Origin of the sequence: Methanomethylovorans sp. (assembly GCF_041447285.1) — an archaeon.
Lineage (GTDB): Archaea > Halobacteriota > Methanosarcinia > Methanosarcinales > Methanosarcinaceae > Methanomethylovorans.
The window spans coordinates 1-115,343 of sequence record NZ_JBGMEB010000012.1; the positions used below are offsets into that span (position 1 = coordinate 1).

Sequence of the window (115,343 nt, forward strand, 5' to 3'; positions counted from 1 at the left end):
TTTTTTATCCATGGAGGAGCAAAATTTATGCTATTTATAGCTACCGCCCCCCCCAAAAAAAAGAGAATAGCAGTATCAAAGAAAAAAGGAATAGGTTTTTAAATCAAAATCCTAATTTGAGATTCTCAAATAATTGAACACCTCAATGTGCGAACCGATAAAAGAAATGGCTAGGGAGTATAAAGAATCTACCCACATAGATAGCATAAGAAAACGAGGAAAGCCCACCAAAGCCCTGAAAACCCTTGAGTTTACATGCATTTTATTGTGGTGTTATGTTTCCCCTACCCTAGCAAATACCCATGAAATAGAAGGCTTCTGATGGGATGCAGAACAATGCAGAGGCATGTGGATTAATTTCTCATATATTTCCATAGATCTATTTACATTCCGGGTTAGCACTTATTTCATTTGACTAAAATATAAACTAAAGTAACTGCTTTCTTTATCTAATACTAGAAACGGGAGGGAAAAAAGTGGATTGGAAGTTAATAGCGGGATCAATTGTTTTGTTCGTGTTTACCATCTTCGCACTTGGTATTTATTTTATCATTCAATCGGGATTGCATAAATGAGTCATCCAATTTTATCCTACTTCCACCAGGCACACGAACCCTGCATTTGCTTTGAACTCCTACATATATACAAACATATATTTCAAAGCAAACCACCTGAGAATGAGTAAAATGAAAATAATACCTATAATAAGTATGATTGCAGCCTTCTTTATAGATTTATTTGACTCGGTTTTAATCTGAACCATATTTACCACTCTTGCAATTCAATTACTTCAATATCCTTTTTGAATGCAGAACCATGTTATACTGAATAACCACATTCATTCATTGTTGATTTGGTTTGTACTCATCCTGTGCCAAATAGTGTGGTCTTACCTTACTTCCACCAAGCAAACTAAACCCGCGTGCTCCTTGAATTCGAGCACGGTTCCTTTCTTCCATCGCTTGAGGTCCGCAATACTCATTAGAATTGCCACAGGCTCAAGTGCCAAGTAACCCTGCACCTTATGATCCTTAACTTATCGCCCTTCTTAAGTCCTTCCATATCAACAATGTAGTTGGGAATTGTCAGCCTGTAGTGTCCATTATGCTCTTGTAAATTTTCAACACGTCCTTAGAGCACTGTTAGCAGCACTAAAATAATACTGGGAACAATACTGTTTAGCTTTTGTTGCCATGGTCCGGTAGAATCTGCGGCCGCATGCCTGTGTATAACCACTTAAACACGACGTTCTTATATATCATAACCACAGAGTTGAATATGTAAATAATTTCCATAAGGGAGGTCAATCATGAAGTGTCTTGTTTGCGGGGAAGAAAGCGATACTAAGTATTGCAATACATGTGGTAAGGTTATGGATGAGGTTATAAGGCAGGTGGGAGAAAAGCGCTGGAGTTCTATTGACGATTGTTCTTTCATATACCCTATGGTCCTGCGGGTAGCCAGAGGTGAAATTGGAGTCTATGATATTGTAAGGTCCTTGGATGTCGAGGAGTAATTCTTCCTCTAATTTTTGAGGATAGCAAATATATGTGCGTATTTTTATCATTTAGTTGAACCTATGTGCAACACTCTGCTATTTTATGAATTGAGTTCAATTTAATGAATTTTAATCCAGAAATATTTATATTATTAAAAACCGTATATTTTGCATCTTCTTTCCTCTAATCATATACTTAATATAGAACTTTATCAATGGGGGTTACTATGAAGATTGCAATAATTGGCGGTACAGGCAGTATTGGAAAAGGTTTTGCCCTTCGCTGGGGGCAGAAGCATGAAGTGGTCATTGGCTCAAGAGAACAGGAAAAAGCTAGAGCTAAAGCGGCTGAATATACTTATATCTTAAAGGACAGGGGTCTTAATGCCAATATAAAAGGTGAGTTGAATGCAATAGCTGCTTCTGATGCTGATGTTGTGGTACTGGCAATTAGGTATACCAAGGTTGCTTCGATACTTGAACAGATCAATCCTGTACTGAATAAACAGGTAGTAATTTCTGTTGTCGTTCCAATGGAAAAAGATGTTTGTATGATTTATCCCGGTTCTATTCCTCTCGAAGTTCCGGCAAGCGATTCTGAGGATTACAAGTCTGATTATTTCTGTTACGTTACCCCATCTGCTGGTAGTGCAGCACAGGAAATCGCCTCTCTGTTACCAAAAGGTGTTGAACTTGTATCTGCTTTCCAAAATGTTCCTGCAGCTAAACTATCAAATCTTGATATCCATCTTGATTATGATATAGGTGTATGCGGTAATAGCATGTACTCTAAAAATATTGTATTTGATCTTATCAGGAACATAGATAGTATGAGACCTATAGATATAGGTCCTATTGACGCTTCTTCTATGATCGAATGCCTGACGCCTCTTCTCCTAAATATAGCTGTACGTAATAAAATGAGGGATGTTGGTATTAAATTTATAGGCTAAGAAAACTTTATGCTATAATTTTAATCAAATTCTTATAGTCGTTTTTATTTCTTTTTTTAGACAATAACCGCAGTGATGACTAAAATAGTGTAAACTGTAAGTTAGTAAATATGGTTTAATTTATGAAAAGACAACTTTTATAGGGCGTAAAAAAAGAAAATAGGAACAGTTGTGTAAGATCAACTGTCCAGGATCTCTTCTGCAATGTTCCTATATGCATCCATCACATAGTCGATGCCTGAAACTTTTGCAGCTTCCTCAGTTAAAGCCATGAGGTCTTTGCGTGATAATGTTGGTAGGCTAAACCTTCTTGAGCCAGCCATTAGTTGTTGCAGCCCGACATTTGTCTTCTGAGCATATGAATATATACCAACGGCTCCCAAGGGTATATCTTTCATATCGTTGCCATATCTCTCCTGCAGCTCTTCAAAGTGCACAAAGATCTCTTCTGGTCTGTGTCCGAACTCAGAGACGGTCTTAGGCAGATTGTCTTCTTTCAGCCAGTTACCTATGTTCTTACCTACCATTCCAGGTATCATAAGTGCGCGGCCCATACATACTGCCTTGAAGTGTGGCGCACCCATTGCAATTGCTTTATAAATTCCGTCCTCACTGGAGAATCCTCCAGCCATAGCCAGGTCTGGTATTCTCTTTCCACGCTGTGACAGTTTCTCAGCAAATTCATAGACCAGGGATTGTAGATAGAATGTTGGTATTCCCCATTCTTCCATCATTGGCCAGGGGCTCATGCCAGTACCTCCTGGGGCACCATCATAGGTCAGCAAGTCAATCTTTGCATCAGAACTGTATTTAATTGCCATTGCTGTCTCGGCCATGGAGTATGCACCTGTTTTAAGGGTGATACGTTTAAATCCAAGATCTCTCAGCCTGTCACACTCTGCATGGAATCCTTCTTCGGTAACGAATCCAAGCCTGGAATGCCTCTCAAATTCCCTGATAGCTCCGAGCTTGAATGCTTCCTGTACAGCTGCTAGTTCTGGGTCTGGAGTAACAATGTAACCTCTCTTCTTAAGTTCGATTGCACGATCGAGATCTTTTACTTTGATCTCTCCTCCGATACATTTTGCTCCCTGTCCCCATTTCAGTTCGATGGTATCCATTTCATGCTTGCTGGAGATGTATTCTGCAACACCGAGGTTAGTGTCTTCAACGTTCATCTGGACAAGCATTTCACCATAGCCATCATAGAACTTCTTGTAAAGAGCTATCCTGCGGTCCATTTCGGGTGACTCTTTTACAAGCCCATCGCTTCCACGCTTGAGCTGTGGGTCAATACCACATACATTTTCACCACAAACAATCGTGATGCCCGATATTGCAGCACCAATGGCAAAATGCTCCCAGTTCTTTCTGGCTATATCTGTGGAACCCAGGGCTCCGGTGAAGATGGGCAACTTCATCTTTACTTTCTTATCCCATCCATACTCTGTTTCAGTGATGACATTTGGGAACCTTGCGGTCTCTGGCCCCGGTATCATTCCTTCTGCCATTCCAATTGCGCCTACAGCATATCCTTGGATGTTGAGGTGGGAGTAATCTATTGGGTAGTTCTTGTCTGCACCGGCAGTAATCTCTCCGAAAGGTCCTGGGTAGATTACCTCACGTCCTCTGAATGTGGATTTAAATATCTCACAGTTCCCTCGGCACCCATCTACACAACGGGTACATATACCAGACATCGGTACAACGCTCTTTGACCTGTTGAAGGTTCCAGTAGCTTCATTCGCATTTGGCTGTCTTAGGTTTGCCATATTTTTCACTTCCTCGCAACAACTATCTGCAACCGGGGGTCAACCCCTCGGGTCCTAACCATGCAATAGTAGTAGGATATCGGTTGGCTATTACTATTATTTATTTCTTTTGAAAATGTGTCCTTCTGTTGTCGATTACTCAGAAGTCGGTAGGCGTATGTAGTGTTATATTACTTAAATCATATCTTCATTTGAGTATTCTTTAAACTTCTTTGTTATTTCATCCATCTGTTTCACTAATGTTCGTTCTCTCTAAGATATTTGCAACATGTCTGATTTTCGTATCAGTATCAAAATAAAAAACATAGTTCTATACAGAAAATATAATAATTGTATTCTTGAGTTAATTTTATATTCTAAGATGGGGATTTAATGCCATAATATGGACAAAACCGTATTTCCTTTATAGGAAGCTGCTTTGCCTATAATGGGATAAAAACATGAAACTTTATCCTATTTATCTACCACAGACTATTAAAATTCAGTTCTATGCCTAAGGAGTCTATAAATGCCGGATAAGAATATTGGTACAATCCATAAACTGTTACGTGTTATTACAACTATTTTCCCTCTGCTTATTGTTGCTATGGTAGCTGTCGGCATTGCAATTGCCTACTTTATAAATCGGCCTGATTTTGCTATCAGAGGTTTGTTAGTAGCAGTACCAGCAATTTTCTCTGCCATATTCTTGTCCAAAATGTACAGAAAAGGTATGGATCATGATGAATCTCTTCTCAAGGGAATTTCCTTAAGTCAAAGAACTTCGATTTTAACTTTCGTTGTACTCTACATATTATCTATTATTTTCTTGTTCCTAGATTCCACAAGGACAATATACTACTTTGCAACAGTCACATTGATCTATGTATTAATTTTGAATCAGGTCTTTTCCAGATCTTCAAGTCCGAGTATCATTCTAGCTGAACTCTTTCTTTCAAGTCTAAATTTAATCTATAGTGTTACGCTGAAATATGCTCTGTACTTTGGTGGCACTGATATCATGTCCCATCTATTCCTCTCGCAGGTTACTTATCTATCTGGGCATGTGGCTCCTGCAGATCTGAGTCCTTTTTATGCAAGTTTTCCATTGTTCCACATTTTAAACTCTGAATTTTCTTATTTGCTGGGGATGGAGCTGCAAACAGCTTACTTTATTGGTTCTGGTTTCATCTATTCTGTTTTGATTATCTTCATATACTATTTCTTGATCAAAACTACGAACAACTCTACCCTATCCCTTTTGTCATGCCTTATATATTCCGTCAGTAGTACAGTTATTTATTATAGTATGTACATGATCACAAGGACAATAGCCTATGCAGGTTTCATCATTATCTTGTATCTTCTGTACAAAAGGGATTCTAACAACCGTGGTTTTGCATATCAGGGACTAGCTATAATTGTATCTATTTTTGTTGTGCTTGTGCACCAGGTTTCAGCTGCTCAAATTGTAATTATTATGTTCTTACTTCTGGTATGTGAACGTATTTTATCGAATGAAAAATATGTAAACGGTACTTATTTGGCATTTTTCACTTCATTGTTCATGGGATATTGGTTCTATTTTGCAAATGTTTTTGTGGAAGAATTGCTACAAGGCAGAACAAATATTCAGTTATATGAAGAGTTCCAAATCAAAGAAACAGTTCAGGTTGGTTTAGAGTGGATATATGTAGTACAGCACCTTGATACATCTGTTTTTCTGTTCTTTGCACTCATTGGTATTGGATATATTCTATGGGATCGTATTAAGGCCAGTAGAAGGAATTATGCGGACTATCTCTCTGTATACGCTTTATTTTGTTTGTCTACTCTGGTATTGTACATCCCCACTCCCCTTCAGACATTATGGCAGACAATGACATTGTTCAGATTTGACAGGTTCATGCTATTAATTGCTCCATTTATGGCCTTTGCTATGGCTGCAGGTATTTATTTCCTATTCACTTATTTGTCTCACAATGGGAAAAAACCAGCTTGGATGATAATGATTTCTGCATTAGTTGCTTTATTCGTACTTGCTTCGGTTGTTTATAGTGGCCCCGAGTCAAAGGCTTATTTGTCAGATCCTGTAAGAGAGTACTTCACTCCAGATGAGATAAAAGGATTCAATTATTTCATAGGTCATGTTGATTCCGGATCCGAATTGCACTCGGATTACAACGTAAACAGATTCTTTATTCAAGAGAATTTCAGTACTTCGAAGGAATTAGGACTTCCTTTTTTCAATAGTTACATTATCGCTAATACTGGAGAAATTCCAACTTATTATGGGTACGTAATGGTAAGGCAAAAACAATTCTTAAATGGTGGAATCTATTTCGGAGGCAGTTCCTCAAACTTCCTCTTTAATCCCGAAGAAGGTAATGATGTAGCTTTGTATAACTCACTACTGAAGTACAATAAGATCTATTCAAATTCTGGAGTTGACTTATACTATTAAGGTGTTGGAGTTTTTAACTCCCCCCTCATTTAACTCCGGTTGGAAGACATATCTGGATTGCACGAAGTATTATGTCGAGTCAAATACTGTGACTTTCTGTAAGATAGTAGTTGTTTCTTATGGCACCCAAGAAAGGATTTATATTGTTGGCAAATGTTCCCTCTTATAGTGTGGTACAGTCATCAAGGGCCTTACACATATTCACTGAACTGAAAAAAGAGTATCATAATCTTTATATGATCATGCAGTCCAGTGACAAGAAAGAAATTGAATTAGATAATCTGATCCAAGTGAAACCTCTAGTTAATATTGAGGGTAAATTCGTTTTATTGAAGGGGATGCTGTATAGGTTACAACTAACTCTTTTTGCATTCAAGTTCGCAATAATCCATCATGTGGATTTCGCTATTTTGCGAGGATATGACTCAATCATGTTATTGGTTCTGTTGAAGATGATCGGGGTCAAAGTGTATTCTGATTTCCACGGAAAATATGATCTGGAGCTGACTCAAAGAGGAAAGAATCTGAGAAGTTTCTTTGTAAAGTTTATAGACTCGCTCACTTTGAAACTCAGCAATAGGATGATTGTTGTCAGTGAAGGCATTGAGTCGCAAATACAAGAGTACAAAAATAAGTGTATCTTAATTCCAAATGGAGTTGACATACAAAAGATAGATGATGCCATATCTAAAACTCCGGAATTTGATTTTAAAGGCTACAAGAAGATTGTTGGCTTTGTTGGCAATTGGGAGTCTTTCATGAAAGTAGAAGATATGTGCCAGGCAGCTGAATATGTTCCTGATGTCTTGTTTGTCATTGTTGGTGAAGGATTCAATGCTTCCACATTGATGGAAAAATATAGTGTCAATAGAAATGTAATCTTTGCAGGCAAGAGACCCCAAAAAGATGCATTGTCAATCATGCACATGTTCGATATCTGTATTTTGCCCTACGACAAAATAGATGCACATTCAAGTCATCCTGGTTTTTTCTCCTCAAGAAAGACAAAAGAGTACATTGCTGCCGGTAAACCAATCATTGTTGCCGATGTCATCGGGAAAGAATCTTGTTTGATTCCCGGTTATAATTGCATGCTATATGAGTCAAGAGATCCTAAGGATCTTGCAAATAAGATCTCTGAGATGTTCAATGATCCTTTACTGCTTTCTTCCATGGGCAAGAATAACTTTGAAATGCGAGAGCATTTTACATGGGAATATTTAATACGAAATTCAGGCCTTATTGAGGATATCCCGAACTAATAATTTGCCGGTTATTCTTTTAATGTTTCTTTTTTAAGCAGCTTCATGTTCTAATTGTCTGTTATTTTGAAATATTCTGTTTTACCTTGAATCGCACAAGTTATATATACATCTATTATTATAAAATAAATCCAATCAATCTCTCTAAGCAAGATAGAAAAATAGATCTTATTCAACTGTGCACTATATGTTCTCTATACTTTATTCGTGGATATATATTCACTGTCGATAATCTATTTATTGACTCTGGCTATTTTGCTGTTAGAACAGTTTGATGCTTCGAATAATCAAAAAAAGACAGAAAAAGCCTGATGATAATCATGCAACTTGAAACAGAAGCCACGAACCTCCTTGCAAAAGCAAAGAGGGCTGTCATTGAACATGACGACATTACTGCTGAGCAAGTATCTTATGAGGCATTGGATGCAGGAGTAAGCCCTTTGGAAATCATTGAGCTTGGTTTTATTGAAGGAATGAAAGTCCTTGGTGATCTTTTTGAACATGGGGACATAGATCTTCAGGAAATTTTTGCAGCATCCTTAACCATGAACATAGGTATTGATGTCCTAAGACCCCACATCATGACATCACCAGATAATACATCTGCATTTGGGGATCTTGTGCTGGGGATCTGAAAACCCGGCACACATGTTTGTTTTCATTATCTATTTTCCAGATCTCCGGCAAGGGCATCTAATGTGTCATATACCAATATTTTTTCTGCAATGAATTCACAAAGGGGCTGACCTAACTCCAATAACGTACGAATATTCTGCATTCTGGAACTTCGGAAGCTCTCCAGTTTATGCATAACCTGTTTTTCTTTTATATTCAAAGGTATTTTCCATGTTGCATCATTTCCTGAGAGAACAGGAGTTTCCATTCGTTCCAGATTATTGGAAATATCATTTATTTTGTAGCCTGCTCTTTCCATTTCCTCAAGTTCTTCCAATGATTTTGGGATTATTAACTCTGTTTTTCTGATCAGAGGTTCCGAGTCATCAGGAAATCCCGGTGGGGGCACATTGAAAGCTATTATCAGTATATTATCTTTTGCTGCTTTAAGGAAGGTATCAATACTCTTTTCTTCAAGTTGTTCAGGCGACAAATCAGTCTCAATTGCTACAATATTCGGATCTGGGGAGTCATTTCTCTGGTATTCAACACCAGGTGGGATATATTCCCAACGCGTTATCTTTACCTCATAACCTGCGCTATTAAGTAATACATATAGTTTGTATAAGTCGTGCATATTTTACCTTACTCTGATATCCTATTAAATAATATTATAATTCAACGGTTATATCTATTTGCATCAATTTCTGTCATTTGATATCATATTTGGAACATATTCACCACACCATGACAGTTACAGGTAGTAGCGATGAAAAAAACATCTTTTGTTACATCCTGGACAGCAATTTTGTTATCCTGTGTATTGGGTGAGTGTACATATTCTGAGATTTCTAGGAGGTTTTGCTTCATATCCGTCCCTTTCATTGCACCTATGCCGGGTTTAATCTGATAGCTTTCGAAAACCCATCCCTTAATATGAGGCAGAAGATCCCGTACATAATTTGTTATTGTCTTCTTTTTCTCCCTTCTGAAATTCGGACAAAAATTTTCTGGGCCAGGACATCCGTCCGGGCATATTTCTCCTGGTCTGGCGTATGACAACATTACTATTCCCTTTGTAGGATAGAGATTCGCTATAATGTCTTGCGGGAAATGAGATGTAAATTGATCACAGAACTGTACCTGATCTTCATCTTCGGGTGAGGCGCATATCTCTTTTATACTTTCTTTTCGTTCCGGATAATTCAGGTACTTCTTCACAATATATGCAGCCACATGGCATGGTATTGCTGGTACTATATATTCAGGCATTCCAAATGACAGAATAAAAGGAACCGCATCAAGTCCAGCACAATAAAAATAGATTTGAGGCGATTCTTTCTTAAGTGGGAATTTTAGTTTATCTTCCATGAGCTTACAAAGGTCATTTGCATCTTTTATGAGCTCTGTGCCAAGAGAAGCTGGTGCATTTTTGTCATTATCCAGTATGAGTACAAAGGGAAGGCTATGCTTACGCGCATAATCCATGAAGCTTGTACCTATTTTCCCGCCACCCAGTACGAGATAGTATCCCTCTATGATAGGGAGGGATCTTATTTTTGTTATTATGTCTATTGAGCTCTTCAACACATAGGCCCTCCTTAAGATTATCTTTTTTTGGTACTGCTGGTACATGTAGTATTGCCTGAGGCAAATTCACATAGGGCAATACTCTCATGTAAAAATTTATGTGTAATTCTGTAATATAATTATTCACTGGCTTAAATAAAACCACACAGTTAAATACGATTAAAAGAGAATCATATATGGGGTATGGGGCTAGGAAAAAAGATTAGCATAGAGTATCTTTTTTTCTCCCCAGCTTTTGAAATACAGGAAGTGGTAATATGGCATCACCGATACTTGACAGTGTGTATACAATGGCAGATCAGATTATAGCATTCATCCCGACATTATTGGCTGTAATCTTGCTCTTGATTGTAGGGTTGATCGTAGGAAAAGCGTTGGGTAAGATCGGAGCAAAAGTCCTAGACAGAATTGGTCTTGACGACCTCCTGGAGAAGACAATAATTGGAAATATTATCAAAAAAACAGGAGGGAGCATAGTTGGATTCTTCGATGTGGTGATCAGATGGTTCATCTACCTGATATTTGCGATAATCATCATTGATCTCTTGAAGATCCAGGTGGTTGCAGACTTCATTGCCTCGATCATTCTGTATATTCCTGTAATCTTGTCTGCTTTTGTAACATTATTGATAGGTCTACTTGTGGTGGATTTCCTGGCAGATCTCATACGTAATGTACTCATGGCTACGGGAATAGATGACAAGCTTGAAAACACTCCTCTAGGGACAACGATCAAAGCAAGTGGAATGAAGATATCAGGTATAATGTCAGGTATTTTCAGGGTATTCGGGTACCTCGTCTTCATAGTGGCGGCATTGAATATACTTAACCTGACAATGATTGCCCAGCTCATCGAAAGCATGATCAATTATCTGCCAAACCTGTTTGCAGGTGTGCTGATACTGATCATTGGATTGCTTGCTATTGACTTCTTCGCTGACTACATTGGAAATGTCATGAAAGGCATGAAAGTAGAGAATGCTGATATCTGGGTACCGGCTTTCAGAGGAATTCTTTCACTAGTTGTTATGTTACTAGTCCTGGATGCTATGCTCATAGATACCGGTATTTTCTATCTGCTAATAGGGCCTCTTGCATGGGGTATAGCAGTTGTTGTCGCTTTCAAGTGGGGTATTAAAGAAGCAATTGTCGCTTATGCCAGGGAGAGAAAATAATCCCTGTCCTTTCTTTTTTAACTCGAACTCTAAATCATTATGACATATCTTAATCCATACATTTTAAGTGTATGAAGTCTTATGCTAAGGGCATGTTGTCCTGCAATGTAATAGATATGCCTCCTTTTCATGTAATGGAGATACTGGAGAGAGCACAGGAGCTGGAGGAAGCCGGGAGGGAAATCATACATCTGGAAATAGGTGAACCTGATTTCACCACAGCACCACATATATGTGAGGCAGCTTCTGCTGCAATTTTTGCAGGCGAGACTAAATACACTCACAGCCAGGGAATACCACAACTGCGCGAGGCTATCGCTGACAATTATAACAGGAAATTCGGACTTGATATTGAACCTGGGCAGATCATCGTGACCTCAGGGACCAGTCCTGGTCTTTTATTGCTTTTCATAGCTTTGTTGGAGCAAGGGGATGAGGTCATCATGTCCAATCCTCATTATGCCTGCTATCCTAATTTTGTGCGTGCTATGCAGGCTAAACCTCATTTCATCTATACAAAAGAAGAGAACGGATTTGTATTAGAACCACAGGAAGTTCACGAGGCCATCAATCCCAAAACAAAAGCAATACTCATCAATTCCCCATGCAATCCCACAGGACAAGTAATGACTGCAAAGCAGCTAATGGAACTGGCAGAGATCGCAGGGGAAGTGCCAATCATATCCGATGAGATCTATCAGGGGCTAGTCTATGAAGGTGAAGATCATACTATTCTTGAATATACTGATAATGCTTTTGTGCTCAACGGTTTTTCTAAACTGTACGCGATGACTGGTTGGAGGTTAGGGTATTTGATCGTACCAAAACAGTATGTTCGCACATTGCAGAAGGTTCAGCAGAACTTCTTTATATCTACTAATGCCTTTGTTCAACATGCGGGTGTTGCTGCGCTTACTGGTCCTCAGGATCATGTGCATGAAATGGTCAGGACTTATGACAAACGTAGGCGTTACATGTTAAGCAGAATCAAAGATTTAGGAATGCATGTAAAAGCCCCACCGATGGGTGCTTACTATATACTTGCAGATGCCAGGCAATATGGATCCAGCTCACTGGAACTTAGCTGGAAGATTCTGGAAGAGGTCGGAGTTGCCGTGACCCCTGGAATTGATTTCGGCGAAGGAGCTGAAGGATATCTACGTTTTTCCTATGCTAACAGTATCGACAACATAACTAAGGGCATGGACAGGCTTGAAAAGTATCTTAAAGGCTAATTACCCCTATCTTTTTTAGGGAGTATATAAGTAAATCGCTATACTTAAATACTAATGTAACTCTCATTCCAAATGTTATTAGCTTATCCAGGCAAGGTAATGTCCCATGACCACTGAAAGAACTGAAGATTACTTGAAAGCTATCGAGAAAATCATAGAAAAGAAAGGGTATGCTCAAGTCAAAGATATATCCAGGGAATTGGATCTCAGTTCTCCCAGTGTGACTGGTATGTTCAAGAAACTCACCAAAATGGGCTACATCAATTATGAAAAGTATGGAGGAGTAACTCTTACTGCCGAAGGAGAGAAAATAGCGAAAAAAACTATGGAGAAGCATAGCACTATTCGTGATTTTCTGTTGATAATAGGTCTTGAAGATGAAATTGCCAATCATGATGCCTGCAGGATCGAACACATACTTACTCCACAGACCTTTGATAGATTCACAAAATTTGTTGAATACATGAATTCTAGCGAAGAATTATCTCTCTGTCTCGACCATTTTAAGTATTTCTATAATACGGGCGAAATTATCACTCCTTCTATTTATCTAAAATGTGAGTGCCCGGTACATGGAAAGAAACAGGATTAGTTAGTTATCAGAATTGAAATGGTCAGTGTCCTTTCAATGCACGAAGCAGATTTTATTCTTAATGCTCTTTTGTATACTTAACATAATTAGCTAATTCGAAATTGCTATATATCTAAAATTATGTTTAATTCTCAAAGATAGCAGCTAGCTAATAAAAGGGAACTACATGGTGGAAAACACGCTCAATAATCTTCAGCCGGGGGAAAAGGCAAGGATTATCAAGGTAATTGCTAAAGGCACTGTTAGAAGAAAACTTATGGACATGGGCTTGGTTCCTGGTTCAGAGATCGAGGTAATAAGAACTGCTCCTTTGGGTGATCCCATTGAATTTCGGATAAAAGGTTATAGTCTATCTATACGAAAACAAGAAGCTATTAACATCGTGGTAGACACAGTTGCGTAATTACAACTTCTTCGATCATATTTGGTTAAATCGCTGCTTCATATTTTTTATTATCAATGTGTGGAGGGGAGATTCAAATGGAAAAAATAAGAGTAGCTCTCACGGGTAATCCCAACGTGGGTAAAACAACACTTTTTAACGTGATTACCGGCTCAAGGCAACATGTAGGAAACTGGCCTGGGGTTACAGTTGAGAAAAAAAGTGGTTTAAAGCTGTATAAGGGATACGAGATAGAGGTCGTAGATCTTCCTGGTACTTATAGTCTCACCGCTTATTCTTTGGATGAAGTCGTGGCAAGAGATTTCATTGTAGATGAAAAGCCAGATGTAGTTGTACAGATAGTGGATGCTACAAACATAGAAAGGAACTTGTATCTGACCACACAGCTCATGGAGCTTGGTTCAAAAATGATCATTGCTCTTAATATGTATGATCTGGCAGAAGAAAGGGGAGACAAGTTACATGTAAAGAAAATGGAAAAGATCCTCTCTATGCCTGTTGTTCTCACTATAGCCAGCAAGAACATAGGTATATCTGAGCTTCTTGATACTGTAATTGCAGAAAAACAAAAGGCAAAGCATCATGGCAGAGAGATAGGTTATGGTGACGAGATCGAATCCCGAATCATAGAGATTGAAAAAGTGCTTTCTCAGGATAAAGATCTAACTTCAAGGTATCCTCTGCGGTGGCTGGCAGTGAGGTTACTGGACGGCGATGAGAACATTTTGCGCAAGATCGCCGGGAGTTCGGTAGCTACTCAGATCAAAACTATCCTTGCAAGTCTGGACATCGAAGAATATGAAGCTATGATGGCCGACAAAAGGTATGAGGTCATAAGTGCCATGTTCCCTCAGATGTGTGAGCGTTGCATGACACGAATGACAACTTCAGATATGATTGACAGGGTCATGACCAATAAGTATCTGGGAATTCCTATTTTCCTTGCTCTTATGTGGGGTGCCTTTGAACTTACATTCAGCTTTGCAACTCCATTTATGACAGTAATTGAACGGATTTTCGTGTTGCTGGGTGAGATTTCAGTGGCCTACATACAGCCCAAGTGGCTTGCATCACTAGTAGGTGAAGGCATTGTCGGAGGCGTAGGTTCAGTGTTCTCTTTCATACCTAACATTTTTATCCTTTTCTTCCTGCTTTCTTTGCTTGAGGATAGCGGATATTTGGCAAGGGCCGCTTTTATTGTAGACAGGGTCATGTATAAGATAGGATTGCAGGGAAAGTCGTTTATTCCTATGTTGCTTGGCTTTGGGTGTAATGTACCTGCTATTATGGCTACCCGTAGCATAGAAGACAGAATGGATCGCATGGCCACCATAATGGTGGTTCCTTTCATTTCCTGCGGAGCAAGACTCCCTATATATATACTGTTTGCGGGCACGTTCTTTAGTGAAAATGCGGGGACTGTCATCTTTTGTATTTACTTGCTGGGCATTCTCGTAGCTGTAGGCTCTGCAAAGTTACTGCGCACTACCGCTCTTAAAGGCCATCCAGCTCCTTTTATTCTGGAACTCCCTCCCTATCGTATCCCAAATCTTAATACCAGCATCCGTCACATGTGGGATAACGGCTCTATGTACATTCGAAAGGCAGGAACAATTATTCTGGGTGGTTCAATAGTGATCTGGCTTTTGGCAGCTTTGCCTTGGGGGGCAGAATATGGTAGCGAACAGACTCTTATAGGGATTCTTGGGCATGCTATACAACCTTTGATGGGGTCACTAGGGTTTGACTGGAAACTTTCAGTATCTCTGTTATTTGGATTTGTGGCGAAGGAGATAGTTGTGGCATCTATGGGAGTTCTATATGGGGTTGGTGATGACCAGCTCGCTTTGACTGATAGTCTGTTAGCTGATCCACATTTGTCTCAACTCACTGCAGTAAGCTTGATGGTTTTTAGTCTCCTGTATATGCCATGTATCGCAACAGTAGGCATCATAAAAAAAGAGACCGGATCTTGGAGATGGACAGCTTTTTCCGTAGCATATGGATTAGCTGTCGCATGGTTGCTGGCATTTGCAGTTTTTCAGGGGGGAAAACTGCTTTTCTGAGGGATGTATATGAAGCATGGTCCAGATAAATTACGGGAGAAGATTTTGTTTGGGGCTCTTGTGGGCTCCTTATATGTATTAGTGGGCAGTATTCAGTTTGTACTGGGAATATCTTCTATGTTAGGTGTCGGCTCAGTTCATTTACTTGAAGACTCAGCATTGGGATTGTTCTTTGCTCCCTCTGATATTATTGGCAGTTTGGTGCTCCTGCTTATTGGCAGCATCTTCCTTTATGGCCTGATGGAGCTAAGAAACGGGCTAAATGAAGGCATTGCTTATGTATACGTAGGCATAATAATTTCATTACTCTTTGCAACTGTTTATATGCTTGTGATGAGCGGCAACTGGATGGAATCCTATTTGCTTAATGATCCGGAAATGGCTGGCTGGAGTTTCAGAGATGACTTCAGGCCAGCTATATATCTTGGCGTATTATCACTATGTGGATACATTTTATGGAATAAAGATTTCAGGAACATGAACAAATAAATCAGGGATATAATGATATCTGAAATATTGGGGTATATGTTTGTAGAGAGGCTTTCACTAAATGAGATATCCCTTAAGATGTCAATGTCGGTGGAGCAATTAAAAGACCGTCTGCGAATCATGGAACAGATGGGATACCTCAGAAAATTAGATTCCGATCTTTCTTTAAGTTGCAATTCATGTTCTTCGTGTAAAATATGTCATGACAGTGATCTGGGCAGTGGGCAATATACGCTTACTGAAAAGGGTTCAAGATTGATAAAAAGATAAGATAGCCTTTCCTGCTATATCTTTATGAATATTTTAAGCTCTCTCTTTATTAGTATATTAAATTATTTATTTACTGTTCATGTATGGCAGTAGTCTCAGTGATATGGGTTACTTATCTGGCTGAGCAAAGAATCTGAACGATTTTTTGGAGGATGTTAGGTAAAAGCATATATAGTTCACGAATAAAGATACATTATTCTTACATATATTGAGGAACAAATATGAGACCAGGTGTTGCAGTAGATATAGGAACCAGTGGTATCCGTGCACAGAAGATCGATCTTGATACAGGAGAGATCAAAAAGACAGTAATTACGCTGAGAAACCCTCTTCCAGGCGCAAACATCATGGACCATATGGATTTCGCTATAACGTATGGGCAGGATCTTGCACATAGTCTTCATGTGAATGCCGTAAGGAAAATCATCGAACAGCTTGGGATTAAACCAGAGGAACTTGAAAGAATAGCTATTTGTGGTAATCCCATTCAGTTGTCTATTTTCCAGGGCATACCCATAGACGATCTTGCATACGCCGGTGAAAGGAAAAAGGAAAAATTGAACATCAAAGAGCAGAAAAGGGATGCTGTAATTGTAAATTGCAGTGATATACCTGGCCTTGAAGTATATCCAAATGCAACCTTAAGGGTTCCACCTGCCATAAGGCATGAGATCGGTGCGGATGCCCTAGCTCTCATCATCAAATCCGGTTTCCTGGAAACTACAGATATTGCCATTGCTACTGACTATGGGACTAACGCTGAGATGGCACTGATTGTTAATGGAACCATCTACACAGGTTCTGCTGCAGCAGGCCCTGCATTGGAAGGTCAGCAAATCGCACATGGAAAGCTTGCATCTCCGTTTGTGATATCTGATGTGGAGTTCGAGAATGGCAACCTCAGGAACTATGTGCTTGATGAGGAAATGAATACTACAAAGGCAAAACTTGTTGACCCTAAGAATGGAGAAGTCATTGAAGATCATTCTCTCAAGGCAAAGGGCATAACTGGAACAGGTGTAATAGCAGTTGTTGATGCCGGGATGAAGAATGGAATCATACAACTGCCTAAGATAAACACTCCTGATCATATTCTGCATTTGCAGGATAAGGTAAAGTTCTTTGAACAGGATGTAAGTGAAGCAGGACTCGCAATGGGCGCTCTGCGTGCTGGCCATCTTGCTCTGTGTAAAGCTGCAGGTATCGAAATGAGTGATATCCGCAAAGCATACATGTCAGGTGCCGCAGGAACATACATGGATGCAGTCAAAGCCCATCACGTAGGTATGGTACCATTCAATGTGGATGAGGTCATACAGATAGGTAATACTTCACTTTCCGTTGCCAGGGAAATATTAATCTCGGAGGAAAGGCTCTGGGAATTGCAGGCAATCGCAAGAAAGATCCTCAGCAACCATGTCATGTTCGCAACCGATCCGGCATTCAAGGATGCATATATTCAGGAAATATCATACTGGACTGAAGGCATGCCGTTCAAGATGCTCCAGAAGATACTCAAGAAGAAAGGTCTCCCTATCCTGGAGGAGGCTTCAAAGACCGTTAAAGTGGACAGGCGTGTGCAGAGGGATATACCTGTGCTGGGTGAAGAAGGTCTTGAAGTGCTGGAGCAGGTAGGTACTTATCTTACTATGAAGGTTGACTGTCCGGAGTGTAAGAAGTGCATCAAAGTGTGTCCAACAGATGCTATTACTATAGACGATGATGGTCTTGTGATGATAAGGTCTGATCTTTGTGATGGTTCTAATTGCAAGAAATGCATCAGGGCATGTCCGCCGGATAAATTCCAATGGAAGAATCTGAAAGTAATGGAGATCTAATTCTCCTCTTCTTCTTTTTAGGGATGGTATCTAGATGAAAGTTTTAGTCATCGGTGGGTTCCTGGGTAGTGGAAAAACATCGACTATTATAAGGCTCGGTAAAGAACTGAGTGCTCAGGGGAACAAAGTTGCTGTTATCGTAAATGAGATCGGTGAAATCGGAATAGATGGGGATGTAATTTCCAAATACGGGCTGGATACCACTGAACTTACTAGTGGGTGCATCTGTTGCAGTCTTAAAGTGAACATGAAGAATACTATCACATTGCTCATGAAAGACTTCAAGCCAGATTTGTTACTAATTGAACCTACTGGTATCGCCTTTCCTCAGGTGATCAAGAATGAAATAGATCTGATGGATCTCAAAGATACATCAATTGCTCCGTTGGTCACACTCATTGATGGCAGCAGGTTCAAACAGATAATGAAAGAGGTCAAGCATTTCTCCATGAGGCAGATAATAGATGCGCAGATTCTGGGCATCAATAAGGTCGACCTGATGGAACCGCGTCAGATTCCTATTGTAGAAGCTTCTGTGCAGCAGCTCAATCCCAAAGCTAAGGTTGTTCAGTTATCTACAAAGATGCAAGACGCTCATTGGAATGATTTTATAAAACTAATGCTCGAAGAAGATGTCATTGAAAGTACTGCTGGTAAGCTTCGGACCGTAAGCCCAGAATTAGAGTCTATGGAATACGGACAAAAAGGAAATGACAGTCTTGATTCCATTGAGGCTTCAGGTATCAATAGCTATGCCACTGAGTTTCTTGTTGATGGGGGAACAATCCTTCCTGATATTGCTAGAGGCATAGTGCAGACTGCTATGTCCCTGATTAAAAAGAGGGTTTTGGAACAGAGTCCTGAATTCGTAGGGCATATCAAGATGTTCCTGGAAAATGGCGTTGAGACTATAAAAATGAACCTCACAGCCCATTATGAAGAGCCTTCTCTTGAACTTATAAATTCAAAGACGGATATTCCTAAGTTCAAGGTACTCTCGGCTGTATCAAGTATTGATAAGGCGACTTTGATAAGTATAGTAGATTCTAGTGTATCTGAAGCATTTGCACAAAAGGGTATCAATATCCATAAACAAGGTGGAAAGCATCAGCATCACGTTTCTCTAAAGTTGTAATGTTTAGATGGGCACTAATTGGCCCTATCTCTTCTTTTGGTTTAGTTTTTAATTAGGCGGTATTGTTCCTATATATAAATCTATTTCCTTCTCTCATGCGCTTCCATTTTTGTCTAAAACTGCAGTGCTATAAAAACACTACTATATATTACTTTTGGTCGAACTACATTTGAACAAAGGTTGTTCTAGCTAAAGACAACTCTTATTATCTTACTTTTTATAAAATAAAATGCAAAATGTTATCGTCTTTAAAGTTCAGATTTAAAAGAAATTCAATTTCATTCGCACAAATAGTGCCATACTTTTTCGATGATATTTCTCCTATAAATATGAATAAGGGTTTTTAGCTGCCTTTTATAATAAAAAGTGTCATCTTGTGGCTTATTGTCAAAAATGCGATATATGGTCTGTCTATTTATTTATTAAAGCTTCTTTTTTGCATTTTTCAATTAAATGAGCCTAAAATATTATTTTATTATAAAAAATAGATTTTTATTAAAATTATCCGGTATATTAGATTGAATTATGGTTGCAAAAATAACTTTAACCGCAATACTTATATGCGGTACAATAGTACTTCCTTTTGTGGTAAGGAAGGAGAACAGGTATAAGATCTAAGGTGTAAGGGGATATATCTCATTACAGCTTGTTCATACTGTTATCTGATTGCCACATGTTTAAGTTGCTGTGCATTATGCATGCAACATAAACCAATAAGGAGGTAAATAAATGGATTTAGACCCCAGTAAAATTCTAGTAAGGTACAATGTGCAGATGGAGAAGGCACAGACACCTGAGGATATGGCCGCTGAGAAATATCCAAAAGCTGAGCCAGCCAGAAGTATATCTAAGGCAATTTTCGAGGGCGAAGAGGATGACGTTGTCGAAGGTCTGAAGAAGGCAATCGCCGGCGGCGCAAACCCAATCAAGTTGATTGACGATGTACTTATGCCAGGAATGAAGATCACCACAGATCTTTATGACATAGGTGTAATTTTCCTGCCAAACGTTATGATGTCTGCAGATGCAATGCTTGCAGGTATCGAATTCTGTAAAGAGAAATCCGGCAGCGCCCCAACTCCAAAGGGTAAGATTGTATGTCACGTCGCAGAGGGTGACGTTCACGACATCGGTAAGACCATCGTCGCAGCCCTGTTAAGAGCAGCAGGCTATGAGGTCGTAGACCTTGGCCGTGATGTTCCAGTAGATGAGGTCATTGCAGCTGTAAAGAAAGAGAAGCCAATGATGCTCACAGGTACAGCACTTATGACAACAACCATGTATGCCTTTAAGGAAGTCAACGACAGGCTTCTTGAAGCCGGTATAAAGGTACCATTCCAGTGCGGTGGCGGAGCAGTTAACCAGGACTTCGTAACTACATATGAGCTTGGTGTCTATGGTGAGGAAGCCGCAAATGCCCCCAAGATGGCAGATCTGATCCTCGCTGGAAAGAGCTTGAAGCAGCTGAAGGAACACTTCCACATGCACTAAATGAGGTGACAATAATGACAGTAAAAAGATACACTGAAATGGCATACAGCAAGGCCGACGACATGCTCTTCGGTAACGCAAAGCACCCTGTAAAGGCAAAGTTAGGTCTGGAAGTAGGTGCCGGCTATGTTACAGCCGAGGTTAACTACGCGCCAAGGCCAGAGGCCGGACAGTCCAAGGAGAAACTGATCTCCGAATACCGCAGGCTTACAACTGACATCCTTGCAAGGTGTGTACAGATTGGTTTCCCATCAATCTCACTCGAAACAGAACACGTGCAGCAGATGACCAACAACCCATCTTGGGGAGGCGAAATTGCTCACGTCCAGAAGACCATTCTTGAAGAATACCATGAAGAGTATGGTATAAAGTGCGGTCTCAGGCACACTCCTGGTGACATCCGTGAAGAGCGCGACTACCTTGCACTCATCGGTCCAAAGTACGACTTGCTTATGGAATCCTTCGAAGCAGTAGCAGAAGGCGGCGCAGACTTCCTGTCCATTGAGACAATGGGTGGAAAAGAAGTCCTAGACTACGCTGTCCTGAGAAACGATGTACCAGGCCTTATCTACTCAATAGGATGCCTCGGCTCCATTGACATGACCATGATCTGGCAGGATATCAGCAAGATCGCCCAGAAGAAGGGTGTAATCTCCGCTGGTGACACTGACTGTTCACAGGCAAACACTGCAATGTTTATTGCAGGTGGACTGCTTGACAAGAACCTTGCTCACACCCTTGCAATCATAGCAAGGACAATCTCTGCAGGAAGGACACTCGCAGGATACGAAGCAGGTGCAAAGGGTCCAGGTAAGGACTGTGGATACGAGAACACTATCGTCAAGTCCATCACTGGTACTCCAATAGCCCAGGAAGGAAAGTCCGCAACATGCGCACACGGCGATGTCATGGGTAACCTGACAATGCAGTGCTGTGACCTGTGGTCCAACGAGTCTGTAGAATACCATGGTGAATTCGGTGGTACCTCAGTCCAGTGCTGGGCACAGACCCTGAGCATGGATGCAGCACTCATGAACGTTGCACTCAACACCGGAAACGGAAAAGTGCTCCGTGACATGATGGCTCTCTCCGACAAGTACAGAGACCCACAGGGCTATGTTCTCGCATACGACAACGCATGGAAAGTTGGTAAGGCAATCACCAAGGACGGAAACGACCTGTACCTCCGTGCAAAGAACGCAGCAGTTGAGACCGTCAACATCTTGGAAGGCGCAAAGGCCGAGGGCAAGCTAGTAATGTCCCGCTTTGAATTGAATGCACTTGCAGATGCAAAGAAAGCAATCAATGCACTCACTGACGAGTCCGACAAGTTCATGAGCGACATGCTCGCCCTGTACAAGTCCGAAGTAAAAGTATTCAAGCCAGAAGCGAACTACAAGTTCTAAACTTGAGTTCCTTTCTTTTTTCTTTTTTTCTAACTCTTAACTTCTAGCAGAAGCTTTGTTCTTTTAAAAAAGTTTATTTTAAGTACTTTTAGCCATTATTTTGCTTCTTAGGGTAACCTATAGCTACGACTACAATTCTTGTTTCAAGAGGAGCATGTTTCCAATCCTCTGGAGAAAATGATTGCTGAGAGAACTCTATTTCCATATTGTGTTTACTTACTCCACAATCATCCATGTATTCATTTGCAATTCTTACTCCTATTGCTTTTGCATAGTTCAAAGCTTCATTGTAAGTTTCCAGTTTGTGCCTTCCCAAAGGAGAAAACACTAAGTAGTTCCTATCGGGTTCAGAGACAGAGAAAGGTCTGATAAAAATTTCAACCCTCTTAATTCCTTTTCCAAATAGGGCACCTGCAGCATTACCTACTGCCGCATGCTCTGGAACAGTAATGTCCGCATCTATTATCTTAGACAACTCTTCTTTAAAGGAAGCAACAGGTCCTCCGATCATTACTACTGGCATATCCAGCTTGAAACGAGCTGGGAAATAACCATTAACTATCTGCTCTATACCTTTTCTTTCAACACCCTTAAGAAGAAATGCCATCAAATCAAATGCAATACTATGTGCCATTTTTTCTTTAACAGCAAGTGCAAACCCTCTCTCATCATTTTTGGTAAAGCGAGATAACTGGCTTGCTCCTATCAAGGATCCTTGTACATTCCAGCGTGTATATTCGCCAAGTATATGCAGTGCATCGGTGGGTGTAAAACCAATTGGCTGTATCAGTCTTTTACTTATAAGGCTATCAAGTATGACTGAAGACGGATATCTGTAAGAAGATGATGCGATCTCCTCAAGAGTCAACGGTTCATTCCCTATGGCTGCCAGCACTTCCGTTTCGAACTCATCAAGTTCTATTGGATCAAATCCAGTCCTCACGTACATCCTTGCTGGCTGGATGTTCATATCCAGTGAACTACGGGAGGGTATTAAGCATTTTTTCAGTTTTTCAATGAATCCAGGATACCTTTCTGCCGCTAGGCACAGGGGTATAACTCTTCTGGGGCCGATAAAAATGTGTTTACTCTTTACCCATACTTGGCTATCTCCTCCAAGTGCAGATGTTTCCATTCGTGTTGCCCTTACTCTGGTCTTCCAGCCTCCTACTACTGCACCTGTATCAGTGAGCTCTGGCACACCCTTTATAATGCTGGAAACATCAGTGCTCGTTCCGCCTACATCAACTACTGCACATGTTTCCAAACCGCATAAGTACGAAGCTCCGACAAGACTTGCCGCAGGGCCTGAAAAGATGGATTCGATTGGCTTTTTCAAAGCTTCATTTATTCCGATCACAGTTCCATCGCATTTCAGCATTATCAGCCTTGCATTCATTTCCCTTCTTTTTATCTCTCTTATCAGGGAGTTTATAAAACTTTGACAAATAGGCAAAAGCTGGGCATTAAGGGCAGCAGTGACAGCTCTTTCATATGCACCCAGGTCTTGGGATAATTCATGTCCACATACAACCGGTAATCCAGTGATATCATTCACGATTTCCCTGATAGCCAGTTCATGTTCAGGATTGCGAATACTAAAAAAACCAGATACTGCAAATGCAGATACTGATCCCTTTACTCTCAAAGCAAAATCTCTTACGGCAGCGATATCAAGGGATATAGTTTCCTCACCATCGAAAGTATGACCGCCTGATACTATTGTACAATGTTTGGCAGGATATGTTCCTTTGATCGGATGGTCGCCTACTAATATTAAAGCTACTGGACTTCCTGTTCCTTCGAGCACCGTATTAGTTGCAAGTGTGGTTGAGACCGAAACCAGGCTTACTTTCTCTAGTTCATCAGTTTGCAGACCATCTATTGCATTGCGAATTCCTTTGATCAGATCGGGATATGTGGTAAGAGCTTTACTTGTAGCCACTATTAAACCATCAGTATCTCTTACAAGAACTGCATCAGTATACGTTCCTCCAGCATCTATTCCAAGACTGAATTTCATGATAGTTCCACTCTCTTCAATAACATTCTGAATAGAAAAGTAGTTTGAATATTTAGCTGCCTTCGTTTGGCAAACTGTAATTTTGAAAAAAAGAAGAATATGTGGTCATGCAGACCACAATTAGTACAAATTTAATTACTTGTAGAATGCATCTCTTGCAGCTACCATTGCCTTAAGGTTGGCAACTGGGGTGTCTGGTGCGATACCGCATCCTGGTGCAAGTACATCTACGCCTGCCTTAAGAGCAGTTGTGGCTGCTTCTGTTACTTTTTCAGGAGTGCCTGCGAGCAGAACGAATGGGCTTGATACATTACCGCAAATAGTTGCTTTTCCAGCTACCTTTGCCTTTGCGCCAGCCAGATCCTTTACTTTTTCTTCGATACTGATGGACACAAATCCACAGTCTGCCATGTCAGGGACAATTGCAGTAACGTCACCGCAGATATGGAGAATCATTGGAACCTTAACTCCTGCTGCAAACTTCTGGAGTATTGGCTTGAGGTCTGTCTTAAATGACTCTGGTGACATCAAGTCAGGAGAACATACTGGGTCTGGTACACTGATCACATCTGCACCAGCATCTGCCAGAGCATTTGCATATGCGATACATGCGTCAGTTGCAAAGTTCATTATAGTGTTGTATGAAGCCTTGTCCTTTATGGACCATTTCATGAACTTCTTGACACCGCAGAGGTCTGATGCAAGGGTGATTGGTCCTTCCATACCTGCAATCACTGGGATCTTTCCATCTGCTTTCTCCTTGAGGATCTTCATTGCTTCAAGTACAGCGGGTATTCTGCCCTGTGCAAGGAGGTTCTCAGGCATCTTCAGGTTTGCAACGCCGTCACTGTATGGGTGAGCTGTAACAGATGGCTGTCTGTTCTTAGTACCCATGTTGACCTCACAGCCCATTGCCTGTGCAAGAACTGTAAGACAGTATGGAGCCCTTACACCCTCAAGACCGCATACTTCATATGATGCGTATGCGAGTTCTGCCATGAGCTTTGCATCGCTGTGTGCCTCTGGCCATGCAGCGCCGGTTTTGTCCATAAGTTCAACAATAGCGCTCTGTGTTACAGTCAGTACTGGAACTTTATCGACTTCTTCACCTTTCAATGCTTTTAAAAACCTTTCCTTCATGTTTAAGTCGCTCATAGTTAATCCTTCTCTCCAATTAAAGAGTTAGTCACCTGAATTTGCAATACATCAAATATAAAACTATTGGGAATAACGTTTTATAGTGGATAAATTATATATTTCTACTCAAAAATTACAGTTTTTATCTATATTTACCTTTCTTTCTATCTCAAAAATAGAAGTATTTAAATATGGTCTCAATCCCAGAATTTCTTTGTTTTTGCATAGTTGCGTTCTGCTGCCATAATGTCTCTATAAAAGTCTTCTTCCTCCGCCCTATTCTTTTGTATGATGCGGGAAGCCGTTTCAGGCCCAACGCCTCTGGAAGCAAGGGCAATAACAGCCTTTTTACCATATGCACGCACAAAATTAGCATTTCTATATACTCTCCTCATGCGTTTCACCTCTTCATTTGAAGCAGAGCCAGCATGTTTTTTCATAAGTTTAATCTCTTCCTCTTCCCAGGGCTTGAGTGCAGCCACCATTTTCGATCCACACACAGGGCATACGATATCATCAGGCACATTCATGACTTTCCGGTGTGATGCCCATTTTTTACAATGAATGCAGAACAATATAATGTTATCATGCATAATGCGTTCCTTTAGAGCCATCACAATGGAACGATCAGCTTTTTCTGGAGCTACCAGGTCCCGTTTCATAGAGAATCCTGATGTACCTATTGGGGTTGGGCCACTTACTTCTATATGGTAAGTACCAGAAGCAATCAGGGACAGAACCTCACCGGCTTTTTCTACATCCAGCATATCATGCATGATCTCACGAATTACTTCGTCATACATGGAAGTGCCCTTGTATATCTCAAGTAGCTTCTTCATACTGATCCTGTCATAATCCAGATCTTTGCTTAATGCCCCGAACTTTCTGGCAACATGCACCATCTTCCATTTCATAAGAGATGTATTCTTGAGGGTCATCTCTATAACAGGTTCAATATGTTCAGGTGAGGTGCCAAGTATCATCGACCTTATATCCACAGGTTTGAGTCTTCTTGGTCCCTCTAATCGTATACGGTAAGGATCTATTTCCTGTGCCACGCTGCTACCGAAGCGTGCTGCAAGCAGGGTTGTCAGCACTTTACCTAGAGTCTCATTAGTATTATGGCCAAAACAAGCGTTTATGATCACTGCATTCTCATCAGTTTCGATGACCAATGTCTTGTCGTCAGGCACTTTAAGCCCGGATGAGACATGTTCTGCCACAAGAGCAATTACTTCTGAAGCACCTCCCATGTCGACATGGTATTTTCGCATAAGCTCCTCTGCGATCTCTTCTTCCGGGATATTCTGAAACAGTGAATCCCTTATGAATGCACGCAGTCTTCCAACTGCCTGAGCTACATCAAAAGGTACAGGTATTTCCTCTCCCACCCAACTGGGTATCTCGCCCTTTGCCTTTACAGGTTCAACTTTAATCCTGTCCCTTTCGGTGTCCATGTCTATGACTCGCCACATGTCACCTTTAGTGATGAACACAGCACCCGGAGTTGCGGAAGTTACAACAAAAGCTTCATCTAACATTCCCACTGGCCTACCGGAAACCATGTCGAAAACTTCATACTTTTTTTCATCTGGTATCATGGACAGGTTCTCATAATAGTACTGCCAGCTCTTGCGCCTTCTGCCCAGTACCCTTGAACCTTCTTCTCTCCACACCAGCCGATACTCTGTCACCTGTTCCACAACCCCTTCCAATTCCTGCAGGGTCAGGTCACGGAATGGGTATGCTCTTCTAAAGATCGAGTGTAGGCGTGAAATATCAAGTTCTCCGAAATCAAGTACCATGCCGGATATCTGGTTGGCCAGCACATCGAGAGCACCGGTTTGCACTGATATATTTTCAGCTTTTCCTTCAAGAGCATGCATTACTATCATCATGCTCTCTGCCACGTCATCCTGCCCTACTGCCAGAATGGTACCTCTGGACACTTCGTGTATCCTGTGTCCGGCACGTCCCACTCTTTGCAAAAGCCTTGAAACCTGCCGCGGAGATCCATATTGAACAACATGGTCCACCTTACCTATATCAATGCCAAGTTCCATGGAAGAAGTGCATATAAGACCTCTTAAGTCTCCTGCTTTGAAAGATTCTTCAGCTTCGATACGTGCTTCCACAGACAAAGATCCATGATGCACTCCTATTGACTCGTTCATTATCCTGAAACCCGATGCCAGTGCTTCGGCACTTTGTCGGGTGTTGACAAAGACAAGAGTTGACTCATGCTTTTGTACTATGTCTCGAATGCATCTGAGGTGGGAGGCGAACTCAATATCACATCCGATAAGCTGCGAGATGTCCATATCCTCTTCAGCTACATGCGGGCGTACTACGTCAAATTCCAGGAATTTGGACATGATAACCTGCAACACAACCACGTTTCTCTCTGATCCTGCAAGGAACCGTGCAACTTCATCTGGATTACCCACTGTGGCAGAAAGTCCCACTCTCTGGAATTCTCCTGCAAGCTCCACCAGCCTTTCAAGACCTACTGCAAGTTGCGCTCCTCTTTTTGAAGCTGCTAGTTCGTGTATCTCATCCACTACTACATGTTTCACATATCCCAGGCTTTCTCGCAGTAACTTACCTGTGAACATTGCCTGCAAAGTTTCAGGCGTGGTGATTAAAAAGTCAGGTGGTCTGCGTGATTGTTTCTGACGCTCGTTACGTGAAGTGTCTCCATGGCGGACCTGCACATCAATACCAAGCTCCTTGCCCCACCACTGTATGCGTGAAAGCATATCCCTGTTCAGTGCCCGAAGCGGTGTAATATATAGGGCTGATATTCCTTTCCTTTCTTCAAGGGATCGTGCTAGGATATGGTTAAAGATCGGCAATACGGCAGATTCTGTTTTACCGGAACCTGTAGGTGCTATAAGAAAAGTGTGTTCACCTTTTAATATATGAGGAAAGGCTTTTTCCTGGGGTTCCGTAGGTGCCTTGAATCCAAGTTTCATCAAGGTTTCCTGAATTCTCGGATCAAAAGTATCAAACAGGTTTCCAAAGCTCATTTGCGTTCCTTCCTTCTCACCTTGCGTTCTTTTTTCGGACCATGCAACTTTCGCACATGTTTCAAAAGCCCCAGCTTTGTACCATCCAGCAGGTAGAGTTCTGCATTATCAAGCTCCATTGCCCCCGATGAAAATATCGGACCCAACAGGTCATCTTCCAGCGACTCATTGAATGCAACGCCTCCGCACAACTCGTTGAAAGATGGCACAATGAACACTTTTGGATCTTTCCATTCCTCATTAAGATCAAGACTGCTATAATGTGATTGTAACACTTCTTTTTTTAACTTGGTGCGCACCCAGGCGGGTTCCACTACCACGTGGCCAAGTGGATCTGTAAATCTGATTGTCGGATGATTATGTGCTGTGATGATATATTCGGTTTTTAGCAGTTCAGGAGCAGGCCAGGTATGGCCATGAAAATAGCCTACACTATCTATGATCGCTCCTCTGGAAGAATGTAACTGTAAGTCTTTTCCTTCCGGAAGGAGAAATTCTATCCCTGCATCATGATTTCCAGGAAGAATGTCCACATGCACGTGTTCTGCAAGAGTTCTCAGGAAATAAGGAAGTTCATCTCTTTCCTGCCAGGAGATCTGAGGAACGTTATGTTTCACATCTCCCAGCAGTATAAGCCTTTCAGGTTGCACAGTTTGGATGTATCCTAAAATGCGGTCAAGGCCCATTTGCATGCGGCTGGGTATGGAAAAACCACTGGTATAGAGGTCCCACTCTATTCCCAGATGTATGTCTGCTATTACCAGAGACCTTACTTCATTTTCCACAACAAGTGCAGGCTCATTAAATATAGGTTCTATCTCGATTGCCATTCGTATATACTATTATTATAAGATGGATTTTTCTTTGAATATAGCAATAATGCATTTTAATATATGCCGGTATTCATTTATGAAGAAACCTTAAAACATATGAATGCTGTTAACGTACCAAAAGAAGGGCTTTTAAATGGTTCATCATTCAATGGAAGGAAGTCTTCAGTGTCCTATCAATCAGGCCAGGGTAACCGCTGGCATGAGCGTGGACGAACTGATACATGCGCTTGATGGCTGTGCTTTTGGAGCAGGCCGGATAGCCGATGCAGTTGATATATATCATGAGATGTTAAGTAACGGAAGCACCAGTTTCTTCGGTCTTGCCGGAGCCATGGTGCCAGCCGGCATGCGCGCCATTGTAGCTGATCTCATAAGGGATGGCTACATAGATGTACTTGTCACAACAGGTGCGAATATGGTGCATGAGGTTGTGGAATCCATGGGTCTGCACCATTATAAAGGTACAGAGCAAACCGACGATGTGGAACTCAAACATCAGGAGATAAACCGCATCTATGATGTGTTCCTGCCTGAACATCATTTTACTGATTTTGAAGAGAAGATGCAGGCAATATTTTCTGACATCGGTGATAAGACCATATCCATCAGGGAATTCATGACACATATTGGTAATAATATCGATGACAAGAATTCCATATTACGCACAGCGGCAGACATGAACGTACCTGTGTACTGTCCTGCGATACAGGATTCAATGATCGGGCTGCAGGCCTGGCTGTACAAACAGATGCATACTCTTAATGTGGATGCATTTGCTGATATGCGTGAGATAATCGATATTTGCTACGAAGCAAAAAACCCAGGTGCGTTGCTTATCGGTGGAGGAGTACCCAAGAACTATATTTTCCAGTCCATGCTCGTGACCCACCAGGAATTCGAGTATGCTATACAGCTTACCATGGACACTCCTGAAACAGGAGGTTTGAGCGGTGCCACACTTGATGAAGCGCGCTCATGGGGCAAGGTTAGTGAAAGTGCCCGTTCGGTCACTGTTCACTCTGATGCCACCATTACTCTGCCTTTGCTCGTAGCAGCTACAAGAAGCAGGCTTGCTAAAGATAATAAATAACATTTCAGGAAGTGATGTACGTGATAAAGGATACAAGACTCATACTTGCCCTGGATGTTACGGACCGGCAGCAGGCACTTAAAATATCCCAGAGCGTAAAAGGCCATGTAGATGCTATTAAAATTGGTTATCCTCTGGTCCTTGCAACAGGAAAAGATGTCATAGGTGAAATTGCAGAAATGGTGCCTGTAATCGCGGATTTCAAGGTCGCAGATATTCCTAATACTGACCGCCTCATCTGTGAACAGGTGTTCAGAGCTGGCGCAGATGCTGTAATAGTACATGCTTTTACCGGTTCTGACAGCCTTAAGACATGTGTGCAGGTTGCCGAAGAACATGGTAAAGAGGTCTATGTAGTTACTGAGATGAGTCACCCCGGAGCTCTGGATTTCATGCAGAAGGTTGCAGAAGATATGGCACAGATGGCCGCTAATGCAAAGGTTACAGGTGTAGTTGCACCAGCTACCCGTCCGGAGCGTGTTAAAAAGATCCGAAGTATTATAGGGGATGATATTGCCATTATATCTCCCGGTGTGGGGGCCCAGGGCGGAAGCGCTGCCGATACCATCAAAGCAGGAGCAGACTGGGTAATAGTGGGCAGGAGTATTTATCTTGCTGATGATCCAAGGCAGATGGCCATTAACATCGGATCAGAAATAAAAGATGCTTTGAAATAACCATAGTATAATGTGTGCCTGTGATGAGATCATTTTCTGAACAGTGATGAACCCTATGAGTCCTGAGGCACACAAATTATGCGTATATAGTTTAGCAGCAGGGAATTAATGCCTCTGTACTAATCTTTTTAAAAACAATCTTTTTTTTGTCTTAAGAGGCTACTTTTAACCGATTGTTTATATATGCTATACAAGACAATTTCTAAATACCGATTTTTTTAAAAATACATTGTGAATAAGTATGGGGAGTATGTATGTCGGAGTTTAACTCAGATCTTGGAGAGATGGCTTTCAAGTTGGGTATGCTAGTGCTCAAAACTGAAATATCTAAAAAAGAATCTGTGAAACTTATTCGTTCATTAGGAGGAGATAAAGAGGAGATAATATTCCTCCAGAAAATCAGCAAGTTTTGGAATCAACAGAATATTTTCGACCGACCAGATGGTCTTGCTGTAGTCACTAATTATCGCTTCGTTTTCCTCTCCAAAGTTAAAACAGTTTTAACAGTGACGGATTATTTGAGTTTTCCTTATGATGTTATACAGGATATAGAGGTCACTAAAGTCATGCACATTAGCCCGGCTATTCGATTTAAGGTAGATGGTAAGTTATATGTTTTTACTTTTTATTCGAATGCTGATGAAGTTCTTGAGGCGATAAATAAAGCAAGAAAACATATTAATTAAATTTTAATTTTGTAGGATACCCATTTCATCCGCTTCAGCCATCACACAAATGTCTGCTTGTGTTTATTGTACAACACATGGATGATTCCATCAGCAAGTCCCATTTGTGGCACGAACATTTCTGTGATGCCACTCCATTTCATCACTGAAAGGTATATTTTTGCTGCAGGGACTATCACATCTGCCCTGTCAGGTCTTATACCCAGCTCCGATATGCGCTGTTCAATGGGGAATGAACGGATGTAAGTATGCATCTTTTTCAGTTTATCGTATTCAAGAGGTGTCCCTTCCTTTGTTTTGGAGATACTGAAAAGAAAATTAATATTTCCTCCGCTGCCCACTGCTGATATTGGATGATAGCGGGAAGAAACATTCTTCACCCATAGTTTCATATCCTCCCAGTCCCTTCGGGTCACAAGTCCTTCATGTATGCGTATGCTTCCAATATCAAAAGACCTGGATTCCATTATTTTATTGTCATCAAAGACGAGTATTTCAGTACTGCCACCTCCAACATCTACATACATGTGGCATAAATTGTTTTTATTCTCAGCCAGTCTTTCCACATGGTTATAATAAATGATCTCAGCTTCTTTTTTTCCACTAATTATCGAGAGGTCAATACCGCTTTCCTTGTGTATTAGGTCAACTATTTCCCTGTTGTTGCTGGCTTCACGCATAGCTGACGTAGCGCATGCCATATAGTCTGCAGGCTCAAAGGCATCCATGAGATACTTGAAACCTATCATGGTCTTAACAAGCTGCTGTATCTTTTCTTCGGAGATCTTTTTGTGGGGAAATGCATCTTCACCTAAGCGTATAGGCATTCTGAACAGTGAAACTTTCTCATATACAGGTCGAACGCTTTCCTCTTCAACTTTTGCAAGCAAAAGCCTCACGGCATTTGAACCGACATCTATTGCAGCAAATTTCATTCCAGACCACTTCTTCCAGATGCTTTATTAGAAAATAACTTGTACAAGTCATCCTGTGCACGCCTTGCAGTGCTTTCACGTCTTCTTTTGACATATTTGTTGTCCAGTTCTTTATTTATAATGCGAGCTTTTGTATTATCAGCAAACTGAATTTCCATAAACTGCTTAAGTTCTTCCTGAATATACTTATCGTAGATGGGTACTGCCACCTCTACTCTCATATCAAGGTTTCGGACCATCCAGTCTGCAGAAGAAATGAAATATCTCTCATCTTCGCCGTTACAGAAAATGAATACTCTTGAATGTTCCAGGTACTTATCTACTATGCTTATAACCTGGATGTTCTCGCTGAGTCCTTTGACTCCGGGAACAAGAGAACATATACCCCTTATGATCATTCTGATCTTTACGCCTGCCTGGCTAGCTTCGTAAAGTTTTTCTATCATCCTGCGATCTACAAGGTTGTTCATCTTCAGGTATATATACGCCTGTTTACCATTTTTTGCATTCTTTATCTCTGCATTTATCAGCCTGTAGATCTTGTTGCGCATGTAATGGGGTGCAACTATAAGATGGTCATAATTGATATGTTTATATGTATGTTCAAAGAAATCAAAGAGATCCCTAATTTCTCCGGTTATTGCAGGGTTTGATGTAAGCAATGCGTGATCACTATAAACATGTGCTGTTGCCTCATTGAAATTTCCTGTGCCTATGCATGCATATGTTACAGGGATATCATTCTCTATTCTTGTGATCTTGCAGAGCTTGGCATGTACTTTAAGCCCAGGCACTCCATCTATAATGGTAGCACCTGCCTCTTCCAGTTTTTGTGTCCAGTAAATGTTGGCCATTTCATCGAAACGAGCCTGTAGTTCAATGACTACTGTTACAGATTTTCCATTCTTCACTGCATTAATAAGGGCATTTACCACGTTTGAGTTCTTTGCCACACGGTACAATGTCATTTTTATTGTCTTTACATTTGGATCAATAGCTGCTTCTCTGAGCAGGTCTATCATATGGTCAAAAGAATGGTATGGGTAACAGAGCATTACATCTTTGTTCCTTATAATGTCCAGAATGCTGCGATTAACTGGCAGTTCAGGATGCCTTATAGGTTTAATTCTTTCATATAACAGAGAGCCATTACCCACGTCCGGGAAATTAATGAAATCCCGTGCATTATGATATTTTCCACCAGACACTATATTCTCAAAGTTTTTCAGGTTCAAGCTATTAAGAATTATGTGGAGAAGGTCTTCAGGTATCTCTCTATCATATACAAATCTTACAGGCTCTCCTTTCTCTCTTTGTTTCAGACCTTCTGAGATCTTTTCAAAGAAGCTTTTCATCACATCATCATCGATGTCAAGCTCAGCATCCCTGGTAAGTTTGATGGTGTATGCGCTTATAGAGTCATAATCAAATATCGAGAAAATGTTTGATAGCCCAAAGCGGATTACATCGTCAAGCATAATTATGTACTGAGTGCCAGTTTTTGATGGCAGGGGTATATATCTCGGCAATACGTCGGCAGGTACTTCGATCAAAGCGTAGTTGAAATCCTGCGGGTCGAGGTATTTGTACATTGCCACTGCAAGATATATCACCTGGTTCTTAAGATAAGGGAACTTGCTGAGTTCCCTGAACATTATGGGTACAAGCCTGGGACGGACTTTGGAAATAAAATATTCCCTCACAAAATCCTCTTGCTCTGGGGTAAGTTCTGTTTCATCAATAATGAAAATATTTGCTTTTTTTAGTTCTTTTTCAACTTCTCGGAATGTCTCTTCGAATTTATCCCTAAGCTGTAATACTCTTTTATGGATCAGTTTCATTGTTTTCTTAGGGGAGTCTCCTATTATTTCGCTGGATTTTACACCTGCATCTATCATCCGGTGAACTGTGCCTACTCTCACACTAAAGAACTCGTCTTGGTTAGAGGAAAAAATGCCTAGGAACTTCAGTCGCTCCAGCAATGGCAATGAAGGATCTGCTGCCTCCTGCAATACTCTTTCATTAAAAGAAAGCCAGCTAATCTCACGGTTAACAAATTTGACTATTTTTTTGGCCATCTAAATCACAATATATAATTCAAGTTAAATTAAATTTTCCCATCCCTTATGTTCCAGAATTAAACACAAGTTCATGATATGTTAGCGTAACCAGATATTATCACAAAATATTGATGCATATATAATAACATTTTACACTTATTAACAATAGTCCTACATATATCTATATACTCTTTATATCAATGCAGGTTCGCTAAGGTCTTAATCCTCATACAGTGAAGCGATGACACCTGAAAACCGGATTCCAAAATTCTGGTCCATTATTTTCTCCCACAATTCTGGAAAAGTATCAAGTAATTCAGTGATGTTGTTCTTAAGATATCTCAGATAATTTTCAGTTCCAGGGTCCGATGGAGCTATTACATGTTCTTCCATTTCTTTGCTTCCTATAATACCCCATTTCCCATATTTCAAGTAATTCTCCAGTAACTCCGTCGCAACTACAGCGTCATGAATATCGCCAAGATTGTCCTGCAGTGCTTTGAGGTCCTTGACCAAGCTGTTTGTTTTATCTCCCAGGACTTCCTCGAAGAATTCTAAAGTGTATCTTAGTATCTTCACGTCTATGCGTAAAGCATGCAACATCTCATAGGAAGGTTCAGATTCATGTACAAGATCATCATATGCCCTCACCGCAGCAAGTTGCTTATATAATAGAGGGGGCAGCACATCCCTTACTCTGTGGGGCAGGGGTTTTCCATCCTTGTCTGTCAAGGATTCATCCCATTGTTCTTCTTTTTCCAGTACTTTTGTGAATTTTGTCTTGAACTTATCATACTTGCTGCTATCAAGATGCAGTAGCATAAGCCCCCTTGCTTTATCTCTCTCTATCAAAAGAGTATTAATAAGTTCGTCAAGTTCTGACTGCCTCTCGTCTGGCAGCGAATCGATATATTTTAGTATCCTTTCCATGAACACATCCAGATCTCTCACGGATCCAAGTGACTTACGTGTTGTTTTAATGCTCCTGAAAAAGGGTTTCATTACATCCATGTCCAGATGGCCATTGAATACCTGCAATACAGAACGCATACGCATGGCTGCCACCCTCATGTCATGCAGCTCTTCTATATCTTTGCCCAGCATTGTGCCGCGTTCATGTTTAAGCATTCTTCCAAAATGAAATCTCAATATCTTATGGGCAGCTTCACGCATGTGGTCGTCTTTTTTGATATCAGTTCTTTTCATTACATGGAAGGTTTTGACATTTATTACAGGAGTGCTTTCCTCTGGAATATTGTCAGTAGTTGTTATAAGGTCATCTACATTATCCCCTGCTTCTAGGGTCAGATCCGTCATTGTTTCTGGGAAAGTTGTTTCTGGAACACTCTCTGTCGCTGATTCCACTGTACAGTTTTTATCTTTTTCTGTTTCATCTATTATGATCTCAACATCGCCCAAATATATCTCTTTTTCAGCACCTGTAGAGCTCCACTCTGAAAATTCGTTTGTTGGATTAATTATCTGGGAGATCATCATACTGCTAAGAGCTGCTGTTAATTGACTTTCTCCGGAAAACATAGTGTTTTCCCTGTCAATGTTCTCCGTCTCTGGCTCACACTGAGCAGGAACTGGATTATTTCCGGACTCTTGGAATATCATATTTGACAATAGGAAAAGAGTCCCTAAAGCATGAGCAACCATTACATATGCCACTTCAGGATAAAACCAGTTATCTGGATAAAGCAAAATAAAACCAAGAATGCCTGAAGCAGATAGCATAGAACCAGTTGACAATATAACTATCTTGTTTATCTTCCCAGGAAATAGCAGAGTCATCCCCAATAGCATAAACATAACACCTGCTCCTACAAACCCTACAGCCAAGAATATCTGGCCAGGTCCTGAGAATCGGTTAATACTTTTGAAAACCGTATATATTATTGCAAATGCTATGCAGATGAAGCCTATAATGCTCATTAAAAGCATAGGTTTCTTTGAAATGCTATCCCCTCATGATCCATAGGTAATCGTATGTTTCCTGATAAATAAAGTTTTGTGCATAGATCGAAATGAAGAAACTTAGGCACGTGCATTTCTTCAAGGCTTAAGGCTCTTAAGCTTCCTTAAAGTGCCCTGTATTATTTTCTTCTGCATCTCAAGCCGTTTTATTTCTCCTTTTAACATGCGGCTTTGAGGAGTAGAATCTTTGTGTTTTTTCATTTTCTTTTGGAATGATCTGATGTTTGTTTCCACATCCTGTTTCACTTTTTCCCTGTCCTTCAGTATAGCATTTACTGGGCATACTTTCACGCATTTTCCGCAATATATGCAAATGTGGTCATCAATGACTGCTTTGCCCTTGGACATAGAAATAGCATCCACAGGACATCGTTTAACACACTTCTTACAGGAAATGCACTTCTTCTTCAAAATCCAGGGCATATGGTGTACCTCTTACTTCTAGGGGGTCTGCAAAGGAAATATCTTCAATTCATATATGTTGTGTAATTGGTCTTTTACTTTTTCCCCTATGTGATACCTCAAAAAAATAAAAATCTGCTGAGGATATATTATATATGGGGTCTAATTCATATTCTCTTTTACATAAGTAAAGAGAAGGCACCATGCAAACAGTGGACTTAATTAATCAATTTGGATTTGATCCGTTTCTGGTAGGTTTCTTTGAGAAACTGGGTGTTTCTTTGATGATAGGAATACTAATAGGCATAGAACGTGAGCATTGGAGAACAAGTAAAAAGATCTATGCAGGTGTCCGAACTTTTACTATTACATGTCTTATTGGGATGCTTGCCACATTCATGCAGCCTTATGTTTCTTTTGATATTCTGCTTATAACTACTGTTTTTATGGTCTTTTCCTGCATTCTTATAGTATACGCAGTGAATGTAGTTTATGGGCGTTCAGGACTTACCAGTGCTATTGCACTCTTTTTCACATATCTTTTGGGTGTTCTGGTCGGTATTGGCATGTTCCTTGTTCCAATTGTCTCTGCTGTTGTTCTAACTTTTGTGCTGATCGAGAAAAAACCATTACATTCATTGGCAGAGCATTTATCCGAGGGTGACATCGCAGGTGCTTTGAAGTTTCTGGCAGTTGTTTTTGCATTATATCCTCTGGTACCAAGTGAACCGTTATATGATGTACTCTATCTCAAATCAGCTATACTCATTGTTGTCCTTGTATCCTCTATTAGTTTTGTGAACTACCTTTCTCTAAAAAAGATGGGTTCCAAGGGGGGAATCGCTTATTCCGGTCTTTTGGGTGGTCTGGTAAGCAGTGAAGCTACTATCGTAGCACTGGCTAACATCTCACGCAGAAGGGTCCACCTTACTGAAAATGTGTACATAGGCTCTATGCTTGCTGTTATATCCATGTTCATCAGGGATGTCGTGATCGCTGTAATAGTAGACACCAGCGGAAAAACTGCACTTCTTATGCTCCCTCCCTTCTTATTAATGGGATTTATCACGATTATGCTTGTCTTGTTTGAAAGGCAGAAAATGGAAGTTACTGAGGAGACACTTGAAATTGGATCTCCTTTTGCCCTTGGACCTGCTTTTAAGTTTGGTTTGGTATTTTCATTATTTCTGTTACTTGCAAATACAGCCAATACTTTTGCAGGACCAGTAGGTACTTACGCTACAGCTTTGGGGGGCATAGTGAGCAGCGCAGCAGTTACTGCATCAGTAGCATCTCTTGCACTAGGGGGAAATATCTCTTATCAAACAGCCGCTGAAACTGCAGTAATGGCAAGCATCATAAGCACACTGACAAAACCGGTGTTCATTAAAGTAACAGGGTCTAAGGAGTTGTTCAGCAGGTCTCTGCGACCATTTATTTTAATAGTCATTATCGGTAGCCTTGCTCTTATAGTTTGGAGCATGCTCCAGCATGGCTTAATATTAAGGTAAATTGAGAGTTTTAAGAGTGGTCTAAATGCTTGAGAGTGTTGATCTATCGTTGCGTATGAGCAAGGGGGAATATAAGGCCCAGATAGAAGACCTATACATTCGTATAGGGGAACTGCAGCGAAAGGCTTGGAAAATGAATATACCAATCATCATTGTGTTCGAAGGGTGGCATGCCTCTGGAATGGATAGTATTATCAATCGCTGTATGTTAGCATTTAATCCAATGGGCTTAAGGTTCCATGTGATAGTAAAACCTACTGAAGAAGAATCTAAGAAGCCGAAATTCTGGAGGTTCTGGCAAAAAATACCGGCATATGGGAAAATCGCTATATTTGAAAGAAGCTGGTATAGCCGGAGCATAATTGAATCTTTTGATAAAAGATCAAGGTATAATGAATTGGATTATTACGTAAAAGAGATAAACAAATTTGAAAGGCAGCTTACAGATGATGGATATCTTCTTATGAAATTCTTCATGCACGTCAGTCAAGAAGAGCAAGCTAAAAGACTTAAGTTATATGAAAAAAAAGGTATACCAATTTCTGTTGTCAGTGAAGAATTAGATTATGAGAACGAGTACAAATGCTATTTCACTTTGGTAGATGAAATGATCCAAAAAACTCATTCATCGCATTCTCCTTGGACAATAGTGGAAGCAGAAAACCTTAATTACGCAACTATCAAAACCCTCTCTACAATCCTTGTTACAATGGAAAGCTATATTATAAGCAGATTAAAAAGTAACATCTCACTACTTGTTTCAAAAAGTATCGCTGATTTTATCTCATCTTCAAATGGACTATTAAATGCAGATCTTTCTTTGATGATAGAAGACGAAAGATATGAACGAGAAAAGGATCTCTATCAAAAAATACTTGGTGAACTTCAATATGAACTTTTTCAGGAAAAAAGACCTCTAATGGTTGTCTTTGAAGGCTGGGATGCTGCAGGTAAAGGTGGAAACATAAGGCGTATAGCTGAGAAACTTGACCCACGGCTTTACAAGGTTGAACCTATTGGAGTTCCCAACGATTATGAAAAGAGCCATCATTATTTGTGGCGCTTTTACAGGAGAGTGCCTGATGCTGGTCACATCACCATATTCGACAGGAGTTGGTACGGAAGGGTTCTTGTAGAACGGGTGGAGAATTTTTGTCAGGAAGAACGATGGCAACAGGCATATGAGGAGATCAATGAATTTGAAGAAACTCTTACTGATTTTGGAACAATAATTGTGAAATTCTGGTTGCATATCGATAAGGAAGAGCAACTTAGAAGGTTTCAGGACAGGGAAAGTATTCCTGAAAAACAATGGAAGATCACTCCCGACGATTGGAGAAACAGAGAGAAATGGGATGATTATCTCAAAGCACTTGACGAGATGCTCTTAAAGACAGATACTAAATATGCTCCCTGGACAGTAGTGGAGTCTAACGATAAAAGATATTCCAGGATAAAGACTTTAAGTACATTGGTAGGTGCCATCGAAAAGCACCTACGGTAAAATCTCGGTATCAGCTTTCTGCTTTAAAATCTATCATCTGATCAAAGATCAAACGCCATAGGTCGCTTTTTGTGTCTGCTCTGTCAGCATCAATAGTGGCTCCTTGCCCTTTGATTAGTATCGTCACATTGTAATCTTTTACAAAAATTTTATGTAAATCGGAATGCATGCGACTGTAATCCATGCCATCTGCAATGCGTATGAGAGCTGCTATTTTAAGAACATTCTTTTGCATTTCTTCCGGCAGCTTTCCAAAGGTTTTAGTCCTTAATTTATCCAGTCTTTTTGCAGTTATTTTTTTCTTATGCAGAAAGGTTGTCCACACTGCAAAAGGCCAGAATTTCTCTGGTAATTCACTAGGTGGAGAATGCATCAGAATGTCTCTGCCAGCTTTATGATGGTCCTGCACATCTTGATATATTCCTATATCATGTACAAGGGAGCATATCCATATTACACGCCGATACTCATCCCCTAAACCATGTATAGCTTTGAGTTCATCAAAAAGCTTGAGTGCATTCTCCGTTACTTTCCGGGCATGCTCCCTTTCTATATGGTACTTCTCAAAAAGGATTTGTATGGCCATAGGTGTGGCATCAGGTTCTTTTTTGGTTACAAGCTCGTTGTCAGCTCCATTAAGTAACATGATACCATGTTCAAACTTTGAAAGACTGCCAGGAATGAGGCCAAATTCTTCTTTTAATAAAATTACAAGAGTTTCCAGTTCATTCTGATCCACACCTGGTAACAGCTCTACCTCGATTTCCTGATATGCTTTGTCTTTTCCTGTAACACTGATCTTTACATCATCGAGGCTAAGTTCAGCAACCTCTTTCTCTCTATCTATATCGAATATTTTCCTATTATTTCTCAAATGGCTTACATTAAACAATGGAACTAGAGAGTTTTTTCCCACGATCTGTGAAAGAAAGTTTTTCATCTCTGATTCTTCCCACTTTTCAAGAGGCATATCATGGGTAAGAGTACATTCCATCTCTTCTCTTCGCCTTATGCCATCTTTTCCGGCACCTCCCAGGGATTTGAGAGTATAAACAATACTTTGTCCTTTTTCTCTCCGCCTTAGATAATATCCTTCATACATGATTATCATGTCTGATGTATCCAGATATGTATCTTCTAATTCATTCTTGATTGGAATATCAAGTCTGAACTGACCGATAGTTGGAGTATTTAGAAAAAGATTAAATGTGTCCTTATCTGGAACGGAGAATTTAGCTTCTATTTCCATCTGTACCATAAAATAATCTGTTTATTGGTATTTAGCATTTTTTGAAAAAAACAAACTGATAAGAATTAGGTACTTAAAAAATGACAACACAGGGATAAAACCCTGTGTTATACTTAAACGAATTGAGTCAGTTGTTCTGTCTCATAGTCGGAAAGGACATTTCTCAGGTCCAGCAGGATGAGCAAGCGGTCATCGAGCTTTCCAACTCCTTGCATATAGTTGGAGGACACACCAGATCTTATTATATCTGGTGCAGCATCTACACTGGAACTGGGAATACGCAGTACTTCACTTACGGAATCCACCATCATGCCGATAATCTGATTTTCCAGTTCCACGACAATAACCTTATATTCATCGTTCTTATCGCAAGACTGGATGTCGAATTTCTTTCCAAGGCTGATCACAACTATGATCCTTCCCCTCAGATTGATTACACCTGCTACATATTCAGGAGCTTGGGGTATGACTGTTATCGCAGGCATTTTTATTATCTCCTGCACTGCCATAATATCTACTCCAAACTCTTCCTCTCCTAGCCGGAATATCACAAGCTGCAGAAGGTCACTGTCAGCTTGTTTAGCCATTTGAGTTTTTTGCATGAGAGTGTTCATTCGTTATCCCTTCATTTTTAAATATGCGTAGACCGAGAGCTAGCGGAGCTGCAAAGTGCCTGTTTCTTTTGTGTATATCCACTCGTTTTTCTTTGAGCAGCGTGCCCGGAAATCTCTTCTCCCTTCCGGGAACTATTTTTAGGTTCTGAATCGGTATTGTCCAGAACGAATTTCTTCACAACAGACATCATGTTGTTTGCCACTAATGCCAATTGTTCTGCTGATTTCGCAAGCTCCTGCATACCTGCAGTCTGCTCCTCAACTGCCGCTGATGCCTCCTCGGTACCTGCCGCTGATTCTTCGGAAATAGTAGACACTTCTTCTATAGAGGCTGTGATCTCTTCTATAGATGCTGATTGTTCCTGAGCTGCTGCAGCAATCTCCTGGACCATCATTGCTATCTCGTTTCCTCCCTCTACAACTTTTTCCATACTTGAGGTAGCTTCGTTCATAGCGGCAGAACCTTTTGCGACTTCTTCAGAGCTTCTGTTGATGGAGGTAACTGCATTACTTGTACCTTCCTGTATGTCATGGATAAGACCTGCAATTTGTTTGGCAGCATTACCCGAATCTTCAGCCAGCTTGCGGACTTCGTCTGCAACCACTGCAAAACCACGACCGTGTTCGCCTGCACGTGCTGCTTCTATGGCAGCGTTAAGAGCAAGCAGGTTTGTCTGATCTGCAATGCTTGTTATCAGGCTTACTATTTCGCTAATCTGGCTTGATTTCTTGTCCAATTCCTTGATCACATTTCCAGCTTCTGCTTCAGCCTTTTGAATGGCTCCCATCTTCACAATGAGTTCCCCGGCCGATTTGCGCATTACTTTAATCATTTCGTTGGACTGGGCGGCTGTCTCTGCAGCTTTTTGTGAATTGGAAGCAACCTCTTGCACGGTCTTGGTCATGTCAACCATTGCCCTAGATACGTCGCTGGTCTTAGCTGCTTGGTCCTGCGCACCTTTTGATATTTCGCCCACTGTTTCAGCTATCTGATTTGATGCAGCTGTCATTTCTTCACTGGAAGCAGACATGGATTCTGCTGTGGTGGATACATTATTACCACCTTCACTAACGAGTGCTACAATCTCATTGAGTGAAAGCCTGCAGTTCTCTATACCGTCGGTGATGCTCTTAAAGTCTCCAACACCTTCAACTTCCACTCTGCGTGTGAGGTCATTATTAGATATTGCACTCAGCACCTCGCTGGAATCATTTATCAGTGCCTGTATGCTATCACCAAACTGATTCAGTGTATCGGCCAGGTTCCTGAAATCACCCTGAACCTCAATATCCATCCTTGTGGACAGATCACCTGCTGCATAGGAATCTACCACTTTTGCTGCTGCATTTAGAGGCTCTATGACTGCATCCAATGTATCATTGACACCTTTTACTATAGCTCTATATTCTCCCTGATGTTTCGATGCATCTGCCCTTGTTGCCAACTTTCCTTCGACTGCAGCTTTTGAGAGCATATTTGCATCAGTAATCATTGCTCCAACGGCTGACTTCACCTTTGTCAGGTTGTCATTTATTTTCACAAAGTTTGCCTTTGTTTCTTTTGTATACTCGTTGGCTTCGGCAATGTTCATATTCATTTCAAGGTTTCCTCTTGCCAGCAGGTCAAGATTTGCTGATAAGCGGTCTACTTCTACATTTGTATAGTCCCTAGTCTCCAATATGGCCGTGAGATCTGTTACAGTTTCAACATAACCTATCTTTTCGCCTCTTCTATTCTTCAGGTAAGCTGTATCCTGCTTGCACCTCAAACCACACCAATCGAAGTAGCTCTGGTTTATTCCCTTATGCAGCTGTTTTATACCGCAACCTTCTTTGTTACAAATATTCGCATTTGCTGAGCTACAAGGCATTCCTTTTGCTTCGCTTCTATCACTAACAGTGCCTGAGTCTGTCATTAGTTTCTCAAATGCTTTGTTCAAGAATACCCAGTTCATATCGTTATCTATTACATGAATTGGGAACGGTACTGCATCTATTATAGCCTCGTACCAATCTGTTTTATCCACTACAGTGTCAAGAGTTTCGTTAACTCCTTCAACTATATCTCTATACTTGCCCTGATGCTTAGTCACATCTGCTCTAGTATCAAAGTTGCCTTCTGTTGCAGCCTTTGAGAGCATAAGAGAATCATCCACTAGCCTCTGTATGTTCTCCATCATCTTGACACAAGCAGGGATCAACTGGTCATTAGCGGAAAGCCTGCCTATTTTTTTGTATTGTTCCATTTCATGGAGGTCGCCGGCTGCCACATTTATAAAGGCGTTCTGCACATTGATTATTTTCTGTCTGAGTTCATTTGTAGCTTTTGCGACATCTGCAAATATTCCCTGATAATGGCCTTCTACTTTTAGTGTACAATCATTCACTGCCAGAGTTTGCATTACTTTGTCACTTTCTACAAGTCCACCCAGGCCATCGATACATGCATTAATGTTATTCTTGATCTCGTTAAAGTCACCTTTGTATTCATCCGTGATCTTTTGCGGGATTTCTCCTCTTGAGATAATGGCAACCTTGTCAGCAGCAACATTTAGTGGATCAACTAGTGCATCCATTGAATAGTTTACAGCTTTGACAGCTTCTTCGAATTTACCCTTGAATCTGGTAGCATCAACCCTGTGATCGAGTCTGCCTTCTTCGGTAGCCTTTCCCAATGCAAGGAATTCATCAGTCAGGCTCAGTACATTTTCCATCAGCTTTATGGTATTTGGCAACAATTCATCATTAACAGATCTCTTTCCTGCTTTCTTATAGCGTTCAAGGTCACTGAAATCGCCTCTTGCCATGAACTCAAAGGTACGGGTGATATTTACAAGGCGGGCACGTGTCTCGTTAACTGCAGCAGCATTTTCCGCAAATATGCCTTGGTATTTATTGTCAGCCATAGTTGCGCTGTGGTCGTTGACAGCCAGTTTCTTTAGCACATCGGTGCTCTCCTGCATAGGTCCTGCAACGGCATCAAGTGTCTGGTTCAATGATGAGATGATTACTTTATATTTTCCTTCATGCTTTGATTCATCTGCGCGTACCTTTAGATCACCTGCAATTCCTGCCTGAGCAATTTTGTGTGTATCTTCAAGGAGATTATTAATCGCAGCTACGCAGTTGTTGAGGTTATTCTTCATATCACCATAGGCGCCTTTATACTCCTTTGTGATGGTTGGTGGTATATCTCCATGAGAGATCCTGTTCATGTATTTCATTGCTGCTTGAAAGGGGTCAACTATAGAGTTCATGCATTCATTCATGCCCTCTACTATCTTCAGATAGTTGCCGGAATAGCCAGTTGTATCGACCCTGGCATCCAGTTGACCATTAACAATGGAATTCGACATATCTACTATTTTGTTTGTGATTTCCATCTCTTTGCTCATATCGGAGATGAACTCAACAGCACCTACAATTTCTCCGGAGGCATCTTTTATAGGAGCGGCTGTATAGCGGATCGCACAATTATTTGAGCCTCCTTTAGCAATTGTCTCTCCTGTAATGGTTTCACCATTTTTCATTGCTATAGCAGATTTGCATTTTTCAGTGTTGCAATGGCCTGTCTTGAACAGTTCAAAGCATTTTTTTCCATGACATTTGTCCACAGTTTGGCCGGTGAAGTTAGCTGCAGCTTTATTAATATAAATTATATTGAAGTCTTTGTCCATGCTTACAATAGGCATCGGAACATTGTCCAGGATGTTCGTGCGCTTGAACATCTCGCACATCATCTTATTGATGGAAGCTGCAAGTTCTTCGTGTTTTGGGTCCTTTTTGGAGTCAATTCTTACCGTTAGGTCTCCATTGTTAGCGTGTTCTACTACGCTAGATATTTCGTCAATCATTTTCCAGTCTTTATCGGCCGCAGATTTCCACATTTTTGAGACATCTTCCAACATTCTACATCACACTCTATATTTGTTTATTTTTCTAACAGTTAAAGTATATTAAAAGCAACGAATAAACAAAAAAGAATCTTTGAATATATAAATATAACGTGTATACAAATACAATTGATATATCCTCAAAAATAGCAAAAATCAAGGAAAATACCTCTCTCTACTTGAATATGAATAAAAATCAGTTTACTCTCTTTTGTATACTGATTCTAAGCTTAATATTTACTTTAAGATGTACATCTCTTAATTACAGTAGCAAACGATTCTAAATGCATATTTACTCCTTTTTTGTTCATCTAGCGGCATATTAAAACCAGAGAACCAGAAACTAAATATGATACCATGAAGTATTAAGTACAATTTTAGCTTGAGCTACACACAAATATCGCTCATCACATTTATCAGATTTAATTTATTTATGTCCCAGAGGTGTCACATGAAAGTAAAAATAACAGAGACCGTCCTGCGAGATGCACACCAATCGCTCATCGCTACCCGTATGCGCACCCGCAATATGCTTCCTATTATGGAGAAGTTGGATCAGGTGGGTTACTACTCCCTTGAGATGTGGGGAGGTGCAACATTTGATACCTGTATCCGATACCTAAATGAAGATCCGTGGGATAGGCTAAAGGCACTCAAAAAGGAAATGCATGATACATATGCTCAGATGTTGCTTCGGGGACAGAATCTTGTGGGCTACAGACATTATTCGGATGATGTTGTTGAAAAGTTCGTACAAAAGTCCTATGAAAATGGTATCGATATTTTCAGAATATTTGATGCTGTCAACGATATCCGCAATATGGAAAAAGCTATATCAGTAGCTAAGAAGCAAGGTGCACATGTTCAGGGTACGATATGTTATACTACAAGCCCGGTCCATACAATAGAAAAATATGTAGAATTTGCAAGAGATCTTGCTGAGCATGATTGTGATTCATTGTGCATTAAGGATATGGCAGGTTTGATTTCTCCTCACCAGGCCTATGAACTCGTAAAGGCTATCAAAAAAGAAGTAAACTTGCCATTAGATCTCCATTCCCACTGTACTTCCGGTATGGCTCCCATGAGCTATATGGCAGCATGCAGAGCTGGTGTGGATATTCTGGATACAGCTGTTTCTCCTCTTGCGTGGGGAACCTCACAGCCACCTACTGAGTCCATTGTGGCTGCCCTGGCAGAAACAGATCGTGCTACAGGTCTTGATATAGAACTAATAGCAGAGGTAGCGGAATATTTCAAGGAAATAAAGGATGAGTTGAGATGTGTCCTTAATCCAATATCAGAACAAATTGATACCAATGTGCTGATATACCAGATACCAGGTGGGATGCTTTCTAACTTTGTATCTCAGTTGAAAGAACAGAATGCTCTAGACAAGTACAATGATGTGCTCAAGGAAGTACCACGGGTTCGTGCAGAACTGGGTTATCCTCCTCTTGTAACTCCTACAAGCCAGATAGTCGGCACTCAGGCAGTACTTAATGTGCTAATGGGTGAACGTTACAAAGTGATCCCAAAAGAGGTAAAGGACTATGCACGCGGACTGTATGGCAAACCTCCTCAGAAGATCGATTCGGACATTATGGTAAAGCTTATACAAGACGAAGAACCCATTACCTGTCGTCCGGCTGACCTGCTTGAACCTGAGTATGAAAAGATGAAAGCTCAGGCTGAGAAACTTAGACTGGTTAAGAAGGAAGAGGATGTTCTTACTTATATCTTATATCCTGCTATAGCACCTGCGTTTTTGAGGGGTGAAACAAAGGAAGAAGAACTCGTACCTGTTAGAACAGAAACTCATCCATGTGCAGTTCCCTGTTCTCAGAATATCCCCACTGAATTTAAGGTAGAAATAGATGGGGATGTATTTAATGTGAAGGTCCATCCCATAGATGGGTCCCTAGATGTTACAGAAGAGCCAGAGAAACCCTCCGCAAAATCTGTTCCAGGCGCAGTTACAAGTCATATGCAGGGTATGGTACTTTCCATCAAGGTTTGTGTAGGGGATTCTGTGGAGGAAGGGGATACAATATGTGTCATAGAAGCCATGAAAATGGAAAATGCAATACACGCACCTCACAGTGGAATAGTCAAAGAGATATTCTTCGGTGAAGGGGATTCAGTTTCCTCCGGAGATGTATTGATGTCTATTGAATGAGGTAGGTTTCATGTTCAATAAAGTACTCATTGCAAACAGAGGTGAGATAGCCATTAGGGCAATGCGCGCCTGCAGAGAACTGGGCGTGAAGACAGTTGCTGTATATTCTGAAGCAGATAAGAATGCCCTCTTTGCAAAATATGCTGATGAAGCATATCTTATAGGCCCTGCACCTTCAAGTCAGAGTTATCTCAATATGGAGAAAATACTTGATGTGGCTGAAAAGACAGGTTCCGAGGCTATCCATCCTGGCTATGGTTTCCTCTCAGAGAATCCTGTATTTGCATCCAAATGTGAGGAAGCAGGAGTTGTTTTCATAGGCCCTCCAGCCGATGTCATCAAAAAGATGGGTAGTAAGATAGAAGCCCGTAAAACTATGAGTAAGGCAGGAGTTCCTGTAGTTCCTGGTACGGAAAATGCTATATCTGATCTGGACGAGGCGGCAGAGGTTGCAGAAGATATCGGTTATCCTGTCATAATTAAGGCATCTGCAGGTGGCGGAGGCATCGGAATGAAGATAGTCCATTCCAGAGAGGAATTTGCAAATGCTATCACTTCCATTCAGTCCGTTGCAAAGTCTGCATTTGGTGATCCAACTGTATTTATAGAGAAATATTTGGATGAACCCAGGCATATAGAGTTCCAGCTACTTTCTGACAAGCACGGGAATACGGTGCACTGTAATGAGAGGGAATGTTCCATACAACGCAGGCATCAAAAACTGATCGAAGAAGCTCCTTCTCCTATTATTACCGAGGAGATGCGTGAACTGATGGGGGAAGCAGCGGTCAAAGGAGCTAAGTCCATAGGTTATGAAAGCGCAGGTACTATGGAGTTTCTGTACTCCAAAGGTCAATTTTATTTCCTTGAAATGAACACACGCTTGCAGGTAGAGCATACAATAACTGAGCTTATTACCGGCCTTGATCTTGCTAAAAAGCAGCTATATATTGCTGCAGGTGAAGAACTTGCATATTCCCAGGAGGATATTCCTCTTAGAGGCTGGGCAATAGAATGCAGAATCAATGCTGAAGATCCATTGAATGATTTTGCTCCATCTCCCGGAAAGATCCGCAGGTATCGTTCTTCCGGAGGGCCGGGCGTGCGTGTTGATAGCGGTGTGCATATGGGATATACTATTTCTCCATATTATGATTCCATGATCTCAAAGCTAAGTGTATGGGCCCCTTCACGCATAGAAGCCATACACAGAATGGACAGAGCACTTTATGAATATGTAGTGGTTGGTGTAACTACTAATATCCCATTCCATAAAGCTGTTATAAGGCACGATCAGTTCATCAAAGGCAATCTTACAACTCATTTCATTGAAGATAATTCCATCATTGAGCATGTGAAAAGGGTAGTGAAGGAAGATTCAGAGAAAGGAGCTACACTTGCATCTGCACTTGAGAACAAGCCTACAAAGGTAGCTGCTGTGACTGCAGCTGTAGAGTCATACATGCAGGCAGCGAAGAAACAATCTGGTAAAGAGTGATTTCATATAGATGTTTATTGGCGGGATAAAGTGAATAATATAGCTGAGATCATGCGGATTTTAAAAGAAGCTGACGGGAAGCCGGTTTCAGGAGAGGATCTTGGAGAACGGTTAGGAATTTCCAGGGCTATGGTGTGGAAATACATAAGTTCCTTGAAAGAAGGGGGCTATGAAATTGAATCTTCGCCTAAAACCGGTTATGTGCTAAAAGTTGTTCCTGACATGCTTTACCCTGAAGAGATCAAAAGTGGATTGAATACTACATTGATAGGTAATGAGATCCTTTATTTTGCAGAGCTGGAGTCTACTAACAATTTTGCCAAGGAAATGGCAAAGGAAGCAGAAGAAGGGACAGTAGTGATTGCTGAGGTTCAGAAAAAAGGTAGAGGCCGGCTGGGAAGGAACTGGCAGTCACCAAAAGGAGGTATCAACCTTTCTGTCATACTTAAACCAAACGTCCCCCTTGATCATGCAGCAAGGCTGACTCTTATGACCGGACTTGCTGTAGCAAATACCATTCGTTCTCTTGGAGTGGATGCCCGTATCAAATGGCCCAATGATATATTTGTAAATGAAAAAAAAGTATGTGGTATACTCACAGAAGTAGATGCGGAAATGGAACAGATCGATTACGTTATCATTGGAATAGGTATAAATGCCAATGTTAATATCGAAGAATTCCCGCCGGGAATACGTGAAAATGCTACAAGTCTCAAGAAAGAACTTGGTGCTGAGGTTAATAGAGTTGAATTCGTGCAGAATTTATTGTATGAACTCGAACAGCAGTATATAAAGTTCAAGACACAGGAATTCTCCGCAATACTAAGTGAGTGGATAAATCTGTCTGACACTATTGGTAAAGATGTCACAATTATGACACCTTCACGAATGATAGAAGGCAAAGCTGTAGGCATCACTGACACAGGGGCTATTTCGGTCAGAACAAAAGATGGAAAAAGGGTAAACCTTATTGCCGGTAGATGTGTTTATACACGTACTAGATGAAGGCTTTATCCACGTGGATAGACAAACGTCTATCTTCACTATTTATATTACTATTTCTTGTTCTACTTACATCGATAGCTCTGGTTTTGCCTGCTCAGTCAGTGGTGATAGTAGAAGATGTACTTGTAAATGATTCAAGCATATATCTTGTTACAGGAAACTCTTGGCATTTTTATCAGGGATATAATCTTTCCATAAAAGGCGTAAATCAGGAAGCTGACAGTGTATGGCTTGAGTTATCATTGGGAAATAAGATATTAAAAACCCAGGTTCTTGGCGAAGGAAATAATTTCACCTATCAGAAGAATAACAGAACGATACTCAATATTACTGTAAATACTATTTATGCAGGTGATGGAGAAGAACTAGTTACTTTTGCACCAGTGTTTCAATATATGGATGTAGAATTACCTGCACCTATCATACCAGAAGATGAAATTGATGACGAACAGAATAATAGTCTGATAGATGATATTTCAATAGGAACCAATCAAATAGAAGGCTTCACATTAGTTACTGCCATTCCAGTTTCTATAATTGCTGCTGTTTTGATCTCGATACTTGGAAAAAAAAGTAATTAAAAGAAATGGGACCTTACAGTTCGAGGTCTCCATTCTCCATAAGCACTTTTAAGTCTTGAAGACTCATCTTTCCAGTTTTTTCCAGCTTTTCTTTAGCAACTATCCTTTGTTCCTGCTGTTTCTTTTCATCCTTTACAAGCTGGATATCGTTCAACTTCTCAAGGTAACCGTTTAGTTCATCTCTAAGCAGTGAGATTCTTTGCTTAAGAGGGTCTATTCTGGCCCTTAATGGCTCTGTAACCCCAAATTTTTCTTTTATTTGGGCATGACAGAGATCTGCATCTTTGCGCACCTCATCTATTTTTTTGTAAAGATCTATCATTTCTGTATGGTGTTGTTGTGAGACATCAGCAAGTTCCTTTATAGTAGAACCTATGTTCTCTCCTGTACCAGGCTGTTGGGACATTGTAGAGTCATAAGTTTCCTGTATCTTTTTGTGTACTTCGTCTGCTTGCATCGCAGCTCTAAGGCGCTCATCAAGCTGAAGCAGCCTTCCAAATACATCTATCTCATGCTGTAGAGGAACATCTGCATTAAGGAAGGTATCAAGCTCTGCAAAATAAGCTTTTGATATAATATCCACAGTTCCTCTTGAAACCTGATTTAAAGCATCTCTTTCAGCCTTAAGTTTTGCAATTGCATCTGAGGCTTGCTGACTTGCAGACATCCTTGCATTTTTTATATTTTTCAGTTCGGAGATCTTAGCATTCACTTCATCTCTTTTTCCTTTCAATTCCCTGGCTTTTGTAACCATTTCCTTGACCTGGGAATTCAAAGCGTCTCTCTTTTCCTTAAGCTCCCCCATATTGGTTCGATGAAGGCGTAACTCATTGAATAAGGATCTAAGTTCTTTTTCATCGCGGGCAATCTGTGTGCGTAGGTCATTTACCTTTAACTTCAGATCCTTTTCTGAAATGGATGATGCATCCGTCATACTGTGATCACCTCTTTATCTGTACCCTTCAGTTTATCCCAATACTTTAAAGCCTCTTTATGGCTCTGTATTCTTTTTTCGAGCCATGAATGCCTTGGCTTTGCTTTATTTAGTTCATCTTCTTGAAGCTTTTGATTTTCTATTAATCCACATTCGAGTCCGGATGCAGCTCTAAGCTCTTCATGAGATGTTACAGCTTCTTCTATCTTAGATTTTATAGATAATTTGCTTTCCGAAGTTTCCCCAATAGAAAGAACAGACATGATGGAATCAACAATCGCTTTTTCTTCATTTACGGGGGAAAGCAGTTTTGCTTTTGCAATGTTGTCACGTATGGTGTTGACATCCTTCTGCTGCATACCAGATTCGGTTAATTTATCCAGCATCATCTCTGCCTGATGGTAAAGTTGCTGGCGTTTTTCTTTAAGTACATCTATGCGTTCGAGTAGCTCTTCATGTTTTTTCTTGCTATCGTCTATTCCCTGAGAGTAAGAAGAAAATCTTGTATCAAGCTCTTCGAATTCAAAATTGTACTTCTCTAACATTCTATTGTGCTTAAGGATCACTGCATCGATCAGACCTTCACGGTCATATAAAGTAACCCCTACGCCATCTCCATCGGTGGTCATTCATTTGTCTCCAACTAGATAATATTTATGACAATTATCTATTACTATATATATAAATTATCATCGGCATTATATTTGGAATATTTGAGCATGAGGTACGCCATCTATGTATATCACACTTTGTGGATTCACCACACCGCAATTAATGGCACACTGAATGCATTTCACTCCAAAAAGGTTTGCTGTGGTTGCATTCTTCAAAGCTTTTTCCACGCTTTCGGAATCAACAATTTCTCCACAAAAAAATCCTTCATTCACTGTAACTGTGATATTTCCTTCTTTTAAGGTCTTTCCAAGGATCTCCTTGTCGCATATGGCAACAACGACATTGCTACCGGAATTATGGACCTTCAGATACATCGATTATTCCTCACACAAGCTTTACACTATCATGATCCGGTTTCATCAGGTCGCCAGATCTGCGCATTTTTGCGATCATGTCTTCTGCATGAGCTCTGTCAATACCTTCTACAGATGCTTCTGCATAGATCTCTTCAAGAGGTGCTTTACCTGCGGGGTGTCTGCCACCCACCTGCCTGATGATCTCCTTGAGAACTTTTATTTTGTCTCTCTGGCTCTTGCTGGTACCGGATGCGATCACATCAACATCGAAAGCTCCGGTGGACGGGTCAACACCTACCTGTTTCATGCATGAATATACTATTTTTGTCGTACGTTTTGCATCGTCCATAGTAACAACATCGCTAAGGCGCACTCTTGCACTCGCTTCTGCAAGTCTTACGAGGGCTTCCAACTGCCTAGCTGTTACCGGGACGGGGGCATCTTTGCCTTCTCCCATTTTACGCAGGTCCATGTAAAACTTCACCAAATGTTCCCTTGCTTCTTCTTCCATTATAGGGAAAATATTTCTGCGTGAGTAGGCTACATATTTTCTCATAAGGTCCGGGTCAATATCAGGAATGATAATTTCCATCTGTTCGTCGACCTGTTCCTGTGTCACCTTGCTTGTAGCCATCTTTTTGCGTTGTTCAGAAAGCTCACCTGCATAGTGGGACTTAAGTATATGCTTAGCGATCCGTGTATCTTTTTCCTCATTTGGTGTGTCAAGAAGCACGAAGATCATATCAAACCTTGACATAAGCGCCGGGGGCATATTGATCTGTTGGGCAATACCCTCATACCTGTCAAACCTTCCATATTTTGGGTTAGCAGCACCAAGAAGTGCACATCTGGACTTCAGTGTGGCGAGTATACCGGCCTTTGCAATGGATATAGTTTGTTGCTCCATAGCTTCGTGGAGTGCACTTTTGTCTTCAGAACGCATCTTGTCCATTTCATCCACTGCGGCAATACCCATGTCAGCCATGACCAGTGCTCCAGCTTCCAGTGTCCAGCGTCCGTCTCCCATTTCATCTTTCACAGCAGCTGCAGTAAGACCGCTGCTTGAGGCACTTTTTCCTGAAGCGAATACACCTCTGGGTGCGAGTTTTACCATGTAGCGGAGAAGCTGACTTTTTGCCACACCCGGGTCACCCACAAAAAGCATGTGGATATCTCCCCTTACCCTTGATCCGTCGGGGAGATGCTTAGGAACGCCTGAAAATAACTGCAATGCCAGTGCTTCCTTTACATCTTCGTGTCCATAGATTGAAGGCGCAATAGACCGTATGATCTTATCATATATGTGGGGATCCTGGCTCATTTCCTTAATAATGTCTTCCTCTTCAGGGGTTATCTGCAGTTCATCGAACTCTTTGTCCACATTTTCCATAGAGTTTGCATCCAGCACGAGGTCATAAAAAGGAGATTTTCCCTCACGGGTAGTACGTTGATGGGATCGGAGAACACCATTGATAACGATCCTATCACCAGGTTTTACGATACCTGCAAGATCTTCTTCTACATCCACATCCAAGCTCTGTGGCTGTGTTCCTCCCCTCAGGTTTTCGGGTGATTCTTGTATCTGCAGTTTCTGGGCATCCACAAATACGGATTGCTCCATAAGTATCTTAAAAGGTCCTCTTTTACCGCATGTATCATTCTCACATTCCAGAGGCTCTACGAATTTCATTTCAGTTTGCGGCACGAAAGTTACATGTTCACATCGCATGCACATAAAGGCAGCATTTATTATCTTGGGGCGAACTTCAGTCGCTTTGCGGATCATGCCCTCAATAGCAATGAATTTCATCAGATTCTTACTTCTCAGGTCCCTGATAGGTATCTTGCCGGGAACCTTTTCGAACCTTACTTTTGCCTTATCCAAGGTCTTATCAATGGGCAGGTCGATCTCCTGCAAGGCCTTGTCAGCAGAAGGCAATACTTCTGACGGCTGTTCTAATAACTCTGCAGCCAGTTCTCTGTCAAATATCTCAAGGTTTGAAAAATCAACTGTAAGACTTCTCTGGTCCGGGTATTCGTTAGCAAGTTGAAGAATATCATCCCAGTAGTACTGCTTGAGGAATGCTTTGAAGTTTTCTTCCCATTTTATTTCTGTCATGTCTTTCTCAAAGTTAGGTGCGCAGATTTTGTACCGGCACCAACCATAGTTTTTAATTTATATCAATATTTCGTGTATACATTTGCTCAAATTTTCTTATTTGAGACCATGCACCTCTGTATCCTGCGCAGGACACCCCTTAGAGTTTGTACTTCCCTTGGGATCAGGCGTGCCCTTCCGAATATCCTTTTTAACATCAGTTCCGTTTTATCTTTTTTGTGTGCAGGGTATTCGATATCTTTCAGCAATTGGGAAAAATGCTCCATCAAAAGTTTTGTATCAAAAGCATCTGCAAGTGGCGTTTCTCCTGCTTCTACGCCGCTCAGTTCGTAAAGTACCACTGCGACAGCATGTGAGAGATTCATCACCGGGTATATTTCGGATGTAGGAATTGTGAGGATCATGTCCATCATACATAATTCCTCTTTCATGAAGCCTTTATCTTCCCTGCCAAAGAGCAGTGCGATGGTTCCAGAGTATCCTTCCAGATTTTTTTTCAATTCTCTTGGAACAAATGCTGGGATACGTATGTGCTCATCGAATTTACTACCGGTTATACCAGTGGTGCCTATAAGGAGGTTTGCACCTACAACAGCTTCTTGTATGCTGTTCGTGATGGTTGCACCTTCAAGTACATCACGTGCATGAGATGACATTGCACGCGCTTCTCCTTCAAGAGGGCATGGGTTTACCAGCGCAAGGTCTGTAAAACCAAAATTCTTCATCGCCCTGGCCACAGAACCTACATTTCCCTGATATAAAGGCTCAACGAGCACTACTCTGAAATTAAGAGACATGGTATATCCTTGATGATTTTGGGAGCTTATAGGTGACTGCAGATTATATAAGGCTAATTATGCAAGTATTAACCAATTATTTTTTTGAATGTCAGCGGTTTGGTTAATAATTAAAGTGTGTATATAGAATTCTCGAAGAGATTTTAGTTTTCAGTGTAGCATATATCAAATTATATGAAGGAAAGGGAATGAAAGCTGAAAGTGCCAATATCCAAGATTACATTAAAAGAACCAAAGTTATAGACTACGATAATGAGCTGATCGTCTCCAAATGTCGTGATTTAGAGAATGGCGTAACAGATGAGATCCATCTGATTAAAAAAGTATATGAATTTGTCAGGGATGAAATATCCCATTCAGGCGATATTGGTGCACATGAAGTAACATGCAAGTCATCAGAAGTTTTGAGATATGGACATGGGATATGTTGTGCCAAATCCCACCTGCTTGCAGCTATGCTGAGATATTTTTCAATACCAACTGGTTTTTGCTATCAGAAACTTCGTTCAGATAATGATTCTGGCAAAAAAGTATTACATGGTCTTAATGCGGTATATCTTAGAGACTTTGATAAATGGATTAGACTGGACGCCAGGGGAAATAAGGAAGGAGTAGATGCTCAGTTTAGTTTGTATGAAGAAAAAATTGCCTGGCCCATAAATGAAGAGCTTGGTGAAGAAGATCATGAAATGATGTTCGCAGAACCAAACAGTACTGTGATTGAAGTTATGACAAGAAGTAAAGATCGGAATGAGTTGTGGGCTGATTGGGAACTTGGTCTAAAAGAATTGTTTGATGCTTAGCATTTTGTACTTAACAGAGGTAAATTGGATAATACTTCTCTCAGGGATTTTCATGGAAATCGAAGAATTAACACCATCCACTGTTTCGGTCAAACAAGTGACGGATCTTTGGAACGAAAATGAGGTTCTTATTTTCATTATCGATTTGAATGAGTATCCATCTCTTTGTGCAGACTACCTCAATGAAATAGAGAAGGCACATCTTGATACGCTGAAAACAGAGTATTTCAAAAAAAGGTATATTGTATCAAGAATGGTTCTTAAATCTCTCTCCGGTATCCTTAAGGAAAAACCATGGTCTTGTATTTCCACTATCAAGGATGAATGTGGAAGGGTTCATGTATGCGATTATAATGACCTGCATGTTTGTATCGCATACAGTGAAAATATTATTGTTCTTGCAATATCCAAAATAGATCTTGGTATCGACATAGAGGTTATAAGGTCAAGGTCGGTTACAAGCATCTCAAAATCAATTGATAGATCATTGCCAGACGGTACTTCCTCTAAGGATAGCTCTGATTTTTTTATCATGTGGACTTTGAAAGAAGCATATTGTAAACTCTCAAATAAAACCATGTTTTCTAATTTAAGCAGAAAATTGGATTTGTCGGATGTTTATCATTTAAGCTATGTCATAGAAAATAAATATTTACTTGCACTCGTTACAAAATCTCGTCCACCTAAAGTAAGCATAACTCATCTTCAAAAAATTGATATTCTTATTTGACAATGGACTAACCTGGATTTTTCAACATAAATTGTAAATTACATCAAGGCTTGAATGTAGTCTTACCTGGGGTAAAGTACGACTATCTATATGCTATCGGGCCTTAAATGAAATGTACATCTAATTTTTTTCAGTCAAATAAGATCAAATATGCAGGTAATAGGATGACGAAGATCGATCTTAAGAAGGAAATGAAGCAACTTTATGCCCCGTCTGCAAAAGAAACATCTGTAGTGGAAGTGCCTCCAATGTCCTATCTGATGATAGATGGGGCGGGTGACCCGAACACCTCACAGGAATATATGGACTCGATCGAGGCACTGTACTCAGTATCATATGCTCTGAAATTCATGGCTAAGAAAAGCGATAACTCTAAAGATTATGTAGTTATGCCCCTTGAAGGTTTATGGTGGGCAGATGACATGGAAGAGTTCAGTGTTGAAAACAAGAATACATGGAAATGGACATCGATGATCATGCAACCTTCATTTGTTACTAAAGCAATGGTAAGCCAGGCGCTTGAGCAGGTTGAAAAGAAGAAAGGGCTTACCGGTCTTTCCAGAATTCGTTTTGAAAAATATGATGAAGGATTATCAGCACAGATCATGCATATAGGACCCTATGCTACTGAAACTCCTACGGTCAGCAAGTTGCACAAGTTCATTGAGGACAATGGCTATTCTCTCAGAGGCAAGCACCATGAGATATATTTGAGCGATCCCAGGAAATCTGCTCCTGAAAAACTTAAGACCATTATCCGTCAGCCTATAAAGTGAAAATGTCATAATTGACTTTTCTTTGTTTTTATATCTCCAATCTCAGGTTTAATTATCCTGTCAACCACAAATATTCTAAACCATCCTGTCATATAAAATCCTGAATGATAGACGACGTCATCAGAGTATTTAAACAACTGGATAACAAGGACATACGCATCCTTACGGGCATAGAGATCGGAATGAAAGATTATGAATGGGTGCCTGTTGAGAATGTCATGAAATTTACCCGCATGACATACGATCATTTGTCCTTTCGGCTCAAAAAGCTTGGCAAACTGAAAATGTTTGCTTTCACAACAGTTCCTTATGAAGGGTATCAGATATATTTTGAAGGATATGATGCTCTTGCCTTGCACACTTTTGTGCAAAGAAAGACTATCAGTGCCATTGGCAACGAGATAGGTGTCGGTAAGGAATCAGTGGTGTTGGAAGCTATGAAAGAACCTGAACTGGGTATTGGAGATCCCGAAGGTGTGGTTATCAAGTTCCACCGGGAAGGTCGTACCAGTTTCACACAGGTCAAACGTAATCGCAGTCATATCGGTGACCGTGAGCACATGTCTTGGATATATGCAGCCCGCCTTGCAGCAAAACGAGAGGCTGATGTTATAAACAAGCTTTATCCTTACGTATCTGTTCCCAAGCTTATTGACCACAATCGGCATGCTCTTGTTATGGAGATCGCCAGAGGCTCTTTACTGTACAAGACAAAGCTCGAAGATCCCCAGTGGTTCTTTGATGAGATCCTGAGGCAATTGAAACTGGCTTATGCAAAAGGTATCATACACGCTGATATGAGCGAGTATAACACTTTCGTTCACGAGGAAGGTGTGCAGATCATCGACTGGCCACAGTATGTCGAGCTTTCGCATCCGCATGCAGATGAATTGCTTGAGCGGGATATTTCTAATATTCTTTCCTTTTTCAAGCGCAAGTACGAACTGGATGCCGAACTTGAATCATCAATAGCTTATGTTAAGGGCCAGTGAACACAAATATATTCCAGAAATCGAATAACTATCTAATGTATGCATAATGGCATCATTTACGGGATTGATATTGCAAAGGGATCCTCGAGGGCACAACTGATCCCCAAATATGCCGTGTCCATCCTTAAGGACGGCCAGGTGCATCGCCACAGTATGGTCAGTCGGAATCGTATCCTTAAGATGGTACATGATGACAGTCCAGACTATATTGCAGTAGATAATATCTTTGAGCTTGCTTCGGATAAGGATGATCTCATCCGTTTCCTGGATAAACTGCCGGAACCCACCAGGCTTATTCAGGTAACAGGCGGTTTGCACCAACAGCCTCTCCTTAAGCTTGCACAGGAACATGGCATTTCCATGAACCAGTTCAATCCGGGAGATGAAGCCGAAGCATGTGCCCGGCTTGCAGCTATGAGCGTTGGGTGTGAAGTCTCCCTGTTTGAAGATGTTACCAGGATCAAGGTCAGCAGGGCCAGGTCATTGGGCAGAGGGGGTTGGAGCCAGAACAGGTATAGGCGTAAGGTGCATGGTGCTGTTAAGGAAAAAAGCCGTCTGATAGAGCAGATCCTGCGCAAGTTTTCAAAAGAAACAGGTGTTACCTTTACAGCCAAGTCCATAGAAGGTTTTGGTGGCTATGTGCGTACTGATTTTATAGTCAATGCCAGCCGTGAGAAGATACCTGTGCATCCTTCAGTTAATGCAGATGTGCAGGTAAGCATCCGTAGTGTTGAAAGAGATAAGATCAAGTATATTCCTCTCGCCCCTTCTAAACGTAAATACACTATTGTTGGTATTGATCCAGGCACCACTGTGGGAATAGCTATTCTTTCCCTGAATGGTGAACTTCTCTTTTCCAATAGTTTCAGGGGCATGTCTCACGATCAGGTCGTCAAGCTGATATCAGACCATGGTAAGCCTGCAATTGTTGCAACAGATGTCTATCCCACACCTGCGGCAGTAGAGAAGATTCGCCGCAGCTTTAAGGCGGTATTAGGTACTCCTGGCACAGAACTGCGTGCTGAAGAAAAGATCGCAATGGCACGGCCTTTCGGTTATTCCAATGACCACGAAAGGGATTCACTGGCTGCTGCTATTAATACCTATCGTAATTACAAGAACATTTTTAGCAGAGTGGAGAAAAAAGCTCCTCGGTTTGCAGACCTTGATCTGATCAAGTACCACGTCATAAATGGTTATTCCATAGAAGAAGCCATAGAAAAGGTAACTGCTGTGCCTGTTCCCCTCCGGCCTGAAACAGTATCTGCATCAGGAGAAAGCATCGATGCAGATGAGCAGACAAAAAAGCTTCAGGAACTTATACGGCAGAAAAATATTAAGATCCATGAGCTTAAGGAATATGTGCAGGAACTGAAAGGATTAAATTCAGAGAAGGACCGAAGCATAGCAGAGATGGAAGCTCGTATTAACAAGCTGAAAAAAGCCGAATCTCTGGAGCTTCGTAAACAAAAAGAGATACATATACGTGATACGGAGATCTCAAGGCTCAAAACGGAGCTTAAAAAGTCTCAACAAGCCCTTCAAGACTCACGCCAGCACATCAAGAAACTGAAACAGATACGTAAGAAAGAGATCAAAGGCGAGGGCTTACCTGTAAAAGTAGTGACTGCTTTTACAAAAGAGGCTATCCAGCAGACAATGGATATGTATGGTATTAAAAAAGGTGATGTGCTCTTGCTTGAAGATTCCAGCGGAGGTGCTGCAGGCACAGCAGCCATACTGGTGGAGACTGGTATAAGAGCTGTGATCATAAAAGATGATATTTCCCATGCAGCTAATGAAGCGTTTTTCCAGGGCAATGTGCCGGTGCTTAAAAACGTAGTAGTTCAAAGATTTGATGATTTTGCTACTGTAGAACCCAAAGTTCTGGAACAGGCATTGTCCGCATGGGAAGAAGATGCAAAGAAAAAGAGAAGGGAGCAGGAACATCAACATTTGGCTTCCCTGCTTGATGAATATCGTAGTGAAAGGCGGCGTGGACTTGCCTGAAACTTAAGGCCACTTCCGATCAAAGAAAATGTTCTTACCTGTAATGCTTAAAGGAATTGCCAGAGCGATGTCGGCCTTTATCATCTCTGCTTTAATAGCTGCTGTACCTGCACTGTAAAATATTCTGTTGTCGATACACAGGTCTTTGGCCTTGGCTGCAGCACATCCTAATGCAATCCCCAAGTCTATGTATTTGATACTGCACTGTGGGCCCTTGAAATCTGTCTTTACCTTTTGTGCTTCCAGCATCTCGTCACATTTTTTATATCCGCATGCACCACAATTAAGTCCTACAACGCCTGCATTGCGCAGACCTATGAGCACCACAGCGTCAGCATCTCTTATATTTCTTGCATCTCTTTTAAAGAATGCAAAAAAATCTCCTCTTTCATCAGCCATACCTTCCATGAATCTGGCAAGGGTTTCCTGCTCATCACGTTCAAGGATACCGGTTACAAGGTCATCCTTACCTTTGCCTTTTGGTGCTGTGCGCGCTGCCACAAGTATTTCTCTGGCAAGTGCATTGATACATTCCAGTTCAGGATTCTCGATCATAACTTCAAGTATGTAGGAATCTATTTTAAGTATTGCGAAACTAAAATTTAAAGTAATATTCTATACCCTAGTCCATAATCTTAGGTCATTCAAATGGTTGAGGCTCAATGCAAAGATCTGCTCTGATATTAGCTGGTGGTAAGGGAACAAGGCTTGGAGAAAGGGAAAAAGCTTTGCTGACCTGCCATGGTATAACCTTGCTGGATAAAACTATAGAAGTCCTCAATTCGGTAGTGGATGAGGTGATCGTTTCGGTAAGGGACCACAAGCAACAGGCAGCCTTCTCTAAATATGTACGAGATGTACGATTATTGTGTGATGTGCATCAAGGGAAAGGTCCTCTTGGCGGGATGCTGGAAGGTATGCGGGAAGCATCCGGTGAATATGTATTTGTTGTGGCTTGTGATATGCCTTTTATAAGATATGATGTCATAGATTTTCTGTTTAATGAAGCTGTAGGCCATGATGCTGCCATCCCTGTGTGGAATAATGGAAGAAAAGAGCCATTACATTCTGTTTATAATAAGGAGCGATTTGTGCCTGCCATCGAGAAGTCTATAAAACAAGATGAATATCGTGTGATGGCGGCTGTATCACAATTACATGATATAAGGTTCATAACTATGGAAAGGATTCAGTTTATTGATGAGGAACTTGTGTCTTTTACCAACATCAATACGGCTGCAGATCTGGAACAGATAATTCAAAGAGGAGCTAATGATTATGGATAAATGTATGGTTATAGGTAAGGCTATTGAACGGATAGCAAATGATTATGATCTTACTATAGACACTGTTAAGAAAGCCATTGATAAATCCAGATTTCCTCTTGATTTTGATCTTATGGTCGAAGAAGGTAGTTTCTGCTTTAGGGGGCCAGATGAAGAATCGAAGGCTGATAACGCTTCTATTTGTATGGCTTCCAAAATACTTGCTAATAAAGGAGTTCAAGAGAATATTCTGCCTATAATATGCAAGCGCATTGAGGCATGGGATCATGAGAATATTGAAGACCTGTTGGATATGATAAGGAAAATTATCAGTATAATGGAACTAAATCCTGACGATCACACTCTAATTGAAACCTGTGTCCTTGACATCAATAATTTGCCTTCGGAAGTTATTCCAAAGGACATGATTCCGCATTATCGGATCTGGGCAATGGACAAGAAAGGTATGTGTCTTGTAGGTGATGACGCAAATAAAGTGGTTCATATTGATAATATACCCAGAAAAATGTAAAAAGAGATTTTTAACAGTGTGCTTTTTTATATTTGTTCATTATTTCGTTTTTCGCATCTAAGTAGCATTTTTCCACGATCTCTGTAGTCCCGGGGATGGACATGATCTCCAGTCCGAACATTTCAGCAAACTGATTTATATTTTGCTCAAAAGCAGGATCATGTCGTGTACTCCTTTCTATTTTCACAATCCGGCTGATATGATGTCTTTTAAATGAGTCACATATTGTTTTCAGATCAGTCTGTTTATCACCGGGAGCATCTACATCTTTCCAGTTGGATGCCCACATAGGAGTGAAAAATAAACTGCCCTTTCCTCTGCATGCCTCGAAAGCTTTTTCATATTTTCTGTTGCCCCCCAAAGCTATGCTTATGCAATCATCTACTCTGTTATCTTCATAATCTCTTAGCAGATATATGGGGCATCTGATATCTGAAAGGTCATTCTCTATATTTTGGAAGGAGTTCCCGCACAGGCCGTAGAACAAGAGAATACCATCTGAATAAACAGACATCTGTTCTATTGCTGCATATACTCCTTTGCGCAACAATTTAAGGTCTCTGTGTAATCCAAGTTCAAGGATGTGCACTACTAAAATAAAGTCATCATCTGTAGTTTTCTTTCTAAACAATCGTCTAAAAATGTTACTTCTCCAGGAGCTTCCTGCTTGCCTGACCATATCGTGTATCCTGTCTGGAGGCACAGATGTATAAGGTGTGCCTCCTGTTTTTAGGCGCCTTATAAGTCCATGTGTTTCTTTTGTATCTGCAACGAACAGATAGTCAAAAGCATTTTTCAATGACAGGACATGAAATATCTCATCTTCTAGTATCCTGCACGCTAATATTGACATGACTGGAATATCGTGTTCCTCCGCGAAAATGTTGGATATTTCAAACACCTAACTTTATTGTTTTTATTATCCTTAAAATATGGCCTGAATAGATTATATGAGTATGTATATATACAATAATTTTCATCATATAAGTCATGGCTACAGAGGCTGTCTGTATCCGAAAATTGTAAATATGATAGTATTGTCGTAATGTTTCTTCCAGGCGTGCTATTATTATTTTGATTTTTGGATTGGATCATTTGTGATCAGAGGATAGGGCGATGGATGAACAAAGTTTCGATGATTACTGGTTCAAAGAAAGTTTTTTTAGCGAAGACCCTGAAGATAAGATAGCCTGTTATGACAAGATATTGGAGTCACATTCTGGGGATCCATCTCTCTGGAATCATGATTTGATAGCACTTATTTTGGGAAATAAGGGTATAGCCTACTCCTATCTTGGTATGTATGAAAAAGCTCTTGAATGTTTTGATATGGCTCTTAAGCATAACAAGCTTGATGTGGATGTGTGGTGCAATAAAGGAGTAGCCCTTTTTAGCCTGGGAAAGTATGATGAATCTATATTCTGCTACAATAAAGTGCTGGAAATTGATCCCTCAAATGAAAATGCCCTGTTCAATAAAGGTATGGCTCTGGGTCATGTTGGAAAGCACGAAGAAGCTATAGCTTGCTATAGCAAGTTGCATAAAGAATTGGAACTAGACTGTAAATTCGCTGTGATATGGTACAAAAAAGGCATAGCATATAAGAGTCTTGGGCAACTGGAAGAAGCCACAAAATGCTTTTTACGCGTTCTTGAAATAGATCCTGAGCATGGCGGGGCGATCGATAGTCTTAAAAGGGTCACAAGTAAACTGAAAAAACAGTTTATTGAAGAATAAATTCTTGTCCCGCAATCGGAGCATAAGCTTTGATACCCATTTCTTCTTCAATCCAGGTTGCAAATCCTTCTGTATTGTCGCCATGCATTGTAAAAACAGCTTTTGTCCCCCTGTCACAGAAGTCTTTCACAATGGCTTTGAGTTCTTTATCTCCGGCATGAGCTGAGAAATCATATTGTTCCAGTTTTATCCTCAATTGCTGCAGCATTCCATTATTTTCTATGATGCCGGTATCTAAAGCCATTCTTCCGTTAGTTCCCTCTACCTGGTATCCTGTAAGCATCATCTTGGATTTTGGATCATTGTATAATTTGTTGAGATAATACATGGCCGGTCCTCCGTTAAGCATGCCGGAAGTCGTAACGATGACCGAGGATTCCATTGGCACATCATCTCTCCTTGAACTTTTTACAAGTATTGCATTGTCAAAAGCTCTCTTCAGATGTGTGGGGTTACGCAGGTAAGAGGGATGTTTCATCATTATCTCATATGCTTCCTTGCCCATGCCGTCCACATAGGGTCTGATACCATGAGCATCCAGCAACATAAGCATCTCCTGCGTTCTGCCTATAGCGAAAGCCGGAATGATCACATTACCTCCTATATCCAGAGTACTCTTAAGAGATTCGATAAAAGCTGCTTCTGTTTCCCTTCTTGACGTGTGTTCTTTTGAGAAATAAGTGCTTTCTATTGCCAGGTAATCAGCATCTGGAAATTCCACTGCCCCAGATACAAGGCGGGTGTCTGAAGTATTTAAGTCACCTGTGTATAACAAGCTTTCTCCGCTCTTTGAAATCACATGGGTGCAGGCCGCTCCTGGAATATGGCCTGCGTCATAGAACTCGACATCATAACCATGTGTATGGAATTTAACGCGGTAATCCATTGTTTTTGTTTTATACATAAATGCATGTAGATCTCCAGCGTCGTATGGTGCATTCACGCCGGTGGATTCTGCGATCTTCAGACTATCCCTAAGTAGTAGATTTGCAAGGTCGGCAGTAGGGGGGGTCATGAATATATCGGGTTCAAGGTCCATGAGATTGGGCACAAGACCGCTGTGGTCAATGTGGCAGTGGGATAACAGCACAACCCGTGGTCTGACTCCATTAACTGGATACTCGGGTGGTTCACCCATCTTTATCCCATAATCAAGCATGATGCTATCATCCAAGAACAGGGCTGAACGTCCAACCTCTCTGCAAGCTCCCAAGAACCTCAGTTTCATATTCCACACCTTCAAACAACGTTTTCCTGCCATTCTCTTATTTTGTTAATAGAAATATTAGTAAGCTTTGCCAGCTCCTCAGCATCTCTGTTAACCAGATCCTCTACTTTGGAAACACCCACGCTGTCAAGCTTCTCGGCAGTGACCTTACCTATTCCCTTTATGTCAGTTATCTTTTTTCTTATTTTCCCCTGTTTATCTGAAGATGTGTCTTCTACTTCATTTTGTTCTTGCGTACCTTTTTCTTTTTCCTGTTGCGATTGTTGCCATTCGTTGAAGTTGCAATGAGGGCATCCCAGATTCCAGGGTCTTTTCCCTTCAGTGATTATGCGGATGTGGTACAGCCCATGTTCCTCGCACAATTTGTCAGTGACAACTACATGCCCACTTCTTGGCAGAGGCAAGGAGAAACTGCAATCAGGATAACCCTGACAGCCAATAAACCTGGAACCTTTCTTTGATCTCATGACCATAAGTACGGAGCCACATTTCGGGCAGGTACCTATTACTTTATCCTCTCTAAGTCCGGCCCTGAGAGATTCTGTTATATTATCCTTATTATTCTCAAGATCGCTAAATACAGAATTCAACATTTCTCTTGATTCTTGAAGCACTTCTTCTTCTGGAATCTGTCCCTCTGCTATTCTATCCATGTCTGCTTCAAGCTTGCTGGTCATTTCCGGCTTTGATATGGTAGGAGCATATTTTTCAAGAGCTTCTACAACCGCATATGCTGTTTTTGTTGGCTGCAAAGGATTTCCATGGACGTATGCCCGGGAATACAATTTGCTAATGATCTCGTGCCTGGTTGCTTTTGTACCAAGGCCCAGTTCTTCCATTGTGCGGATAAGCCGTCCCTGACCATATCTTCCCGGTGGTTGTGTTTCCTTGTCCTGTACATCTATTTCTTTAACTGTCAGCTCGTCGCCTTCTTTCATGGCTGGAAGGAGCCTGTCTTCGGGTGCATTATACGGATAGTACCATCTCCAGCCAGGCTCTACAAGTCTGGCTCCCGTGGCACTGAATTCCTCAGAACTGATGTCAAACTTCGCCTTGATCGTCTCCCATATCGCAGGCTCTGCAAAAGTTGCAAAGAACCGCCTTACTACCATTTCATATATTTTCCATTCCTGCTCGTCAAGTTCAGATTTCTTTGCAAGGGATGCAGGATATATAGGGGGATGGTCGGTTGTTTCTTTTTTGCCTCTTGTAGGTTCTAATTTCTCTTTTGAAAGCAGTTTGTCTGCATACTCTTTGAATGTACCTTTGGCAAAAACCTCTATCATCTCCCTTAGATCCAGAGTTGCAGGATACACAGTGTTGTCAGTTCTTGGATATGAAATGAAACCTTGTATGTACAGTGCCTCTGCAACACGCATAGCGCTGGCAGGAGTAAAACCCAAAGAGCTTGCTGCAGTGATGAACTCGGTGGTGTTGAAAGGGATAGGTGGTTTATCCTGTTTAGTTGCTGTAACGACCTCTATGATGATGGCCTTTTTTTCTAATTTTGAAACCAATATGTCTAACTCTTGTTTATCCCAGAAGCGCCTGTTTACGTGCTGTACCGTAAAATCATTGGCCTTTTTGTCATTAAGATGCGCATACAATTCCCAGTATGGCTTGATCTCAAAGGCTTCTCTTTCTCTTTCCTTATCTACTATGAGCGCTAATGTGGGGGACTGGACCCTGCCCACTGAAAGGAACAATTTGCCAAGTCTTCCTGCAGCAAGGGATATGAAACGTGTCAGGGAAGCGCCCCATACAAGATCTATTACCTGTCGTGAATGTCCTGCATCTGCCAGATTGAAATCTATTTTTGCTACATTCTCAAATGCATCTATTATTTCTTTAGGGGTAATGGCGCTGTAATGCACTCTGTCAAATTGTACATCGGGATTGATCTCCTGAATGATCTCCAGAGCCTCCGCTCCAATAAGCTCTCCTTCACGGTCATAGTCAGTTGCAATTGTGACCCGGGTTGCTTCTTTCCCTAGTTTTTTAAGTGCAGCTACGATTCGCGCTTCAGTGGAAACGGTAATCACGTCTGCATCTACCAGTTCTTTTGCTTCTACTTTCTGCCAGTTGTTATAGGATCTTGGGAAATCAAGTTTTACTATGTGCCCGCTTAAGCCAATGAACACTTTTTGTCCATCCTCGGCCTGGAACTGATATGTGTCCACCCCGTTCACACGCACCTGGCTGAGCTTTCCTGCAGAAAGTATGTTTGCTATTCTTTTTGCTGCTATGTGTTTTTCTGCTATTATTAGGTGCATTTTATCTCCATGTTGAATTTTTGTCCCACTCATCACACCCTGACTTGGAACTTATTTATATATAACACATTTTAATCAAATACTAGTTTTATCATAAAAGCATCCCCATAAATATATCTATCGCAGCCATAAATGGCAAAATTTTGTTATATCTGTCTCTCATCAACGATTTATGTTGCAGCGTTAAAATACAAGTTTATACGTGTTATCTCGATACAGATGCTCTGTGACAAAAAAAGATACGGGATATGTCCACATCATGTGAAATGTCCCCTGTACCCAAGTACAGGGGGTCAAATACTCAATTTCGCTGTTTCTTCAGATATTCATATCCTGTAGCAAATAATCCTGCTACAAGGAATACCAATATCAATGTCCATGTCCGGTTTTTCTCTGGTTTTGTTTTATCCAGGTCGGCATTTCCGGTCTCAAGAGGATTGTTCAAATTATCGTCTGATCCTGCAGCCTGTAGTTTGTTAGTTTCTTCAACATTTACCTTATTAGATTTTCCTCCTGTTGTAATGGCAAATGGTGAAAATCCTGGTGTCTGGGATTCAAATACCATATAATCGGTATCATTGCTGATCAGAGTGGTTGGCAGCATTTGCCATTCTACACCATTATACCTTTGCAGCCTTATTTCTTCAGGGCTTATTCCCATATCCTGGAGCCAGGAGTTAGCTACTTTGAACTTCACCTTTGGATCCTTGATGTTGGTTTCTGTTGCAAAACCGAATTTACCTACCCATATATTGATGTATTTATAAACACTTCCTTCAGGAGTACTGTTCACAAGCTTTGATTTGTCATTCAGTACTTCTATAGTAGATGTTATCTCACCAGAGTTCTTGAGGGAATAGAAACTGATTGACTGGATAGGATTTCCTTCTTTTGTAAACTCGTAGATCGCATTTGCATTCATCATTAAGTATGCATTTGCAATATCTTTTAGCAATACATTTTCAAAGTCTTCAGCACTTCCGGCACCTCCGCCTCCGCTACCACTGCTGCTCTGTGTAGTGCTACTTCCACCTGCACTTCCGCCAGTGCTGCTTGGAGAAGATGTTCTGAGGCCAACAGTTACTGCATTTCCTGCCAATCCTTCTTCACTGGATGGGACCAGTGTATAGTTATAATCTGTATCGCTGCTCAGATTACTGTCTACATAGGTCGCTGCTCCGCCAAGGGTAGCAATAACTATGTCATTTCGGCTTATTTGGACGTTCTTGGTATTGTCTGAAGCTTGCCATACCAGTGTGATCGAACTGGTAGAAATGTTAGTTCCCGAGAGATTGGATATCTGCGGCAGTTTCGCTGTAGTGGCAGAGTCATTGATCATTGTAGAATTTATGTTGCCATTAGTATCTACTGTCTGTATGCTGATGGTGTAAGTTGTTCCTTCAGAAAGTCCTGTTGAGTTGTAGGAGTTGATGGACTTACCGGATGTATTTGTGATAAACATACCATTCAAGTACACCTTCACATGGCTGAAGTCTGTATCGTGTGGATTTTCCCACTTCCAGTTGATCCAGTTTGAACCCACAGCACTTTCTTTGAGGTTAGTTACAGATACAGGTGCTGTTCTGTCTGGTGCAACAGTTGTTGCTGTATCATTTACATATGTAGAGTTAATGTTCCCGGAAGTATCTACAGTTCTAATACTAATACTATGTGTGCTTCCTTCTGTTAGTGTTGTTAAATTATAATACTGATTGGATGTATTTATGGTAAATTTACCATCGATGTATATCATAGCGTGGCTAAAGTCTGCATTAGTGGGATTTATCCATGCCCATCTTATCCAGCTTGAGCCTGCAGCATTCTCTCTAAGGTTGGTTACAGATGCTGGGGGTGTAATGTCCTGTGATTCCATCAGGTGAAATACGAACAGTCCATCATTATAATCAGCTACATAGACATTGTCCTCTGCTATGGCAACACCAAATGCATTTACGGTAGCATAACTTGCTTCAAGTGCAGGTTTGAGTGGGTTGCTTATGTCTACTACTACAAGTCCATTATCACTGGCTGCTACGTAAGCCCGATCTTCTGCAATGGTAACATCATTTGCATAGCCAATGGTGTCAAAAGTGCTTACAAGAACTGGTGATGACGGATTTGTTATGTTTAGTATCAATAGGCCATTGTTACCATCTGCTGCGCAAACATAATTATCTGCCACAGCAACATCATTTGCATATCCGGGGGTGTTATAGCTTCCCACTAATACCGGTGTTTTCGGATCTGCGATGTCAACAATGAATACACCACTAAAACCATTGGCTATGTACGCATAATTATCTGATATATCAACACTTTGTGCATCATCGGTAACGTAATTGCCTACAAATGCTGGTGCTGCCGGATCTGTGACGTTTAGTATCATAATACCGCCAAAAACACTTGCAATATAGGCATAATTGTCTTCTACAGTAACACCGGCTGCATCGCCTGAATAGTCATAGTATGTGCTTTCGATCTTTGGCAACAAAGGATTAGTTGTATTGAGGATAGTAAGTCCACTGTTAGCTATATAGGTATAATTACCTGCAATATCAACATCATACGGATGATTTTCAATACCAATAGATTTTTCCACTTTTAATGTGCTCGGATCAGTTGTGTTAACAATAATAAGTCCATTGTTATAATCCGCTACGTAGGCATAGTTGCCTGAAGTGGTAACATCATAAGCATTGTGTGTTGTGGCGTAAGTGTCGACGTATGTAGGTATCGTCGGATCAGTAATGTTTAGAATAATTACGCCATTGCTTCTTCCACTAATCGAATTGATCACGTAAACATAGTCTTCTGAGATATCCATTTCCTGTGCATTTCCAATATCATAGGTGCTTACGAGTACTGGTGCTAATGGGTTTCTAATGTCAAGGATCGTAAGGCTATAGCCAGTTAAGTAGGCATATTCTCCTGATATTGTTATTTCATTTATAATGTTTCCAACTTCATAGCTACCTGCAAATTCAGGTGCAGCAGGGTCGGCAATGTCTATTATCAAAATGCTACTGCCAGAGGAGACATATGCATAGTTTCCTACAATGGCAACACTTCCTCCTTCTCCTATTCCATAAGTGCCTGTTGGTGTTGGAGCTATTGGGTCAGTGATGTCTACGATCAGAAGACTATAAAATTGTTCATCATCAAAATTGTCTTTGCTAATTATGTATGCATGGTTGCCTGATATGGCAATATCACTCATTTCACCAGCTATATAACTGCTTACATGTGTCGGAGACGATGCATTACTAATATCCATAACCGAAAGTCCATTGCTTCCGATCATGTAGGCATAGTTGCCGGCTACACAAATATCAGATGCAATGCTGTCAATACTAATGTTTCCAGTGATCTTGGGTGCAGAAACATTGGTTATATCTGCTATTATCAGGCCGTTTTCTCCATTTGCAACATAGGCATACTTACCTGCCAACGCAATGGCATTTATTGTTGATGTAGTAGATGTTCTTGATATTTCAGATGTTTTTGTGTTATTGGTAATGTCTAAGATGACAAGATCATTCCCTTGTCCAAGGTATGTATAATTTCCAGCTATTGCAATATCGTAATTATCTCCTCCAAGGCTATCGACCAGTTCTAAGCTCGCTCCTTGAACAGGAGATATTCCTGCAATAATCATCGCAATGATCAATATTGCACCTGTGTGAATTACTTCTTTCAATTTGATTTTCATCTTACTTCACCCGTTCCGCAAATTTTATAGACTTATGAGTAGGCATATTTTTATTATACTATGTTTATTATATTATAATAATATATCTATGCAGATACTACTCGGGTGACCAGATCTATCTATTTTAAAGTCGCCAGTTGTCTCTTTTTCAGACTTAACATTATTTTGAAAGGTAATTGCTCGATTAGCACTTGATATTGAAATACTCTACATGTCAAAAAGGAATGCATATTTTGCAGAGCCATTGGAAATTCTGGATTTAAGTCATAGTAAGGATTTATGAAGCAGGAAGTATACATTCAAATGTCGGTTTGTAATAAGGATGGTATTATGAAAATAGTTGCGATACAATCAAGTCCAAGAGGCAAGGATAGCAATACATTGAAACTTTTGAATGCAGCTCTGGAAGGTGTCACAGCAGCAGGGGGAGAGACAGAGTTAATTGATATTACAAAATTGAACATCAAATACTGTACAGCATGCAATGTGTGCTATAAGACTGGAGTATGCCCGATCAAAGATGACTATAATAGCGTACTTGAAAAGCTGCTCTCTGCAGATGGCATCATCTGGAGCAGTCCTAATTATATGGCGAATGTAACGGCACAGCTTAAGACATTGTTCGACAGAAGTCCCAATGTCACTCATGAGCAGCTCTTTGACGGGAAATATGGCTTTTCTTTAACCACCGCAGGTAGCCGTGATGTTAATTTTGTGCTTGATATAATGAATGCGTTCATGAGGATATGCGGAGGTAATAGTATAGGAGGTGTGGGGTGTGCAATGGTCCAGGGTCAATCGGCAATGGAAGCAGCTATTGGAAGATCCTATGAGATGGGCAGGGATCTTGTGGAAGCTATACGGGAGAAAAGAAAATATCCTGAGCAGGAAGCGGTACATAAGGCATGGAGGGAAGGATTCAGAAACATTATTATAGCCAACAAAGAGCAGTGGACTCATAATGTGGACCACTGGATCTCGAAGGGCTGGATGTAGACATATTTCAGAAGATGGACTGGTAATCTTGTGGGGGATGTTAATATGCTAAGCGTTGGGGAATTGGGAGATAAACTTGTCGAGGCAGGGAGGCTGAAGTTGCGCCCTCTGTGTGTATATGGTACAGACGAAACGCCGCAAAATGCTGTGCCATCATACAAAATTGACCGGTGTATAGCAAGGGTTGCTTATAGTGTTGCGCTTTCAGAGGAAATGCCTGCTGTTTACATCGAAGCAAGTCATGAGAAGTGTTGCGGCGGTGGGTTGGTATGGATGGGTTTTGCAGAACCACACCCTAAACTAAAGTATTTTGTGACCGTGGGCACCCCGGATTTCCGTGGTGGTGCTGCGGAGCATTTGAAGGCAACAGCAGAACTTTTTGATGAGCAAAAAGAGCTCATCGGCAAAGTTACGCCGCCAGGCAAATACATTGTCGTTGCACCGTGTACTGATGAGATAGATCCACAAACATTAAGGTCGTTTATCCTCTTTGCAGGTGCCGAGCAGATAAGGAACCTATGCGGACTGGCACAGTTCAGTAGTTCCGATCCTTTCTTCAAGACACTTATTCCAGCCGGAGCTACCTGTTCAGTGATGATCACTTTCCCTTCAGGCATGGCGGAACATGCACCAAAAGATTCTGCTTTTATCGGTCCGACTGATCCCACTGGAAACCCGTGGTTCCCTCCAGATATGTTGGTCATGGGAATTCCGGCATCTCTGGCCATACAGATGTCAGCTGATCTGGATGAGTCTTTCATAGGAAAGAGGAATAGAATAGCATATCATGAAAAAAGAACTAGAATCGGGGATGCTAAATGCACTTTGAACAAATGAGTGCTATTTTGGATTTTACTATTCATTGATAGAGGACCGCTTTTTCATATACATACAAAAGCGTCCCCTATCAACAAAGAAGATAATTGTTTAAATATAAACTTCAATTTTAGATCGTGGTCTCAGGTGCGGTCATGTTTGCTGAACCGTTCATCCCTGGTCCCATTGTTCCATTTGCTGGGGGCATTGTGCCGTTCATTCCGGGCTGCATTCCCAGACCCATGGTCTCGTTTCCTGGAGTCATTCCTGGACCTTCTGGTGGCATGCTTCCATTCTCTGGAGCCATAGGCGCAGTTTCATTTGTTGGCTGTTCTGTTGGTTCTGCTGTTTTGTCTGCACAGCCTGAAATTGCTACCAGGCTTACAACCAGCAGTCCCAACACTAAAAAGTTGAGCACTTTCTTCATATCGTCACCTCTATTTGGTTTAAGATAGAGTTTTTCCATCAGAACGATACTATATATTGATTTTGTTCGCTTGAGATGTGGGATTTATATATTTCAAGATTGGGTAATTGGCTTATTAGATTCTTCTATTAATCAACCAATTCTGTATATTTTTATATATGGTCAATCGAATTATTCTTTAGGGGTAACGCGGAATATCTGGATATATAATTTTTATGAGTCCTCGTTTTTTAAAATGAAATTAATGGCTTTTATATACTCGTCGAGTATAGTCGATAAAATATGCAAATTTTGTCGTATATAGACGATAACCTCCTTTTCATATGACATGCTAAGTAACCAAAAAAATCGATAAAAAATAGAATTGGGAGGTTTCATCCACCCAAATTAATTACTTATGCGTGAAGTAAGCCACGATCTCTGAGCCTACAGAATCGATTCTGCAGAAGCCGAACCTTTCAAACTGCACGACCTTGTCCAATTCGGTTGAGATCAATTTTTCTCCAATGCCCCTGAACTCACCATCAGGTGACAACACTTTGACAGGGATGCCGTCAATAGGTGCCCAGTGGATGATCTTCATGCGGTCCTTTTTCAGATTCGCAACATCATCACCTATGTATTTGGCCTGAAGCGGAGAAATTGAGGTGATCTCCAAGTTATACAGGTCTTTCAGGCGGATGCGTGAGCCTACCTGAAGCTGGTCCACATCATCTTTGCACACGAGTACCTTATCTGCGACATCAATGCTGCGGTGCCCCTTGTTCTCTGTGGGGTGTTTTGGGGGTTTGGCTGTGCGGGGTTGTGCACCTGCTATTGGGAGTTCCACAGGATCCCATACAAAGAAGTACCTGCTAGCCAGAGGGTCTATTATCTTTCTGTTCTCAGCGTACAGCGTGTCCATGCTGATGCTCACATCAGTTTCGCCTACTCCCATCTCTATCATGAACTTGCGGATAGCTTGTGGCAATATTCCTCTTCTGCGCATAGCCCTCAGGGTTGGCAGGCGTGGATCGTCCCAGCCGGAATATTCCCCTTCCTCGATAGCACGGCGCAAGGTACTGGTACTGAACTTCCCGAACTCATGCATCTTTACTCTGCCCCAGTGCATGGTTTTTGGATATTCCCAACCCAGGTATTTGTAGATGTAAGTCTGGCGTTTTTCACTGTCCATCAGGTCCTTGCCCCGAATGATATGGGTGGTGCCAAGCTCATGGTCCTCAATGGCTCCCTCAAAATCCAACAGAGGCCATACCACATACTTTTCATCAACTTCAGGACGTGGGTGGGACTGCTTAACAATGCGGAATATTCCATAATCTCTTATAGCAGGGTCTTTGTGCTTGATGTCTGTTTTCAGGCGCAGCACAGCATCCTTTGCTTCATATTTTCCGGCCAGCATCTTGTCCCAGTGCATAAGGTTCTCCTGCGGGCTTGCATCTCTGTGAGGACAGGGTTCGCTGATGTCTTTGAGGTTCTTGAATTCCTCACTGCTACAGAAACACACGTATGCATTGCCCTGTTCAATGAGCTGGCGAGCATACTCATAATAAAGGGGTATCCTATCAGATGCAATGATCACCTGGTCGGGTACAGCTCCCAGCCACTTGCAGTCATCGAGGTACCAGTCGTACGCTTCAAGCATAGGTCGCTTGGTCTGTGGGTCTGTGTCATCGAATCTGATTATGAGTTTACCCTCATACATTTTCACGTACTCGGAGTTAACCACTATCCCACGGGTGCTGCCTAGGGTAGGAGGACCGTTTGGATTCGGTGCAAAACGCATGACTACTTTTCCACATTCAGCACCCTCAAGTGGTTTTAAACCCTTTACAGGCTCCTTTTTTGTACACATGTCTTCAATAAGCTCAGGTGCAAGAGCCTCAAGCCTTTCTTGCCACTGTTCCGGAGTTTCTTTTGATACTCTTTCAAGGATCTCCTGTATGGTAGGCGATACTTCCTTCGCACTGGCTCTAAGATGGGCACATTCTCCCATCACCTTGCCCATCACAGCCGCAAGCTGCGGGGCTTTTCCATACTTCACAGCATTTTGAAGTGCGTATTTCTCAATGATCTGTTTATCTTCATCAGTTAATGTCATCCGGATTCTCCCTGGATAAGGAATTAAGTTTCTGTGTCATCTGAAGCGTATTATTTTGGGCTTAGTTGAGTGGAAACTAGTTAAAGTTAATGTTCTGTGAGCCAATACATTAAGCGCAAAAATATAAAAATGTATACCTTTTACGGTTAATATGATATCAGATAGATCTTCCGATCTGAAGTATAGAAGCTGTCATTTTCTGAAGTCTATCCATGTCATTTTCAAACTCTTTCTTGAATTTTTTCACAGCCGGACCTGCTAAGGCACCCTGAATTGAAGGCTTTATTAGTTGTTCCTGTTCAAGTACCCGAAGCGAATAGCGCACTTTATGGGTAGGCATTCCTGTTTCTTCTGCAAGCTTTAGTATACCGATGGGTCCTTTTTCCACGACTGTCTTAAGTACTACCAGGTGTCTCTCTGATATTTCCAGTTCCCGTTCGATCTGGTCAAAAAGCATCAAACCACCTCGTTCTTTAAAATCCCTATTCCTTCGATGTCTATTTCTACAATATCTCCGGGATGCAAAGAACCTACGCCCGGGGGGGTACCTGTGGCAATAATATCACCAACTTCCAGTGTCATGATGTTGGAGATGAATTCAAGGAGATAAGGTATGTCAAAAATCAGGTTTGAAGTGCATGAATCCTGCCTGGTCACACCATTTACTCTGCTTCTTATACGCACTTTTTCCGGATCTATCAGACTTGCGGGCACTATGAAAGGACCCATGGGTGCAAATGTATCAAAGCTTTTAGCACGTGTCCACTGCCTATCTTTTCTTTGCAGATCTCTTGCTGTTACATCATTAAAACATGTGTATCCAACCATCACATCTTCTGCTTTTTTCCTCTTGATGTTCTTGCAGCGTTTACCTATAACTACAGCCAGCTCTGCCTCAAAGTCCACTTGCTCGCTCATGCGCGGATAAACAATCTTGTCCAGATGTCCAATGACAGCTGAGGGTGGCTTAAGGAACAGCACCGGTTCTTTTGGTATTGGCATGTTCACTTCAACTGCATGGTCATGGTAGTTCAAACCTACACATACGATCTTCGTAGGCACAGAAGGTGGAAGAATGCTCAGTTCGGAAAGCTCGAATATCTTGCCTTCTACATTTCCCTTTCCAAATACTTTGTTGCCATCCACATTCCCATAAAATATTTCATCCCTGTACCTGAAGCGACCCAGCATATGGCTAAGGATTTGCGCTCATTGTAGATAAGATTGAGTGTTAGAAATAGCAAAAGTTACTGGTTTACTATATTAACTAACAGTCTATACATGTATTTGGTAACTTATTTAAGTGAACTCTGTATAATCCTCTTATGAATTGGTATGTAATAGATGCAGTGGAAGTCGCTTACGAGCGCACCAAAAAGTGTCTTTTCGAGCCATTTGATTTCTGGAAATGGGTTAAACTTGCTATCATATTCATGCTCGTGGGCGGAGGTTCGGGTTATGGAGGAAACTCCTTCAACTCATTTTCAAATTCAATGGATTCCGGATATGATTCAGGCTATGGATCAGGTTATAATTCTGACTATGGATCAGGTTATAATTCTGACTATAATCCACTTGATTCAATAGGGGATATAATAGACGCCTCCTTCAGTATAGTAGTAGTAGCACTTATAGCGTTGGTACTGTTTTTGATAATTGCTTTTATGTATATCTCCAGTGTCATGGAGTTCGTATTAGTGGAGTCTCTTGTAAGTAATACTGTTAAATTCTGGGATTATTCTCGCCGTTTCCTTGGAAAAGGATTACAGCTGTTTGTTATCAAGCTAGCTGCACTTTTTTTGTCTCTGGTGGTCCTCGCAGTGCTTGTGATTCCATTTGTCGTGATATTTGGTATGCCTTCAGGTGACCTTTTCTGGCTATCTTTCATCGGCGGAATGATGTTTGTTTTTCTTTTGATTTTTATTTTCGCAATAGTTGCTTCTATTCTTGGCTCCTTCATAAGCATGTCTATACCAGTATCATTATACAGGAATGTGGGTGTACTCTCAGCTCTCATGGAAGTTCTCAGGAAGTTCAAACTTGACTGGCAGCAGATAATTGTTTATTGGGTAGGAAGGGCAGTCTTGGGAATAATTGTAGGCATAGCAGGATTTATTATCATAATGCTTGCACTTCTGGTTACTTTATTGCCTTTCCTTATAGTGGATGTTATTCTCTACTTGCTGTTGTCGTTGGTTATGTCGGGATCAGAATGGATAGTTCTGGCTCCTGTTGCTTTAGTAGAGTTAATACTTTTCATAATTGCTATGGCTTTGGTAAGCATGCCATTTAAAGCATTTCTCAAATACCACATGCTCTCCTTCGTGGAAAAATGGTATTCTGAAGCAGGTATTCCTTTCGATAAGGGGATAGATTTCAAAGCAGAAGCAGCAATTGGGTCTTCAGTCTGACCCATCTGTTTTTATTTTCCATATTAGTTGTTTTTAATATTTTGTAGAACGTATAGTATAAATAAGTCTACTTATTAATTCTAAAGCAGCGATAGTAATATTTTTCTACCGCTTTTAAAAGTTCAGATGCAATTAATATATGGGGAAATTAAGGTTGGATACATCTGAACAAGGCCCAGAGCCGAAACTCAATTGGGGGAATTATAGATGCAATCATACAAGAGATCTATGGCATTACCTCTTTTGATAATTGCTTTAGTGATGGGAATAGTTCTTACGATTGGAAGCGCTCAGTCAGCTGAAGTTTTGTATTCCCAGTATGGAGGAACAGCCAAGATAGTAGATACTAATGCTTCAATACAAGAGGCATCATCTGCGATGAATCAATTTGTTGTAATAACCACTTTAAGTCCTGAAACCACAGAGGTTCAGGCAGGAGATACAGTTACATGGAACAATCTTCAAAGACCAAAGAAACCTGTTGTTCTGATAAGTGACGATGATCTGTGGGAGTCTCAGACCATTTATTACGGTAAATCTTTCAGCTACACTTTCCTGAATCCTGGAACATATACCTTTAACATTGAAGGTACTCAAATGAAAGGGTCAGTAATTGTTTCAGAAAAGAGCATGAAAAGTATCGCTGAAGAAGAATCTGAAGCAGGTACTGCTGCTGGTATACCTACGATGGTATGGAATCAGACTAAAAATGTAACTGAGAGTGTGGTACAAACTGTTACAGGAACCATTGCACAGATCACTCAAAAGAAGAGTGAATTCCTTATGATCAGGACGCTGGATCCCACTAATATGGAAGTAGAGGTTGGTGAAACCGTTACCTGGCAAAATCTCCAGAGGCCAAAGAAGCCCATAGTTCTGGTGAGCACGGAAAATCTATGGGAACCACAGACAATCTATTATGGTAAGTCTTTCAGCTTTGTTTTTGATACGCCTGGTACATATAATTTCATGCTGGACGGTACCAATATCACTGGTACAGTAGTTGTTTCAGAAGCCTCCATGGAAAATGTACCTCAGTCTATAGAAGAAACAGTCCTCCCCTCTGTTCCGGAGTCGAGCCCATTGATGGTTCAAAATGAAACCAAGGAACAATTAGGGGCAAAGATCGGAGAAATATCGCAGACTGTAACCCAGACAAAGGAGTTCCTTATGATCAAAACCATAGAACCTACAATAATGGAAGTAAAAGCTGGAGAATCTGTGACTTGGAGAAATCTCCAGAGGCCAAAGATGCCAATTGTGGTTGTAAGCAAGGAAGACTTATGGGAACCTCAGACGATTTACTATGGCAAGGTATTTATTTACACATTTGATAAACCAGGCACCTATACCTTTATGCTTGAAGGGACTGACATATCAGGTACTGTTGTGGTTGTTTGAAAAGTGTTTTTTAAAAATTAATCTTCCCCTTTTTGGGGAAGACATATCTCTTAATTTCTTAGATAAGGCGGGTTATCAGGTAGAAAACCAATAACACAATTGCACCTATAAGCCAGAATTTTATAGTCTCAGACAGGGGTATGCGCAGATTGGTATTTTTTCCTTCCATTTCAACATAAGAGGAAATTCTGCTCGTCCCAGGTTGAACTTCCTTTTTTTCACTATCTCTAACCGGATAATTATTTGATGCGGGCCTTTTGTTAAAAGTCGGAGTTCTCTCTCTCTTGATTACATCGTCCTTTTTTTGTTCAGCTAATGAGGTAGCAGCTACAGTTTCATTTGTTATTTCAGATGTATTCTGCCTTGGTAAATTGTTGTCTGGGACTATTTCCTCATCAGGGGGGGCAAAACTTATCGATCCTGAAGACTTTGCAGACTCAGTATCCATGGAAACATTCTCTATTTCATCTTCAACTACAAAAGACTCTTTTTCTCTAATATTACTGAATATTGATTCTTCTCCTTGCGGAGGAGTGAAGGACTCAACTTCTTCAGTTTCTTCTGCCTCATAATAATCTGTTTCTGCAGGAGATTCCGTAGCTAAATGCTGTTCCTCTTCCTCTATATATTCTGTCTCGTCTTGGATATACTCCGGCTGTGTTGGTATATATTCCGGTGTACTGATTCTGTCATTTTCGGTGAATGAGTTTGTCCGTTTTATGCTGATATCCAGCGAGGGATCAAGAAGAGTAGCTCTGTCATAGCTTCTTTTTGCCTCATCGAATTTACCCATATCTTCGAGTATCCGACCTCTCTTTACCCATCCGCTGACATTATTAGGTTCTAATTCCAGAGAACGTGTAAAATATTCCAGTTTTTTTTCCGGATCCGGGCTTTTTATGCCCATACTATACCAATTCTCTGCTTCCTTTTGTTTTTTCTTGGATTTAACGTCATCCATCAAGCCCATAAGCACACCTCATTTCATTAACAAACCAATACATCTGCCATCCCTACAACTTATCAGATTAATTGGTATATATAATGTACTTATATATAAGTATCAGTTACAACTGTATAGCAATGACTCTTCAGTCAGAACAGTTTCTTTTGTCCCGAAGGTCCCCTTGCATATTTTCCAAATTCGCTGCTTATAAGCTCTTTTCCGTTAAATACTGGCCCGTCCTTGCAGACTCTAAGGCCAGCTTCATCCATACAACATGCACCGCATACTCCTATACCGCATTTGAAATACCGATGAAGGCTGAACTCCGTGCGTTCTAATGCACTTTCCCGTTCAAGAATACCAAATACTCTCTTCATCATCATTTCAGGTCCACAGGTATATATTCTGTCATACTTTGATACATCAATTTCATCAAGTACATCTGTTACAAATCCACAGCGATGCGCAGATCCATCATCTGTAGTGATGTATACCTGTCCAGATTGAAGGAACCTATTCATAAATAGCAATTCATTGACATTTCTGGCTCCCAGGATGGTAGTTACCTGAGAGCAAGAGGGATAAACATTCTCAGCAAGTGGTGCAAGAGGTGCTGCCCCAACTCCTCCTGCAATGAGCAATATATTTTCGCCATCTTTTGGAAGTGTAAATCCTCTTCCAAAAGGCCCTCTTAATCCTACTGAATCACCTTCATTCAGATCGAACAGCCGCGATGTGGCATCACCGACTTTCTGCACTGTAATGGCATTTTTGTAGGACAATGTCATAGGGATCTCATCTACTCCTCTTATCCACACCATGACAAACTGGCCAATTATGGCATCTTCAAATGAATGATCGAAAAAGAATGTACGAGTGGACGGTGTTTCATCCACTATTTTTACAATATTTGCATTCAGTGGGAGCATCAGAACCTCTCATGCGCAATTCCGGTGATATCTTCTATATTCGCATAACCATATTCTTTCAGGAACCTGTTAATACCTTCAGATATGTTGGAGAACACATTTGTTCCTTCATAGACTGCCGAGCCAATTTGTAGTGCACTGGCACCTGCCATGACCATTTCTACAGCATGTTGCCAAGTTGATACGCCTCCAACTCCTATTATTGGTATATCCAGGTTATCATAGAGGTCATAAATACATTTTACAGCAACAGGGCGTATTGCCTCTCCGGAAAGACCACCAAAGCGGTTACCCAACACTGGATATCCGGAGTGGATATCGATAGTCATTCCCCGTACAGTGTTAATAGCCACCACTGCATCTGCCCCTCCTTCTTGTGCTGCCTTACCTATTGTAACAATGTCCGTGACATTTGGTGTAAGTTTAACCCAGACCGGCAGATCAGTTATTTCAGATACTGCTGAGGTGACAGATTTTACCATTACAGGGTCAGTGCCTACTGATGCACCATATCCCATAGCATGAGGGCAACTAACATTAAGTTCGAAAGCATCTGGTTTTCCCGGTATAAGTCCTTCTGCAACCTTGCGGAACTCATCTGCATTGCCACCGAAAATACTTGCTATCACCGGCACGCCTGCTTTATGCTTTGCTTTTTCAAGTTCCGGGAGAAAGGCTCCATAGGAAGGATTTGGTAACCCCATGGCATTCAGATATCCATGGTCAAGCTTCACCATGCTTGGATTGCTGTGTCCATCCTTGGGCTGTGGTCCGATGGACTTTGTCACTACTGCACCTGCACCTTCATGAGCCATCCGGACAAGTGCTGCTCCGGTAGTACCCATGATACCTGCAGCAAGTATTGTCGGATTCTTCATACGTAACCCTGTGATGTTGATCATGGAAATACCTCTAAGATCCTTACTTGTTGATCCTGAGTTTGGATACGGCTTCTTTTACAAGTTCCTTGCCACCCTTAGCTACAAGTTCCTTGCCAAGTTTGGATGCATGTGTATGGTAGTCCTCGAGGGGAATAATCTCATCAACACGGACCTGACGGGTCCCATCCAGAGAAAGCACTTCTGCAAGTACTCTTACCTCATCATTGTTTATGAATTGTGAAAAGGAACCTATAGGGGCTGTACATCCACCCTCTACATCCTTAATTACAATACGTTCAATCTCGGTGGCGATACGTGTCTGGGTGTGACTAAGCTGTGAAGTCACAGTCTCTGCCTCTGATCCAGCAGGTGTCACAATCGCTATGGTTCCCTGATTAGCTGAAGGGCAGAACCTTTCTGTATCCAGACGTTCTACATCAAGTTCCCATTTCATGCGCTGTAGACCAGCTTCTGCAAGCATAATGCCATCGTAATGGCCATCTTCAAGCTTCTTCATACGTGTATTGATATTACCGCGCAGGTCTTTAATGTGCAGATCAGGCCTGTATCTTAAAAGCTGGGCTCTCCTGCGCATGGAAGTAGTACCGAGCACTGCGCCCTTTGGCAGGTCATCCAGCTTTGCGCCATCTCTGGTAAGTAGTACATCGTGGGGGGAATCTCTTTCAAGTACTGCAGAAGTTGTAAGCTCTGGAGGCCTCATGGTTGGCAGGTCTTTCATGGAATGTACTGCAATTTCGATGAATCCTTCCACCATCTTGTCGTCCAGTTCACGCACAAAGGCTCCTACACCTACGACTTCGTGCAGGGGTCTGTCTGTGAATCTATCTCCTGTGGTCTTTATGATCTTACGGCTTGTTTCAACACCCATGTCTGCCAGCATTTTGGCAACGATGTCCGCCTGTGCCAGAGCAAGGGCACTGCCACGTGTTCCTATTATCATGTTATAGCAACCTTATTTGAGATTCGCTTCATATGCGGCCAGCAATCTATGCAGATCCTCTTCTGAATGTGCCGTGCAGAGGAAATTCGTCTCGAACTGCGAAGGGGGCAGGAATATGCCGTTATCCAGCATCCTGAAAAAGAATTTCAGATACCCTTCCTTATTACATCTGAGGACTTCCTGGTAGTTGCGGGGCTTGTCGCCGAAAAACACCTTGAACATAGAGGATATACCACATACATTGTAGTTAAGACCGAGATCTTCAACGATATCATTAATGCCTGCACGCAGTTTGTCTCCGGTAGCATTTAGTTTCTTGTGCACATTTTCCTTTTCCAGTATATCAAGAACGGTAATTCCGGCGGCAACAGATGTGGGACTGCCGCTAAAAGTACCCGCCTGGTATACACCTCCCGATGGTGCTACCATTTCCATTATCTCGCGTTTTCCTCCGAATACTCCAATGGGCATGCCACCGCCTATTATCTTGCCGAGTGTGGTCATATCCGGTGTAACTCCGTAGTATTCCTGAGCTCCACCCATAGCCATGCGGAAACCCGTGATAACTTCATCAAATATGAGTACAACATCGTTTTCTTCTGTGATCTTGCGCACTTCCTGCAGGTAACCTTCGTCTGGCAGAATAGGACCAACGTTGCCCATTACTGGCTCCAGAATAAATGCTGCAATATCCTTTCCATATTTTTCCATTACCTGTGTAAGTGCCTCTACATCGTTGAAAGGCACCTGTAATGTGTTTCTTGTGAAGTCCTCCGGTACTCCCAGAGAATCAGGTTTTCCAAGAGTGGTGGCACCTGAGCCGGCTTTAATAAGCACTGAGTCATGTGCTCCATGGAAACCACCTTCTATTTTGATGAACTTGTTCCTGCCCGTAAAACCACGTGCAACACGCAGGGCACTCATGGTTGCTTCAGTACCAGTGGAGACAAACCTTACCATGTCTATACTGGGGTAAATACCTGCGATCCTTTCTGCTAGTTTTATTTCCAGCTCTGTTGGTGTGCCATACAACCAGCCTTTATCCAGCTGTTCAATGATAGTTCGTTTTATTTTTGGGTTTGCATGTCCCAGTAGTTTTGGCCCGTATGCAAGGCAGAAATCAATATACTCATTGCCATCAGCATCGGTTATTTTAGAACCCGAGGCAGATGCTGCATAAAATGGAAAGGGTTTAATGGCTCTTACGGGGCTGCTCACTCCACCCGGAATAAGTTTTCGCGCTTTTTCATATAATTTCTCAGATTTTGCCAAATCCATAAACATCACCATTCAGTTACTGTAACATCCTTGCCAGGTCCTTTGCAAAATAGGTAAGGATCATATCTGCTCCTGCTCTTTTAATGGATAGCAGGGACTCATACATCACCTTTTTCTCGTCCAGCCAGCCCATGCGTGCAGCAGCTTTAAGCATTGCAAATTCACCGCTGACATTGTATGCAGCAGTGGGCATCTTGAACTCTGTCTTGATACGGTAGAGTATATCTAGGTAAGGAAGGGCAGGTTTTACCATTATAACATCAGCCCCTTCCAAAATATCCAGTTCTGCTTCCCTTATTGCCTCATCTGAATTTGCAGGGTCCATCTGGTAACTGGAACGGTCACCAAAAGAATACCCCGAGTCTGCTGCTTCTCTGAAAGGACCGTAGAAAGCGGAAGAATACTTTGCTGCATATGACATTATAGGTACATCCTTGCAGTGATTTTCATCAAGTGCCTCTCTTATGGCACTTATCATTCCATCCATCATTCCGGAAGGGGCCACCATATCTGCGCCGGCAAGAGCATGGCTTACTGCTGTTTTACCAAGTAATGGAAGCGTGGGATCGTTCAATATTTCTTCTTTTTCCATATCTACAACGCCACAATGCCCATGACTCGTATATTCGCACAGGCATACGTCTGTAATAACATAGATGTCCTTTCCAAGCTCGTTCTTAATCTCGCGCACAGCCCTCTGTACAACATCATCCTCTCCCCATGCGCTACTTCCCTTTTCGTCTTTTGTGGAAGGTATCCCAAAGAGTATAACTGCGGGAATACCCAGATCTGCAGCCTCTTTTGCATCGTCTGCTGCCATATCAACAGGTAATCTGGAGATTCCTGGCATGGAAGACATTGCCAGTGGTGAATCGATATTTTCATCCACAAACATTGGGTAGATAAGGTCATCAACTGAAAGTGATGTCTCACGTACCATATCTCTGATCTTGCCGTTTCTCAGTCTTCTCATCCTAACCTGTGGGAACATTTGATCACTTCTGTCACTTGCATTTATCTGTATTAGTTTCCGGTTTCTTCTCAATGTTAAATAACCTTGAAACTACATCCAATAAGTCATCATCATTCGTTTCTGCAGCAGTGCGTATTACTTTTGTGGGTTCTGCCAGGATCTTATTGACTATGGAATGTGTAAGGTCATCTAATACCCTGTTCTCGATTTCACCCATTGTATGGTAAGCGCACAACTTAGTTACCGCACGCTCTTTTTCCTGTTTCCTTACTTTATATACATTGGCATAAATGGCAGAAACAAGATGGTCGGCTTTCTGGTGCTTGTACTGTTTAAGAAGCAAGTCAAGTTCCTCATCAACTATTTTTTCTGCCCTCTTTGCTTCTTCTTTGCGCTGTGCAAGACTCCTTTCGTTTATAATCCTTAGATTATCAATGTTGTAGAGTTTGACGTGGTCTATTTCTGCGACACTTGATTCTATATCCCTTGGATTGGCGATATCAATTAGCAGGAGATCTCTGTCTCGGCCCTTCATTATCTCTTCTATTAATGATTTTTTCAGTACATAATGGGGTGCGGACGTGGCGCTGATCACTACGTCGGCTTTCTTTACATGCTCTGCCAGGTTCTCAAAACGTACTGCATGCCCTCCCATGCTATCTGCCAGTTCACGGGCTTTTTCAAAAGTGCGATTTGCTATGTATACAAGGTCCATTTCCCTGTGAGATAGTGCCCTGGTCACAAGTGTTCCCATTTCACCGGTGCCTATCACAAGCACCATTTTTCCTTCTAGGCCTCCAAGTGCCATTTCAGCTAAATCCACTGCGGCCGAGCCAATAGATACTGCACCTCTATTCACTTCGGTCTCTGTGCGGACCCTCTTGCCTACTTGTATGGCTTTACTGAATGCGGTATCAAGTATTCTTCCGGTGGTGCCCACTTTTTTAGCAAGAAGATACATATCTCTTATTTGTCCAAGTATCTGATCTTCTCCAACTATCATGGACTCCAGCCCGCAAGCAAGCCTTAAAAGGTGCAGGAGTGATTCCTGATGATCTCTGAATTCAACTAGTTGCAAAGGAAAAGACATACTTTTTGCAAAATTGAACAAGACGCTGCTCCCTTTTGGAGAAACCACATATATCTCTATGCGGTTACAGGTTTTCATCACCACGCATTCGTGGACAAATTCATTAGAATAAAGATCTCTGAGAACTTCTTCAAGATCTCCTTTCCAGGACCTTTCCATTTCCTCTATACTGGCCTTGGAATGGGTTATAACCATGCTGTTTATCTCTGTCAAGGTACACCTCCATTGTTGCTAATGGTCTGGTTCCATGTGTGAGATATGGGATGTAGTTCCATGATATCAATCTTTCTTATTGATTTTTTCCTGTACTATATCATACGCTCTCTTATACGCTTTTTCGTATGAGTCTGAGATTTCTTTCCAGATAATGTCATCTTCCAGGACTTCCCAGAGAATTGATCTTCTCTGTTTTTGGTCTCCCACATGTTCCTTTAAATAAGTTCGGATGTCATTCTGCAATGCTATCATTTGCTCATATTCCGGGGTAATGACCTTTTCAATACGCTGGCGGACATATCTTGAGAAAGCAGGACTTGAACCAGTAGTAGAGATGCCTATTACAAGATCTCCTCTTTGGATCACTGCTGGTATGGTAACTTCGCCGATAGTGTCTACCTGATTGGTCAATATGTTCCGGGACTTTGCAATGGATGTGATCCTATCATTTATCAGTTTATTGCTGGTTGCAGGTATCACAAGGAAGGCACCATCTATGAACTCCATGATCTCATTATCTGAAAAGGATCCAGCATCCATCTCTATCAAAGTTACAGATTTCTGCATTTGAAGCTCGATGAGCTTTTGAGAAAAAGTCTTACTTATTACCAAAGTATTGGCATATTCACTAAACAATTCAGCTTTTCTTTCCCCAACAGACCCACCGCCAAAGATCACCACTTTCCTACCATGCAAATTGATCATCAGTGGCAGGAAACCCTTATTTTCTGGCATGGTATTCTCCGGTATAGGTCTGGATATTTGTTATTAGTATCTTAGGTAATATGAGTTTCTATAATCGAATACCTGTTTTTTTGAACTCTTTTTCACTGAACATTACTTTGTAGTCATCTATACCAGTGACCTCTGATATCTCTTTAGCTATATCAAGACAGTCTTCACGGGAATAAGAGTGCACCATCGTAAAAAGGTTGTATGGCCATCCAGGATGACGGGGTCTGGCATAGCAATGTGTCACATCATCTACGGATGCCATAAGCTTGCCCACTTCTTCTATCTTTTCATCTGGAACATTCCACACACACATTGCATTAGCAGTGATCCCGATGTCCCTGTGGCCTATGGATACACCAAACCTCCTTATTATGCCATGTTGTTGCATAAGAGTGATCTGCCGAACAACTTCTTCTTCAGTTATATCAAGTTGCTCTGCAATATCATGGAAAGGAGATGAAGTAATTGGTATACCTTCTTGTGTCAAAAGGAGTATTTTTTTTTGTGTTTCTGTAATTTCCATATGTATCACCTGATCTTGAAATTCACTCCTATTTTGAACAGGTGAGTGGTGGGCATGTCCATCATTGGGCAGTTAACTTCTTTTTTCAGTTCATTTAGTATTTCATCCAGACGCTTTCTGTTAGGTGCAGAAAGTGTGAACCATACATTATATTCTCCAGGACGCAGGTAGTTATGCGATACTTCTGGGTAAGAGTTAATTCTTTCTGCGATCTGGTCAATTTTATCATCCGGAGCCTTTAAGGCAACAAGAGTACCTACGCGCCCTGTTCCCTTACTATTAATTATGGGCCCTATTCGCCTGACAGCACCTTCCTCATGAAGGCGCTGCATACGTCTGATTACTTCTTCCTCTGTGGTTCCTATCTTATTTGCCAGTATCCTGAATGGATGTGTGTCCAATGGAAATTCTAGCTGTGTAAGGTTGAGGAGTTTTTTATCAATTTCATCTAGCTGGATCATGTGAATCCTCGTTTTTAGGCATGTAAATACAGTATGGCTCTTCAGCGAGATAGTCCCCTGTAGCTGCATAGGCTCTAGCCCTGCATCCGCTGCAGACTTTCTTAAATTCGCATCTTCCACATTTACCTTTCAACTTAGATGCATCGCGCAGGTCTCTGAATACTTGGGCAGTTTCCCATATTTCTTTGAAGGGTTGCTGTTTTATGTTTCCAGCAAGTACTGGCAGATATCCGCATGGGTACACTTCTCCTATACTGGAAACAAAGCAAAATCCAGTTCCACCAAGACATCCTTTTGTCATTGCTTCGTATCCATGTGTTTTAACCGATATCTCAACACCTTCTTTTTTTGCACGCTGGCGCATTATACGGAAGTAATGAGGTGCACATGTTGCCTTTAGCTGTATTTTTGTTGATTTCTGCTGTTCATAGAACCAGTTAAGAATACGCTCATATTCAACAGGTGGTATTTCTTCATTTTCCAGTTCTTTTCCCCTACCTGTAGGTACAAGCAGGAATATGTGCAGCGCTTCAGCCCCTATTTCTTCAGCCATTTTTAGGATCTGAGGTATCTCGTCAACATTCCTTTTTGTAATGGTAGTGTTTATCTGAAAACCTATTCCTGCATTTTTTAGTGCTTCTATACCTTTCATTGATCCTTTAAATGCACCTGGAACACAGCGGAACTCATCATGTGACTCAGCTGTAGCGCCATCAAGGCTTACGCTTACTCTCTTAATGCCAACCTCAAGAAGTTTCTTTGCAACTTCGTCATTAACGAGGGTACCATTTGTGGCAAGAGCAACTCTTAGTCCCTTTTCAGTACCATAATGAGCAAGTTCATAGATGTCTTTTCTTACAAGAGGTTCCCCGCCACTAAGGATCAAAATAGGATTTCCCATCTCTACTATTTCATCAATGAAATGTTTTGCTTCCAGGGTGTTCAGTTCTCCTTCAGGAACTTGTGAGGTAGAGGCACCTCTGCAATGCTTGCATGATAAGTTGCAACCAGCTGTCAGCTCCCATGCAATTAATCTTGGTGGTTTGAAAGAAGGTTCCATATTCGGTTCCATACTCATCTCTAAGTATTTTATTTATTTTAAAATGTCATATTCACAATTTAAGTTCAGTGAATACTTTTGACACTTTATCTTTCCTGTCAATCGCCTTAAATAGGATGTGTCTATACTCACTAACCCATATTAATAATTAGTTGTGTTACGTAAAGATGCGGACATGTAACTATGATGTATGGGCACTTGTTCATAGATAACGGGTATGCTATTAGGGTGATAAAATGGAAGCTTTCCTTATTGCCTTTTTTATAACATGGATAGTTATACTTTTATATGTCCTCTATGTGATGAAGACTTATTTCCAATTGCAGCGTGAACTAAACATACTTAAGAAAGTGGGCAGGAATTGAGAGAGGTATGGAAAAACAACAAAAAACTATTGTAGCTATCCTATTTGTAATACTGGTTGCAGTAATAGGTCTATGGGGACTCGATTTGTCCCAAGGTTATTCTATGGTATCTCAACTAAAAAATGACCCCCAGACACATATCGGAAATGAGGTCAGTACCATGGGCATCATAAAGAATGGAACTTTACAGGTGTCACCAGGTGTAATTACTTTTTTACTGGTAGATGTAGAAGATCATGTTTCAGAGGTAGAGGTGGAATATACAGGTGATCTGCCTGCTACTTTTGCTGAGGGGCAGGGCATCAGTTTAACCGGAACCATGGTCTCTGCTCAGAAAATAGAAGCACATCAGATTGTGATGGGTTGCCCTTCTAAATACACTGAGTAATAATGGTAACGCTAGATAGTAAAAACAAAATCGTGGAAAGATGAAGTATGAGAGTAGAGGATTTCGAAGAGTACAGGCAGATCAATTTAGCGCTTACTGATCTTATCCAGGGTATGGATGACTCTTCCTATATGAAGAAGATGTTAAATCATGTATGCAGCTCAGGTGGAAAAAAAATAAGGCCTCTGATTCTCATGCTTTGCACAGAGGTATGCGGTGGTGACAAGGACAGAAGTATCGATGCTGCACTTGCCATTGAACTGATACATTCTGCTTCTCTTGTACATGATGATCTTCTTGATGGAGGTATACTCAGAAGGGGAATGCCTTCAGCACATGAAAAATATGGAATTGCTGCCGCACTACTTTGTGGCGATTTCTTAATATCAAAGGCAACCACACTTATTTCTACTTATGGGAATGATGCCGTTTATGAGTTTGGCAGTGCAGGAATGCACATGGCAGAAGGGGAAACAATTGATATTGGAAGTGTGGATTCGGATTTCATGCAGAAAAACTATTTCGAATGCATAAATAAAAAAACAGCTTCTCTTTTTGCATCTAGTGCGGCTATCGGTGCTTACATTGCAGGATATGGTAAGGACGAGGCTATGAGGTTCCACTCTTTCGGGGAAAACGTGGGCATAGCTTATCAGATAGTTGATGATCTTCTTGAGTTCCTTGATGAATTGGATGACAAAAAATCCACACAAGAATCGGTTACGTTGCCTCAGATATACAGTCGTACTATGGGACGTGATGAAGCAGTACAAAGGACTATTGCAGAGGTTCACAAGTATGTGGGATTTGCCAAGGAGCTCTTAAGCACTTTCAGACCATGTGAGGCAAGGGATAAGCTGCTTCTTATCACAAATCATATCACAGTTGACCTGCTTCCCAAAACGACATAACTCTCTAAATTGCATATGATTTTTGTCTATCATTTCAATTATTTTAATTTCAAGGTGAACGGATGCGAGTATACGATAAATCAGTTATCAAGATAAATGCTGAGATTGAAAATGGAAAAGTAGTGCTTGAAAGCGAAGGAGCATTAAATCCAATTGCAAAACCTATCATAAATAGGATCAATAATATTTTCCAGGATGAGAAGCCCATATATGTTGGCGATGAGAATTTAATATTTTCAACCTGGGTACCTCCTATACCAGGTGAGGTTTTCAACAGGCTTATCAATGCAGAAATAAGTTCGATACTCAAAAAAAGGGTTCCAGATCAGCTATCTATTGGAATCACTGCCAGGTGCCCTAATAATTGCATACATTGCGGCGCAGCCGATATTGTAACTAAAAGTGAGCTTACTATCGATCAGATCAATGGTGCGGTATCTCAGTCTATAGATCTTGGTTCTTACTATGTTTCTTTTGATGGAGGTGAGACCATGATGCGTAATGATCTTACTGAAATGGTACAGGCTGTGGACAAGACCAAAGCCATTGCTACTTGTTTTACTTCTGGATTCAGACTTACAGAAGAAAGAGCTAAGGATTTGAAAGCTGCTGGTCTCTATGCAACTCATATTAGCATTGATAGTCCCCGTGAAGAGGAGCATGATCGGGTACGCGGCCGCAAAGGGGCTTTTAAGGACAGTTTGCAGGGAATAGAAAGTACTCTGAAAGCGGGCATGTTAGCTGACATGTTCGTAGTAGTTTCTCCTCATAATATTGACGAACTTGAGGATTTCTACGGGTTTGCTGAAGACCTGGGCATGCATGAATTGTCAATATATGAGATAGTTGCAGTGGGTCGCTGGATGGAACATGAGGATGAGGTAATATCAGATTCTGATGTAAAGATGCTGGGCAGGTTCCAGAAGGAGAAGAACAGGAAAGTCGGAGGTCCAAGGGTAACAGCTCTTCCATATTTTATGGGTCCTGACCAGTTCGGCTGTTTTGCTGGCAGAAGGTGGATGCATGTTACAGCAGGCGGGGATGTTCTTCCATGTGCATATACTCCGCTTTCTTTCGGGAATGTGGTTGAAGAAGGCTTGGATGTTATATGGAAACGCATGGGGCAACATGAAGCATATAGGAAGAATGCTGAGTTTTGTAAGATGCGAGACCCGACTTTCAGGGAAAAGTACATTCATATTATTCCCAAAGATGCTTCTTTGCCGTTGAGGATGGACAAGCTCCGACAGTAAGATTCTATTTTACAATTTCGGAAAATGGGCTTCTGTATCGGTTTAATGTGCCAGATAACATAAATATTTATATTATGTTAATAAAATACATTTGCAGTAGGCGCACATAAAACCGAATACTTTATATTCAAAGTTAGAATACTGTGGTTATCTTATCATATCAAGCGAATTGTTAATCACCTTTGCATGAGGATTATGCATGGCTAAAGATACAATCTTATCAGAAATTAAACAAGCAGAAGCCAATGCACGGAAGATGGTGGATGGTGCCTTAAAGGAAAAAGCTGAACGTACTGCCAAAGCCCGTGTTGAAGCTAGGGAGATTGTCAAGCAGGCCGAGGTGGATGCTCTAAAGTCCGCTCAGAGCACTCTTAGGTCTGCAGAACACGAACTCGCTTCCGAAAAGGCGAAGATCATCGGAAAAGGTAATGAAGAAGCTGCCGTTATTGCAACAAATTCAAAGGCAAAAGTAGATAAGGCAGTAGAGAACCTCATAAGTGAATTCGAGAGGGCAGTACATGCTTAAACCAAGGCAGATGAGTCGTGTTCTTGTAGTTGGTCATAAGGACATTCTTGAAAAGACTGTCAATGCTCTTTACAAGACCAATCTGTTCCATATCGAGGACTTTATTGAGGATGAATCTAGCCTGAAAATAGGTAAACCCTTTGGTGATGTAGATACTCTTTCACAGAAATTGATCAAGATAAGATCTATTGCGACTTTTCTAGGAATAAAGGATGAAGCTTGCAATGCTCAAAAAGTCGATTCTTTGATGCAAAAGCTTAATCCTACTCTGGAAATGTTGGAAAAAGAAGTATCATCAAAAACCGAAAAGAAGGTTGAATTCGAGTCCAAGATCAAGGAATTGGAATCGCTAAAGAAAGACATTCTTCCTTTCACTGGAATTCCTCTTAACCTGGATTTGTATCGTGGCTATGAGAGTTTAGCTGTTTTTGCGGGTGCTGTTAAAGGGGAAATGGAGAGTGAAGTCTCAAAAATTACCAGGTCTTATGAGATTTTCTCAGATTCCAAGTCTGGCTCTATTGTTCTTTTTGTTCCTACTAAGTATGCTGATGAGGTTTCCAGATCTTTGTCAAGCTTTGGATACAGGGAACTTAAAGTTCCGGATGTAACTGGTATGCCTTCTGAGATTCTTTCAATGGTAGAGAGTCAAAAAGAGAGTCTTTTGAAACAGATAGAATCAATAGATTCAGATGTTGTGGCCTTAAAATCTAAATATCTTGACTTCATTCAGGCAAGTAATGAGGTACTTTCTATTGAGGCGGCTAAATCTGAGGCACCATTGCGCATCGCCACTTCTGAAAGTACGTTTTTAATAGATGGTTGGGTTCCTTCTGATTCATACAAGTCTCTCGAAGAAGATGTCACCAAAGCTACTAACGGACGTGTTTTTGTCACCCAGCAGGAAATTGAGCACAAAGATGAGCCAAACATACCTGTTGAATATGATAATCCTAAGATTGTCAAACCATTTGAAGAGATCATGAATCTCTATTCCCGTCCCAGGTACAAGGAACTGGACCCAAGTGCAATAATGTTTCTAAGTTTTCCATTGTTCTATGGGATGATCCTTGGTGATGTTGGATATGCGCTTATCTTGTTTGTCCTTGCTCTCTTGGTCAAAAAGATGGTAAAATCCGACGCTGTAAAGCCTTTGATGAATATTCTGATCTATTGTCAAATATCAACGGCAATATTTGGTCTTCTGTATGGTGAGTTCTTAGGTTTCCCTCTTGCTAGTTTAGAAGTTCATGAAGGGCTTGAAACCGTAATCGAGCCAGGTCTTATTCCGGGCTTTTCAACCATTAATTTGTTTGCATCTCCTATTGGTGGTGAGATGATCACATACCCTGTGCACAGAACACATCTTGTTATGACCCTAATAGTGGCTACTGCTCTAATAGGTCTTATACACTTCAATATAGGGTATATCTTGGGATTCATTAACGAAAACAAGAAACATGGATTTTCCGCAGCTTTACTTGAAAAAGGTAGCTGGTTAGTTATCGAAATTGGTATCCTTCTTGGTGCTCTTGGATATGTCAATGTTTTGCCTTCAGCAATGACCTACGCAGGAATTCTCGTATTCTTGATAGGTTTTGTTATGTTGCTTAAAGGCGAAGGTATCAAAGGACCTGTTGAATTACCATCCTTGTTAAGTAACTCTCTCTCTTACACTCGTATTATAGCTGTAGGATTATCATCTATCTACATTGCATCTACTATCAATAACATCGTATTTGAGATGATGTGGCCTGATTCTTTCGGGATTATGACAGTGTTTGCAATATTAGTATTTATATTCGGACATGGTTTAAACACCGTCCTGAGTATTATAGCCCCCGGGCTGCATGCCCTTAGGTTGCAGTACGTAGAGTTCTTTGGAAAGTTCTATGAGGGTGGCGGAAGAAAGTACAATCCATTTGGATATATAAGAAAATACACGGAGGAACAATAAAATGGCAGATATAGCAACAGCAGCAACAACAGCAACAGTATTGTTTGACGCAGCAGGAATGAAGGCAATTGGTGCAGGACTGGCAGTAGGTTTGACCGGCATTGCATCAGCTATTGCAGAAAAAGAAATTGGTACTGCAGCAATAGGTGCAATGGCTGAGAACGAGGCACTTTTCGGTAAGGGTCTTATCCTGACCGTTATTCCGGAAACCATCGTTATCTTCGGTCTCGTAGTTGCACTGTTGATCAGCTAAATAATTTAAGGGCACATTTGCTCTTAAATTTTTCAAGGTGTTGAGCATGGGACTTGAAACTGTTGTTAAAGATATCATGGATACTGCCGAAGCTGATGTGTCCAAGATAAAAGCGGAAACTGATTCTGAAGTTTTGCAGATCATCGAAGAAGCCAAAGATAATGCCAAGCGTATACTTGGAGAAAGTCTTGCAAAGGCTGAAGATGATATCAAAAAGATGCGGCAGCAAGAGATATCCAGTGCGAATCTTGAGGTGAAACGCACTTTGCTCAATGCACGCAAGGAAATACTCGAAGAGGTTTATAATAGTGCTTTTGGAACTGTATCTTCCTTATCTGAAGCAAAAAATAAAGAATTGCTGAGTGCAATCATTACAAAGAATGAAGCACAGGGTAAGAAGATATTTTCAAACGCGAAATCCGAGAAGCTCGTCAGGGAGTTATCTTCACTGGAATATGCAGGGAATATCGACTGTGCCGGTGGGGTCATCATCGAGAACGAGGAAGGAAATATCCGTCTGGACTATACCTATGATGTTATCCTTAAAAGCGTGAATGAGCGGTCTTTGAAACAGACATCTGACATCTTATTCGGGTGATTCATATATGCGGCTTTTGCAGAGATTAAAGCGTGGGGTCGATAGTGAAAAGTCACGGCCTAAGGGGCATTCTAATTATGCATATACTACTGCACGTGTACATGCAATGAAGAGCAAGCTGCTTCCTAAAGAAACTTATCCGCGGCTCCTGAACATGCAAATTGATGAAATCACCAGATTTGTTGGAGAACTGGAATACAAAGAGGATGTTGATGAACTTGCAAGGTCGTATGCTGGTGTTGATCTCATCGAGCATGCGCTGAACAGGAACCTGGCTGTGACCTTCACTAAACTACTGAATATTTCAGAAGGTGAAGTTAACTTCCTTATCTTCCAATATCTTCAGAAATATGACATCTGGAACATCAAGACTATTCTTCGTGGGAAACATTGCAATGCTTCTACAGAAGATATACTGGAGGCAATTGTTGCAGCAGGCCGCCTTACTTATACTTTCTTGTCAGAATTATCTGCTAAGCCCACTCCTGAAGATGTTATTTCATCTCTGGCACAAAGCGAATACTATTCTATCCTGAAAGATTATGACGGTAAGAATTTGTCAGAGATAGAGAATCGTCTTGATATGAAGTATTATGAAGATCTGTTCAGAGCCATTGGTGAGCCAAAGTCTAAAGACAGAAAACTCTTCAGTGAGTTTGTCAGGACAGAAATTGACATCAAAAATTTGACCACTCTGTTCAGGCTCAAGAAATATAGACTTACCAGTCCTGATATGATGACTCTCATGATTGATGGCGGCTTAAAGCTTAAGTTAAAAGACATAGAGAAAATGATGCCATTGTCATTTGAAGAGTTCGTCACTGGACTTGCAAATAGTCCTTACTGGGATGATATTTCTGACTGCTGCTCTCCAAAGATGGATTCTTTCGTAGATCTAGAGGCAAAGCTAAAAAAATTGAGATTAAAAACTTCGGTAAGTTTCTCTCATCTATATCCTCTCTCCATCGTGATGATCATGGACTATATTCTGGGTAAACAGAATGAAGTCAATAATCTGCGTATGATTATTCGTGGGAAGGCAGTTGGTCTAAGTGATGAGGAAATAAAGAATCAGTTGGTGATCTGATGGAACTTGCAGTAGTAGGCAGCAGCGAGTTTGTCACTGGATTCAGGCTGGCTGGAATAAAGAAGATCTTTGAAGTTAATAACCATGTAGAACTTGAACCTACTGTAAGAAAGGTGCTTGAGGACAGGGATATTGGAATACTTGTATTGCATGGAGATGACCTGTCCAGACTACCGGAGATGTTGAGGGACACGATCAATGAATCTGTTGAACCGACTGTTGTTACTCTGGGAGGTAGTGGTCAAAGTTCGAACTTAAGGGAAAAGATAAAACAATCGGTAGGTGTAGATCTGTGGAAATAAAAGGTGAAATTTATCGTGTGGCCGGACCAGTCGTTACTATTACCGGTATCAAACCAAAAATGTATGACGTGGTCAAAGTTGGTCATGAAGGATTGATGGGTGAGGTCATCAGAATTGAAGGTGACAAAGCCACAGTTCAGGTATATGAGGACACATCTGGAATCAAGCCAGGTGAACCCGTGGAAAACACAGGAATGTCCCTCTCAGTAGAGCTTGGTCCAGGTCTGCTGGAAAGTATCTATGATGGTATCCAGAGGCCTCTGAAGGTTCTCCAGGAGAAAATGGGAGATTTCATTCAGAGGGGTGTAACTGCAAACGGACTTGACAGGGAGAAAAAATGGGATTTCAAACCCACTGTCGCTAAGGGCGATAAGGTAAAGGGTGGAGAAGTTATCGGTCTTGTACAGGAAACCGAGAACATCGAACACAAGATCATGGTCCCTCCAAGAGTTTCAGGCACAGTGGCTGAAATAAAGGCCGGAAAGTTCACTGTAGATGAAACCGTTTGTGTACTTACAGATGGTACTGAACTGCAGCTGATGCAGAAGTGGCCTGTCAGGGCACCCAGACCAGTAAGTAAGAAACTCTTACCAAAGACTCCTCTTATCACCGGTCAGAGAATTCTCGACGGACTTTTCCCGGTTGCAAAAGGAGGTACTGCCGCAATCCCCGGCCCATTCGGTTCAGGAAAGACTGTTACTCAGCAGCAGCTTGCTAAGTGGAGTGACACTGATATTGTGGTCTACATCGGTTGTGGAGAACGTGGTAATGAGATGGCCGATGTTCTTAATGAGTTCCCAGAACTGCAGGACCCAAAGACTGGCCGTCCGCTTATGGAACGTACTGTGCTCATCGCAAATACTTCCAACATGCCGGTGGCTGCCCGTGAGGCATCAGTATACACTGGTATCACCATTGCAGAATACTACCGTGACATGGGATATGATGTTTCCCTTATGGCAGATTCCACTTCAAGATGGGCAGAAGCTATGAGAGAAATCTCCTCAAGGCTTGAAGAAATGCCTGGTGAGGAAGGTTACCCAGCTTATTTGTCAGCAAGACTGTCAGAGTTCTATGAGAGAGCAGGTTATGTAAAATCTCTAGCAGGAGTGAATGGTTCTATTACGGTTATCGGTGCAGTATCTCCACCTGGTGGTGACTTCTCAGAACCAGTTACACAGAACACTCTGCGTATCGTAAAGGTTTTCTGGGCTCTTGATGCCAAGCTTGCACAGAGGAGGCATTTCCCATCTATTAACTGGCTTACCAGTTACAGTCTTTACAGTAACTCACTTGCAGGCTGGTTCAGTGAGAACGTCGCTCCAGATTGGAATACTCTCAGGAACAATGCAATGGACTTGCTCCAGCGTGAATCCGAACTGCAGGAAATTGTGCAGCTCGTGGGCTCCGATGCTCTGCCGGAAGACCAGCAGCTGGTATTGGAAATATGTCGTATGATCCGTGAATATTTCCTTCAGCAGAATGCATACCACCCTGTGGATACTTACTGTTCATTTGATAAGCAGTACAAGTTGTTGAAAGCTATATCCAAGTACAGTGACATGGCCTCAGCTGCTCTTGAAGCAGGTGCTCCAATGAAAAAGATTCTATCCATGGAATCAAAGGATGATCTTGCAAAGGTCAAATTCGAAGAGAACTTTGACAAAGCACTTGATGAGGTCCTGAAGAAGATGGATTCTGAGTTCGCAAAGCTTGGAGGCAATTAAAATGACCAAGGAATATAAGACTATAGTAGAGATCTCAGGCCCTCTTGTATTCATCGAAAAGACCGAACCAGTGGGTTACGGTGAACTTGTGAATATCAACCTGCCAGATGGTAGTACTAAGAGAGGTCAGGTACTTGATACATCAGCTGACATAGTAGCTGTACAGGTCTTCGAAGGTACTGGTGGACTCAATGAGGAATCTGGAGTAGTATTTACCGGCGAAACAATCAAATTACCAGTTTCAAAGGACATGTTAGGCCGTATCCTTTCAGGATCTGGTGAGCCTCTTGATGGTGGGCCGCGAATAGTTCCGGAAGACAGGATCGATGTTAACGGTGCATCAATGAATCCTTATTCAAGGATGCCACCTGAGGAATTCATCCAGACCGGTATTTCCACGATCGATGGAACTAACACACTTGTGAGGGGACAGAAACTGCCTATCTTCTCTGGTTCAGGTCTCCCCCACAATGAGATTGCTCTGCAGATAGCAAGACAGGCAAAAGTGCCAGGTTCTGAAGAAGCATTCGCAGTAGTGTTCGCTGCAATGGGTATTACCAATGAGGAAGCACAGTACTTCATGGAAGACTTTGAGAAGACTGGTGCACTTGAAAGAGCAGTGGTGTTCCTAAACCTTGCAGATGACCCAGCAGTCGAGCGTATTATCACTCCAAGGATGGCTCTTACCGCAGCTGAGTATCTAGCATATGAGCATGATATGCACGTGCTTGTTATCCTTACAGATATCACCAACTACTGCGAAGCATTGCGTCAGATGGGTGCTGCCCGTGAAGAGGTTCCAGGACGTAGAGGTTATCCAGGTTACATGTACACTGATCTTGCATCCTTGTATGAGCGTGCAGGTGTCATTAAAGGCAGAAAAGGATCTGTTACACAGTTCTCTATCCTCACCATGCCTGGTGACGATATCACTCACCCCATCCCTGATCTCTCTGGGTACATTACTGAAGGACAGATCGTGGTTTCAAGGGAATTGCACAGAAAAGGTATCTACCCTCCAATCAACGTGCTGCCTTCACTGTCCCGTCTGATGAACTCAGGTATCGGTGCAGGTAAGACAAGGGATGACCACAAAGCAGTTTCCGACCAGATGTATGCAGGATACGCAGAAGGTCGTGACTTAAGAGGCCTGGTGGCTATCGTAGGTAAAGAAGCATTGTCTGAGAGGGACCAGAGGATCCTTGAATTCGCAGATCTGTTCGAAGACAGGTTCGTGCGTCAGGGAAGAAACGAAGACAGGTCCATCGAGGATACGCTGAATGTTGCATGGTCTATTCTGTCTGAACTTCCGGAAGCACTGCTTACAAGAGTAGACAACAAGTTCATAGAGAAGTACCACCCTGCTCATAAGAAGAGCAACTAAAGGGAATCTGGTGAACGAACATGGGCGTAAAGGATGTTAAACCAACCCGGTCCGAGCTCATAGAGCTCAAGAAGAAGATCAAGCTCTCTCAGAGCGGTCACAAATTGCTTAAAATGAAGAGAGATGGTTTGATCCTTGAGTTCTTCGATATCCTTAGCAAAGCAAAGGATGTTAGGTCAGAGCTGGACAAAGCCTATGAAGTGGCTAATAAGAAGATAGGTCTTGCAAATGCTGTTGACGGTATCATTACTGTCAAATCCACAGCTTTTGCCTTGGAGAACATTCCCCAAATTGAACTTGAAAGCAGGAACATAATGGGTGTCGTGGTCCCCAAGATCGAATCTTCCAGTGTACGCAAATCCATAGAAGAACGTGGCTATGGTATATTGGGAACTAGTTCCTACACCGATGAAGCCGCAGACGCCTATGAGAAGCTGGTGGAGAATATCATTGTGGCAGCAGAGATCGAGACTACTATGAAGAAGCTGCTCGATGATATCGAAAAGACCAAGCGCCGTGTCAATGCTCTTGAGTTCAAGGTCATACCTGAAATGCAGGAAGCTATGAACTTCATCAGGCTCCGTCTGGAAGAGATGGAAAGAGAGAATACGTTCAGACTCAAGAAGATCAAAGGATAAGATTCTTATATATGGGATCTGGAAACCCAGAAGATGATCGGCCCAATATGGTCGATCGTTTCTTCACGCAGCTAGGAAAACCTCATAACCTGGCAAGAATTTTAAGATGGGCATGGATCATCTCACTATTTTTGCTGGCAATGGGTTATATTCTTATCTTTTCATATCTGTCTGGCAAATTAGACATTTAGGAAATCATTTTTTTTCTATTTTTTTTACCGATCTCAATTTTCCCAGCACTATCTGTGCATGTTCCTTTGTTTTTACATTGTCCCAAATACTCACTATAATGCCTTTTGGATCAATAAGGAATGTTGTTCTTACAGTACCCATGGATTCCTTTCCCATGAATTTTTTCAGGCGCCATACATCGTACAGCTTGTGAACAGTAACATCTGTGTCTGAAAGGAGAGTGATCCCCAGTTCCCTTTTCTCAATGAACTTCTGATGAGATGCAATGCTGTCTTTGCTTATCCCAATGATCATTGCTTCTTCTTTTTCAAATTCAACTTTAAGCGAAGTGAAATCCTGTGCTTCTTTTGTGCATCCGGCAGTATTATCGCGAGGGTAAAAATGCAATACTAGCCATTTACCTCTCAGGTCTTTCAAACAGATCTCTTCATTATTCTGGTCTGGCAGGCAGAACAAAGGTGCATCCTGACCTTCTGAAAGTGAATTATTGGACATTGTATCTTCCTATATTTCCCAATGAGTATTTATCTAAGCAGGTATAGTTAGTTCCAATTACCGTTATATGACGGTTCATATACAGCCTTTTTGGCTTTGAGGGTAGAATATGGTATCTAAAGCACTCCCTTTCACAAAAGAAAAGATCTCTGAGATTATTGCACAATATCCTACACCTTTCCATCTATATGATGAAAAAGGTATCAGGGAGAATGCCCGCAGGCTCAAGAAAGCCTTTGGCATATTAGAGGGTTTCCAGGAGTTCTTTGCTGTGAAAGCTCTTCCAAATCCATATATCATGAAAATTCTCAAGGAAGAAGGTTTTGGAGCTGACTGCAGTTCTCTGCCCGAGTTGTTGCTTGCAGAGAAGACTGGAATCGTGGGCGAATATATCATGTTCAGTTCCAACGACACTCCTGCAGAAGAATTCAGGAAGGCAAAGGAACTGGGTGCTATAATAAATCTTGATGATATTAGCCACATCAAATTCCTGGAAGATGGGGCAGGTCTGCCGGAGCTTATATGTTGCAGATATAATCCGGGTCCTCTTAAGGAAGGCAATGCAATAATTGGAAAGCCTGAGGAAGCAAAGTATGGTTTTACCCGTGAACAGCTCTTTGAGGGCTACAGGTACATGCGGGATAAGGGTGTGAAGAGATTTGGTATGCATACAATGGTGGCATCCAATGAGCTGAATCCCCAGTACTTTATAGAAACTGCAAAGATCCTTTTTGAACTCATAGCTGATATCTCCAGAGAACTTGGCATAAGGTTTGAGTTTGTAAACCTTGGCGGAGGTATTGGCATACCATACCGTCCCGATCAGGAGCAAGTGCCTTATGATGTCATTGCCAGAGGTGTAAAGGATGCGTACGTAAAAACCATTGAGGCAAATGGTTTAGCTCCTCTTAAGATCTATCTTGAGTGCGGACGTGTCATTACCGGGCCATATGGTTATCTGATAACCACTGTCAGGCACATGAAACACATCTACAAAGACTATGTAGGCACGGATGCATGCATGGCCAACCTCATGAGGCCGGGAATATACGGTGCATATCATCACATAACTGTCCTTGATAAGGAAAATGAGCAACCGACTTTCAAGTATGATGTCACTGGTTCTCTTTGTGAGAACAATGATAAGTTTGCCATTGATCGCATGCTTCCTGAAGTGGAGCGTGGGGACATTCTGGTGATTCATGATACGGGAGCTCATGGTTATGCCATGGGTTTTAACTATAATGGTAAACTGCGCTCCGCTGAGATCCTGTTAAGAGCAGATGGTAGTTTTGTACAGATACGCAGAGCTGAAACCGTAGATGACTACTTTGCAACGCTGGATTTTGAAGGGCTTCAGAAGTTCATCTAAATATTCTACTTTATTTAGCTGGGTATTCATTTCCAGCACTTTTATATATTCTATTCTGTATCTATATAGCATGAAACACGCCCTGATTTTTGATATGGATGGTGTGCTTGTAGACTCCATGCATCTGCATGCTGCTGCTTGGAAAATGGCTTTTTTGGAGGAAGGGATAGCTATATCCCAGGATTCCATTTACAGGTTGGAGGGTGCGAATGATAGGGGAATTATTGATAACATCTTGCACCATCAGGGTATTTTCGGTTCTTTTGACTCTTTTTCTTCAATTGCTGCCAGAAAACAGACTTTTTTCGATATAAGGAATGTCAAACCCTTTCCAGGCATTACTCATTGTTTGGAATTGCTTTCCAAAGATTACTTACTTGCAGTAGTTTCAGGCTCAGACCGCAATGCGGTTGATGGTATATTAGACCGTCATTTCAGCGTCCATTTCAATGCAGTGGTATCGGGTGATGATGTTGTTAAAGGAAAACCCAATCCTGATCCATACTTAAAAGCATTGGAATATCTTGGAACAGATCCTGAAAATTGCATTGTTTTTGAAAATGCTCCTTATGGTGTCGAAGCTGCAAAAAAGGCAGGCATATATTGTATTGGTATACCTACCTATGTTGATCCTCAGCTGCTGAAAATGGCAGATAAAGTATTACGGAATCATATTAGCTTGATGAAGTATCTCCATCTTTTGTTGCAACGTGGACCAGAAGATCCTTTTCCAGTAGTTTTCTCATGAAAACAGTACCTTCCAGGTCAGCTGCCATTATTTTAAGCATATTAGTTCTTTCTTTAATTTTTTTGCTGGCAAGCACCTCTTTGATAGATTTAAGCAATGAATCAGCAGACACTTCGTAATCCATTCTTTTTCCATAATTCATTTCATCAATTAATTGTGCATTGTTTTCCTGTTCTCTTTGTCCCCTATCTGGAAATACCAGCATTGGCACTCCATAGCTCAGTGTTTCCATGGTAGTTCCGTGTCCACAGGCACTGATAACAATATCTGCACTCTTGTAGTAGGGGAAAGGGTCAGATATGAAATCCTGCACTTCCACGTTTTCCGGTATTTCTGTTAATTGCGCAGGACTTATGTTAGGGCCCGTAACAATAGTGTACTGAATGTTTTTATCCAATTTTGCTGTGGAAATGACTTTTTGCAATATGGGATACCTATAACCGAATCCGCCTATTATGCACAGTACATTAGGATGAACAAGATTTTTCCCGGTTGTTTTTTCAGGTGTTTTGCGTATAATAGGCCCACTGTATTTGATCCTTGCCTGTACTTTTCCAGGGAAGGAGAGATTATTCCTGCAAACAGTGTAAGGAGAAGGGAAATCAGGTACTATTATAGCATGCGCAATAGTATACACTTGCTCATAGAATCTCTTTGTGATATTTCCAAGTAAGCTCATGAGAAAGCCTTTTTCCCGGAAGAATTCTACCATATTTGATTGGTTGGCTATTACATAGATGGGTATCTCTTTCACGTGAGCTGCTAATATTCCCAGATAGTATCCATCTGAAATAACAGCATCCGGCCTTAAACTTTTCACCATTTTAAAAACGTGGTACATTCCTGCAATGTCAATTACGGACAGGGTACACTTTATGGAGCTCTTCAAGTCGAATCCTCCAGAACTTCCAACTAGCCGGAGTTCCTGTGGTATCCTGTATACTTTGTATGCTTCTTTTTCCGCAAGTTCCTTTGAGTAACCATATGCTCCGAAATAGACTTCATGGTCATTAGCCATAAGTTCCTTCCCGATGGCAATACATCTGCCAGTGTGTCCTAACCCTTCGCCACACATGAATATTAGGAATTTCATCAATATCCCCGCGGTAAGTATAAGCTTTAGTTAATCTCCTGGCATATAGTGTGTTCACCAATAAAATATATAGTTATTAGAATTACTATATTCTATAAAGGGGATATATTTATAAAACTTGTTCTAACTTAATCTATATCTTGGTGACAAAATAAGGATGTGTGAATTTGCACAAAAAAGCACGTTTCTCCATGAACAAAGTGCTTTCATCTGACAAAACGATGGAGTTGATGGATGAAGGCTGGCAAAAAGCGGATCTGCATGTACATACCAGCTGCTCATATGATGTTCCTAAGTGTAGCACAGTTCATCCACAAAGACTTTTTGAAAAAGCCCTGTCAAGAAATATGGGTTATGTGACGTTTACAGATCATGATACTGTAGAAGCTTTCGACATGTTAGGATGGAAAAAGGAAAGACTGGTTCCGGGAGTGGAATTGTCTGTTACCGATATGTGCAATGTGGGGCACACTGTACATATAAATGTCTTTGAGCTTGACAAAGAACAGTTTCAGGATATGGAATTCATAGCAACAAAGCGGCAGGATATCTTTAGCCTGATTGATTTTATGAATGACAATGATCTTCTATACATGTACAATCATCCTTTCTGGTTTGCTGTAGGGGAAAAGCCAAATTTACTTGCGGTTCCGGAACTATCAAAACATTTTCCTGTAATTGAATATAACATGCAGGACCTTAAACAGAAGAATCTGTTTTCCATGGCACTTGCCCACCGGTTCAGAAAAGGTATGGCAGTTACAACAGACAGTCATACCGGTGGTATCGGAGCTGTCTACACAATGGCAAAAGGTGATGATTTCAGAGAATATTTTAAGAATATCAGTAAAGGTAATTATTATCTTGTCATGGATGGGCCTATCTGGAAACATATTACTCAAGAGCTTAGCGCCTGGATAGAACTTGTTTTCAACATGGATAGGATATCCCAACATGAATTTTCTACAGGTGTCAATTTATTAGACAGGGCTGTAAAACTGATCTTAAGTGAAAAGCTAACAGAACATCCGAATGTTAACCTATTTACAATGAGGTCAATTCAGAAATTGTCCACATCCGGTTTGCCTTTTTTCCTTTACACATTGTCAAAAAGGTCACAGGTTTCTGAGATAGAAAAGATGATGAGCATTTATTAAGACAAAATATGGAAATTCATCATTTTTAAAATTGGTGAATAACAGAAGTAAATTTATCCTTTTTTCTTTTACCTTCTCCCGGGAGCAATAATTCCCAAGGTTAGGTATTTATGCATTGAAACAATTTTAACACTGAATAATAATCAATTATTCGAGTGTGTGGACATTGAGCAAAGATATCCGATACTCTCTTAAAAAAGTCATTCCTTCGCAAAAAGCTACTGAATTAAATGAAGGTTGGAAACGAGCTGATCTGCACGTGCATACCAGTTGTTCCTATGATGTTCCTGGGGGTAAATCAGTTCACCCGGAAGTTTTGTTCAATAGGGCAGTTTCGAGAGGAATGGACTATATTACTTTTACTGATCATGATACAGTAGAAGCCTTTGATATCCTGGGATGGAAAAGGGACATGCTCATTCCAGGGGTTGAGTTATCAGTTACTGATCTGGAGAATGTAGGTCATACGATACATGTGAATGTATTCGAACTGGATAAAGCGCAATTCAGAGAAATGAAATCTATAGTTACAAAGCAGCATGGTATTTTCATGCTTATTGATTATCTAAAGGAACAGGATCTTCCATATATGTACAACCATCCTTTCTGGTTTGCAGTGGGAGAAAAACCAAACCTTTTTGCTGTTCCTGAAATTGCCAGGCATTTTCCTATTATTGAATATAATATGCAGGACCTCGAGCAAAAGAATCTTTTTGCCATGTCTCTAGCGCATAGTTTGGGTAAAGGCATGGTTGTTACTACTGACAGCCACACAGGCAGCATCGGATCTGTCTATACTATGGCAGAAGGTGATACTTTCAGAGAGTATTTCTCAAATATCTCTAAAGGGAACTATTACCTTGTCATGGACGATCCTGTGTGGAAGCATATAACTAAAGAGTTAGCTGCATGGGTTGAACTTGTCTTTAGTATGAATCAACAGGAAGGGAATGAATTCTTCACCGGCGTAAGGTCCTTAGACAAAATTATCAATTTTATCTCGACAGGTAAGATAACTTGCTATCCTCATCTTAATTATCTTACAATGCGTTTCATTCAGAAGTTCTCTATGTCAGGTATACCTGTGCTACTATATATTCTCTCTAACAGATCTCTGGTGTCAGATATTGAAAACGTGATGAGCTTTTATTTTTAGTTTTAACACACTGTTTTCCTTATTACTTCCAAATTCACTTTCTTCAGACGCAATTATTTTATGCTAAATTGATTTAAGTACACTGATTTTTTATGAGAACTCTGATACTTGTTTGTGGTGAAGGTCTTGGACATACAAGCCGTTGCATTGCTCTTGCAAAAGAACTTGTATCTGCAGGTCATGAAGTTCACTTTGGAGCTTATGGATATTCTCAGGAGCTAATAGAAAGAAAGGGTTATGCTGTAACTGCTATTCCCTCTGAGATCACTCTTGTGGGGAATACTGGAACTCTTGATCTTAAATCTTCTATCCTCAAAACCATAAAAAAAGGCAGTTTCTTTGGGATTCTCAACATAAAAAAGCTCATTAAAAAGTTTCATCCCGATGTGGTAGTTTCAGATGGTTATTTTACTGGTATTTTGGCTTCAAAGCTTATGAAAAAACCATCCTATCTTATAATGAATCAGTCTAACATGGAGGAGTTCTTTATGGATAGGGGTATTTCTGGCAAATTCCTTGCTAAGATCGTGAAAAAATTCTATTCAAGAGTTTTCAAGATAGTCGATGGCATTATTATTCCTGATTATCCCATGCCTTACACTATATGCAGGAAAAATCTCAGTTTCAGTGACAAACTGAAAAAAAAGGTATTCTATAGTGGACCTGTGGTTGGTAAGGCTTATGGGGAAGTTATGCCAGCTCAGGTGCAGCACCCTCATATACTTTCAACAGTAGGTGGTTTTGGTTACAGGTCTCCTCTTTTTCTCAAGGTCATCAAGGCTGCTGAAATGTCTCCTGATCTACATTACACTCTGCTTACAGGTCCGAGTGTAGACTCTGATAAATTTACAGATCTGCCTCACAACGTGAAGATGCTACAGTTCATAAATGACCAATTCCCTTGTATTAAAGCTTCTGAAGTTCTCATTGTGCCGGGAGGGCATAGCACTTTGATGGAAGCCCTGAGTTTTGGTATTCCTGTGCTGTCCTTTCCTGACATAGATCATATAGAGCAGCAGAACAACGCTTTGGCAATAGAAGAAAATGGAGTAGGGTATCGTCTTGATTATTCCACATCTTCTGAAGTGATACTGGAATACATAAAAGAAATAGTCTATAATGGAGAATTCGTAGACAATGCACAATCTATGCGCCAATTATCAGAAAATCTAAATGGTGCTGCAGCTATCTGTAAATTGCTGGAGAAAGGTACTTTTTCTGGCAAGATAGATCATAAACAGTGATCATTGAACCAACGATCATTAAAGTCTGTATCTGTACTGAATTGTTGTTTTGAATTATTTCAAATACTCATGTTTCTTTAGTTTCTTCTGTTTATCAGTAAAGTTCAAATTATTTTGAAATACTAAGCTTTAAATACAATGATTCAAATATATTTGAAATACATGACTCAAGATTATCTCATACATCTGCTAAATGTTGGCCTGCAATCTGTGCAGGAATACCTGGCATTGCATGTACTACTATGTCTGATTCCGGCCTTTTTCCTGGCTGGTGCAATAGCGTCACTCTTTTCAAAAGAGTCTGTACTAAAGTATTTTGGTGCTGAAACACCAAAATATATCTCTTACTCCGTCGCAGCGATTTCTGGTTGTCTCCTTGCAGTATGCAGCTGTACTGTACTCCCGCTGTTCGCGGGAATTTATAAAAGGGGGGCTGGAGTTGGACCAGCTACTACTTTCCTATTCTCTGCACCTGCAATCAATATTTTGGCTATTGTTTATACTGCAAAGATCCTGGGCTATGATATCGGGGCTGCCAGGGCAGTGGGTGCGATTCTTCTATCAGTGGTCATTGGATTGATAATGCATACCATATATGAGAAGAAAAATGGTGAACACAACGGTATCAAGACATTTAACGCAGAAGAGCACTCTCACACTGTTCAGCTTTTCCTTCTGCTTCTGGCAATACTTGTGATCCCTGAAATAATCAAGTCCTGGAAAGCTCTTGCTTTGGTGGAGATCTCTCTCATAGCTGCTACAGTATACCTGTCTTTCAAGTGGTACACTAAGGAAGAACGAGTGAGCTGGATGCAAGAGACTTGGTTCCTTGTAAAGATGATATTTCCGTTGTTGCTTGTGGGAGTATTCTTTGCAGGCATCATTGTAGAGTTGCTCCCTTCTGAGGTTGTAGTGAAACTCGTGGGTGGTGACAACGTGCTGTCTTATTTCATTGCTTCTCTAAGTGCTGCTCTAATGTACTTCTCCACACTTACGGAAGTTCCTATTATCAATGCTCTTACTTATCTTGGTATGGGAAGGGGTCCTGCTCTTTCAATGCTGCTCGCAGGTCCTGCATTGAGCCTGCCCAGTATGATCGTTATCAGCAGGATCATGGGTGTTAAAAAGGGACTTTCATATATAGTGCTGGTAGTCATAATGGCGATGATTTCGGGAATTGCATTTGACTATTATGTGCTTTGACTAGAATAAGAGGTTGATATATGCGGTTATTGATAATTTCAGACATCCATGGAAATAAAGAAGCTCTGGACGCGGTCATGGCTGTATCTCATGATGAAGTTATCTGTCTGGGAGATATTGTGGATTATGGTCCTTCTCCGGGCGAGTGTATCGATGTGCTGCTGGACCAAAAAATCCCTACTATTATTGGAAACCATGACAATGCAGTGGCGTTTAGGATGGATTGTGGGTGTGGCTACGCGTATAAACACCTCTCTCAATCAACCAGGGAGTACACATGGAATATCCTGAACACTACTCAGCTGGAGTTCCTTCGCGAGCTTCCTATGGACCTTAGAAGGGAGGAAAACGGAAGAAAACTCTATTTTACTCATGGTAGTCCCACATCTTTCTACGATTATATCAAACCCGACACTTCCGAAGATACAATAAAGGAATTTATAAAAGGAGTAGATGCAGAGTTCATATTTGTGGGCCATTCGCATCTTCCTTTTGTAAGGAAGGTCTCAGATGTGACATTGGTGAACCCGGGTTCAGTGGGCCAGCCCAGGGATGGAGATACTCGTGCAAGCTGCGTAGTATTTGATACAGATTCATTCCAGGCTGAAATAATTCGGATCGACTATGATATGAAAGTGGTCTTCAATAAGATCAGAAAGAACATGCCAAATGCAGATGAATTGATAGCAATATTGAAAAGAGGTTACTAAGCTATTTTTTATACAATAGTTCGAAAGGTGATTAAATGAAGATAGAAATACTTGGTTCAGGTTGTGCGAAATGCAAGAAAACAAAAGAAATTATCGAACAGGCAGTTACAGAGCTTGGCATCGATGCAGAGGTTTTGAAAGTTGAAGATATTAATGCCATTCTTAACTATGGTGTAATGGTTACACCTGCTGTTGTAGTTGATGGTGATGTAAAGGTAGCTGGCAAGGTTCCAAGTGTTGAGAAAGTAAAAGAGTGGCTCTCTAAATAAAGGCGATTTATCATGGAAGAAACAGTAAAATGCGCATGCGAAGCTGCAAACATTGGTCTGTATGCATGTTCAGGCGCTTCTAATGTAGGGCAACTGGCAAATAGGCTGGCTATTGAGCTCACTAAAAATGGAAAAGGTAGGATGATGTGCACAGCAGGCATTGGAGGGAGGATCCCTGGTATAATGAAGTCTACTGAAGGCACAGATGTGATCATTGCCATTGATGGCTGTTCTCTTAACTGTACGAGAAGATCACTGGAACTTGCAGGATTCACAGTTAATACTCACGTTGTGTTAACAGAGCTGGGTGTAGCAAAGAACAAGCAGCTTGATGTTGATTCAAATGAGGTAAGTGAGGTATTGGTTAAATTAGACAAAGTTTTGGGAATCTAGAAAGGTATGCGTACATAGAATGAACAGGTGAATAAGATGAGAATGTTAGAAGAGTTTTTCCCGGAGTTTGCACAGAAGCTGGATGAAATCGATGAAATATACAGGGATAAGAGGACCATTGACGAGAAAACATATCAGTTCATATGCTTTGCTCTTTCCATAAAAGCCCGTTCAAAACCTTGTGTTTTAAAGCATTTCAAAGGTGCTCTTGAGGCAGGGGCAACTGTAAAAGAACTTACTTATATCCTGGCTTTGACAATGCGTGAAGCTGCAGGAGCTGACGACTGCTGGACTCATGATGTCATAGGCGAATGGAAAGAGATCCTTAAAGGCAATGTATCCTGCTGTTGCGCAGGAGATAAGGATTAAGATTCAAAATTGATTTCTCTTTCTTTTTTTACAATTGTCTATTGCTGCTTAACATCAGGCGTATTTCAGGTTTTAGTCTATAATACGTGTATCTGGAACTTCTATAAGAGTCAACAAGTTCATTTTCTTTCATAATTGATAAATGATGAGATACAAGGTTCTGCTTTTCCCTTAGCAGATAAACTAATGCTCCTACACAATACTCTTGCTTTAATAGGTGATAAGCTATCTTTAATCTGAGGGGATTACTTAATACTTTGAATATATTACACAGATTGCTGATCTCATTTTCATCTATACTTGCTTCATTTTCCAATTCATGCTCCCATTCTTCTTTAAGATCTTTGTCAGCCGGGCAACACTTCATGATGCTCAAAAGAAAACTGGATGCTATATAAGCATTCATATCAACATGTTTTGATATTAGGGTTGTACTGTTATATTTGCAGAACGCATAATAAATATTGGAGATTTTTCAGTTTCACTTGAAAAATGGGGAAATATAAACAAGCATTTATCTGAATAAGGGAGCTTGAACATGGTAGCAGAAGCTTGTATTACTAAAGAACCTAAAGGTTTGGGTTCTTTTGAACGGTACCTTACTATATGGGTTATTCTGTGTATCATCGCAGGTATACTGTTGGGGAGATTTGCTCCAGGTGTAGCTTTGTATCTGGACAGTCTATCTATTTATGTCGGTGAAGCACCTGTGGTTTCGATACCAATAGCTATCTGTTTATTCTTTATGATGTATCCCATCATGGTAAAGATAGATTTTGGGGAGGTGCTGAAAGCTGGGAAGGCTATGAAACCGGTGGGTCTTACGCTGTTCATCAACTGGGCAATAAAACCATTCACCATGTATCTTATTTCAGTATTTTTCCTAGGTACGCTTTTCCTGGGTTTCATCGGTCCGGAGGCTACGGACCTTGTTAAAATGCCTTTTGGTCTTGACCTGCCAGTAGGTGCAACTTATGGTGAAGGTACTGTTGTGATGTCAGATGGCGTGAAAATGCTTGAGATCCCTCTGTGGCGTAGTTATCTGGCAGGCTGTATCCTTCTGGGCATTGCTCCCTGCACAGCAATGGTACTTGTCTGGGGTTTTCTTGCAAAGGGCAATGATGCTCATACTCTTGTGATGGTAGCTATTAACTCGCTTACGATGCTGTTCCTTTACGCTCCCCTGGGAGGATTTCTGCTTGGTGTGGGTAAACTTCCAGTTCCATGGCAGGCATTGGCTCTTTCCATAGGTATATATGTAGCTCTGCCGCTTGCTGCCGGATATGTTTCTAGGAAGCTTATCATTAAAAGCAAAGGGGAAGCGTGGTTCAACACAAGTTTTGTGCACCTTCTTACGCCTGTGACTATCATAGCCTTGCTGATCACGCTTGTCCTGTTGTTCAGTTTCAAGGGAGAAACTATCCTTTCACAGCCTCTGACGATCCTATGGATAGCTATTCCTCTGTTCATTCAGACGACATTCATTTTTCTGCTGGGGTATGTCCTATCCAAAGTTTTGGGTCTTAGCTATAAGGATGCTGCTCCTTCGGCTATGATTGGTGCATCCAATCATTTTGAAGTGGCAATTGCGACTGCAACCATTCTGTTCGGCCTGTCATCAGGTGCTGCGCTTGCAACTGTAGTAGGTGTGCTTATAGAGGTACCCGTCATGCTCATGCTGGTAAAGTTCTGCCTGAGGACAAAAGGTTGGTTTACAAGTTGATATCAACCTTTTTTCATTTTGAGTTACCTTAAAACTCCTCTACTGTCATTGATTTGTGATATGCCATTGTAAGCATCAATGATATCAGTATTTTTCAATGAAAAAAAAGTAATAAATAGGGGTAGTTGAAGGATCACAATAACAAGATTATTTTGAAGTTTTCCTTAAATTTTTCATTTTTTCAAGTTCTGCTTCAAGTTCCTGGATTTTGAGTTCGTCAATCCGATCTTCGAGATTTGCAAGTTCCTTGTCAGCATTTGAAACTGTATTGCGTATCTTTTCAACAACGTTCTTCTCCAGGTTTAGCCGTTGTTTTTTTGTTTCACTGACCAGGTCTTCCATTAATATCTTTCCCTCTTCTTTGCTGAGGGCACCTGCTTCAACCCTTTCCTTAACAAACTCTCTGACTCTTTCTTCAGACAATGCTGCTAATCCTGCACCTATCAGTGCAGCTGCACCAAGAATACCCACTTTTGTCATTTTATCCATTATATAATCCCCATATTTTTTGTAACTTTAGTTTGTACTTCACTTTTAATTAGGAGGTATAATTACTACAATATAAATATAATGGGGTGCATCTATTCGAAAAAACTCCATTTATTGTATTTAGATGTCGTCCACTTTATGAAGAGTTAAATTCTAAAAAATAAAAAGATAATAGGTAAGTATAATTTGATTTAATCATTTAAGTATCTTTATTATAGCTACTTAGAAACATTCAATTACTATGAATTACATCACGGGGATAGCCATGCCAAATAAAAGGACAATTTCTGTTGACATTCCGATTGTTGCTGCTCTAGTATTGCTTACGGATTTATTTATTCTCGTACCAGCGTTAGCAGCTACTCCCATTCGTTCGGTGCTGGGTTTGCCCATGGTACTGTTCCTGCCAGGATATGCTTTGATAGCTGCTCTTTTTCCAGGAAAAGATGATCTTGATGGCATTGAACGGCTGGCACTGAGTTTAGGTTTGAGTATTGCCGTAGTGCCATTAATAGGTCTTGGACTTAACTATACTCCTTGGGGTATAAGGCTGATCCCTATTTTGGTTTCGTTATCGGTCTTTACTTTCATTATGTGTTTAGTTGCGGTTTACAGAAGATCTAAGCTTCCCTCAGAGAAAGCATTTTCACTTTCTCTGGCTGAAGTGTATGCTTCCGTGAAAGCACCTGTAAGCAGTCAGTCAGAGTCTAAGTTAGACCGTGTTCTTACGATAATTCTTGTCATCGCTGTCTTGGCATCGGTAGTTGCGTTAGTTCATGTTATGGTTACTCCAAAACAAGGAGAGAAATTCACTGAATTCTACATCCTTGGAATGGATGGTAAGGCAGACAATTATACTACTCGTTTTGCTTTAGGTGATAATGGGCAGGTAATCGTGGGCGTTGTAAACCACGAATATGAAAACGTAAAATATAGTATGGATATCAGGCTTAATAACGAGTCTCTTCCTGTTCCATCTAATGTTCAGAGTTTCACTTTGGATGACAATGCAACATGGGAACAGCCAGTGACATTCACTCCTAATTCTGTTGGTAATAACATGAAATTAGAGTTCCTGCTCTACAAGAACGATAACTTGACAGTTCCTTATAGGGATCTTCATCTCTGGGTTAATGTAACGAGG

General features: G+C 41.1%; 105 protein-coding genes (1 of these 105 running past the window's edge). 62 read left to right on the forward strand and 43 right to left on the reverse strand.

All coding sequences use genetic code 11. The features are described 5' to 3' along the window. Positions 1–1,309 precede the first annotated feature (1,309 nt). Positions 1,310–1,516 carry a hypothetical protein gene (locus tag ACC612_RS07690; protein WP_371853920.1) on the forward strand — a complete coding sequence of 69 codons (207 nt, stop codon included), beginning with the start codon at positions 1,310–1,312 and terminating at the stop codon, positions 1,514–1,516. A gap of 209 nt (positions 1,517–1,725) precedes the next feature. Next, the gene (locus tag ACC612_RS07695) at positions 1,726–2,451 is read left to right on the forward strand and encodes an NAD(P)-binding domain-containing protein (RefSeq protein WP_371853921.1); all 726 of its coding nucleotides are present in this window, start codon (positions 1,726–1,728) and stop codon (positions 2,449–2,451) included. Positions 2,452–2,630: 179 nt separating this feature from the next. On the opposite strand, the gene ACC612_RS07700 is transcribed toward ACC612_RS07695, so the two are convergent. Continuing rightward, positions 2,631–4,223: an FMN-binding glutamate synthase family protein gene (locus ACC612_RS07700; RefSeq protein WP_371853922.1), complete on the reverse strand. Its 1,593-nt coding sequence runs from the start codon at positions 4,221–4,223 to the stop codon at positions 2,631–2,633. Positions 4,224–4,731: 508 nt separating this feature from the next. On the opposite strand from ACC612_RS07700, the gene ACC612_RS07705 reads away from it, so the two are divergent. The 3 genes from ACC612_RS07705 to ACC612_RS07715 all read left to right on the forward strand — a co-directional run bounded on the left by ACC612_RS07705 (position 4,732) and on the right by ACC612_RS07715 (position 8,563). Then, positions 4,732–6,666 carry a hypothetical protein gene (locus tag ACC612_RS07705; RefSeq protein WP_371853923.1) on the forward strand — a complete coding sequence of 645 codons (1,935 nt, stop codon included), beginning with the start codon at positions 4,732–4,734 and terminating at the stop codon, positions 6,664–6,666. A gap of 119 nt (positions 6,667–6,785) precedes the next feature. Continuing rightward, on the forward strand, positions 6,786–7,928 hold the full coding sequence (locus ACC612_RS07710; RefSeq protein WP_371853924.1) for a glycosyltransferase family 4 protein: 1,143 nt from the start codon (positions 6,786–6,788) through the stop codon (positions 7,926–7,928). Between the two features lie 320 nt (positions 7,929–8,248). After that, a complete protein-coding gene (locus tag ACC612_RS07715; protein WP_371853925.1) occupies positions 8,249–8,563 on the forward strand; it encodes a B12-binding domain-containing protein in 315 nt (104 codons plus the stop codon). 26 nt (positions 8,564–8,589) lie between these two features. On the opposite strand, the gene ACC612_RS07720 is transcribed toward ACC612_RS07715, so the two are convergent. Further along, positions 8,590–9,180, reverse strand: coding sequence for a hypothetical protein (locus ACC612_RS07720; RefSeq protein ID WP_371853926.1), 591 nt, complete (start codon positions 9,178–9,180; stop codon positions 8,590–8,592). Between the two features lie 83 nt (positions 9,181–9,263). Beyond that, positions 9,264–10,130, reverse strand: a complete 867-nt coding sequence (locus tag ACC612_RS07725; RefSeq protein ID WP_371853927.1) for a hypothetical protein — start codon at positions 10,128–10,130, stop codon at positions 9,264–9,266. A gap of 260 nt (positions 10,131–10,390) precedes the next feature. Between ACC612_RS07725 and ACC612_RS07730 the strand changes: the two genes are divergently transcribed. From ACC612_RS07730 to mtaB, 11 genes are all read left to right on the forward strand, one after another. Next, entirely contained in the window at positions 10,391–11,308 is a 918-nt protein-coding gene (locus ACC612_RS07730) for a hypothetical protein (RefSeq protein ID WP_371853928.1), read from the forward strand. 71 nt (positions 11,309–11,379) lie between these two features. Then, positions 11,380–12,543, forward strand: a complete 1,164-nt coding sequence (locus ACC612_RS07735) for a pyridoxal phosphate-dependent aminotransferase (RefSeq protein ID WP_371853929.1) — start codon at positions 11,380–11,382, stop codon at positions 12,541–12,543. Positions 12,544–12,649: 106 nt separating this feature from the next. Next, complete coding sequence (locus ACC612_RS07740) at positions 12,650–13,135, forward strand: metal-dependent transcriptional regulator (protein WP_371853930.1); 486 nt, start codon at positions 12,650–12,652, stop codon at positions 13,133–13,135. 166 nt (positions 13,136–13,301) lie between these two features. Further along, the gene (locus tag ACC612_RS07745; protein ID WP_371853931.1) at positions 13,302–13,538 is read left to right on the forward strand and encodes a ferrous iron transport protein A; all 237 of its coding nucleotides are present in this window, start codon (positions 13,302–13,304) and stop codon (positions 13,536–13,538) included. 77 nt (positions 13,539–13,615) lie between these two features. Beyond that, positions 13,616–15,604 carry a ferrous iron transport protein B gene (feoB, locus tag ACC612_RS07750; RefSeq protein WP_371853932.1) on the forward strand — a complete coding sequence of 663 codons (1,989 nt, stop codon included), beginning with the start codon at positions 13,616–13,618 and terminating at the stop codon, positions 15,602–15,604. 9 nt (positions 15,605–15,613) lie between these two features. After that, positions 15,614–16,093, forward strand: a complete 480-nt coding sequence (locus ACC612_RS07755; RefSeq protein ID WP_371853933.1) for a hypothetical protein — start codon at positions 15,614–15,616, stop codon at positions 16,091–16,093. Positions 16,094–16,129: 36 nt separating this feature from the next. Next, positions 16,130–16,363 (forward strand): FeoC-like transcriptional regulator, encoded by a 234-nt coding sequence (locus tag ACC612_RS07760; protein WP_371853934.1) that lies wholly within the window; start codon positions 16,130–16,132, stop codon positions 16,361–16,363. A 221-nt stretch (positions 16,364–16,584) separates the two neighbouring features. After that, positions 16,585–18,201 carry a methylamine methyltransferase corrinoid protein reductive activase gene (locus ACC612_RS07765; RefSeq protein ID WP_371853935.1) on the forward strand — a complete coding sequence of 539 codons (1,617 nt, stop codon included), beginning with the start codon at positions 16,585–16,587 and terminating at the stop codon, positions 18,199–18,201. A gap of 34 nt (positions 18,202–18,235) precedes the next feature. Continuing rightward, a complete protein-coding gene (locus ACC612_RS07770) occupies positions 18,236–19,336 on the forward strand; it encodes a GTP-binding protein (protein WP_371853936.1) in 1,101 nt (366 codons plus the stop codon). 729 nt (positions 19,337–20,065) lie between these two features. After that, positions 20,066–20,827, forward strand: coding sequence for a methanol--corrinoid protein MtaC (gene mtaC / locus ACC612_RS07775; RefSeq protein ID WP_371853937.1), 762 nt, complete (start codon positions 20,066–20,068; stop codon positions 20,825–20,827). Positions 20,828–20,841: 14 nt separating this feature from the next. Then, the gene (gene mtaB / locus ACC612_RS07780) at positions 20,842–22,233 is read left to right on the forward strand and encodes a methanol--corrinoid protein co-methyltransferase MtaB (protein WP_371853938.1); all 1,392 of its coding nucleotides are present in this window, start codon (positions 20,842–20,844) and stop codon (positions 22,231–22,233) included. A gap of 88 nt (positions 22,234–22,321) precedes the next feature. Here mtaB and ACC612_RS07785 read toward each other — a convergent pair whose 3' ends face one another. The 4 genes from ACC612_RS07785 to ACC612_RS07800 form a co-directional block, all read right to left on the reverse strand. Beyond that, complete coding sequence (locus ACC612_RS07785; protein ID WP_371853939.1) at positions 22,322–24,256, reverse strand: hydantoinase/oxoprolinase N-terminal domain-containing protein; 1,935 nt, start codon at positions 24,254–24,256, stop codon at positions 22,322–22,324. Positions 24,257–24,391: 135 nt separating this feature from the next. Continuing rightward, entirely contained in the window at positions 24,392–25,411 is a 1,020-nt protein-coding gene (mtaA, locus tag ACC612_RS07790; protein WP_371853940.1) for a methylcobamide:CoM methyltransferase MtaA, read from the reverse strand. Positions 25,412–25,590: 179 nt separating this feature from the next. Beyond that, the gene (locus ACC612_RS07795) at positions 25,591–28,422 is read right to left on the reverse strand and encodes a DEAD/DEAH box helicase (RefSeq protein ID WP_371853941.1); all 2,832 of its coding nucleotides are present in this window, start codon (positions 28,420–28,422) and stop codon (positions 25,591–25,593) included. Then, positions 28,419–29,252 (reverse strand): metallophosphoesterase, encoded by an 834-nt coding sequence (locus ACC612_RS07800; RefSeq protein WP_371853942.1) that lies wholly within the window; start codon positions 29,250–29,252, stop codon positions 28,419–28,421. Before ACC612_RS07800 ends, ACC612_RS07795 begins: the two co-directional genes overlap by 4 nt. 136 nt (positions 29,253–29,388) lie before the next feature. Between ACC612_RS07800 and ACC612_RS07805 the strand changes: the two genes are divergently transcribed. The 3 genes from ACC612_RS07805 to ACC612_RS07815 all read left to right on the forward strand — a co-directional run bounded on the left by ACC612_RS07805 (position 29,389) and on the right by ACC612_RS07815 (position 31,708). Further along, positions 29,389–30,345 (forward strand): deoxyhypusine synthase, encoded by a 957-nt coding sequence (locus ACC612_RS07805; protein WP_371853943.1) that lies wholly within the window; start codon positions 29,389–29,391, stop codon positions 30,343–30,345. Between the two features lie 20 nt (positions 30,346–30,365). After that, positions 30,366–31,022, forward strand: coding sequence for an orotidine-5'-phosphate decarboxylase (gene pyrF, locus ACC612_RS07810; protein WP_371853944.1), 657 nt, complete (start codon positions 30,366–30,368; stop codon positions 31,020–31,022). A gap of 254 nt (positions 31,023–31,276) precedes the next feature. Beyond that, positions 31,277–31,708, forward strand: coding sequence for a PH domain-containing protein (locus tag ACC612_RS07815; RefSeq protein WP_371853945.1), 432 nt, complete (start codon positions 31,277–31,279; stop codon positions 31,706–31,708). 41 nt (positions 31,709–31,749) lie between these two features. Here ACC612_RS07815 and ACC612_RS07820 read toward each other — a convergent pair whose 3' ends face one another. The 4 genes from ACC612_RS07820 to ACC612_RS07835 all read right to left on the reverse strand — a co-directional run bounded on the left by ACC612_RS07820 (position 31,750) and on the right by ACC612_RS07835 (position 37,106). Further along, a complete protein-coding gene (locus ACC612_RS07820; protein ID WP_371853946.1) occupies positions 31,750–32,643 on the reverse strand; it encodes an exopolyphosphatase in 894 nt (297 codons plus the stop codon). After that, entirely contained in the window at positions 32,640–34,721 is a 2,082-nt protein-coding gene (ppk1, locus tag ACC612_RS07825; protein WP_371853947.1) for a polyphosphate kinase 1, read from the reverse strand. The genes ACC612_RS07820 and ppk1 overlap by 4 nt, the downstream gene beginning before the upstream one ends. 201 nt (positions 34,722–34,922) lie before the next feature. After that, on the reverse strand, positions 34,923–36,641 hold the full coding sequence (locus ACC612_RS07830; protein ID WP_371853948.1) for a CHAD domain-containing protein: 1,719 nt from the start codon (positions 36,639–36,641) through the stop codon (positions 34,923–34,925). A 120-nt stretch (positions 36,642–36,761) separates the two neighbouring features. Continuing rightward, positions 36,762–37,106 carry a DUF362 domain-containing protein gene (locus ACC612_RS07835; protein WP_371853949.1) on the reverse strand — a complete coding sequence of 115 codons (345 nt, stop codon included), beginning with the start codon at positions 37,104–37,106 and terminating at the stop codon, positions 36,762–36,764. Between the two features lie 182 nt (positions 37,107–37,288). On the opposite strand from ACC612_RS07835, the gene ACC612_RS07840 reads away from it, so the two are divergent. After that, positions 37,289–38,596 carry an MgtC/SapB family protein gene (locus ACC612_RS07840; RefSeq protein ID WP_371853950.1) on the forward strand — a complete coding sequence of 436 codons (1,308 nt, stop codon included), beginning with the start codon at positions 37,289–37,291 and terminating at the stop codon, positions 38,594–38,596. 25 nt (positions 38,597–38,621) lie between these two features. Then, positions 38,622–40,100 (forward strand): polyphosphate:AMP phosphotransferase, encoded by a 1,479-nt coding sequence (pap, locus tag ACC612_RS07845; RefSeq protein ID WP_371853951.1) that lies wholly within the window; start codon positions 38,622–38,624, stop codon positions 40,098–40,100. 10 nt (positions 40,101–40,110) lie between these two features. Here the strand turns inward: pap and ACC612_RS07850 are convergent, their stop codons facing one another. From ACC612_RS07850 to ACC612_RS07860, 3 genes are all read right to left on the reverse strand, one after another. Then, positions 40,111–41,358: a CYTH domain-containing protein gene (locus tag ACC612_RS07850; protein WP_371853952.1), complete on the reverse strand. Its 1,248-nt coding sequence runs from the start codon at positions 41,356–41,358 to the stop codon at positions 40,111–40,113. A 104-nt stretch (positions 41,359–41,462) separates the two neighbouring features. After that, on the reverse strand, positions 41,463–41,951 hold the full coding sequence (locus ACC612_RS07855; RefSeq protein ID WP_371853953.1) for a chemotaxis protein CheW: 489 nt from the start codon (positions 41,949–41,951) through the stop codon (positions 41,463–41,465). A gap of 29 nt (positions 41,952–41,980) precedes the next feature. Continuing rightward, positions 41,981–45,871, reverse strand: a complete 3,891-nt coding sequence (locus ACC612_RS07860; protein ID WP_371853954.1) for a methyl-accepting chemotaxis protein — start codon at positions 45,869–45,871, stop codon at positions 41,981–41,983. A 436-nt stretch (positions 45,872–46,307) separates the two neighbouring features. Between ACC612_RS07860 and oadA the strand changes: the two genes are divergently transcribed. The 4 genes from oadA to ACC612_RS07880 all read left to right on the forward strand — a co-directional run bounded on the left by oadA (position 46,308) and on the right by ACC612_RS07880 (position 51,119). Next, positions 46,308–48,035, forward strand: a complete 1,728-nt coding sequence (gene oadA / locus ACC612_RS07865) for a sodium-extruding oxaloacetate decarboxylase subunit alpha (protein WP_371853955.1) — start codon at positions 46,308–46,310, stop codon at positions 48,033–48,035. Between the two features lie 10 nt (positions 48,036–48,045). Further along, the gene (locus ACC612_RS07870; protein ID WP_371853956.1) at positions 48,046–49,533 is read left to right on the forward strand and encodes an acetyl-CoA carboxylase biotin carboxylase subunit; all 1,488 of its coding nucleotides are present in this window, start codon (positions 48,046–48,048) and stop codon (positions 49,531–49,533) included. Between the two features lie 51 nt (positions 49,534–49,584). Further along, positions 49,585–50,538 (forward strand): biotin--[acetyl-CoA-carboxylase] ligase, encoded by a 954-nt coding sequence (locus tag ACC612_RS07875; protein ID WP_371854090.1) that lies wholly within the window; start codon positions 49,585–49,587, stop codon positions 50,536–50,538. A 104-nt stretch (positions 50,539–50,642) separates the two neighbouring features. After that, positions 50,643–51,119, forward strand: a complete 477-nt coding sequence (locus ACC612_RS07880) for an S-layer protein domain-containing protein (RefSeq protein ID WP_371853957.1) — start codon at positions 50,643–50,645, stop codon at positions 51,117–51,119. Between the two features lie 13 nt (positions 51,120–51,132). Here the strand turns inward: ACC612_RS07880 and ACC612_RS07885 are convergent, their stop codons facing one another. The 5 genes from ACC612_RS07885 to ACC612_RS07905 form a co-directional block, all read right to left on the reverse strand. Further along, the gene (locus ACC612_RS07885; RefSeq protein WP_371853958.1) at positions 51,133–52,053 is read right to left on the reverse strand and encodes a coiled-coil protein; all 921 of its coding nucleotides are present in this window, start codon (positions 52,051–52,053) and stop codon (positions 51,133–51,135) included. Continuing rightward, positions 52,050–52,682, reverse strand: coding sequence for a hypothetical protein (locus ACC612_RS07890; RefSeq protein ID WP_371853959.1), 633 nt, complete (start codon positions 52,680–52,682; stop codon positions 52,050–52,052). The genes ACC612_RS07885 and ACC612_RS07890 overlap by 4 nt, the downstream gene beginning before the upstream one ends. A 69-nt stretch (positions 52,683–52,751) precedes the next feature. Next, positions 52,752–53,042 (reverse strand): DUF424 domain-containing protein, encoded by a 291-nt coding sequence (locus ACC612_RS07895; RefSeq protein WP_371853960.1) that lies wholly within the window; start codon positions 53,040–53,042, stop codon positions 52,752–52,754. Positions 53,043–53,052: 10 nt separating this feature from the next. After that, positions 53,053–55,143, reverse strand: a complete 2,091-nt coding sequence (locus ACC612_RS07900) for a minichromosome maintenance protein MCM (protein ID WP_371853961.1) — start codon at positions 55,141–55,143, stop codon at positions 53,053–53,055. 86 nt (positions 55,144–55,229) lie between these two features. Then, positions 55,230–55,940, reverse strand: a complete 711-nt coding sequence (locus tag ACC612_RS07905) for an RNA methyltransferase (protein ID WP_371853962.1) — start codon at positions 55,938–55,940, stop codon at positions 55,230–55,232. 188 nt (positions 55,941–56,128) lie between these two features. Here ACC612_RS07905 and ACC612_RS07910 point away from each other — a divergent pair, with 188 nt between their 5' ends. The 5 genes from ACC612_RS07910 (at position 56,129) to ACC612_RS07930 (ending at position 61,251) form a co-directional block, all read left to right on the forward strand. Next, positions 56,129–56,743: a transglutaminase family protein gene (locus tag ACC612_RS07910; protein ID WP_371853963.1), complete on the forward strand. Its 615-nt coding sequence runs from the start codon at positions 56,129–56,131 to the stop codon at positions 56,741–56,743. A 52-nt stretch (positions 56,744–56,795) separates the two neighbouring features. Beyond that, positions 56,796–57,473, forward strand: coding sequence for a 4'-phosphopantetheinyl transferase superfamily protein (locus ACC612_RS07915; protein ID WP_371853964.1), 678 nt, complete (start codon positions 56,796–56,798; stop codon positions 57,471–57,473). Between the two features lie 164 nt (positions 57,474–57,637). Continuing rightward, positions 57,638–58,249: a GyrI-like domain-containing protein gene (locus tag ACC612_RS07920; protein ID WP_371853965.1), complete on the forward strand. Its 612-nt coding sequence runs from the start codon at positions 57,638–57,640 to the stop codon at positions 58,247–58,249. A 104-nt stretch (positions 58,250–58,353) separates the two neighbouring features. Next, complete coding sequence (locus ACC612_RS07925) at positions 58,354–59,241, forward strand: serine/threonine-protein kinase RIO2 (protein WP_371853966.1); 888 nt, start codon at positions 58,354–58,356, stop codon at positions 59,239–59,241. A gap of 39 nt (positions 59,242–59,280) precedes the next feature. Beyond that, positions 59,281–61,251, forward strand: coding sequence for a DUF460 domain-containing protein (locus tag ACC612_RS07930; protein ID WP_371853967.1), 1,971 nt, complete (start codon positions 59,281–59,283; stop codon positions 61,249–61,251). A gap of 3 nt (positions 61,252–61,254) precedes the next feature. Here the strand turns inward: ACC612_RS07930 and ACC612_RS07935 are convergent, their stop codons facing one another. Beyond that, a complete protein-coding gene (locus tag ACC612_RS07935) occupies positions 61,255–61,806 on the reverse strand; it encodes a ferredoxin domain-containing protein (protein ID WP_371853968.1) in 552 nt (183 codons plus the stop codon). A 107-nt stretch (positions 61,807–61,913) separates the two neighbouring features. Between ACC612_RS07935 and ACC612_RS07940 the strand changes: the two genes are divergently transcribed. Both ACC612_RS07940 and ACC612_RS07945 read left to right on the forward strand, forming a co-directional pair. Continuing rightward, a complete protein-coding gene (locus ACC612_RS07940) occupies positions 61,914–62,537 on the forward strand; it encodes a molybdenum cofactor guanylyltransferase (protein WP_371853969.1) in 624 nt (207 codons plus the stop codon). Continuing rightward, entirely contained in the window at positions 62,530–63,048 is a 519-nt protein-coding gene (locus tag ACC612_RS07945) for a hypothetical protein (RefSeq protein WP_371853970.1), read from the forward strand. Before ACC612_RS07940 ends, ACC612_RS07945 begins: the two co-directional genes overlap by 8 nt. A gap of 10 nt (positions 63,049–63,058) precedes the next feature. On the opposite strand, the gene ACC612_RS07950 is transcribed toward ACC612_RS07945, so the two are convergent. Then, on the reverse strand, positions 63,059–63,949 hold the full coding sequence (locus ACC612_RS07950) for a DUF1638 domain-containing protein (RefSeq protein WP_371853971.1): 891 nt from the start codon (positions 63,947–63,949) through the stop codon (positions 63,059–63,061). 215 nt (positions 63,950–64,164) lie between these two features. Between ACC612_RS07950 and ACC612_RS07955 the strand changes: the two genes are divergently transcribed. Beyond that, positions 64,165–64,785: a tetratricopeptide repeat protein gene (locus tag ACC612_RS07955; protein WP_371853972.1), complete on the forward strand. Its 621-nt coding sequence runs from the start codon at positions 64,165–64,167 to the stop codon at positions 64,783–64,785. Here the strand turns inward: ACC612_RS07955 and ACC612_RS07960 are convergent. The 3 genes from ACC612_RS07960 to ACC612_RS07970 form a co-directional block, all read right to left on the reverse strand. Then, positions 64,772–66,013 (reverse strand): MBL fold metallo-hydrolase, encoded by a 1,242-nt coding sequence (locus ACC612_RS07960; RefSeq protein ID WP_371853975.1) that lies wholly within the window; start codon positions 66,011–66,013, stop codon positions 64,772–64,774. The genes ACC612_RS07955 and ACC612_RS07960 overlap by 14 nt on opposite strands. Before the next feature lie 11 nt (positions 66,014–66,024). Continuing rightward, a complete protein-coding gene (locus tag ACC612_RS07965) occupies positions 66,025–68,286 on the reverse strand; it encodes a DNA topoisomerase I (RefSeq protein ID WP_371853976.1) in 2,262 nt (753 codons plus the stop codon). Between the two features lie 301 nt (positions 68,287–68,587). Beyond that, the gene (locus tag ACC612_RS07970) at positions 68,588–71,995 is read right to left on the reverse strand and encodes a PGF-pre-PGF domain-containing protein (RefSeq protein ID WP_371853978.1); all 3,408 of its coding nucleotides are present in this window, start codon (positions 71,993–71,995) and stop codon (positions 68,588–68,590) included. A 303-nt stretch (positions 71,996–72,298) separates the two neighbouring features. Here ACC612_RS07970 and ACC612_RS07975 point away from each other — a divergent pair, with 303 nt between their 5' ends. Continuing rightward, entirely contained in the window at positions 72,299–72,991 is a 693-nt protein-coding gene (locus ACC612_RS07975; protein WP_371853979.1) for a flavodoxin family protein, read from the forward strand. Positions 72,992–73,036: 45 nt separating this feature from the next. Beyond that, positions 73,037–73,828, forward strand: a complete 792-nt coding sequence (locus ACC612_RS07980) for a DUF169 domain-containing protein (protein ID WP_371853981.1) — start codon at positions 73,037–73,039, stop codon at positions 73,826–73,828. 109 nt (positions 73,829–73,937) lie between these two features. Here ACC612_RS07980 and ACC612_RS07985 read toward each other — a convergent pair whose 3' ends face one another. From ACC612_RS07985 to ACC612_RS08000, 4 genes are all read right to left on the reverse strand, one after another. After that, entirely contained in the window at positions 73,938–74,234 is a 297-nt protein-coding gene (locus ACC612_RS07985; RefSeq protein ID WP_371853983.1) for a hypothetical protein, read from the reverse strand. A 391-nt stretch (positions 74,235–74,625) separates the two neighbouring features. Beyond that, a complete protein-coding gene (locus tag ACC612_RS07990) occupies positions 74,626–76,335 on the reverse strand; it encodes a glutamate--tRNA ligase (protein ID WP_371853984.1) in 1,710 nt (569 codons plus the stop codon). A 157-nt stretch (positions 76,336–76,492) separates the two neighbouring features. Next, positions 76,493–76,792, reverse strand: coding sequence for a hypothetical protein (locus ACC612_RS07995; protein WP_371853985.1), 300 nt, complete (start codon positions 76,790–76,792; stop codon positions 76,493–76,495). Beyond that, positions 76,792–77,526 carry a fumarylacetoacetate hydrolase family protein gene (locus tag ACC612_RS08000; RefSeq protein WP_371853986.1) on the reverse strand — a complete coding sequence of 245 codons (735 nt, stop codon included), beginning with the start codon at positions 77,524–77,526 and terminating at the stop codon, positions 76,792–76,794. The genes ACC612_RS07995 and ACC612_RS08000 overlap by 1 nt, the downstream gene beginning before the upstream one ends. Before the next feature lie 134 nt (positions 77,527–77,660). Here ACC612_RS08000 and ACC612_RS08005 point away from each other — a divergent pair, with 134 nt between their 5' ends. Beyond that, positions 77,661–78,746, forward strand: a complete 1,086-nt coding sequence (locus tag ACC612_RS08005; protein WP_371853988.1) for a hypothetical protein — start codon at positions 77,661–77,663, stop codon at positions 78,744–78,746. 207 nt (positions 78,747–78,953) lie between these two features. Further along, positions 78,954–80,147, forward strand: a complete 1,194-nt coding sequence (locus ACC612_RS08010) for a hypothetical protein (protein WP_371853990.1) — start codon at positions 78,954–78,956, stop codon at positions 80,145–80,147. Between the two features lie 58 nt (positions 80,148–80,205). Here the strand turns inward: ACC612_RS08010 and ACC612_RS08015 are convergent, their stop codons facing one another. The 11 genes from ACC612_RS08015 to ahbD all read right to left on the reverse strand — a co-directional run bounded on the left by ACC612_RS08015 (position 80,206) and on the right by ahbD (position 90,212). After that, on the reverse strand, positions 80,206–81,117 hold the full coding sequence (locus tag ACC612_RS08015) for a tetratricopeptide repeat protein (RefSeq protein ID WP_371853991.1): 912 nt from the start codon (positions 81,115–81,117) through the stop codon (positions 80,206–80,208). Positions 81,118–81,242: 125 nt separating this feature from the next. Then, positions 81,243–82,022, reverse strand: coding sequence for a dihydroorotate dehydrogenase electron transfer subunit (locus tag ACC612_RS08020; protein ID WP_371853993.1), 780 nt, complete (start codon positions 82,020–82,022; stop codon positions 81,243–81,245). Then, a complete protein-coding gene (locus ACC612_RS08025; protein WP_371853995.1) occupies positions 82,022–82,924 on the reverse strand; it encodes a dihydroorotate dehydrogenase in 903 nt (300 codons plus the stop codon). Before ACC612_RS08025 ends, ACC612_RS08020 begins: the two co-directional genes overlap by 1 nt. Positions 82,925–82,943: 19 nt before the next feature. Continuing rightward, on the reverse strand, positions 82,944–83,864 hold the full coding sequence (gene hemC / locus ACC612_RS08030; protein WP_371853997.1) for a hydroxymethylbilane synthase: 921 nt from the start codon (positions 83,862–83,864) through the stop codon (positions 82,944–82,946). Between the two features lie 12 nt (positions 83,865–83,876). Then, the gene (hemL, locus tag ACC612_RS08035) at positions 83,877–85,142 is read right to left on the reverse strand and encodes a glutamate-1-semialdehyde 2,1-aminomutase (RefSeq protein ID WP_371853999.1); all 1,266 of its coding nucleotides are present in this window, start codon (positions 85,140–85,142) and stop codon (positions 83,877–83,879) included. Positions 85,143–85,158: 16 nt separating this feature from the next. Then, complete coding sequence (hemB, locus tag ACC612_RS08040) at positions 85,159–86,133, reverse strand: porphobilinogen synthase (RefSeq protein WP_371854002.1); 975 nt, start codon at positions 86,131–86,133, stop codon at positions 85,159–85,161. Positions 86,134–86,146: 13 nt separating this feature from the next. Beyond that, positions 86,147–87,418: a glutamyl-tRNA reductase gene (hemA, locus tag ACC612_RS08045; protein ID WP_371854004.1), complete on the reverse strand. Its 1,272-nt coding sequence runs from the start codon at positions 87,416–87,418 to the stop codon at positions 86,147–86,149. 66 nt (positions 87,419–87,484) lie between these two features. Continuing rightward, positions 87,485–88,156 (reverse strand): bifunctional precorrin-2 dehydrogenase/sirohydrochlorin ferrochelatase, encoded by a 672-nt coding sequence (locus ACC612_RS08050; protein WP_371854005.1) that lies wholly within the window; start codon positions 88,154–88,156, stop codon positions 87,485–87,487. Positions 88,157–88,214: 58 nt separating this feature from the next. Next, the gene (gene ahbB, locus ACC612_RS08055; RefSeq protein ID WP_371854006.1) at positions 88,215–88,679 is read right to left on the reverse strand and encodes a siroheme decarboxylase subunit beta; all 465 of its coding nucleotides are present in this window, start codon (positions 88,677–88,679) and stop codon (positions 88,215–88,217) included. 5 nt (positions 88,680–88,684) lie between these two features. Continuing rightward, a complete protein-coding gene (locus ACC612_RS08060; protein ID WP_371854007.1) occupies positions 88,685–89,140 on the reverse strand; it encodes an AsnC family transcriptional regulator in 456 nt (151 codons plus the stop codon). Then, entirely contained in the window at positions 89,124–90,212 is a 1,089-nt protein-coding gene (gene ahbD, locus ACC612_RS08065) for a heme b synthase (RefSeq protein ID WP_371854009.1), read from the reverse strand. Before ahbD ends, ACC612_RS08060 begins: the two co-directional genes overlap by 17 nt. Before the next feature lie 224 nt (positions 90,213–90,436). On the opposite strand from ahbD, the gene ACC612_RS08070 reads away from it, so the two are divergent. From ACC612_RS08070 to ACC612_RS08130, 13 genes are all read left to right on the forward strand, one after another. After that, on the forward strand, positions 90,437–90,565 hold the full coding sequence (locus ACC612_RS08070) for a CcmD family protein (RefSeq protein ID WP_371854011.1): 129 nt from the start codon (positions 90,437–90,439) through the stop codon (positions 90,563–90,565). Between the two features lie 7 nt (positions 90,566–90,572). Beyond that, the gene (locus ACC612_RS08075) at positions 90,573–90,953 is read left to right on the forward strand and encodes a cytochrome c maturation protein CcmE (protein WP_371854014.1); all 381 of its coding nucleotides are present in this window, start codon (positions 90,573–90,575) and stop codon (positions 90,951–90,953) included. Positions 90,954–91,000: 47 nt separating this feature from the next. Continuing rightward, positions 91,001–91,864, forward strand: a complete 864-nt coding sequence (locus ACC612_RS08080) for a polyprenyl synthetase family protein (RefSeq protein ID WP_371854015.1) — start codon at positions 91,001–91,003, stop codon at positions 91,862–91,864. A 62-nt stretch (positions 91,865–91,926) separates the two neighbouring features. Beyond that, positions 91,927–93,117, forward strand: a complete 1,191-nt coding sequence (locus ACC612_RS08085) for a radical SAM protein (RefSeq protein WP_371854017.1) — start codon at positions 91,927–91,929, stop codon at positions 93,115–93,117. A 199-nt stretch (positions 93,118–93,316) separates the two neighbouring features. Further along, the gene (gene ahaH / locus ACC612_RS08090) at positions 93,317–93,643 is read left to right on the forward strand and encodes an ATP synthase archaeal subunit H (RefSeq protein ID WP_371854018.1); all 327 of its coding nucleotides are present in this window, start codon (positions 93,317–93,319) and stop codon (positions 93,641–93,643) included. Then, on the forward strand, positions 93,636–95,597 hold the full coding sequence (locus tag ACC612_RS08095; protein ID WP_371854020.1) for a V-type ATP synthase subunit I: 1,962 nt from the start codon (positions 93,636–93,638) through the stop codon (positions 95,595–95,597). The genes ahaH and ACC612_RS08095 overlap by 8 nt, the downstream gene beginning before the upstream one ends. 1 nt (position 95,598) lies before the next feature. After that, entirely contained in the window at positions 95,599–95,850 is a 252-nt protein-coding gene (locus tag ACC612_RS08100) for a V-type ATP synthase subunit K (RefSeq protein WP_371854022.1), read from the forward strand. Positions 95,851–95,896: 46 nt separating this feature from the next. Beyond that, positions 95,897–96,448 carry a V-type ATP synthase subunit E gene (locus tag ACC612_RS08105; RefSeq protein WP_371854024.1) on the forward strand — a complete coding sequence of 184 codons (552 nt, stop codon included), beginning with the start codon at positions 95,897–95,899 and terminating at the stop codon, positions 96,446–96,448. Positions 96,449–96,455: 7 nt separating this feature from the next. After that, positions 96,456–97,535, forward strand: coding sequence for a V-type ATP synthase subunit C (locus tag ACC612_RS08110; protein ID WP_371854026.1), 1,080 nt, complete (start codon positions 96,456–96,458; stop codon positions 97,533–97,535). Further along, entirely contained in the window at positions 97,535–97,837 is a 303-nt protein-coding gene (locus tag ACC612_RS08115) for a V-type ATP synthase subunit F (protein WP_371854027.1), read from the forward strand. Before ACC612_RS08110 ends, ACC612_RS08115 begins: the two co-directional genes overlap by 1 nt. Beyond that, positions 97,828–99,564 carry an ATP synthase subunit A gene (locus ACC612_RS08120; RefSeq protein WP_371854029.1) on the forward strand — a complete coding sequence of 579 codons (1,737 nt, stop codon included), beginning with the start codon at positions 97,828–97,830 and terminating at the stop codon, positions 99,562–99,564. Before ACC612_RS08115 ends, ACC612_RS08120 begins: the two co-directional genes overlap by 10 nt. Before the next feature lies 1 nt (position 99,565). Then, on the forward strand, positions 99,566–100,948 hold the full coding sequence (locus tag ACC612_RS08125; protein WP_371854031.1) for an ATP synthase subunit B: 1,383 nt from the start codon (positions 99,566–99,568) through the stop codon (positions 100,946–100,948). A gap of 20 nt (positions 100,949–100,968) precedes the next feature. Then, positions 100,969–101,586, forward strand: a complete 618-nt coding sequence (locus tag ACC612_RS08130; protein ID WP_371854032.1) for a V-type ATP synthase subunit D — start codon at positions 100,969–100,971, stop codon at positions 101,584–101,586. 195 nt (positions 101,587–101,781) lie between these two features. Here ACC612_RS08130 and bcp read toward each other — a convergent pair whose 3' ends face one another. After that, positions 101,782–102,273, reverse strand: coding sequence for a thioredoxin-dependent thiol peroxidase (gene bcp / locus ACC612_RS08135; protein ID WP_371854033.1), 492 nt, complete (start codon positions 102,271–102,273; stop codon positions 101,782–101,784). A 109-nt stretch (positions 102,274–102,382) separates the two neighbouring features. Between bcp and ACC612_RS08140 the strand changes: the two genes are divergently transcribed. Beyond that, the gene (locus tag ACC612_RS08140; protein WP_371854035.1) at positions 102,383–103,645 is read left to right on the forward strand and encodes a diaminopimelate decarboxylase; all 1,263 of its coding nucleotides are present in this window, start codon (positions 102,383–102,385) and stop codon (positions 103,643–103,645) included. 70 nt (positions 103,646–103,715) lie between these two features. Next, a complete protein-coding gene (locus ACC612_RS08145) occupies positions 103,716–104,393 on the forward strand; it encodes an HAD family hydrolase (protein ID WP_371854036.1) in 678 nt (225 codons plus the stop codon). Here the strand turns inward: ACC612_RS08145 and ACC612_RS08150 are convergent. Then, on the reverse strand, positions 104,320–105,486 hold the full coding sequence (locus ACC612_RS08150) for a UDP-N-acetylglucosamine--N-acetylmuramyl-(pentapeptide) pyrophosphoryl-undecaprenol N-acetylglucosamine transferase (RefSeq protein WP_371854037.1): 1,167 nt from the start codon (positions 105,484–105,486) through the stop codon (positions 104,320–104,322). The genes ACC612_RS08145 and ACC612_RS08150 overlap by 74 nt on opposite strands. A gap of 167 nt (positions 105,487–105,653) precedes the next feature. Between ACC612_RS08150 and ACC612_RS08155 the strand changes: the two genes are divergently transcribed. From ACC612_RS08155 to ACC612_RS08190, 8 genes are all read left to right on the forward strand, one after another. Continuing rightward, a complete protein-coding gene (locus ACC612_RS08155) occupies positions 105,654–106,643 on the forward strand; it encodes a PHP domain-containing protein (RefSeq protein ID WP_371854038.1) in 990 nt (329 codons plus the stop codon). Between the two features lie 166 nt (positions 106,644–106,809). Further along, entirely contained in the window at positions 106,810–107,799 is a 990-nt protein-coding gene (locus tag ACC612_RS08160) for a PHP domain-containing protein (protein ID WP_371854039.1), read from the forward strand. A 92-nt stretch (positions 107,800–107,891) separates the two neighbouring features. Then, on the forward strand, positions 107,892–109,043 hold the full coding sequence (locus ACC612_RS08165) for a UDP-N-acetylglucosamine--N-acetylmuramyl-(pentapeptide) pyrophosphoryl-undecaprenol N-acetylglucosamine transferase (RefSeq protein ID WP_371854040.1): 1,152 nt from the start codon (positions 107,892–107,894) through the stop codon (positions 109,041–109,043). Positions 109,044–109,205: 162 nt separating this feature from the next. Beyond that, positions 109,206–110,246 carry a permease gene (locus tag ACC612_RS08170; protein WP_371854041.1) on the forward strand — a complete coding sequence of 347 codons (1,041 nt, stop codon included), beginning with the start codon at positions 109,206–109,208 and terminating at the stop codon, positions 110,244–110,246. A 20-nt stretch (positions 110,247–110,266) separates the two neighbouring features. Continuing rightward, on the forward strand, positions 110,267–110,956 hold the full coding sequence (locus ACC612_RS08175) for a metallophosphoesterase (RefSeq protein ID WP_371854042.1): 690 nt from the start codon (positions 110,267–110,269) through the stop codon (positions 110,954–110,956). Between the two features lie 35 nt (positions 110,957–110,991). Next, on the forward strand, positions 110,992–111,225 hold the full coding sequence (locus ACC612_RS08180; protein ID WP_371854043.1) for a thioredoxin family protein: 234 nt from the start codon (positions 110,992–110,994) through the stop codon (positions 111,223–111,225). A gap of 12 nt (positions 111,226–111,237) precedes the next feature. Further along, complete coding sequence (locus tag ACC612_RS08185) at positions 111,238–111,618, forward strand: putative zinc-binding protein (RefSeq protein ID WP_371854044.1); 381 nt, start codon at positions 111,238–111,240, stop codon at positions 111,616–111,618. A 36-nt stretch (positions 111,619–111,654) separates the two neighbouring features. Continuing rightward, positions 111,655–111,987: a carboxymuconolactone decarboxylase family protein gene (locus tag ACC612_RS08190; protein ID WP_298684312.1), complete on the forward strand. Its 333-nt coding sequence runs from the start codon at positions 111,655–111,657 to the stop codon at positions 111,985–111,987. Positions 111,988–112,015: 28 nt separating this feature from the next. Here the strand turns inward: ACC612_RS08190 and ACC612_RS08195 are convergent, their stop codons facing one another. Next, complete coding sequence (locus ACC612_RS08195; RefSeq protein ID WP_371854045.1) at positions 112,016–112,354, reverse strand: ArsR/SmtB family transcription factor; 339 nt, start codon at positions 112,352–112,354, stop codon at positions 112,016–112,018. A gap of 171 nt (positions 112,355–112,525) precedes the next feature. Here ACC612_RS08195 and arsB point away from each other — a divergent pair, with 171 nt between their 5' ends. Continuing rightward, a complete protein-coding gene (arsB, locus tag ACC612_RS08200) occupies positions 112,526–113,710 on the forward strand; it encodes an ACR3 family arsenite efflux transporter (protein WP_371854046.1) in 1,185 nt (394 codons plus the stop codon). Between the two features lie 147 nt (positions 113,711–113,857). On the opposite strand, the gene ACC612_RS08205 is transcribed toward arsB, so the two are convergent. After that, complete coding sequence (locus ACC612_RS08205) at positions 113,858–114,199, reverse strand: hypothetical protein (RefSeq protein ID WP_371854047.1); 342 nt, start codon at positions 114,197–114,199, stop codon at positions 113,858–113,860. A gap of 265 nt (positions 114,200–114,464) precedes the next feature. On the opposite strand from ACC612_RS08205, the gene ACC612_RS08210 reads away from it, so the two are divergent. Then, positions 114,465–115,343: the 5' portion of a DUF1616 domain-containing protein gene (locus ACC612_RS08210; protein WP_371854048.1), read on the forward strand. The gene runs 21 nt beyond the window's last position; the window shows 879 of its 900 coding nt (coding positions 1–879); the start codon lies at positions 114,465–114,467; its stop codon lies beyond the right edge, outside the window.

Excerpts from the sequence above, each read along its gene's own strand:
- ACC612_RS07690 (WP_371853920.1), top strand. The coding sequence starts at position 1,310 with ATGAAGTGTCTTGTTTGCGGGGAAGAAAGCGATACTAAGTATTGCAAT.
- ACC612_RS07695 (WP_371853921.1), top strand. The coding sequence starts at position 1,726 with ATGAAGATTGCAATAATTGGCGGTACAGGCAGTATTGGAAAAGGTTTT.
- ACC612_RS07700 (WP_371853922.1), bottom strand. The coding sequence starts at position 4,223 with ATGGCAAACCTAAGACAGCCAAATGCGAATGAAGCTACTGGAACCTTC.
- ACC612_RS07705 (WP_371853923.1), top strand. The coding sequence starts at position 4,732 with ATGCCGGATAAGAATATTGGTACAATCCATAAACTGTTACGTGTTATT.
- ACC612_RS07710 (WP_371853924.1), top strand. The coding sequence starts at position 6,786 with ATGGCACCCAAGAAAGGATTTATATTGTTGGCAAATGTTCCCTCTTAT.
- ACC612_RS07715 (WP_371853925.1), top strand. The coding sequence starts at position 8,249 with ATGCAACTTGAAACAGAAGCCACGAACCTCCTTGCAAAAGCAAAGAGG.
- ACC612_RS07720 (WP_371853926.1), bottom strand. The coding sequence starts at position 9,180 with ATGCACGACTTATACAAACTATATGTATTACTTAATAGCGCAGGTTAT.
- ACC612_RS07730 (WP_371853928.1), top strand. The coding sequence starts at position 10,391 with ATGGCATCACCGATACTTGACAGTGTGTATACAATGGCAGATCAGATT.
- ACC612_RS07735 (WP_371853929.1), top strand. The coding sequence starts at position 11,380 with ATGAAGTCTTATGCTAAGGGCATGTTGTCCTGCAATGTAATAGATATG.
- ACC612_RS07740 (WP_371853930.1), top strand. The coding sequence starts at position 12,650 with ATGACCACTGAAAGAACTGAAGATTACTTGAAAGCTATCGAGAAAATC.
- ACC612_RS07745 (WP_371853931.1), top strand. The coding sequence starts at position 13,302 with ATGGTGGAAAACACGCTCAATAATCTTCAGCCGGGGGAAAAGGCAAGG.
- feoB (WP_371853932.1), top strand. The coding sequence starts at position 13,616 with ATGGAAAAAATAAGAGTAGCTCTCACGGGTAATCCCAACGTGGGTAAA.
- ACC612_RS07755 (WP_371853933.1), top strand. The coding sequence starts at position 15,614 with ATGAAGCATGGTCCAGATAAATTACGGGAGAAGATTTTGTTTGGGGCT.
- ACC612_RS07760 (WP_371853934.1), top strand. The coding sequence starts at position 16,130 with ATGTTTGTAGAGAGGCTTTCACTAAATGAGATATCCCTTAAGATGTCA.
- ACC612_RS07765 (WP_371853935.1), top strand. The coding sequence starts at position 16,585 with ATGAGACCAGGTGTTGCAGTAGATATAGGAACCAGTGGTATCCGTGCA.
- ACC612_RS07770 (WP_371853936.1), top strand. The coding sequence starts at position 18,236 with ATGAAAGTTTTAGTCATCGGTGGGTTCCTGGGTAGTGGAAAAACATCG.
- mtaC (WP_371853937.1), top strand. The coding sequence starts at position 20,066 with ATGGATTTAGACCCCAGTAAAATTCTAGTAAGGTACAATGTGCAGATG.
- mtaB (WP_371853938.1), top strand. The coding sequence starts at position 20,842 with ATGACAGTAAAAAGATACACTGAAATGGCATACAGCAAGGCCGACGAC.
- ACC612_RS07785 (WP_371853939.1), bottom strand. The coding sequence starts at position 24,256 with ATGAAATTCAGTCTTGGAATAGATGCTGGAGGAACGTATACTGATGCA.
- mtaA (WP_371853940.1), bottom strand. The coding sequence starts at position 25,411 with ATGAGCGACTTAAACATGAAGGAAAGGTTTTTAAAAGCATTGAAAGGT.
- ACC612_RS07795 (WP_371853941.1), bottom strand. The coding sequence starts at position 28,422 with ATGAGCTTTGGAAACCTGTTTGATACTTTTGATCCGAGAATTCAGGAA.
- ACC612_RS07800 (WP_371853942.1), bottom strand. The coding sequence starts at position 29,252 with ATGGCAATCGAGATAGAACCTATATTTAATGAGCCTGCACTTGTTGTG.
- ACC612_RS07805 (WP_371853943.1), top strand. The coding sequence starts at position 29,389 with ATGGTTCATCATTCAATGGAAGGAAGTCTTCAGTGTCCTATCAATCAG.
- ACC612_RS07815 (WP_371853945.1), top strand. The coding sequence starts at position 31,277 with ATGTCGGAGTTTAACTCAGATCTTGGAGAGATGGCTTTCAAGTTGGGT.
- ACC612_RS07820 (WP_371853946.1), bottom strand. The coding sequence starts at position 32,643 with ATGAAATTTGCTGCAATAGATGTCGGTTCAAATGCCGTGAGGCTTTTG.
- ppk1 (WP_371853947.1), bottom strand. The coding sequence starts at position 34,721 with ATGGCCAAAAAAATAGTCAAATTTGTTAACCGTGAGATTAGCTGGCTT.
- ACC612_RS07830 (WP_371853948.1), bottom strand. The coding sequence starts at position 36,641 with ATGAGCATTATAGGCTTCATCTGCATAGCATTTGCAATAATATATACG.
- ACC612_RS07835 (WP_371853949.1), bottom strand. The coding sequence starts at position 37,106 with ATGCCCTGGATTTTGAAGAAGAAGTGCATTTCCTGTAAGAAGTGTGTT.
- ACC612_RS07840 (WP_371853950.1), top strand. The coding sequence starts at position 37,289 with ATGCAAACAGTGGACTTAATTAATCAATTTGGATTTGATCCGTTTCTG.
- pap (WP_371853951.1), top strand. The coding sequence starts at position 38,622 with ATGCTTGAGAGTGTTGATCTATCGTTGCGTATGAGCAAGGGGGAATAT.
- ACC612_RS07850 (WP_371853952.1), bottom strand. The coding sequence starts at position 41,358 with ATGGTACAGATGGAAATAGAAGCTAAATTCTCCGTTCCAGATAAGGAC.
- ACC612_RS07855 (WP_371853953.1), bottom strand. The coding sequence starts at position 41,951 with ATGCAAAAAACTCAAATGGCTAAACAAGCTGACAGTGACCTTCTGCAG.
- ACC612_RS07860 (WP_371853954.1), bottom strand. The coding sequence starts at position 45,871 with ATGTTGGAAGATGTCTCAAAAATGTGGAAATCTGCGGCCGATAAAGAC.
- oadA (WP_371853955.1), top strand. The coding sequence starts at position 46,308 with ATGAAAGTAAAAATAACAGAGACCGTCCTGCGAGATGCACACCAATCG.
- ACC612_RS07870 (WP_371853956.1), top strand. The coding sequence starts at position 48,046 with ATGTTCAATAAAGTACTCATTGCAAACAGAGGTGAGATAGCCATTAGG.
- ACC612_RS07875 (WP_371854090.1), top strand. The coding sequence starts at position 49,585 with ATGCGGATTTTAAAAGAAGCTGACGGGAAGCCGGTTTCAGGAGAGGAT.
- ACC612_RS07885 (WP_371853958.1), bottom strand. The coding sequence starts at position 52,053 with ATGACGGATGCATCATCCATTTCAGAAAAGGATCTGAAGTTAAAGGTA.
- ACC612_RS07890 (WP_371853959.1), bottom strand. The coding sequence starts at position 52,682 with ATGACCACCGATGGAGATGGCGTAGGGGTTACTTTATATGACCGTGAA.
- ACC612_RS07895 (WP_371853960.1), bottom strand. The coding sequence starts at position 53,042 with ATGTATCTGAAGGTCCATAATTCCGGTAGCAATGTCGTTGTTGCCATA.
- ACC612_RS07900 (WP_371853961.1), bottom strand. The coding sequence starts at position 55,143 with ATGACAGAAATAAAATGGGAAGAAAACTTCAAAGCATTCCTCAAGCAG.
- ACC612_RS07905 (WP_371853962.1), bottom strand. The coding sequence starts at position 55,940 with ATGTCTCTTAATTTCAGAGTAGTGCTCGTTGAGCCTTTATATCAGGGA.
- ACC612_RS07910 (WP_371853963.1), top strand. The coding sequence starts at position 56,129 with ATGAAAGCTGAAAGTGCCAATATCCAAGATTACATTAAAAGAACCAAA.
- ACC612_RS07915 (WP_371853964.1), top strand. The coding sequence starts at position 56,796 with ATGGAAATCGAAGAATTAACACCATCCACTGTTTCGGTCAAACAAGTG.
- ACC612_RS07920 (WP_371853965.1), top strand. The coding sequence starts at position 57,638 with ATGACGAAGATCGATCTTAAGAAGGAAATGAAGCAACTTTATGCCCCG.
- ACC612_RS07925 (WP_371853966.1), top strand. The coding sequence starts at position 58,354 with ATGATAGACGACGTCATCAGAGTATTTAAACAACTGGATAACAAGGAC.
- ACC612_RS07930 (WP_371853967.1), top strand. The coding sequence starts at position 59,281 with ATGCATAATGGCATCATTTACGGGATTGATATTGCAAAGGGATCCTCG.
- ACC612_RS07935 (WP_371853968.1), bottom strand. The coding sequence starts at position 61,806 with ATGATCGAGAATCCTGAACTGGAATGTATCAATGCACTTGCCAGAGAA.
- ACC612_RS07940 (WP_371853969.1), top strand. The coding sequence starts at position 61,914 with ATGCAAAGATCTGCTCTGATATTAGCTGGTGGTAAGGGAACAAGGCTT.
- ACC612_RS07945 (WP_371853970.1), top strand. The coding sequence starts at position 62,530 with ATGGATAAATGTATGGTTATAGGTAAGGCTATTGAACGGATAGCAAAT.
- ACC612_RS07955 (WP_371853972.1), top strand. The coding sequence starts at position 64,165 with ATGGATGAACAAAGTTTCGATGATTACTGGTTCAAAGAAAGTTTTTTT.
- ACC612_RS07960 (WP_371853975.1), bottom strand. The coding sequence starts at position 66,013 with ATGAAACTGAGGTTCTTGGGAGCTTGCAGAGAGGTTGGACGTTCAGCC.
- ACC612_RS07965 (WP_371853976.1), bottom strand. The coding sequence starts at position 68,286 with ATGCACCTAATAATAGCAGAAAAACACATAGCAGCAAAAAGAATAGCA.
- ACC612_RS07970 (WP_371853978.1), bottom strand. The coding sequence starts at position 71,995 with ATGAAAATCAAATTGAAAGAAGTAATTCACACAGGTGCAATATTGATC.
- ACC612_RS07975 (WP_371853979.1), top strand. The coding sequence starts at position 72,299 with ATGTCGGTTTGTAATAAGGATGGTATTATGAAAATAGTTGCGATACAA.
- ACC612_RS07980 (WP_371853981.1), top strand. The coding sequence starts at position 73,037 with ATGCTAAGCGTTGGGGAATTGGGAGATAAACTTGTCGAGGCAGGGAGG.
- ACC612_RS07985 (WP_371853983.1), bottom strand. The coding sequence starts at position 74,234 with ATGAAGAAAGTGCTCAACTTTTTAGTGTTGGGACTGCTGGTTGTAAGC.
- ACC612_RS07990 (WP_371853984.1), bottom strand. The coding sequence starts at position 76,335 with ATGACATTAACTGATGAAGATAAACAGATCATTGAGAAATACGCACTT.
- ACC612_RS07995 (WP_371853985.1), bottom strand. The coding sequence starts at position 76,792 with ATGCTTTTTGACCAGATCGAACGGGAACTGGAAATATCAGAGAGACAC.
- ACC612_RS08000 (WP_371853986.1), bottom strand. The coding sequence starts at position 77,526 with ATGCTGGGTCGCTTCAGGTACAGGGATGAAATATTTTATGGGAATGTG.
- ACC612_RS08005 (WP_371853988.1), top strand. The coding sequence starts at position 77,661 with ATGAATTGGTATGTAATAGATGCAGTGGAAGTCGCTTACGAGCGCACC.
- ACC612_RS08010 (WP_371853990.1), top strand. The coding sequence starts at position 78,954 with ATGCAATCATACAAGAGATCTATGGCATTACCTCTTTTGATAATTGCT.
- ACC612_RS08015 (WP_371853991.1), bottom strand. The coding sequence starts at position 81,117 with ATGGGCTTGATGGATGACGTTAAATCCAAGAAAAAACAAAAGGAAGCA.
- ACC612_RS08020 (WP_371853993.1), bottom strand. The coding sequence starts at position 82,022 with ATGCTCCCACTGAATGCAAATATTGTAAAAATAGTGGATGAAACACCG.
- ACC612_RS08025 (WP_371853995.1), bottom strand. The coding sequence starts at position 82,924 with ATGATCAACATCACAGGGTTACGTATGAAGAATCCGACAATACTTGCT.
- hemC (WP_371853997.1), bottom strand. The coding sequence starts at position 83,864 with ATGATAATAGGAACACGTGGCAGTGCCCTTGCTCTGGCACAGGCGGAC.
- hemL (WP_371853999.1), bottom strand. The coding sequence starts at position 85,142 with ATGGATTTGGCAAAATCTGAGAAATTATATGAAAAAGCGCGAAAACTT.
- hemB (WP_371854002.1), bottom strand. The coding sequence starts at position 86,133 with ATGTTCCCACAGGTTAGGATGAGAAGACTGAGAAACGGCAAGATCAGA.
- ACC612_RS08050 (WP_371854005.1), bottom strand. The coding sequence starts at position 88,156 with ATGCCAGAAAATAAGGGTTTCCTGCCACTGATGATCAATTTGCATGGT.
- ahbB (WP_371854006.1), bottom strand. The coding sequence starts at position 88,679 with ATGGAAATTACAGAAACACAAAAAAAAATACTCCTTTTGACACAAGAA.
- ACC612_RS08060 (WP_371854007.1), bottom strand. The coding sequence starts at position 89,140 with ATGATCCAGCTAGATGAAATTGATAAAAAACTCCTCAACCTTACACAG.
- ahbD (WP_371854009.1), bottom strand. The coding sequence starts at position 90,212 with ATGGAACCGAATATGGAACCTTCTTTCAAACCACCAAGATTAATTGCA.
- ACC612_RS08070 (WP_371854011.1), top strand. The coding sequence starts at position 90,437 with ATGGAAGCTTTCCTTATTGCCTTTTTTATAACATGGATAGTTATACTT.
- ACC612_RS08075 (WP_371854014.1), top strand. The coding sequence starts at position 90,573 with ATGGAAAAACAACAAAAAACTATTGTAGCTATCCTATTTGTAATACTG.
- ACC612_RS08080 (WP_371854015.1), top strand. The coding sequence starts at position 91,001 with ATGAGAGTAGAGGATTTCGAAGAGTACAGGCAGATCAATTTAGCGCTT.
- ACC612_RS08085 (WP_371854017.1), top strand. The coding sequence starts at position 91,927 with ATGCGAGTATACGATAAATCAGTTATCAAGATAAATGCTGAGATTGAA.
- ahaH (WP_371854018.1), top strand. The coding sequence starts at position 93,317 with ATGGCTAAAGATACAATCTTATCAGAAATTAAACAAGCAGAAGCCAAT.
- ACC612_RS08095 (WP_371854020.1), top strand. The coding sequence starts at position 93,636 with ATGCTTAAACCAAGGCAGATGAGTCGTGTTCTTGTAGTTGGTCATAAG.
- ACC612_RS08100 (WP_371854022.1), top strand. The coding sequence starts at position 95,599 with ATGGCAGATATAGCAACAGCAGCAACAACAGCAACAGTATTGTTTGAC.
- ACC612_RS08105 (WP_371854024.1), top strand. The coding sequence starts at position 95,897 with ATGGGACTTGAAACTGTTGTTAAAGATATCATGGATACTGCCGAAGCT.
- ACC612_RS08110 (WP_371854026.1), top strand. The coding sequence starts at position 96,456 with ATGCGGCTTTTGCAGAGATTAAAGCGTGGGGTCGATAGTGAAAAGTCA.
- ACC612_RS08115 (WP_371854027.1), top strand. The coding sequence starts at position 97,535 with ATGGAACTTGCAGTAGTAGGCAGCAGCGAGTTTGTCACTGGATTCAGG.
- ACC612_RS08125 (WP_371854031.1), top strand. The coding sequence starts at position 99,566 with ATGACCAAGGAATATAAGACTATAGTAGAGATCTCAGGCCCTCTTGTA.
- ACC612_RS08130 (WP_371854032.1), top strand. The coding sequence starts at position 100,969 with ATGGGCGTAAAGGATGTTAAACCAACCCGGTCCGAGCTCATAGAGCTC.
- bcp (WP_371854033.1), bottom strand. The coding sequence starts at position 102,273 with ATGTCCAATAATTCACTTTCAGAAGGTCAGGATGCACCTTTGTTCTGC.
- ACC612_RS08140 (WP_371854035.1), top strand. The coding sequence starts at position 102,383 with ATGGTATCTAAAGCACTCCCTTTCACAAAAGAAAAGATCTCTGAGATT.
- ACC612_RS08145 (WP_371854036.1), top strand. The coding sequence starts at position 103,716 with ATGAAACACGCCCTGATTTTTGATATGGATGGTGTGCTTGTAGACTCC.
- ACC612_RS08150 (WP_371854037.1), bottom strand. The coding sequence starts at position 105,486 with ATGAAATTCCTAATATTCATGTGTGGCGAAGGGTTAGGACACACTGGC.
- ACC612_RS08165 (WP_371854040.1), top strand. The coding sequence starts at position 107,892 with ATGAGAACTCTGATACTTGTTTGTGGTGAAGGTCTTGGACATACAAGC.
- ACC612_RS08170 (WP_371854041.1), top strand. The coding sequence starts at position 109,206 with ATGACTCAAGATTATCTCATACATCTGCTAAATGTTGGCCTGCAATCT.
- ACC612_RS08175 (WP_371854042.1), top strand. The coding sequence starts at position 110,267 with ATGCGGTTATTGATAATTTCAGACATCCATGGAAATAAAGAAGCTCTG.
- ACC612_RS08180 (WP_371854043.1), top strand. The coding sequence starts at position 110,992 with ATGAAGATAGAAATACTTGGTTCAGGTTGTGCGAAATGCAAGAAAACA.
- ACC612_RS08185 (WP_371854044.1), top strand. The coding sequence starts at position 111,238 with ATGGAAGAAACAGTAAAATGCGCATGCGAAGCTGCAAACATTGGTCTG.
- ACC612_RS08190 (WP_298684312.1), top strand. The coding sequence starts at position 111,655 with ATGAGAATGTTAGAAGAGTTTTTCCCGGAGTTTGCACAGAAGCTGGAT.
- ACC612_RS08195 (WP_371854045.1), bottom strand. The coding sequence starts at position 112,354 with ATGAAGTGTTGCCCGGCTGACAAAGATCTTAAAGAAGAATGGGAGCAT.
- arsB (WP_371854046.1), top strand. The coding sequence starts at position 112,526 with ATGGTAGCAGAAGCTTGTATTACTAAAGAACCTAAAGGTTTGGGTTCT.
- ACC612_RS08205 (WP_371854047.1), bottom strand. The coding sequence starts at position 114,199 with ATGGATAAAATGACAAAAGTGGGTATTCTTGGTGCAGCTGCACTGATA.